This window comes from Streptomyces sp. NPDC046915 (assembly GCF_040644935.1).
In the GTDB taxonomy this organism is placed as follows: domain Bacteria; phylum Actinomycetota; class Actinomycetes; order Streptomycetales; family Streptomycetaceae; genus Streptomyces.
In genome coordinates, this window is sequence record NZ_JBEYXB010000007.1 from 233,318 (window position 1) to 346,538 (window position 113,221).

Consider the following 113,221-nt stretch of genomic DNA (forward strand, 5'->3'; position numbering starts at 1 on the left):
CTGAGCCGCCCGCGGGCGCATCCGCGTTCCCCGACCCCGTTAGACTCGGCCATTGGCACCTTTGTGTCCAAAACCAGAGACGGATCGTCCAGGTCCGGGTCGAAGACGGGGCACACCAGCCAGCCAATCGGAAGCACGGGAAGAGATGTCGGCACCGAATAAGTCGTACGACCCTGTAGAGGTCGAGGCGTTGAAACCGGAAGAGATCGAGCGCATGCGGGACGAGGCGCTCGCCGCCTTCGCCGCCGCGGACTCCCTCGACGCGCTCCACGAGGCCAAGGTCGCCCACACCGGCCCCGCCTCCCCGCTGGCCCTCGCCAACCGCGAGATCGGCGCCCTGCCCCCGCACGCCAAGGCCGACGCCGGCAAGCGCGTCGGCATGGCCCGCGGCGCCGTCAACAAGGCGCTCGCCGGCCGCCAGGCCGAGCTGGAGGCCGAGCGGGATGCCCGCGTGCTGGTCGAGGAGGCGGTCGACGTCACGCTGCCCCACGACCGCGTCCCGGCCGGCGCCCGCCACCCGCTCACCACCCTGTCGGAGCGGATCGAGGACATCTTCGTGGCCATGGGCTACGAGGTCGCCGAGGGCCCGCAGGTCGAGGCCGAGTGGTTCAACTTCGACGCCCTCAACATCGGCCCGGACCACCCGGCGCGCGGGGAGGCCGACACGTTCTTCGTGCAGGGCCCTGACGGCGGCACCGAGTCCGGCGTCGTGCTGCGCACCCACACCTCGCCGGTCCAGATCCGCTCCCTGCTGGGGCGCGAACTGCCGGTCTACGTGATCTGCCCCGGCCGCGTCTACCGCACCGACGAGCTGGACGCCACGCACACGCCCGTCTTCCACCAGGTCGAGCTGCTCGCCGTCGACGAGGGCCTGACCATGGCCGACCTCAAGGGCACCCTGGACCACATGGTCCAGTCGCTGTTCGGCGAGGGCATGAAGACCCGGCTGCGGCCGAACTTCTTCCCGTTCACCGAGCCGAGCGCCGAGATGGACATGCTCTGCTACGTCTGCAAGGGCGAGTCCGTCGGCAACCCCGACCGGCCCTGCCGCACCTGCTCCAGCGAAGGCTGGATCGAGCTGGGCGGCTGCGGCATGGTCAACCCGCGGGTGCTCACCGCCTGCGGCGTCGACCCGGAGAAGTACAGCGGCTTCGCCTTCGGATTCGGCATCGAGCGGATGCTGATGTTCCGCCACAACGTCGAGGACATGCGAGACATGGTCGAGGGTGACGTCCGGTTCACCCGGCCGTTCGGGATGGAGATCTGATGCGGGTCCCGCTTTCTTGGCTGCGGGAGTACGTCGACCTGCCGGCGACTCTGACCGGGCGCGACGTCCAGGCCAAGCTCATTTCGGCCGGTCTCGAGGTGGAGACCGTCGAGCAGCTCGGCGCCGACCTCAAGGGGCCGCTGGTCGTCGGCCAGGTGCTGACCATCGAGGAGCTTGAGGGCTTCAAGAAGCCGATCCGCTTCTGCACCGTCGACGTCGGCCGGGCCAACGGGACCGGCGAGCCCCAGGAGATCGTCTGCGGCGCCCGCAACTTCGCGGTCGGCGACAAGGTCGTCGTGGTCCTGCCGGGTGCCACCCTGCCCGGCGGCTTCTCCATCGCCGCCCGCAAGACGTACGGCAAGACCTCCCACGGCATGATCTGCTCCAGCGACGAGCTGGGCATGGGCGACGACGGCAACCACGGCATCATCGTGCTGCCCCCGGAGACCGAGGTCGGCAAGGACGCCATCGAGCTGCTTGAGCTGGTCGACGAGGTCCTCGACATCGCCGTCACCGCCAACCGCGGCGACTGCCTGTCCATCCGCGGCGTCGCCCGCGAGACCGCCATCGCCTACGGCCTGCCGCTGCGCGACCCGGCGCTCATCGACGTACCCGGCCCGAACGCCTTCGGCTACCCGGTCCAGGTCTCCGACCCGTACGGCTGCGACCGCTTCACCGCCCGCACCGTCACCGGCCTGAGCCCCGAGGCGCGCTCCCCGATCTGGCTCCAGCGCCGGCTCCAGAAGGTCGGCATGCGCCCGATCTCGCTCGCCGTCGACGTCACCAACTACGTGATGATGGAGCTGGGCCAGCCCCTGCACGCCTACGACCGGCAGCTGGTCCAGGGCACGATCGGGGTGCGCCGGGCCGAGGAGGGCGAGAAGCTCGTCACCCTCGACGGCGTCGAGCGCAAGCTGCACGCCGAGGACCTGGTCATCACCGACGAGCGCGGTCCGATCGGCCTGGCCGGAGTCATGGGCGGCGCCAACACGGAGATCGCCGACCACGGCGACCTCGACAACGCCTCGACCGACGTGGTCATCGAGGCGGCCCACTTCGACGCCGTCGCGATCGCGCGTACGGCCCGCCGCCACAAGCTGCTGTCGGAGGCGTCCCGTCGCTTCGAGCGCGGCGTCGACCCGCAGGCCGCCGCTGCCGCCGCCCAGCGCACGGTGGACCTGCTGGTGCTGCTCGCGGGCGGTACCGCCGAGGCGGGCGTCACCGAGGTCATCGCGCCGTCCGCGCCGCACACCATCACCGTCCCGGCCAACCACCCGGACAAGGTCGCGGGCGTCGACTACGGCCGCGAGACGGTCGTACGCCGTCTCCAGGACGTCGGCTGCGACGTCTACGGGCAGGACGAGCTGATCGTCACCGTCCCGTCCTGGCGGCCCGACCTCGCCGAGCCCAACGACCTGGCCGAAGAAGTCATCCGGCTGGAGGGCTACGAGAACCTGCCCTCCACGCTGCCCAAGCCCCCCTCGGGCCGCGGCCTGACGCACCGCCAGCGGCTGCACCGCCGGGTCGGCCGGGCGCTGGCCGGCGTCGGCTACGTCGAGGCGCCGAACTACCCCTTCGTCGCCGAGCAGACCTTCGACCAGCTCGGACTGGAGGCCGACGACCCGGCCCGCCGCGTCGTCAAGCTGGTCAACCCGCTCAGCGACGAGGAGCCCGCGCTCCGCACGACGCTGCTGCCGGGCCTGCTGGCCGCGCTGCGGCGCAACGCCGGCCGGGGTTCGCACGACCTGGCGCTGTTCGAGACGGGCCTGGTCTTCCACCCGCGTGAGGAGCAGCGCGTCGCCGGGCACCTGCCCGTCGACCGGCGCCCCACCGACGAGGAGCTCGCACGGCTCGACGCCGCGCTGCCCGACCAGCCGCGGCACGTGGCCGTCGTCCTCGCCGGGGCCCGCGAGCAGGCCGGCTGGTGGGGCAAGGGCCGTCCCGCCGACTGGGCCGACGCCGTCGAGGCAGCCCGCGCCGTCGCCCGCGAGGCCGGTGCCGAGCTGATCGTCCGCAACGGCCAGTACGGTCCGTGGCACCCGGGCCGCTGCGCCGAACTCGCGGTCGTGGTGGACGGCACCGAACGGGTCGTGGGCCACGCGGGTGAGCTGCACCCGCGCGTGCTGAAGGCTCTCGGCCTGCCCGAGCGCAGCTCCGCCATGGAGATCGACCTGGACGCCCTGGAGACGGTCGGCGACGGCACCCCGCAGGCGCCGCGCATTTCCACTTTCCCGGTCGCCACGCAGGACGTCGCCCTGGTGGTCGACCGGCCCGTGCCGCACGCGGACGTCGAGGCCGCGCTGCGCGAGGGCGCCGGTGAACTCCTCGAGTCCATCCGCCTGTTCGACGTCTACGAGAACGCCGAGCAGCTGGGCGAGGGCAAGAAGTCCCTGGCGTACGCGCTGCGGTTCCGCGCGGGGGACCGGACGCTGACCGTGGACGAGGCCTCCGCCGCCCGCGACGCGGCGGTCGCTCTCGCGGGCGAGCGCACGGGAGCGGCGCTGCGGAGCTAGCTGTGAGGCGCCCCCTCGCGGGGCGCCTCACCTGCATAAATGCAGGAGTCCGCTGAGTGCTCACTCATTCGGGTGAGAACTCCGGGTGATCCGGCCCTCCCGGGCCATGACGTCGACAGAATCGGACCGGCCTCTCGGGGCCGGTCCGATCTGCTCCGTCAGGGCCTGCATGGGGGACTATCGGCATGATCCGCATCAAGGCACGCGCACCCACCCGTCAGGGGTACGTACGCCGGTCCGACCGCCGGCCGCTGCGCCGCGCGCTGGCGCTGGCCCTGCCCACGGGGTGGGGGGCCCTGGCGATCGGCTACAAACTGACCTGCCCGACCGCCCAGCAGGACGGGCTCGGTGCCCGGATCGCCACCAGCGCCGTGTTCTTCGCGGTCGGCACCGGCCTGGTCGTCCACGTCCGCCGGACGCTCCTGCGCGAGCTCAGGCAGGCCCGCCGGGTCGCGGGCGCCGCGCAGAGCGTGCTGCTGCGGCCGCCTCCGCCGCGCGTGGACGGCCTGAGCGTCGCCGCCGCGCAGCTCTCCGCCGACCGCGGGGCGGCCATGGGCGGCGACCTCTACGAGGCGGTGGCCACCGAACACGGCGTACGCGTGGTCATGGGCGACGTGCGCGGCCACGGCCTGTCCGCCATCGGCACCGTCGCCGCCGTCCTCGGCAGCTTCCGCGAGGCCGTCCACGACGAGCCCGCCCTCGACCAGGTCCTGCGGCGCCTGGACCGCGCCCTGGCCCGCCACCTCCGCGAGCGGGCCCGGAGCGAACATCCCTCGAGCGGCCTGGAGCCGGACCCACCCGTCGCCGAGGAGTTCGTCACCGTACTGCTCCTGGAAATCAGTCACGACGGCGAGATCCACGCCCTGAACTGCGGCCATCCATGGCCGTACCTGCTCAGCGGTGTCCGGGTCGAGCCCCTCGTGCGAGCGGATCCCCTCCCGCCGCTCGGCCCCTTCCCGCTCCCGTCCGACCTGCCCGCCCTGCCCTGCGGCCGTCTGCTCCCGGGCGGGACCCTGGTCCTGTTCACCGACGGCGCGGAGGACGCCCGCGACGCGCGGGGCCGGTTCTTCTCCCTGCCGACGGTGCTGGCGGAAGCCGCGGGCGGTCACTCCGTGACGCCGCAGACGATCCTGCGCAAGGTCTTCACCGCCCTGCTCCGCCACACGAACGGCACCCCGGCGGACGACGTCGCCCTGCTCGTACTGCGCAACGACCGCCACCCCCGTCCCTGGACCGCGGGTGCCGACGCCAACGGCCAGGCCACCGCTTTTCGAGGGGGAGCCGGCGGCCCGGCCGGCCTCTTGCGAGGCAGTTAAGTCAACCGGCCGGACACGCTGAGCGACACCGCGCACACAGCCCGGATTCGCGCACTCCGTTCACACCCCGTGTGAAGGTGGACCCACTACCCTACGAAGGCGGCGCTCACCGAGCCACCCGGGGGGCCTTGATGCAGCCCAACACTCTGCTCGACGCGATCCTCGACGAGGCCGGGATCTCGCACGCCGGTCTCGCCGCCCACGTCAACCAGGCGGGCCGGGCGCGCGGTCTCGCGCTCCGGTACGAACACACCGCCGTCGCACGGTGGTTGAAGGGACAGCGGCCACGCGGCCAAGTACCCGACCTGATCTGCGAGGTGCTCGCCGCCCGGCTGCAACGGTCCGTCACCCTCGACGACATCGGCCTCGGCGTGCCCGGCGAACCGAGCGTCCCGCACGGCACCTCGCTCTCCGGCTTCGTCGAACGCGCCACCGCCCTGTGGCGCTCCGACGAACAGCAGCGCCCGCACATCCTCGGCGCCCCCGCGGTCACCGGCACGCCCGCCGTGATGCCGGTGTGGGAATGGGAGAACCCGCCGGAGGACGTGGACGTCTCCCGCGGCGGCCGGCACCGGGTCACCCCGGCCGACATCGAGATGCTGCGCGCCGCCCGCACCCATTACGAGCAGATGTACCGCAAGGCCGGTGGCATAGCGACCCGCTCCCGCATCGTCGGCTTCCTGAACGCCGAGACGGCCCCGCTGCTGCGCGGCAGCTACACCGATGCCACCGGCCGCCAACTGCACCGGACCACGGGAGGGTTGGTGGCGATCGCCGGTATCTGCGCGTACGACTCCGACGCGCACGGGCTCGCCCAGCGCTACTTCCACCAGGCGCTCAGGCTGGCGAAGGCCAGCGGCGACCGGGGGCTTGGCGCGTATGTGATCGCGCTGCTGGTCAACCAGGCGCTGTTCATGCGGGAGTACCGGCAGGCCGTCGCCTTCGCGGAGGCCGCGCTGCGTGCCGCCGGCCGGCACATCACCCCCGCCCTCGCCTCCGACCTGTACGCGATGCAGGCGAAGGCGTACGCCCACCTCGGCGACGGCACGAGCGCCCTGTCCTGCATCCGGCGGGCGGAGACGGCCGCCGAACGCATCCGGCGCGGGTACGAGCCCGACGAGACCGGCTATGTCCAGCCGGGCCTGGTCAACGTACAGGTGGCCGAGGCGCTGCTCAGCCTCGGGGAGCTCGCCGCCGCCCGGGAGCACGCGGCGGCGGCCGTGGACAACCCGGCCCACGACCGGGGCCGGGTGCACCGGCTCGCCATGCTGAGCACCATCGAAGTCCGGCAGGGCAACGCGGACAAGGCGGTGGCCACGGCCGTGCAGATGGCCGAGCAGGCCCGGGGCATGGAGTCCCAGCGACTGCGGGACAGACTGCGCGCGGTACGTGAACACCTCGTGCGCAGTGGCTGCGCGGGCACCGCCGAAGCCGCCGAACTCATCGACGGGGCACTGCGCGTACCGCTGTAGGTTCAGGAGACACGCTGCTGCGATATTGCCACTTACTCGGCGGAAGGTGGCAGAACCGTGCAGTGGACGAAACAGAACGAACAAACTGTGTACGCAAACCGCTGGTTCAGCGTCAATCTCGCAGATGTCGAGCTGCCGGACGGCCGGCACCTCGACCACTTCCTCATACGGCTGCGGCCGGTGGCCGTGGCCACGGTGGTCAACGAGGCCAACGAGGTACTCCTGCTGTGGCGCCACCGCTTCATCACGGACAGCTGGGGATGGGAACTGGCCGCGGGGGTGGTCGAGGACGGCGAGGACATCGCGCGCGCGGCCGCCAGGGAACTCGAGGAGGAGACCGGCTGGCGGCCGGGACCCCTGCACCACCTCATGAGCGTGGAGCCGTCCAACGGCCTCACGGACGCCCGGCACCACATCTACTGGGCCGACGAGGGCGAGTACGTCGGACATCCCGTGGACGACTTCGAGTCGGACCGCCGGGAATGGGTCCCCCTCAAGCTCGTCCCCGACATGGTCGCCCGGGGGGAGGTCCCGGCCGCCAACATGGCGGCCGCGTTACTACTGCTGCATCACCTCAGGCTCGCCGATGATTAGTGGGCCAGCGCCTGCCAGATCGTCACGACCAGGGCTCCCAGGGCCGTGAGTGCGGCAATCGAGGGCAGTGGCCAGCGGGCGTGTTCCAGCGAGATCATGCGGGTGTTCAGCTCGTCCAGTTCCTTCGCGGTCTCCTCGGTCCGGTGGCTGAGCAGGGCGAGCCCGCCCTCCACGCGGGCGTAGGCCACATCCAGGCGGCGACGTAACTCTGCGAGTTCTCCATGGACCACGGGATGCTCCTGATCGGCGGTCACGGATCCACTCCTTTCCGTAGTCGAACGTGGTGTTTCCGCATCCCTTGCATGCGCATGATGAGTGAACTCGCCTGGTGGGCGCGTGGGGAGCGTGTGCGACGGGCATATGCGTGCCCGGCGCGCACACGGGGAGTGAAACAGATGTGCCCGGCACCGAATCGAGTGCCGGGCACATCAGGGCGTCGCAGCTTGTAATCAGCCGTACGTGTAGAAGCCGGACGCCGTCTTGCGGCCCAGCCGGCCCGCCTCGACCATGCGCTGGAGCAGCGGGGGAGCGGCGTACAGCGGCTCCTTGTACTCGGCGTACATCGAATTGGCGATGGAGACGATGGTGTCCAGGCCGATCAGGTCGGCCAGCTTCAGCGGGCCCATCGGGTGGGCACAGCCCATCTCCATGCCGTTGTCGATGTCCTCGCGGCTCGCGATGCCCGACTCGAACATACGGATCGCGGACAGCAGATAGGGCACCAGCAGCGCGTTGACGACGAACCCGGAGCGGTCCTGGGCGCGGATGGAGTGCTTGCCGAGCACCTTCTCGGCGAAGAGCTGGGCCCGGCCGAGCGTCCCCTCGGAGGTGGTCAGCGCCGGGATCACCTCGACGAGCTGCTGCACCGGTGCCGGGTTGAAGAAGTGGATGCCGATGACGTGGTCGGGGCGCGAGGTGGCGACCGCCAGCTTCACCAGCGGGATGGAGGAGGTGTTGGAGGCGAGGATCGCGTCCGGCCGGGTCACCACCTGGTCGAGCACCTGGAAGATCTCGGTCTTCACCTGCTCGTTCTCGACGACGGCCTCGATCACCAGGTCCCGGTCGGCGAACTCGCCGAGGTCGGTGGTGAAGCTCAGCCGTGCCTGCGTGGAGTCCCGCTCCTCCTCGCTGATCTTGCCGCGCTCGGCGGCCTTGGTCAGGGAGTTGAACAGCCGGGTGCGGCCGATCTCCAGGGCCTCGCCGGTGGTCTCGGCGACCTTCACGTCCAGCCCGGCGCGGGCGCACACCTCGGCGATGCCCGCTCCCATCTGGCCGCAGCCCACCACCCCGACCCGCGCAATGTCTCCGGCGATGTCCGTCACGTCGTCCCCTTCGCTGCTCAACGGCTGAGGCAGGTGCTCCGGGTTCCGCTCCTGCTCCGATCGTGCACGTTACTCCCAAGTATCGATGATCGATCGTCCGGGTAGGGGCATCCTTGGGCGCGAGACGATCCGTGACGGAGCGGATCCGCAGCGTATGGGGGTATCTCCATGGGGTCCATGAGGCAGGTGTCACGGCGCGCGTTCGCGCTGGCGGCGCTGTCCACGCTGACGATGGCGCAGGGCGCGTCCGCGGCACCTCGCCGCCGTCACGCGGCCACCGAGATGCGGGGCGTGTGGCTGGCGACGGTCAGCAACCGCGACTGGCCCTCGCGCCCGGGCCTCACGGCGGCCGAACAGCGCACGGAGCTGATCGCCCACCTCGACCGGGCCGTCCGCGACCGCCTCAACACCGTGGTCTTCCAGGTGCGGGCCACCGCGGACGCCCTGTGGCCCTCGCCCTACGAGCCGTGGTCGCAGTACCTGACCGGCACGCAGGGGAAGGCGCCCGGCTGGGACCCGCTGGGCACCGCCGTCGCCGAGGCGCACGCGCGGGGGCTGGAACTGCACGCCTGGTTCAATCCGTACCGGATCGCGGGCCACACCGACCCGACGAAGCTCGCCACCTCGCACCCCGCCCGCCGGCACCCGGACTGGGTCGTGCCGTACGGCGGCAAGCTCTACTACAACCCGGGCCTGCCCGAGGTGCGTGCCTTCGTCGAGGACGCGATGCTCGACGCGGTCGCGAAGTACCCGGTCGACGCCGTCCACTTCGACGACTACTTCTATCCCTATCCGGTCGCCGGGCAGACCTTCGACGACGACGCCGCGTACGACGCGTACGGCGGTGACTTCGACAACCGTGCCGCCTGGCGCCGCGACAACATCGACCGGCTGGTGCGGGAGACCGCGGCCCGGATCAAGAAGGTGCGGCCCGGCACCCGGTTCGGGATCAGCCCGTTCGGGGTGTGGCGCAACGCCACGACCGACGAGCGGGGCTCGGACACCCGGGCGGGCGTGCAGACCTATGACGACCTGCACGCGGACACCCGCAAGTGGGTCCGCGAGCACTGGATCGACTACATCGTGCCGCAGCTGTACTGGAACATCGGCTTCGCCGCCGCCGACTACGCCAAGCTCGTCGCCTGGTGGGCGGACGTCGCCAAGGGCACGAAGACGCACCTCTACCTCGGCGAGGCGTTGTACAAGGCGGGTGCCGCGGGGCAGCCCTCGGCCTGGCAGGACCCGGTCGAGCTGTCCCGGCACCTGACTCTCGCCGCCGGGTACGCGAAGGTGCGCGGCCACGTCTTCTTCGCCGCGCAGGACATCGCGAAGGACCCGATCGGGGCGATGGCGCGGGTGGTCGCCGACCACTACCGGCAGCCGGCGACGCCACCGCGCTGAATCCCTACTGCTGTGTCTGGTGTTCCTGTTCCCGGTGCCGGACCTGGCAGTCCGGACCGGGGGACATCACGGCCTCGTGACCGTCCGGGAAGCGGACGCGGTACGGCGGGGTGCCCTCCGTACCCATCACCTCGACGACTACCGAAATCTGGTCGTGCTGGCCAACCACCCTGCCGTGCTGGACAAGCTGGTCGCCCACGGATGCGCGCATCTGCAGGTCCTCCTCACGATCGCGACCGTTGGGTGACGGCGATGCACACGAGCACGGCGGCGGCCGTCAGCGGGGCGGCCGCCGTCAGGTGCTCGCCCAGCAGCAGCACCGACCACACCAGTGTGAGCAGCGGCTGCGCCAACTGCAACTGGCTGGCCCGCGGTATCCCGATGGCCGCCATGCCCCGGTACCAGACGACCAGCCCGAGGAACTGCGAGCCCGCCGCCACCCACAGCAGCCCGGCCACGCCGTGCGCGGTCAGGTGCACCGGTTCGTACGTCAGCGCCAGCGCGGCGGCCGGGACGGTGAGCGGCAGGCAGAACACCAGCGCCCAGCCGATCACCTGCCAGCCCGGCATCACCCGGGCCAGCCGGCCGCCCTCGGTGTAGCCGGCCGCGCACACGAGCAGCGCGCCGGCCAGGTAGCCGTCGGCCGCCGTCAGCGCGCCGCCGCTCTGCTGCACGGTGAAGGCGAGGACCGCGCACGCGCCCGCGAGGGCCGCCGCCCAGAAGGTCCGGGAGGGCCGGGTGCCCATCCGCAGGGCGGAGAAGAGCGCGGTGGTCAGCGGGAGCAGGCCGACGACCACGGCGGCGTGCGCGGTGGTGGAGGTCTGGAGGGCGAGGGTGGTCAGCAGGGGGAAGCCGAGCACCACTCCGGCGGCGACGACGGCGAGCCCCGGCCAGTGCCGGCGCGCGGGCAAGGGGACGCGCAGGGTCAGGAGGCAGCAGCTCGCGATGGCCGCCGCGAGCACGCTCCGCACCGCCACCAGCGACCAGGGCCCGAACCCCTGAAGGCCCCAGGCGGTGGCCGGGAAGGTGAGGGAGAACGCGAGCACGCCGAGGGCGGCCTGGAGGGTGCCGCCGAGGCCGGGACGCCGCCGGCGAGTGGTGACCGCTATCGGGGGCGCGGCAGTAGCGCTACTCTGTACTCTCATGCAACAGCGTAGCAGCGTCACCGAGCTGGTCGATCAGCTGCGACGGGAACTCGACCGCTACTCTCCGGGTGGAAAGCTCCCGTCGAGCCGGGCCCTGGTCGAGCGGTACCGGGTGAGCCCGGTGACCGTCTCACGGGCGCTGGCGCAGCTGGTCGCCGAGGGCCTGGTCGTGACCCGCCCCGGCGCCGGCGCCTTCCGCACCCACTCGCGCGGTGCGCCCCCGGCCACGGGTGACACCTCCTGGCAGGAGGTCGCGCTCAGCGCCGACGGCGCCGCCGAACTCGTCCCGCGCACCGTCGACGCCTCGGGGGTCACGGTCTCGCTGGCCGCCCCGCCACCGGGCGTGCTGGAGTTCAGCGGTGGCTATCTGCACCCCTCGCTCCAGCCGGAGCGGGCGATGGCCGAGGCCCTGGCCCGCGCCGGGCGGCGCCCCGGCGCCTGGGGCCGGCCGCCGCTGGAGGGGCTGCCCGAACTGCGGGAGTGGTTCGCGCGCGGCATCGGCGGGGCCGTCACCGCCGCCGAGGTGCTGATCGCGGCGGGCGGTCAGTCCGCGCTGGCCACCGCGCTGCGCGCGCTCGCCCCGCCCGGCGCGCCGGTGCTCGTCGAGTCGCCCACCTACCCGGGCATGCTGGCCATCGCCCGCGCCGCCGGACTGCGCCCGGTGCCCGTACCGGTGGACCCCGACGGGGTGCGGCCGGAGCTGCTCGCCGACGCGTTCCGGGCGAGTGGCGCCCGGGTGTTCGTCTGCCAGCCCCTGTTCCAGAACCCCACCGGAGCCGTGCTCGCCCCCGGGCGGCGCGCCGAGGTGCTCGGCATCGCCCGGGAGGCGGGCGCCTTCGTGGTCGAGGACGACTTCGTACGTCGCCTGGTGCACGCGGACGCGGGCCCGCTGCCGCGCCCGCTGGCCGCCGACGACCCCGACGGCGTCGTCGTGCACGTGGGCTCGCTGACCAAGGTGACCTCGCCCAGCTTCCGGGTCTGCGCGCTGGCCGCCCGGGGGCCGGTGCTGGAACGCCTGCGCGCGATCCAGGTCGTCGACTCCTTCTTCGTGCCCCGCCCGTTGCAGGAGGCGGCCCTGGAACTCGTCGGCTCGCCCGCCTGGCCCCGCCATCTGCGGACCGTCGCGACCGAGCTGAAGGCCCGCCGGGACGCGATGACCACCGCCCTGCGCCGCGACCTGCCCGGACTCGCCCTGCCGCACATCCCCTCGGGCGGCTACCACCTCTGGCTCCGTCTCCCCGACGGCACCGAGGAGTCCGCCCTCATGTCCGCCGCCCTCCGCGCGGGCGTGGCGATCACCCCCGGCCGCCCGTACTTCAGCGCCGAGCCCCCGGCGGCCCACGTCCGGTTGAGCTTCGCGGCGGTCGCCGGGACCGGGGAGATCGCGGAGGGGGTACGGCGGCTGCGGACGGCGTGCGACGAGGTGCTGTAGAGCGGGACCGCGCTCCTGTGTCCCCGCTTCTGGGTCCCCTGGGGGGAATCCGTTCGACACCGGCGTTCCCGCCCTGCGAGTCTCGCGGCATGACCGACACACCCGCCCTCCCCGAAGGCTACGAGTTCTCCGCCGACTCCGAACGCGTCGACGTCGGCCGCGTCCACGGCTGGCTGTCCACCGACACGTACTGGGCGACGGACCGCCCCCGCGAGAAGCACGAGCGCGCGATGGCGGCCTCGCTGAACTTCGGGGTGTACGACACGGCATCGGGAGAGCAGGTGGCGTACGCGCGCGTGGTGACCGACGAGGCGCTGTTCGGCTGGCTCGCGGACGTGTACGTCGACCCGTCGGTGCGGGGCAAGGGCCTCGGGACGGCGATGGTCGGCGCCATCCGCGAGCACCTGCGGCCGTACGGGCTGCGCCGCCTCGTGCTCGCCACCGACGACGCCCACGGCGTCTACGAGAAGCTGGGGTTCCGGCCGCTGGACCGTCCGGACCAGTGGATGGTGCACGGCTTCGAGGCGGCACGCCCTCGGTAACTCCCGGGTAACGCCCTCTTGACCTGCTTACTCGAGCGGCTCACCATCACCGCATGCAACTTCGGGTCACGTTCGTCGCCGCAGCGCGCAGTGCCCCGCTGCTCGCCGAGCGCTTCGAGGACGACCGGCAGCTGGACCAGGCCGGCTGGGACGAGGTGCAGCGGGTCGCGAGGGAACTGCTGCCGCTCGCGGCGGCCGAGCTGCGCTACTGCTCGCCGACGCCGCGCAGCCGCGCCACCGGCGACGCCCTGGGGTACGCCCCGCTGGTGCAGCTCGCCCTGCGGGACTGCGACATGGGCCGCTGGCGCGGGCTCACCCTGGGCGAGGCGATGGCCCGGGAGCCGGCGGCGGTGGACGCATGGCTCGCCGACCCGCGCTCCACCCCGCACGGCGGCGAGTCACTGCTGGCCTTCATCTCCCGCGTCGGCGGCTGGCTGGACACCCGCCCCGTCGACGACGGCGGCCGCGTAGTCGCCGTCGCCGAGCCCGCGGTGATCCGCGCCGCCCTGGTCTACGCCCTGAAGGCGCCGCCCTCGACCTTCTGGAACATCGACGTCCGCCCCCTGTCCACCACCACCGTCACAGGCCACGCCGGCCGCTGGAACCTCCGCTTCGACCCCGCATCGGCCCAACGCACCCGCGCCTGAGCAGCGCCGAGCGCGAGGTCCCTCGGCGGGATCGCCCGCCTGCTCGGCGTAAGCGCGGCCCGTGGGCGAACCGCGGGTCCGTCGTGTCCGGCGCCGACCGCGGGAGTGTCCGCTCGACGACGTATCGGCGCAACACCCGCGCCTGAGCAGCGCCGCCCCCTGCCGGCCCCGGCCATGAGTCCGTACCGGCTCAGCGCACGCGCGTGTAGTCGGTGGTGAGGACGAGGTCCTTCGCGGGGCCGCCCACCCGCCACACGGTCCGCCAGTGGTCGGCGTCCCGGACGGTGAACTCGCCCCGGTAGAGGTCCGCCACGCAGGGATGGTCGGCCACGTAGCGTCCGGAGGTCAGGTCCAGCTCGTGGAAGGGCCGCCCGTCGGCGAACCGTACGTCCGCCGTGCCCGGCGCCGCGCCCGGGAGGAACCGCAGGGTGCGCTCGGCCGGCCGCGGGACGTCCTGCCAGGTGAAGGTGCCGGACTCCTGGTGCAGCAGGCCGCCGCCCTCCAGCGGGCCGAAGACGGTGGTCCCCCGGAACAGCCCCTCGTCCCCGCTCGCCAGATCCCGCACGGTGCGCTCCACCTGCCACCGCCCGGCCAGATGCTCCAGCACGTCCGCCACGGGCCAGAACTCGCCCATCGTCATCCCCGCTTCGGCCGGCGGTGCCACCCGTCCGGGGAATCGGCCGGCGCCTCGCGTTCGGCCTGGGCCCGGATCTCGTGGTGCGAGGCGTGACTCGTGGCGCGGAAGGCCTCCTCGTACGCGGCCAGGGCCGCACCCACGCCCGCCCCCGCGGACCCTCGCCGCCGGATCAGCCGGGCCAGGCAGGTGAAGAGACCCAGGACCACGGTGAGACCGGCGAGCAGGACCAGGTACGGCAACAGCGTCGCATCCATACCGTCGACGATACGTCCCGCCCCATTGACGCGCTCATGCCTCCTGCCTATCTTGCCGTTCGAAGTGCTGACCGCTGTCCGATATCCCGAACGATGCAATCTCTGCAACGTCTGCGACGTCACCGACGAGCGCATCGACCGCACCGACCCCAGAGCCGCGGAGTATCCATGTCACGCACCACCCGCAACCGCCTCAGACTCGGCCTAGGAGCAAGCGCTTTCCTCCTGGCCGTCGGCCTCGTCCCCGCCCCGGCGCACGCCGAGGACGTCACCGACTACGCGATCACTGTCGACCCGGCTGCCAAGGGCGCCAAGATCGACGACACGATGTACGGCGTCTTCTTCGAGGACATCAACCGCGCCGCCGACGGCGGCCTGTACGCCGAACTCGTCCAGAACCGGTCCTTCGAGTACTCCACCGACGACAACAAGTCGTACACCCCCCTGACCGCCTGGACGGTCACCGGCACCGCGCAGGTCGTGAACGACTCCGGCCGGCTCGACGAGCGCAACCGCGACTACCTCTCCCTGGGCGCCGGCTCCTCGGTCACCAACTCCGGCTACAACACCGGTATCGCCGTCGAGCAGGGCCAGAAGTACGACTTCTCGGTCTGGGCCCGCGCGGCGAGCGGCACCACCCTCACCGTCACCCTCCAGGACGCCGACGGCACGCCGGCGACCGCCCGCAGGGTGGCCGTGAAGGGCGGCTGGGCCCAGTACAAGGTCACGTTCAAGGCGACCCGCACCAGCACCACCGGCCGCCTGACCGTCGCCTCCTCCGGCGCCGCGGCCCTCGACATGGTGTCCCTGTTCCCGCAGGACACCTACAAGCACGAGCCGAACGGCCTGCGCAAGGACCTCGCCGAGAAGGTCGCCGCACTGCACCCGGGCTTCGTGCGCTTCCCCGGCGGCTGTCTGGTCAACACCGGCTCCATGCAGGACTACAGCGAGGCCTCCGGCTGGCAGCGCAAGCGCTCCTACCAGTGGAAGGACACCATCGGCCCGGTCGAGACGCGCGCCACCAACTCCAACTTCTGGGGTTACAACCAGAGTTACGGCCTCGGCTACTACGAGTACTTCCGCTTCGCCGAGGACATCGGCGCCATGCCCCTGCCCGTCGTCCCCGCCCTGGTGACCGGCTGCGGCCAGAACAAGGCCGTCGACGACGACGCGCTGCTCAAGCGGCACATCCAGGACACCCTCGACCTCGTCGAGTTCGCCAACGGCCCGGTGACCTCCACCTGGGGCAAGAAGCGCGCCGAGATGGGCCACCCCGAGCCCTTCCACCTCACCCACATCGAGGTCGGCAACGAGGAGAACCTCCCGGACGAGTTCTTCGCCCGCTTCAAGCAGTTCCGCGCGGCCATCCAGGCGAAGTACCCGTACATGAAGGTGATCTCCAACGCCGGCCCGGACGACTCCGGTTCCACCTTCGACACGGCCTGGAAGCTCAACAAGGACGCCAAGGTCGACATGGTCGACGAGCACTACTACAACAGCCCGCAGTGGTTCCTCCAGAACAACGACCGCTACGACTCCTACGACCGCACCGGGCCCAAGGTCTTCCTCGGCGAGTACGCCTCCGGCGGCAACGCCTTCAAGAACGGCCTCGCCGAAGCCGCGTACATGACCGGCCTGGAGCGCAACGCGGACGTCGTCGAACTGGCCTCCTACGCCCCGCTGTTCGCCAACGAGGACTACGTCCAGTGGAGGCCGGACATGGTGTGGTTCAACAACCACGCCTCCTGGGGCTCCGCCGACTACGAGGTCCAGAAGCTCTTCATGAACAACGTGGGCGACCGGGTGGTGCCCTCGAAGGCGACGGGCACACCGTCGCTGCTCGCCCCCATCACCGGCGCCGTGGGCCTGTCGACGTGGAGCACGAGTGCCGCCTACGACGACGTCAAGGTGACCGGCGCCGACGGGAAGACGCTGCTCACCGACGACTTCTCCGGCGACGCCGCGCAGTGGACGCACACCGGTACCGGCAGCTGGAGCGTCCAGGACGGGAGTTACGTCCAGACGGACACCGCCGCCGAGAACACCATGGTCTCCGCCGGCGACACCGCCTGGCACGACTACGACCTGCACGTGAAGGCCACCAAGAAGTCCGGCAAGGAGGGCTTCCTCGTCGCCTTCGGCGTCAAGGACACCGGTAACTACTACTGGTGGAACCTGGGCGGCTGGAACAACACCCAGAACGCCGTCGAACAGGCCGTGGACGGCGGCAAGTCCACGCTGCTCTCCAAGGCGGGGTCGGTGGAGACGGGCCGCAGCTACGACGTCGACGTGAAGGTGCGCGGCCGTCAGGTCACCCTCTACCTCGACGGCCAGGAGTGGGGCAGCTTCACCGACGACAAGCCGGCCGAACCCTTCCGGCAGGTCGTGACCCGGGACGCGAAGACCGGTGACCTGATCGTGAAGGTCGTCAACGCCCAGTCCTCGGCGGCCCGTACGGCCATCGACCTGGGCGGCGCCAAGGTGTCCCGCAAGGCCCGCGTGACCACGCTGGCCGCCGCGCCCGACGCGGTGAACACGGAGACGGCCACCCCGGTCGCCCCCGTCACCTCCACCTACCGGAGGGTCGCCGACAAGTTCACGTACACCTTCCCGGCGAACTCCGTCACCTTCCTGCGGATCAGGCAGAAGTAGCCGCGGTCCCGTCCGCGGGCTGCTGCCCCACCGGCAGCAGCCCGCGTTCGGCGAAGACCTTCTTCGCGGCGAAGGTCGCGTTCAGCGCCCGCGGCATGCCGCAGTACACGGCCGAGTGCAGCAGCGCCTCGACTATCTGCTCGGGCGTGAGACCCACATTGAGGGCCGCGTTGACGTGCACGTCCAGCTGGGCCTCGCAGCCGCCGAGCGCGGTGAGCACGCCCAGGGTCACCAACTGGCGGTCGCGCGGGGCGAGTCCGGGGCGGTCGTAGATCTCCCCGAAGGCCCAGGAGACGACCTGGTGGCCCAGTTCGGGGCTGATGTCGGCGAGTGAGTCGACGACCCGCTGACCGGCCTCGCCGTCGACCCTCTTCAGGACCTCCAGGCCGTGGGCGAAACGCTCGTCACGGGTGGTGCTCTCGCTCATGTCGCGTCTTCCGTTCCCGGCTGCCCGGGCTCCGGGCCCAGCAGCCGTTCGATGGGGGTCCCCCCGCGCCCTTCAGGCGTGGGGGAGTTCGATCTTGTCGTCCAGCGCCGCCGCATTGCGCCTGAGCACCCGGATCCGCTCCATCAGGCCGGCGCGGTGCTCGCGGAGCATCGCCAGCCGGTCGGCGACCGTAGCGCTGCATGTCCGCGATCGACATGCCCGTCTCGCGCAGCCGCAGCAGGAACTCCAGCCAGGCCAGGCCGGCCGTGGCGCAGCGTGTCGTGCGAGAGGCCGGTGCGCTCGGCGACCTGCGCGATGGTCAGAGAGGTCTCCCGGGCCCCCGGGAACGGCTGTCCGCTGGTCATGGCAAGAACGGTAGAACCTGGAGCGCGCTCCAGGTCAAGCGCCGCCTCCGTCGGGGCTTCGGCCGAGCCCATTTACCGGCCGGTCATTCGTCAGACAGCTCCTATTCACCCGAAAGTCGGAAATCCCTTACGTGACACCTCGCTTCGCATATTCGGAATTCCCTCACCCACTTTTCGGTGATGACACAACCGTTCTGAAATCCGGCCCGTCTAAGGGGGTGGATCGACGAAATTCACTGGGGGGCTTTCCGAGAATGCGACGCACCATACTGCCCGGGGGCGGCAATGTCCGGCGGGCCGCCTCCCTGCTCGCGGCGGTCCTCACCGTCACCGCGTTATGCGCCGGCGACGTCATGGCCCGCAGCTACCCTTTCGGCCCCCGGACCCGGAGCGTCAACGACCTGGGCAACCAGTACGTGCCCTTCCACGCACACCTGTGGGACCTGCTGCACGGACGCGCGGACGGCGGGCTCCTCGTCAACTGGCAGTCGGGTTTCGGCTCCAGTTTCCTGCCCGACTTCGGCACCTACCTCAGCAGCCCGTTCGCCCTGCTGGTGGGGGTGTTCCCACGGGACCGGATCGACCTCGCGGTGTACGTGATCACCGTGCTGAAGACGGGGTGCGCGGCCGCCGCCATGGCCTTTCTGCTGCTCACCCTGCGCCCGGGCCGCTGGTGGGCCGCGGGACTGCTGGGCGCCTCCTACGCCCTGTGCGGCTGGAGCGTGGCGGCCGCCTCGTACAACCCGATGTGGCTCGACGGACTCATCGCCCTGCCGCTGCTGTGCCTGGCCGGCGAATGGACGCTGACCGGACGGCGTCCGCTGCTCGCCGTGCTGGTCGTCACGGCCGCCTGGATCGCCAACTTCTACACCGCCTACATGGCCACCGTCGGCGCCGGGCTGGTGCTGCTGCTCCGGCTGCTGCTCGCCGGCCTGCCGCGCCGGCGGGCACTCGCGGCGGCGGGCCGCGCCGGTCTCACCTTCGCGCTCGGCATGGGCCTGGCCGCACCGCTGGTGACGGTGGTGTACTTCGGCTCCAAGCACGCCTCCCCGAGCAGGTTCCAGGAGTTCGTCCCGGCGACGGGGGAGGACCTGGCGGCCCGGCTGCTGCCGACGACGTACAGCTTCGGCACGCCGGCCGTGTACGTGGGCATCACGGCGCTGCTGCTCGCCCTGGCCCTGCCGTTCCACCGGGCGGCACCCGCCGCGGTGCGCACGGGGTGGACACTGCTGGTGGTCGCGGTGACGCTGTCGATGCAGTGGAACCCGACCCACCTCGCCTGGCACGCCTTCACCGCACCGCAGGGCAGTCCGTACCGCCAGGCCTTCGTCCTGTGCGCGCTGCTGGTGATCGCCGCCTGGCACTCGCTGTCGTACGGCCCGCCCGACCGGCGCGCGCTGCTCGCCGCGAGCGCCCTGCTCGTACTGATCGTGGCCGTCGCCAGCCGGAGTCATCTGATACGCCCGTACGCCTGGCCGGTGCTTCTGCTCGCCGCCGTGGGCGCGCTGGGCGGGCTGGCCCTGCTCGCCGGGACGCACGGCGGGCGGCTCACCGGCGGTACGCGCGGCACCGTGCTCACCGGGCTGACCGTCGCGCTGCTCGTCGGTGCGCAGTTCGGGGAGGCCACCGCCAACTCCGCCGCGACCACCCGGCAGCGGTTCGCGAACATGGACAACTACGCCCCCTGGGGCGAACGGCAGCGGCAGCAGTCGCAGGCGATCACCGAGGCCGACGGCTGGCCCCGCTACCGTACGGACCCGGGCCGGGAACAGACCGTCGGCAACGACCCGTTGCTGGTGGGCGGCCAGGGCGCCCAGTACTACAGCAGCCACACTTCCGACGTCCTCTTCCGCACGCTCACCGCCCTCGGGGCCGGCTGGACCTCGGGCGGCCGGAGCCCGCAGAGCCTGGACAACGCCGTCACGGACGTGATCTTCTCCGTCGGCGCGCGGGTGCACTCCCCGCCGGACCCCCATCACAAGTGGCCACCCCAGGACGGCAGTCATCTGACCGTCTCCCGAAGTGACGTTCCGCCCCTGGTCACGGTGCGGCCGTCCGGCACCGCCGCACACCGGCGCACGGGTGTCTCCGCCTTCGGGCCGTCGCCGTACCGCAATCAGGAACTGCTGCTCGGCACCCGCGTCTACACCGTGCCCCGCCTCACGGTCCGGACCGCCACCGGCAAGCCCCCGCACGGCGGCGACGCCGCGCATCCCGGACTGCTCGTCGGCGCCCCGGCCCCCGGGACCGTCGGGAGGCCGACGATCACGGCCCGGTGTCCGGCCGGCAGCGAGGCGTACCTGTGGGCACCGCGCTTCTCGGGCACCGCATGGCTGGCCGGTGACCCCGCCGGCCGGCCGGCCGCACGGTTCAGGTCCGAACCCTCCGGCGCCAGGATCGCCGCCATGCAGCCGCTCGGCAGGGTCCCGTCCTCCGGACGCCTCCGCGTCGAACTGGCCCCCGAGCGGGCCGGCCGCATACCGTACGGCGCGGTCGGCTGCCTGGACACCGCCCGGCTGCACACGGTCGTCCAGCGGCTCAAGACCACCGGCGCCACCCGGGTGCACGTCTCCGACGGCACCATCCGGGCCGAACTTCCCGCGGGCGGCACGGGCACCGCGGTCGTGGCGGTCCCGCGGACGGCCGGCTGGCGCTGTGCCGCGGGCGACGCCGCCGCCGTACCGGCCAAGGAGTACTACGGTCTCATCGGGGTCCCTCTCGACGGCTCCTCGACCAGCGTCACGTGCACGTTCCACCCACCCGGGCTACGCCTCGGCACGACCGTCGGGGCCGCCTCGCTCCTCACCCTGGTCCTGCTCGGCGTCCTCGGCGCCGTCCGCCGCCGACGGCGTGCCACGGAACCGCCGGCGCCGGCGCCCACGACCGCACGGCCACGGGAGCGTATGACCGGCGTCGGCTGACCGCGGCATCGGTGATTTCCCGCTGCATCTACTTGGGAGTCCTATTCCGCATGGTGGCCGCCGAATGTGGGCTTCACCCGTCATTGGAGGTCTTCCATTCCGGTGATGTGCCAGCGGTAATTCCTGAGGCAGACTGATCGCCATGGAGGACGAGATCACCCGCCTCGTGGCCGACCTGGACGCCGAGTCGACCGAGGTCGCCGAGGACGCCCAGCACGCGCTGACCGCCCTGGGGCCAGGCGTGCTGGAGCCGCTGATCGCGGCGGCTCCCGCGCTCAACCCGTTCGGGCAGCTGTGCGCCATCGAGGTGTTCACCGCGCTCGCCGACCCACGCCCGGCCGACGTCCTGATCGGCATGCTGGCGAGCGAGAGCGCGACCGTACGGGAGTGGACGGCCGAGGCGCTGGCCGAACTGGGTGTCCGGCGGGCCGTGCCACGGCTGCGGCAGGCCTACGACGCCTTCCGGCGGCGCGGCGCGGCGCCCGACGACTGCGAGGGCGAGGGGCTGCGCTGGGCGCTCACCGAGCTGGGTGCCCGCGAGGTCGTCCTCCCGGCGCGGTCGGCCGCGCTCAGGCGGCCGGGCGGGATGCTGAACGGCCTCTGGCCGGTGGGGCACCTGGCCGAGGTGATCCGCGATCTCGCCGACCACGGGCAGGCGGTGCTGTACTTCCAGCTCTGGGAGGTCCTGCCGGACGGTGGCCGCCGGGGCGCCGGTGGCCCCGGCATCGACTGGGACGTCGACCGCGGCCGTCCCTGGTCCGAGACCGTCGCCCACTGCCGCGACTGGGCCCTCCTGGCCGCCGAGGCCGCGGCGGTGGCGCCGGACCGGGTGGCGACGATCAGCTGGATCGACGCGGCGGATCTGTGAACACAGGGCGGAATGTCGTCGATCCCCTGTTTCGACCCGATTAGCATGCTGACTGCTCACGGATTCCGCGGACAGGACGGGGTTGGCGAGGTGCCTTTCGCGGAGTCGGCCGGTGGCGGCGAACCGGGACCCCCGGCGCCGGCCCCGACGGGCGCACGGCGCTCCGTGGCGCCCCTGCTCGCCGTGTGCGCCGGATACTTCATGGTCATCCTGGACGTCACGATCATCAACGTCGCCGTGCCCGTGGTGGGCCGGGACCTGTCGGCCTCGCTCACCGGCATCCAGTGGATCACGGACGGGTACACCCTGGTCTTCGCCGGGTTCCTGATGACCGGTGGCGCGCTGGGCGACCGGCTGGGCAACCGGCGCGTCTTCTGCTCCGGCGTGGTGGTGTTCACGGTGGCCTCGGCCGCGTGCGCCTTCGCGCCGAGCGCCCCCTTCCTCGTCGGGGCCCGCCTGGTGGAGGGGCTCGGCGCGGCGCTGATCGTCCCCGGCTCCCTCGCCCTGCTCCAGGAGGCCTATCCGGCGCCGACGGCCCGCTCACGCGCCTTCGGCCTGTGGGGGTCGATGGCGGGCATCGCGGCCTCCGCCGGGCCGCTGCTGGGCGGGCTGCTGGTGTCCACGGTGGGCTGGCGGTGGGTGTTCCTCATCAACCTGCCGGTCGGCGTGGCCTGCCTGGTGCTGACCTCGCGGTACGTCGCTCCCTCGCCGCGGCACCCCGACCGGGCCCTGGACTGGCCGGCGCAGTGCGCCGTGGTCGCGGGCGTGGCCCTGCTGACCGCCGCGCTGAACGAGGCCGGACGGCGCGGCTGGTCCGACACGGCCGTTCTCGCCGGGCTGGGCCTGGCCGCGGCGGCCGGCGCAGCGTTCGTGCTGCGCGAGCGGCTCGCCCGGTTTCCCGCCCTTCCGCCGCGTCTGCTGCGCTCACGCACGATGAGCGGCGGGGCCGCCATCGGCCTGCTCTTCAACTTCGGCTTCTACGGCATGGTGTTCACCGCCAGCCTGGACTTCCAGCACCAGCGCGGCTTCAGCGCCCTCGAAACCGGCCTGGCGCTGTTCCCGGCGGTGGCGATGACCACGTTCGCCTCCGTCCTGTCCGGACGGCTGACCCGCCGCACCGGTGACCGGCCGCTGGTGATCTCCGGCATGCTCCTGGGTGCCCTCGGGCTGGCCGGCTGGGCCGCGGCGGGTCTGGATCCCGCCTATCCGCTGCTGGTGGTCCCGATGATGGCCACCGGCTTCGGCACGTCCTTCGCGCTCACCGGTTCGACCGCCACCGTGATGGGCGCCGCGCCCCCGGCGTACGCGGGGGCCGCCTCCGCCCTGTTCAACACCACCCGCCAGATCGGCAGTGCCATGGGTGTGGCGCTCGGCGGCAGCCTGCTCGCCACCGGCGCCGGCTACGGGGCCGGACTGCGCACCAGCATGATCATCGGAGCCCTCGCCTATCTCACGGCCGCCGCCCTCGCGTGGCGGTGCGTGCCGGCCAGGGCCCGGCCCGCATAGATCCCGCATTGCATGGAACCCGATTGCATAAACGTGCAGCGAAACGTATAGTCATGCCATCCAGAGGAGGGTGACATGGCGGTACGTGCGGCGGTGGCCGGAGCGAGCGGATACGCGGGCGGAGAGGTCCTGCGGCTGCTCCTCGCGCACCCCGAGGTCGAGATCGGAGCCCTGACCGGCAACTCCAACGCCGGGCAGCGGCTCGGCGCGCTCCAGCCGCACCTGCTGCCGCTGGCCGACCGGGTGCTGGCCGAGACCACACCAGAGGCCCTCGCGGGGCACGACGTCGTCTTCCTCGCCCTCCCGCACGGACAGTCCGCCGCGGTCGCCGAGCAGCTCGGACCCGATGTGCTCGTGGTCGACATGGGCGCCGACTTCCGGCTGAAGGACCCGGCCGACTGGGAGAGGTTCTACGGCTCCCCGCACGCCGGAACCTGGCCCTACGGCCTCCCCGAACTGCCGGGTGCCCGCGCCGCGCTGGAGGGGTCCAAGCGCATCGCGGTACCCGGTTGCTACCCGACGGCCGTCTCCCTCGCGCTCTTCCCGGCCTACGCCGCCCATCTCGCCGAGACCGAGGCCGTGATCGTCGCCGCCTCCGGCACCTCGGGCGCGGGCAAGTCGCCCAAGCCGCACCTGCTGGGCAGCGAGGTGATGGGCTCCATGTCGCCGTACGGCGTCGGCGGCGGCCACCGGCACACCCCGGAGATGATCCAGAACCTGAGCGCGGCGGCGGGGGAGCGGGTCACCGTCTCCTTCACGCCCACGCTCGCGCCGATGCCCCGCGGGATCCTCGCCACATGCAGTGCGAAGGCGGTCCCCGGCGTGACCGCCGAGTCCGTGCGGGCCGCGTACCAGAAGGCCTTCGCCGACGAGCCGTATCTGCACCTCCTCCCCGAGGGGCAGTGGCCCGCGACCGCGTCCGTCCAGGGTTCCAACGCCGTTCAGGTGCAGGTCGCGTACGACGAGACGGCGGGGCGCATCATCGCGATCAGCGCCATCGACAACCTGACCAAGGGCACCGCGGGCGGTGCCGTGCAGAGCATGAACCTCGCCCTGGGGTTCGACGAGACCACCGGGCTTTCCACGATCGGAGTCGCACCGTGAGTGTCACGGCAGCCAAGGGATTCACGGCGGCGGGCATCGCCGCCGGGATCAAGGAGAACGGCAACCCGGACCTGGCCCTCGTGGTCAACACCGGGCCGCGCCGCGCCGCCGCGGGCGTCTTCACCTCCAACCGCGTCAAGGCGGCACCGGTGCTCTGGTCCGAGCAGGTGCTGGGGGCCGGGCAGGTGTCGGCGGTCGTCCTCAACTCCGGTGGCGCCAACGCCTGTACGGGACCGAAGGGCTTCCAGGACACCCACGCCACCGCCGAGAAGGCCGCCGAGGTCCTCGGCCGGGGCGCCATCGAGGTCGCCGTCTGCTCCACCGGCCTCATCGGTGTGCTCCTCCCGATGGACAAGCTGCTCCCCGGAGTGGAGAAGGCCGCCGCCCAGCTCTCCGAGCACGGCGGTGAGAAGGCCGCCATCGCCATCAAGACCACCGACACCGTCCACAAGACGTCGGTCGTGACCAAGGAGGGCTGGACCGTCGGCGGCATGGCCAAGGGCGCGGGCATGCTCGCCCCCGGCCTCGCCACCATGCTGGTCGTCCTCACCACCGACGCCGACCTGGACGACGCCACTGTGGACCGGGCCCTGCGGGACGCCACCAGGGTCACCTTCGACCGGGTCGACTCCGACGGCTGCATGTCCACCAACGACACCGTGCTGCTGCTCGCCTCCGGCGCCTCGGGTCTCACCCCGGAGTACGAGGAGTTCGCCGCGGCGGTACGCGACGTCTGCGCCGACCTGGGCCGGCAGCTCATCGGCGACGCCGAGGGCGCCAGCAAGGACATCAAGGTCGAGGTGGTGGGCGCCGCGACCGAGGAGGACGCCGTCGAGGTGGGCCGCTCCATCGCCCGCAACAACCTCCTCAAGTGCGCCCTGCACGGCGAGGACCCCAACTGGGGCCGCGTCCTGTCCGCCATCGGCACGACGTCCGCCGCCTTCGAACCCGACCAGCTGGGCGTCGCCATCAACGGCGTCTGGGTGTGCAAGAACGGTTCGGTGGGCGAGGACCGCGACCTCGTCGACATGCGCTACCGCGAGGTGCACATCGTCGCCGACCTCGCCGCCGGCTCCGAGACCGCCACCATCTGGACCAACGACCTCACCGCCGACTACGTCCACGAGAACAGCGCGTACTCCTCATGAGCAATGTGACCCGGAAACACACCGCTCTGCCCAAGGCCCAGATCCTCATCGAGGCGCTGCCCTGGCTGGTCCGGCACAACGGCAGGACCGTCGTCATCAAGTTCGGCGGCAACGCCATGATCGACGAGGAGCTGAAGGCCGCGTTCGCCCAGGACGTCGTCTTCCTGCACCACGCCGGCCTCAAGCCCGTCGTCGTGCACGGCGGCGGCCCGCAGATCAGCGCCGCCCTCGACAAGCACGGCATCGTCAGCGAGTTCAAGGCCGGCCTGCGCGTCACCACCGAGGACGCCATGGACGTCGTACGCATGGTGCTCGCCGGACAGGTGCAGCGCGAACTGGTCGGGCTGCTCAACCAGCACGGGCCGCTCGCCGTCGGCCTCACCGGCGAGGACGCGCACACCATCACCGCCACCAGGCACCAGCCCGAGATCGACGGGGAGTTGGTCGACATCGGGCGGGTGGGCGAGATCACCGAGATCGACACGGGCGCCATCGAGGCGCTGCTCGCCGACGGCCGCATCCCGGTCGTCTCGTCGATCGCCCGATCCCAGGACGACGGACATGTCTACAACGTCAATGCTGATACGGCGGCTGCGGCTCTCGCTGCGGCACTTGGCGCCGAAACCCTCATGGTCCTCACCGACGTCGAGGGCCTCTACGAGGACTGGCCGAACTCCGACGAGGTGATCAGCCGCCTCACCGCTTCCCAACTGGAGAAGCTGCTGCCGGAGTTGTCCGCCGGCATGGTGCCGAAGATGGAGGGCTGCCTGCACGCCGTGCGGGGCGGCGTGCAGACCGCGCGCGTCATCGACGGCCGGGTCCAGCACTCGATCCTGCTGGAGATCTTCACCGACGAAGGCATCGGCACGATGGTCGTGCCCGACGAGCAAGAGGGGGAGTCATGAGCAACGAGGAACTGACGGCACGCTGGCAGGGCGCGCTCATGAACAACTACGGCACGCCGCGACTGCCCCTCGTGCGCGGTGCGGGCGCGAAGCTGTGGGACGCCGACGGCAAGGAGTACGCCGACTTCGTCGGCGGCATCGCGGTCAACGCGCTCGGCCACGCCCACCCCGCCGTCGTCGAGGCCGTGAGCCGGCAGATCGCCTCCCTCGGCCATGTCTCCAACCTGTTCGTCGCCGAGCCGCCCGTCGCCCTCGCCGAGCGGCTGCTCCAGCTCTTCGGCCGGGACGGCAAGGTCTTCTTCTGCAACTCCGGCGCCGAGGCCAACGAGGGCGCCTTCAAGATCGGCCGGCTGACCGGGCGCACCCACATGGTCGCCACCCAGGGCGGCTTCCACGGCCGGACGATGGGTGCCCTCGCGCTCACCGGCCAGCCCGGCAAGCAGGAGCCCTTCCTGCCGCTGCCCGGCGACGTCACCCATGTGCCGTACGGCGACGCGCAGGCGCTGGCCGCCGCGGTCACCGAGGAGACGGCGCTCGTCGTCATCGAGCCGATCCAGGGCGAGAACGGGGTCGTGGTCCCGCCCGCCGGGTACCTGAAGGCGGCCCGCGCGATCACCGCGGCCACCGGGTCGCTGCTGGTCCTCGACGAGGTGCAGACCGGTGTCGGCCGTACCGGCAACTGGTTCGAGTACCAGGCCCACGAGGGCGTCCTGCCGGACGTCGTGACCCTCGCCAAGGGGCTCGGCGGCGGACTGCCGCTCGGCGCCACCGTCGCCTTCGGCCGCGCCGCCGAACTGCTCCAGCCGGGCCAGCACGGGACGACCTTCGGCGGCAACCCGGTCGCCTGCGCCGCCGGACTCGCCGTCCTCGACACCATCGCGAACGAGGGGCTGCTTCAGAACGTCAAGCGGCAGAGCGAGAAGTTGCGCGACGGAATCGAGGCACTGGGCCACTCATTGATCGACCATGTCCGGGGTGCGGGCCTGCTCCTGGGTATCGTGCTCACCGAGCCGCTCGCGCCCCAGGTGCAGCAGGCGGCTCAGGAGGCCGGTTTCCTGGTGAACGCGCCCGCTCCCGACGTCGTCCGGCTGATGCCGCCGCTGAACCTCGGCGACGACGAGGCGGACGCCCTTCTCCAGGCACTGCCCGGCATCCTCGACGCAGGTCACGGGGACGGACGAGCCGGAGAATGAGGCGACGATGAGTCAGGCGCAGGATCACGAGCAGTTCGGAGGGCCTGCCGTGCCGCAGACCCGCACCGCCCGCCACCGCCGGATCGTGGACATCCTCAACCGGCAGCCGGTGCGCTCGCAGAGCCAGCTGGCGAAGCTGCTCGCCGACGACGGGCTGAGCGTCACCCAGGCGACGCTCTCCCGGGACCTCGACGAGCTGAACGCGGTGAAGATCCGCAACACCGACGGCGACCTGATCTACGCGGTGCCGAGCGAGGGAGGCTTCCGTACGCCTCGCGCTCCGCTGGGGGAGTCGGCGAAGGAGGAGCGGATGCGGCGCCTGTCCCAGGAGCTGCTGATCTCCGCCGAGGCTTCGGCGAATCTCGTGGTCCTTCGCACCCCGCCCGGCGCGGCCCAGTTCCTCGCCTCGGCGATCGACCAGGCCGAGCTGCACGACATCCTCGGCACGATCGCGGGCGACGACACGCTGCTGCTGATCAGCCGGGAGCCGACGGGTGGGCAGGCCTTGGCGGACCATTTGCTGAGGCTGGCTCAGAACGGGCACTGAGTGGCGTGGTGACTGCTGTGTGCCGACTGCGGGTGTGTGGGGGCTGGTCGCGCAGTTCCCCGCGCCCCTGGGTTGGTGCGGCTGGTCCCCGTCCAGCAGCGCAGCCGACCTCGCTGCGGGCAGTCGTGCCTCCCCCAGTGCCTTGAGGGCCTGGGGGAACCCCCAGGCGGCACGGGTGGGCGGTGGGGGTCCCCCCGCTCGAGCGAAGCCGAGAGTGGGGGAGGCACCCCGCCAGCGCGGGCAAGTGAAACCCCTGCCCGAGCAGCAACCCCGGCCGGCCGGGAACCCCGCTCAGCCCAAACGCGCTGCCAGGCCCCCAGTGCACCGCACCTCGTCGCCCGCCGTAATGAGTAAAGCCTCGACCCCCGGCAGGGACTCCAGCCAAGCCAGCCCCTCCCGCGACCCCATCGCGAACGCGGCGGTGGCCCAGGAGTCGGCCCAGGTCAGCCGGGGGCCGACGACGGTCACCGCGACCAGGTCCGTGACCGCCGACTTCCCGGTCCGCGGGTCCACGATGTGCGCGCCCCGCTCCGCCGTACCGGACGTGGCCACGGCCAGCTCCTCCATCCCGGTGGAAGAGATCACCGCCGCCAGCCCACCGGGCCGCAGCGGGTCCGACACCCCGACCCGCCAGGGCCGGTGCGGCTCGGGCGTGCCGAGCATCTGGACGTCCCCGCCGCCGTTGACGCTGACACCGGTCACCCCGGCCGCCTCCGCGATCCGCCGCGCGCAGCGCTCCGCGGCCCAGCCCTTGACGATCCCGGTCGGGTCCAGCCGGCCCCCGTACGTCATGCTGAACCAGCCGCCGCTCACCCGCTCCGCCTCGGCGCCCAGTTCGAGCACCTCGGCGACCTCGGGATCGCAGTCGGCCACGGTCACCTCGCCCCGCGCCAGCCGTGACACCTGGCTGTCCTCGCGGTAGGTGCTGAACACCTCGTCGACCCGGTGCAGCCCGGCGACGGCCTCGTCGAGGGCCGCGCGCACGGCATGAGGTTCCCCGCCGCGGACGTCGAGGGAGAAGACCGTCCCCATGACCTCCTCCGCGTGACGCACCGCGGCGGGAGCTTCCGGTGATTCCGCCACCGTGTCAGCCACCGGCCTGGTCCAGCGCGGACTGGAGGGACTGTTTGTAGCCGGTGCTGGTGTACGTGGCCCCGGACACGGAGTCGATGTTCGCGTTCCCGGAGGCCACGGCCTCCTGGTTGAGCTTGGGTACGGACAGCGCGGTCTTCTGGTCGCTGGTGCCGCCCTTGGGCGCCTGCACCGCCTCCGCCTTGGTCACCTTGCCGTTCGCGACCGTGATCCGGACCTGGACCGGCCCGTACTGGGTCTGGGCGACCTTGCCGGTGAGCGTGCGGCTCGCCTGGGCCGCACCGCCGGAGGACGACGATCCGCCGCCGCTACCGCTCTGCGAGGACGACGCCTTCATCTTGTCCAGCGCGGACTGAAGCGACTTCTTGTAGCCGGTGCTGGTGTACGTCGCCCCGGACACGGAGTCGATGTTCGCGTTCCCGGAGGCCACGGCCTCCTGGTTGAGCTTGGGTACGGACAGCGCGGTCTTCTGGTCGCTGGTGCCGCCCTTGGGCGCCTGCACCGCCTCCGCCTTGGTCACCTTGCCGTTCGCGACCGTGAGGCGCACCTGGACCGGGCCGTACTGGGTCTGGACCACGTCACCGGTGACGGCGCCGGTCCCGGCGGCCGCCGCGCCGCCCTGCGGGGACTCCTGCCCCGCCGCGGTCTGCTGCGGGGCCGCGCCGGCCGCCTGCGCGGAGGCCGGATCCGAGGCAGGCTTCAACGCCAGCAGCAGCACGACGCCAGACACGGTGGCGGCGGTGGCGAGCACGACGCGCCGAATGGGGTGGCTCTTCCTCATCGTTCCTGAGCTCCTGATTTCCCGTGGGTTTCCCGACGATTCCCGTCGCTCACATCTCGAACGACTCGTGATGGATGCGGCGGGCGGGAACCCCCGCGCCGCGCAGTGCTTCGTACACTCCCTGCGCGAACCCGGGCGGGCCGCACATGAAGACATCGTGGTTCTCGACGTCCGGGATCTTCCGCTGGAGGTTCTCCGCGGAGATGTCCGGCCGCTCGCCCTCGGGGCTGTTGACCGCGTACATCAGCCGGGCGCCGCGTTCGTTGGCGATGGCGGCCAGCTCGTCCCACAGGGCGAGGTCCTGGGTGGTGTTCGCGCGGTAGAGGAGCGTGATGTCCCCGGCGCCGCCCGGCAGCGTCTCGAACAGCGTGCGCATCGGCGTGATGCCGACCCCGCCCGCGACCAGCAGCACCTTGCCGCGGCTGCGGCGCTGGGCGGTCATCGCGCCGTACGGGCCCTCGGCCCACACCCGGGTGCCGGGCGTCAGCTCGCGCAGCCGGGCGGTGTGGTCGCCGATCGCCTTCACGGTGATCCGCAGCATGTCCGGGCGGGGCGGCGCGGACAGCGAGTACGGGTGGGAGCTGAACCGCATGCCCGGCGCCAGGAACCGCCACCGGAAGAACTGCCCGGCCTGGGCACCCATCCGGTGCAGCTTCCGCCCGCTGATCAGCACCGACACGATGCCCGGCGTCTCCTCGATGACCGCCTGCACGCGCATGCGGTGACGGAGGTTCAGCCGGATCGGGACGAGGATCCGGTACCAGATCACCAGCGCGGTGACCGTGCCGTACAGGCCGTACCAGAAGGTCTTCGCGGTGGGCTCGAGGGCGAAGTCGTTGCCGGTGGTGATCTGGTGCCAGAACGTCAGGTACACCGCCGCGTACGTGAGCAGGTGCACGTGGTACCAGCCGTCGTACGGCAGCCTGCGGCGGACCACGCCGATCGAGGTGAGCCCGATGACCAGGAACAGGCCCGTGCCGATGGCGGCCTTGCCCATGTCCGGCAGCTGGTTGATGGAGTCGATGGTCTGCTGGACGATGTCGCCGAGCGACTTGCCCGCCTGGAGCGCGTAGCCCCACATGATCAGGAAGACGTGGGCGAAGACCAGGCAGAGCGTGTAGCGGCCGCTCATCGCGTGCCAGCGGGCCACCCGGTCGGATCCCACCCGGCGCTCCAGTGCGGGCACCCGGGCCATCTGAAGCACCACCAGGGCCATCAGGTACCCGGCGAGCATGCCGGTGATCCGGCCGGCGTTGAGGATCTTGCTGTTGTCGTCGGCGATGGACGGCGTGTTGTGCCACCACAGCCACAGCACGCCCGCCGCGCCCGCCCAGACGGCGAGCAACAGCGGGACGGCCGGGGAGCGGCGCGGACGGATGCGGCGCATCGTCTGGCGGCGGGCGGCACGTCCGCCTGCGATCGTGGTGGTCACGCTTCCTCCGTGGGGACTTGACCCTTGGCGCCCACAGATACGTGCCGTGACGCGGGAGTGTTCAGAAGCCCGCCGAGTCCAGTGCGGACTGGAGCGACTGGCGGTAACCGTCGCTGGTGTACGTGGCTCCCGAGACGGTGTCGATGTCCGCGCTCTGCGCGGCCAGCGCCTCGCGCCGCAGCTGGGGGACGGCGTAACTGTTGATCTCCTGGTCGCGCGGGTTCTCCGCCGGGTAGGTGACCGCGGTCACCTCGGTGAGCTTGCCGTCCTTCACCGTGATCCGCACCTGGACGGGACCCCAACGGGTCTGGACCGTGTCGCCCGTGGCGGTCCTGCTGCCGGCCGAGCTCGATCCGCCGGACCCGCCGGGGGCCGCGCTCGCGCTGCTCGACGGCGCCGGAGCCGACGCGCTCGCGGCGATGCCGGGGCTCTCGTGCGGCTTCAGCGCCAGCAGCAGCACCATCCCGGAGACGGTGGCGGCACTGGCCAGCACGATGCGGCGCAGGGGGCGGTTCTTCTTCAACGCGTGCACTTCCACTGCCTCTCTACTGCCTCACGGCTCTTCCGGCTCACAGCTCGAACGACTCGTGGTGGATGCGGCGGTCCGGCACCCCGGCGGCGCGCAGCTCCCGGTACAGCTCCTGGGCGAAGCCGTGCGGCCCGCAGATGTACACGTCGTGCTCGGCGAGACCGGGGACCGTGGCGGCCAGCGCCGCGGCCGTGAACCTCGGGCGCTCGCCCCGCGGCCCGTTGAGTGCGTACAGCACCTTCGCGCCGCGCCAGTCGGCGATCGCCTCCAGCTCGCCGCCCAGGGCGAGGTCCTCGGCGGTACGGGCCCGGTAGAGGAGGGTGACGTCACCGGGCAGCGTCTCGAACAGCGCCCGCAGCGGGGTGATGCCGACGCCGCCCGCGATCAGCAGCGACCGGTGGGTGGTGCCCCGGTCGGCGGTCAGCGAGCCGTAAGGGCCCTCCGCCCACACCCGGGTGCCCGGACGCAGCAGGGGGACGGCCGCGCTGTGGTCGCCCAGCGCCTTGACCGTGATCCGCATCAGATCCGGGCGGGGCGGCGCGGACAGCGAGTACGGCGTCGACGCCCAGCCCATGCCCTCGCCGAGGAACCGCCACCGGAAGAACTGCCCCGGCCGCGCGCCCAGTTCGTCCAGCCGTCGCCCGCGCACGACGACCGAGTACACGCCCGGCGCCTCCTTGTGCACCGACTCCACCCGCAGCCGGTGCCGCAGGTTGAGCCGCACCGGCGCGAGGATCCGGTACCAGAGCACCAGCGCGGCCACGCCCAGGTACAGGGCGTACCAGGCGGCCGTGGACACCGGCTTGCCGTTGAAGTCGTCACCCAGCGACAGCTGGTGGAAGAAGGCCAGGAAGACGGCGGCGTACGTCAGCAGGTGCACGTAGTACCAGAACTCGTAGCTGGTCCGGCGGCGCACGGCCCGCGCGGAGGTGATGCCGACCGCGAACAGGATCACCGTGCCGGCCGTCGCCATCAGCATGTCCGGATAGTCCAGGACCACGGTGAGCGTCTCGTGCACGATCGAGGCGCGGTCCTGGGCGGCGTACCCGGTCAGGATCAGCGCGACGTGCGCGACGAGCAGGCAGACCGTGTACCGGCCCGCCATCGCGTGCCAGCGGGCCACCCGGTCCGAGCCGATCCGCCGCTCCAGCAGCGGCACCCGGGCCATCAGCCCGACCAGCACCGCGCAGGAGTACCCGCACAGCAGCCCGGCGATCCGCCCGGCCCCGGTCAGCCAGCCCTCGGTGCCGACCACCGAGCCGGTGTCCGTCCACCACAGGACCAGTACCGCCGCCGCCCCCGCCCAGAGCAGGGCGAGCAGCGGGCCCGCGGGGGAGCTGCGGGGGGCGGGCAGCACGGGTGGTGCCGTCCGCCGCTCGTACACGGTGGTCATGAGGCGGGTCCTTTCTGCCGTTCGGTACGCAACTGTGCGCGGCGGACCTCTGAGACAGCTCTGAGCGGGCCCGCTCCCAGCCCACTCAGAGGAAACTCAGAGCTTCGGCGGACATCGGGCACCCCGGGCAGGGGTGATCCTGGAAGGGCGATGAACACGACCCGCTCCGGCCGCCCGGCCCTCACGCGACCCGACGGCACCCCGCTGCGCGTCCTCGTCGTCGACGACGACCCCGACCTCGCCGAGGTGCTCACCGGCGCCCTGCGCTACGAGGGCTGGGAGGTGCGCGCGGCCGGGGACGGCGCGTCGGCGCTCGCCGCCGCGCGTGAGCTGCTGCCCGACGCCGTCGTCCTCGACGTGATGCTCCCGGACACCGACGGCTTCGCCGTGCTGCGCAGCCTGCACCGGGTGAAGCCCGACGTCTGTGTGCTCTTCCTCACCGCCCGGGACGCGGTGGAGGACCGCATCGCGGGCATCACGGCGGGCGGCGACGACTACGTCACCAAGCCGTTCAGCCTGGAGGAGGTCGTCGCCCGGGTGCGCGGCCTGCTGCGCCGCGCCGGCATGGCCCGGCAGCTGGACGAGGGACCGCGGCTGATCGTGGGCAACCTGGTCATGGACGAGGAGTCCCACGAGGTGACCCGGGGCGGGGAGCTGATCGAGCTGTCCCCGACCGAGTTCGAGCTGCTGCGCTTCCTGATGCGCAACCCGCGCCGTGTGCTCAGCAAGGCGCAGATCCTCGACCGGGTGTGGTCGTACGACTTCGGCGGCCGGGCCCATGTCGTCGAGCTGTACATCTCCTACCTGCGCAAGAAGGTGGACGCGGGCCGCGAGCCCATGATCCACACGGTGCGCGGGGCGGGCTATGTGCTCAAGCCGGTGATCAAGTGAGGTTTCTCCGCCGGCCGCGCCGGCCGCTCCGTGTGCCGCGTCCCCGTACCCTGCGGGCCCGGCTCACCGTCGGCCTCGTGGTGCTGCTGGCGGTCAGCTGCGCCGCCGTCGGGGTGGCCGCGGTGGTCGAGCTGAACGGCTTCCTCACCCAGCGCCTCGACGAGCAGCTCGACCAGGTCGGCACCCGGTTCCCGGCGAGCCTCGAGCACGGCGGCAAGCTGCCGGACGACCACGACGGCGACGAGCACGGCGACGACCGCCGGCAGGCGACCGGCACGTTCGGCGCACGCCTGGTGAACGGCACCGTCACCAACGCGGCGGTCGTCCGCCCCGGTGGCATCGAGAACGTGCTCGGCAAACTGACCGAGAGGGACGGCAGGCGGCTCGCGGCGGTCGGCACCGACGGCGGCGGGCACACCGTCGAACTCTCCGTGCTGCACGACTACCGGGTCGTCGCCGCCCCGGGCCTCGACGGCGACATCCTGATCTCCGGGCTGCCCCTGGAACCCGTGCAGGCCACCGTCCACCGGCTGGAGCTGGTCGCCGGGATCGTCTTCGGGCTCGCCCTGGCCGCCACCGGCGTGGCCGGCGCGCTCTGGGTGCGCTGGTCGCTCAGGCCGCTGAGCCGGGTCGCGGCGACCGCCGCCCGGGTCAGCGAACTCCCGCTCGCCAGCGGGGAGGTCACCCTGCCGCCACGCGCCCCCGAGTCCGACCCGCGCAGCGAGGTGGGCCGGGTGGCGGCGGCCTTCGACCGCATGCTGGGCCACGTCGAGGACGCCCTGACCAAACGGCACGCCAGCGAGGAGCGGCTGCGCAGCTTCGCGGCCGACGCCAGCCACGAGCTGCGCACCCCGGTCGCCTCGGTGCGCGGCCACGCGGAACTCGCCCTGCTGCACCCCGGGCCGGTGCCGCCGGAGGTCGACCGGGCCCTGGTGCGCATCGCCGCCGAGTCCTCCCGCATGGGCGAGATGGTCGACGACCTGCTCCTGCTCGCCCGCCTGGACGCCGGCCGCCCCCTGGAACGCCGCCCCGTCGACCTCACCCACCTCGTCCTCGACGCCGTCACCGACGCCCGCGCGGCCGGCCCCGGACACCGCTGGACCATGGAGCTCCCCGAGGACCCGGTGACCGTGACCGGCGACGCCCACCGCCTCCACCAGGTGCTGGCCAACCTGCTGGCCAACGCCCGGCTGCACACCCCCGCCGGCACCAAGGTGTCGGTGTCCCTGGAGACCGACGGCGCGGCGGCCCGCCTGGAGGTCCACGACGAAGGCCCCGGCGTGCCCGAGGAGGTGCGGCCCGGCGTCTTCGAACGCTTCACCCGGGCCGAACACCGCCGCCGCACGGACGCCCCCGGCGGCGGAGCGGGGCTGGGCCTGGCGATCGTGGCGGCGGTGGTGGAGGCGCACGGGGGGAGCGTGGGGCTGGAGAGCCGGCCGGGGAGCACGACGTTCACGGTGCGGTTGCCGCTGGGTGACGTCAGTACCGGGTGAGGGCCAGCTCCCCGCTCTCCGTGCCCGTGGCGAGGTGCGGCCCGCGCGCGGGATCCACCCACTGGAGAATCCTCCGCATGGCGTCCTCCGGCACCGACACACAGCCGGCCGTCGCCCCGGCCCCGTCGACGTGCAGGAAGATGCCGGCGCCGCGGCCCCGCTCGGGGTGCTCGTAGTTGAAGCCGATGACGAGCGCGTGCGCGTACTGCGTCCCGTAGTCGACGAGGTGCTCGGACTCGGTGGCCCGGCAGTCGGCGGGCAGGGGTTCGGTCCAGCGGTTGTAGGCGCTGGAGTCGTTGTCCTGGCACCACCAGGAGTCCGCGTGGACCGGGCGGTACGACATCCTCGTCCCGTCCGGCGCGGCCTTGGTGCCGAAGGCGAACGGCAGGTCGTAGAGCCCGGTGGGCGTCGTGTTCGTGCCCTGTGTCCGGGTGGTTCCCTCAACGAGCCCGCGCGCGCCGAAGCGCGCCGGCGCGGAACCCGCCTGTTCCCACCGCCCGTCCCGCAGATCCCACCACAGGAGCGTGCCCGTCGTGGAGTCGGCGCCCGGCGCCTGAGCCGTGATCAGCTGGGTGCCGCCACCGGTGTCCGCCATCCGCGCGGGCAGCGGGTCCGGGTCACCGCGGGCCGCGGCACCGAGCAGGAGGAGGGACACGGACGCTAGGGCGAGGACACCGGGGCGCATGGCTCAGACGCTAGACGGAGGCAGTGGCAACGGCAGCCCGGGTAGGCCGTCCAGGCTGGTGGCGATGTGGTCCTTCTTGCGGAAGTACTCGCCCAGCGAGGCGTCGTCCTCGCGTGCGAAGCGCTTTCCGTGCAGGTCGCGGTCCGTCTCGTAGGCCATGAAGGGCACCGCGTACCCGCAGGTGTCCCGGACGAGCTCGGCGTGCACGACGATGATCGCGCGCAGGCCGTGCCGGGTCGGATCGATGTCCGGGAAGCGGGTGAGCAGTTCCCGGAAGCGGGGGTCGTCGCGGAAGACCGGCTCGCCCCGGCCGTGCACCCGCACGATGTTCGGCGGGCCCTGGAAGGCGCACCACATCAGGGTGATCCGCCCGTTCTCCCGCAGATGGGCGATGGTCTCCGCGTTGGACCCGGCGAAGTCGAGATACGCCACGGTGTGCTCGTCGAGCACCGCGAAGGAGCCCTTGAGGCCCTTGGGGGAGAGGTTGACCGTGCCGTCGCCGGAGAGGGGGGCGGTCGCGGTGAAGAAGAGGGGCTGTTCCTCGATGAACGTACGGAGCCGGCCGTCTATGCGCTCATAGGTCTTTCCCATGACTGATGATTATCGGCGAATTCCTTTCGACTGTCTAAGGAATACGCGGCTCGACCGCGGCCGCCCCGGCCGGCGCTCACTCGGGGCGGCCACGGCTGCCTGTCACGTCACTTGGTGAGCGTGCAGGCGGCCAGGGAGTCGAGGCCGGACGGCTTGGCCGCGGTGCGGCCGATGGCCGTGGCGATGCGGTCGACGGTGGACTTCCGCTTGTCGGCCAGCGGGCCGAGGATCGCGTTCTGTACGAAGTTGGGTCCGCCCTGGCCCACCGTGTCCTGGAGGCGCTTGTTGGCCTCGTCGATCTGCGTCTGGAGCAGGGTGAGGTTGCGGTCCACCTCGGCCTGCGCGGAGGCCGGGATGGCCGGGAGCTGCGACTTCACGTCGGGGCAGGTGATGGTGCCCGCCGCGCCGGCGGCGGTGCTGCCGGTCTCGCCGCCCGCCTGATCGTTGGCCGCCGCGGAGGCCGAGGCCGAGGCCTCGCCGGTGGCGGCGTTCGAGCCGGTGCCGTTCGCGTTGTTGCCGGCCGCGTTGCTGCCGTTCCCGTTGTTGCCGTTCGCGTTGTTGCCGTTCGCGTTGTTGCCCGTCGCGTTGGTGCCGCCCCCGTTCAGGGTGCACGTCGCGAGGGAGTCGAGGCCGGTCGGCTTGGCCGCGGTGCGGCCGATGGCCGTGGCGATGCGGTCGACGGTGGACTTCCGCTTGTCGGCCAGCGGGCCGAGGATCGCGTTCTGTACGAAGTTGGGTCCGCCCTGGCCCACCGTGTCCTGGAGGCGCTTGTTGGCCTCGTCGATCTGCGTCTGGAGCAGGGTGAGGTTGCGGTCCACCTCGGCCTGCGCGGAGGCCGGGATGGCCGGGAGCTGCGACTTCACGTCGGGGCAGGTGATGGTGCCGGCGCTGGCGAGGGTGCGCGCGTTCGTCGCGTCGTTGCTCTTGTCGGGCGTCCCGGCGAGCGCGGAGGTGGCGATCACCGCGCCGGACAGCACCACGGCGGCAGCGCCGCCGATGATCGCCACACGACGCTTGTTGTACTTCGGAAGAGCCCTGGACATGCGGATGCCTCACTTGGGTCAGAGGTGGGTGTAACCAACGCGGGGTTTACAAACGCGGCGCCAGCGTTCGGTGATCAGTACGAGAAAGCGGTTTCGTCTGTTCAACGCGCCCACAGAATCCTCTGAGATTGACGAATCATGCAGAGTGCTGCATACTCATGCATGTCAGCGAATGCACTGTGAGGAGAAACCCGTGACCGAGCGCGTCGTACTCGCCTACTCAGGCGGTCTGGACACCTCCGTCGCCATCGGCTGGATCGCCGAGGAGACGGGCGCCGAGGTCATCGCCGTTGCGGTCGACGTCGGCCAGGGCGGCGAGGACCTGGACGTCATCCGCAAGCGCGCGCTCGCCTGCGGTGCGGTCGAGGCCGAGGTCGCCGACGCCAAGGACGAGTTCGCCGACGAGTACTGCCTCCCGGCGATCAAGGCCAACGCCCTCTACATGGACCGCTATCCGCTGGTCTCCGCCCTCTCCCGGCCGACGATCGTCAAGCACCTCGTCGCCGCCGCCAAGAAGCACGGCGCCACCACGGTCGCCCACGGCTGCACCGGCAAGGGCAACGACCAGGTCCGCTTCGAGGCGGGCATCGTCGCCCTCGCCCCCGACCTCAAGTGCATCGCCCCGGTCCGCGACTACGCGATGACCCGGGACAAGGCCATCGCCTTCTGCGAGGACAAGCAGCTCCCGATCGCCACCACCAAGAAGTCCCCCTACTCCATCGACCAGAACGTCTTCGGGCGCGCGGTCGAGACGGGCTTCCTGGAGGACATCTGGAACGCCCCGATCGAGGACATCTACGAGTACACCTCCAACCCGGCCACCCCGCGTGAGGCCGACGAGGTGATCATCACCTTCAAGGAGGGCGTCCCGGTCGCCCTCGACGGCAAGCCCGTCACCGTCCTCCAGGCCATCCAGCAGCTCAACGAGCGCGCCGGCGCCCAGGGCATCGGCCGGATCGACATGGTCGAGGACCGCCTCGTCGGCATCAAGTCCCGTGAGGTGTACGAGGCTCCCGGCGCGATCGCCCTGATCACCGCCCACCAGGAGCTGGAGAACGTCACCGTCGAGCGCGAACTCGCCCGCTACAAGCGGCAGGTCGAGCAGCGCTGGGGCGAACTGGTCTACGACGGCCAGTGGTTCTCCCCGCTCAAGCGCGCCCTCGACGGCTTCATCGACGAGGCCAACCAGCACGTCTCCGGCGATGTCCGGCTGACCCTGCACGGCGGCCGCGCGGTCGTCACCGGCCGGCGCTCCGAGTCGTCCCTGTACGACTTCAACCTCGCCACCTACGACACCGGCGACACCTTCGACCAGGCCGCGGCCAAGGGCTTCATCGACATCTACAGCCTGTCGTCGAAGATCGCCGCGCGGCGTGATCTGGCAGGCGGAGCCTGACGCGGACCTCGCGTAGCAGCGTTCGGCCACCTCGCACGCACTAGCCTGACAACCGCCTCCCCATGCACGTCGTGGGGAGGCGGTGGCACATCCACACCTCCGAGGAGCAACCCAAGTGAGCAGCAACAGCGGTGACGTACGGCTCTGGGGCGGCCGTTTCGCCGACGGTCCCGCCGAGGCCCTGGCCAAGCTGTCCGCGTCCGTCCACTTCGACTGGCGGCTCGCGCCCTACGACATCGCCGGTTCCCGTGCCCACGCGCGCGTGCTGCACAAGGCGGGGCTGCTCACCGCGGACGAGCTGACCCGGATGCTCGCCGGGCTCGACCGGCTCGAGGCGGACGTGGCGTCGGGCGAGTTCACGGGCACCATCGCCGACGAGGACGTCCACACCGCCCTGGAGCGCGGCCTGCTGGAGCGCCTCGGCCCCGACCTCGGCGGCAAGCTGCGCGCGGGCCGCTCCCGGAACGACCAGGTGGCGACCCTCTTCCGGATGTACCTGCGCGACCACGCCCGTGTCATCGGCGGCCTGATCGCCGACCTCCAGGACGCCCTGATCGGCCTCGCCGAGGCCCACCCGGACGTGGCGATGCCCGGCCGTACCCATCTCCAGCACGCGCAGCCGGTGCTCTTCGCCCACCACGTCCTGGCCCATGTGCAGTCCCTGTCCCGGGACGCCGAACGGCTGCGCCAGTGGGACGAGCGGACGGCGGTGTCGCCGTACGGCTCCGGCGCCCTCGCGGGCAGCAGCCTCGGGCTGGACCCGGAGGCGGTGGCGAAGGACCTCGGCTTTGAACACGGCAGCGTCGGCAACTCCATCGACGGCACGGCCTCCCGGGACTTCGTCGCCGAGTTCGCCTTCATCACGGCGATGACCGGGGTCAACCTGTCCCGCATCTCCGAGGAGATCATCATCTGGAACACGAAGGAGTTCTCCTTCGTGACCCTCCACGACGCGTTCTCCACGGGCTCGTCGATCATGCCGCAGAAGAAGAACCCGGACATCGCGGAGCTGGCGCGCGGCAAGAGCGGCCGTCTGATCGGCAACCTCACCGGACTCCTGGCCACCCTCAAGGCCCTGCCCCTCGCCTACAACCGCGACCTCCAGGAGGACAAGGAGCCGGTCTTCGACTCCTGCGACCAGCTGGAGGTGCTGCTCCCGGCGTTCACCGGCATGATCGCCACCCTCACCGTCAACCGCGAGCGCATGGAGGAGCTGGCCCCGGCCGGCTTCTCGCTCGCCACCGACATCGCGGAGTGGCTGGTCAAGCAGGGCGTGCCGTTCCGCGTCGCGCACGAGGTGGCCGGCGAGTGCGTGAAGGCCGCCGAGGCCGAGGGCAAGGAGCTGGACGAGCTGACGGACGAGCAGTTCGCCAAGATCAGCGCGCACCTCACGCCCGAGGTCCGCTCGGTCCTCAACGTCCCCGGCGCCCTCGCCTCCCGCAACGGCCGTGGTGGTACGGCACCCAGCGCGGTCGCCGTCCAGCTGGCCGAGGTCAAGGCGGACGTGGCGGCGCAGCACGCGTGGGCGGACGCCAAGAAGTAGCAGGTCGTCACGCATACCCGGGGCATCGCGGGTTAGGTTGGTCCGGAGCCGGATGGTGCCGACCGAACGGAGCCCGCGATGCCCTTCGCCCGCCTGGCCTCAGCAACGACCCCCACCTGCCACATCGGCCTGGGCCTCGCCGCCGTCGGCCGGCCCGGCTACATCAACCTCGGCCGGGAGCAGGACCTCCCCGCGGACCGGACTGTCGAGGCCCTGCGCGAGCGCACCCACGAGCTCCTGGACGCCGCCTACGCCCAGGGCGTCCGGTACTTCGACGTGGCCCGCTCCTACGGCCGTTCCGAGGAGTTCCTGGCCGGCTGGCTGAGTGCCCGGCCGGACGTCGTCGACGTCGTCGTCGGCAGCAAATGGGGCTACACGTACACCGCGGGCTGGTCCACCGACGCCGAACGGCACGAGGTCAAGGAGCACAGCCTCGCCACCTACGAGCGGCAGCGCGCCGAGAGCACCGGACTGCTCGGCGACCGGCTCGACCTCTACCAGATCCACTCGGTGACCCCGGACAGCCCCGCCCTCACCGACAAGGAGCTGCACGCCAGGCTCGCCGAGGCCGCCGCGCAGGGCCTCACCGTCGGCTTCTCCACCAGTGGCCCGGCCCAGGCCGACGCCATCCGCGCCGCCCTCGCCGTGACCGTCGACGGCGAGCCCCTCTTCCGCACGGTCCAGTCGACGTACAACGCGCTGGAGACCTCCGCCGACCCCGCCCTCGCCGAGGCGCACGAGGCCGGGCTCACCGTGATCGTCAAGGAGGGCATGGCCAACGGCCGGCTGGCGGAGCCGCACGCGCCCGAGGAGCTGAAGGCCGTGGCCACGGAGACCGGCCTGGGCTGCGACGCGGTCGCCCTGGCGCTGATCCTCCGCCGGCCGTGGGCCGGGGTGGTGCTCTCCGGCGCGGCCACCCTGAACCAGCTCGCCTCCAACCTGCACGCCGCCGCCGTGGACCTCGACGAGGACCAGCTCACCCGTCTCGCCACGCTGGTCGAGGAGCCGCGGGCGTACTGGGAGCGGCGCGGACAGCTGCCCTGGCACTGATCGCATTCCCTGCCCGACCAGCGACGATGAGCAGCCACTATGAGGCATGCATGCCTCTTGTGAGACATCAGTGTCTCACATGGGCTATTCTCGTCTCATGGCTGTCGATCGTGCCCACGTGCTGCGCAGCGCAGCCGCGCTGCTGACCCGTAAATCCACCGCGACCATGGACGAGGTCGCCAAGGCCGCCGGGATCAGCCGTGCCACCCTGCACCGCCACTTCGCCGGGCGCGACGCGCTCGTGCGGGCGCTGGAGGCGCTCGGCATAGAGGAGTGCGACGCCGCGCTGGACAGGGCGCGGCTCGACGAGGGGCCGGTCCAGGACGCCCTGCGCCGGTTCGTGAAGGAGATCGAACCGGCCGCCGGACTGCTCGCCTTCCTCTACACCGAGAACCAGCTCTTCGAGGGCGAGGAGCAGAACGAGGGCTGGTCCCGGATGGACGACCGCGTCTCCGCCCTGTTCCGGCGCGGCCAGCTCAGCGGCGAGTTCCGCATCGACCTCACCCCCGCCTGGCTGACCGAGGCGCTCTACGGCCTGCTGGCCTCCGGCATCTGGGTCGTACAGAGCGGCAAGGGCGCCCCCAAGGACTTCCACCACATGATCGTCGAGCTGCTGCTCGGCGGTGCGCTACGGAGAGAGGAATCATGACCAGCACCCTGCGGCCGGCGTTCGTGACGCGGGAGGCGGAGCAGCGCCCGGGCCGTTGGCTCGCGCTCTCGGTCCTCGTGCTCGCCGTGCTGCTCGTGGCCGTGGACGCGACCGTCCTCGGCCTCGCCACCCCGTACATCAGTGAGGACCTCGAGCCGACCGGCACGCAGCTGCTGTGGATCGGTGACGTCTACTCCTTCGTCATCGCCGGTCTGCTGGTCTCCATGGGCAGCCTCGGCGACCGCATCGGCCGCAAGCGGATCCTGCTCGGCGGCGCGACCGTGTTCGGCGCGATATCCGTCCTCAACGCCTACGCCACGACGCCGGAGCTGATGATCCTGGCGCGGGCGCTGCTCGGCGTCGCCGGTGCCACCCTGATGCCCGCCACGCTGGCCCTGATCCGCAACCTCTTCCACGACCCGCGCGAGCGGAGCCTCGCCGTCGGCATCTGGGGCGCCACCGCCTCCGCCGGTACGGCGGTCGGCCCCATCGTCGGCGGTTTCCTGCTCGAGCACTTCTGGTGGGGCTCGGTCTTCCTGATCAACCTGCCCGTGATGGCGGTCCTGGTCCTGGTCGGCATCCGCACGCTCCCCGAGTCCCGCAACCCCGACCCCGGCCCCTGGGACCTGATCAGCGTCGTCCTGTCCCTGGTCGGCATGATCGCCCTGGTGTACGCGGTGAAGGAGGCTGCCACCCACGGCTTCACCAGTGTGACGCTCGGCGTGGGCCTGCTGGGCGCGGCGGCCCTGTACGGGTTCGTACGCCGCCAGCTCACGCTCCCGGCCCCGCTGCTGGACATGCGCCTCTTCCGCAACCGGGGTCTCAGCGGCGCGGTCCTGGCCGACCTGCTCACCATCCTCGGCCTGTCCGGGCTGGTGTTCTTCCTCTCCCAGTACCTGCAACTCGTGCAGGGCAGGCGCCCGTTCGAGGCCGGGCTCGCGGAACTGCCCGCCGCCGTCGGCGCGGTGGCGGCCGGCCTGGTCGCGGGCCGCGCGGCCCGGCGCTTCTCGGTCCGGTCCGTGGTCTCCGGCGGCCTCGCGGCCATGGGCCTCGCCCTCGCCGCGCTGACGACGCTGAGCCAGTCGACCGGCTACCCGGTCCTCGGCGCCGCGCTCCTGGTCGTCGGCGTCGGCGCGGGCTTCTCCTTCACCGTCACCGCCGACGTCATCCTCGCCGGCGTCCCCGAGGAACAGGCGGGCGCCGCCTCCGCGGTCTCCGAAACGGCCTACGAACTCGGCGCCGCCCTCGGCATCGCCCTGCTCGGCTCGATCATGACAGCCGCGTACCGCGACTTCACCGGCCCGGCCGGCACCCCCGAGGGGGCACACGAGTCACTGGGCGCGGCGGTGGAGGCGTCGACGAACATGCCCCCGCACACGGCGAAGGCCCTCCTCGACGCGGCCCGCGACTCCTTCGTCCACGGCCTGCACCTGGCCTCGGGCGCGGGTGCGGTGGTGCTGCTGGCGACATCGGTGGGCGCGTGGCTCTTGCTGAAGGGGCAGAAGCTGCAAAGCGCCGACTGAGGACAGCGCCCCGTCAGGGGCGCGACCAGCCCCACACCTGTACTTGACGTACGGCCGAACCGCCGGAGGCGTCAGGCAGCCTTGGCCTTGGTGGCGTACATGTCCACATACTCCTGCCCCGACAGCAGCATGACCTCGGTCATCACGGAGTCGGTCACGGCCCGAAGCACATACCGGTCCCGGTCCATCCCCTCGTACCGGGAGAACTCCATCGCCTCGCCGAAACGAACCGTCACACGGCCGGGCCGCGGCATACCCCGGCCCCCCGGCTGCAACTTGTCCGTGCCGATCATCGCGAAGGGAACCACCGGCGCCCCGGTCATCAACGTCAAGCGCGCGATACCGGTACGCCCCCGGTACAGACGGCCGTCGGGCGACCGCGTGCCCTCGGGGTAGATCCCGAAGATCTTCCCCTCCTCCAGCACCCGCCGCCCGGTCATCAGCGCGGCCACGCCACCGCGCCCGCCGTCACGGTCCACGGGGATCATGCCGACGCCGGTGAAGAACCACGCCATCAGCCGGCCCTTGAGGCTCTTGCCGGTGACGTACTCGTCCTTGCCGATGAAGAAGACCTGACGGTCGCACACCAGCGGGAGGATCATCGAGTCGATGAAGGTGAGGTGGTTGCCGGCCAGGATGACCGGGCCGTCGCCCGGGATGTGCTCCACGCCCTCCACCTGTGGGCGGAACATCAGGCGCATGATCGGTCCGAGCACTGCCTTGATGAGCGCGAAGCGGGACAACGGGTCCTCCGATGTCAAGGGGTCGATATGTGTATGTGCAGGTGAGGACGATACTCGCGGCTCGCTGCGAAACGCACATCGGGGGCGTCCGGTTCACCGATGTCTTACGCACTGTTGACGCGGGTTTACCTGCGGCACCGCACAGACGGCTGCCCGTAACGCCACCGCGATGATGTGACGGACCTCGCTCCAGAGCCTTGTTCCGGCGGGTACCCGGGGTCCGCCGGCCGAAGCCGACGGATCGTCACATCTTGCCCTCCATAGGCCATCTGGCGTCACCCACCTGTTCGGACCAGCGTCTCCCGCGGGTCATGTCCACGCCCCTACCATCGGCCCGCACCGACGGCGCACGGCAGGAGGACCCTCATGGAAACCCGGGACTCGAACGGTCAGGTCTCGAACGAGCGGGACGCGAACGCGCGGCAGCACGCGACCGGACGGCGGGCACTGCTCGGCGCCGCGGTGCTCGGCGCGGGCGGAGCGGTCCTCGGGCTGCCCGGTGCGGCCAGAGCCACGGAGGAGAAGGCGACCGGGGGCAGGGGTCTCAAGAGCCTGCCCGTGCCGACGATCATCGGGCACCGGGGTGCCAGCGGCTACCGGCCCGAGCACACCTTCGGCTCGTACCAGCTGGCCCTGGACCTCGGCGCGGACGTCGTCGAGGCGGGCGACCTGGTGCCCACCAAGGACGGTCACCTCGTCTGCCGTCACGAGCCGGAGATCGGCGGCACCACGGACGTGGCCTCCCATCCGGAGTTCGCCGACCGCAAGACCACCAAGGTCCTCGACGGGGTCTCCACCACCGGCTGGTTCACCGAGGACTTCACGCTCGCCGAACTGAAGACGCTGCGCGCCGTCGAGCGCATCCCGGCCAACCGCCCGCACAACACCCTCTACAACGGACGCTGGGAGATCCCCACGTTCGAAGAGGTCCTGAAGTGGCAGGACGAGCAGACCCGCAAGCGCGGCAAGCAGGTGTGGATCTACCCCGAGACCAAGCACCCCACCTACTTCCGGGGGCTCGGCCTCGGTCTCGAGGAGCGGGTGGCCAAGCTGCTGCGCAAGCACGGCAAGGACAAGCGGACCTCGCCGGTCATCCTCCAGTCCTTCGAGCCGAGCAGCATCCAGCGCCTGAACACACTGGTCGACAACCCCCTGGTCGTCCTGCTGTCCGCCGCGAACACGCAGCCCTACGACTTCGTCGCGACGGGCGACCCGCGCACCGTCGCCGACCTGATCACCCCGAAGGGCCTCAGGGAGATCGCCGGTTACGCGCAGGGCATCGGCCCGACGCTGGACCTGGTCATCCCCAAGGACGCGAGCGGCAGGCTCACCACGCCGACCAGCCTGGTCAAGGACGCCCACGCGGTGGGTCTGATCCTGCACCCGTACACCATGCGCAACGAGAACCCCTTCCTGCCGGCCGAGTACCGCAAGGGCACCGACGCGGACGCCTACGGTGACGCCTTCGGTGCGTTCAAGACGTACTTCGCGACCGGCATGGACGGGGTGTTCACCGACAACGCGGACACCGGTGTGCTCGCCCGCGCGGACTTCGTCAACGGCTGATCCGTCCGGCACCCCGTTCGAGGGGACTCGCGGCCGCTCCGGCAACCTGCCCCGGGGCGGCCGCGTCGCACTGCATATGACGCACGACCTGGTTGCCTCCCTGCGCCCGCTCCTGACCGCCGAGGCCTCCGCCGAGGCATATGCGGCCGGGGCCGAACCGGGAGACCTGGAGCAGGCGGTCTGGCTCCGCCTGCTGGAGCGGCTTCAGGCCGACGGGCCGCCGTTCGATCCGCAGGGCTGGCTGCGCAAGGCGGTCCGTGCCGAGGCGCGCCGCAGCCGTCGTACGACCCGTCACGAGCGGCCCTACGACGGTGATCCCGTCGACGACCGCGAGCGCGACCCGGAGCAGCTGGCCCTCGCCGCCGCCCGGCGCCGTGCCCTGCGCGACGCGGTGCGCAGGCTGCCGGGCCGCTGCCCACGGCTGATGGAGGCCCTGCTGTCGCCGCGGGACCTCACCTATCGGGAGATCGCGGGGGAGTTGGGTATCTCACAGGGCAGTCTTGGACCGGAACGTTCCAGATGCCTGGGATGTCTTCGGCGATTGCTGACACCGGAGGTTGCGGCCCGCGAAGTGCGGGGATAGGAGTGGGGAACGACCGGTGATCAGGTGAGCGGGAGGCGTGCGCACATGGGCATGAGCGTGACCATCTCGGTGGCGACCGAGCAGGATGCAGAGCAGATCTTCAAGCTCCAGTACCTGTCTTTCCAGAGCGAGGCCGCGCTGTACGGCAATTACCGCATCGACCCGCTCGTTCAAACCCTCGAATCGGTCCGCCAGGAGGTCACCTCCGACTGTGTCTTCGTCGCTCGGCTCGGCGAGGAGGTGGTCGGCTCGGTGCGCGGCCGGATCACCGAGGACGGCGCGGCCTGCATCGGCAAGCTCTGCGTCCACCCGCGCCTCCAGGGGCACGGCATCGGCGCCCGCCTGCTGCGCGCGGCCGAGGGGGCCCTGGCGCAGGAGCGCGGTGCCAAGAGGTTCCGCCTGCACACCGGACACCGCAGCGAGGGCAACCTCCGCCTGTACCGCCGGGTCGGCTACCAGACGGTGGGCACGTCCAGGGGCGCCGACGGTGTGGAGATGATCGTCCTGGAGAAGTCGGCCGGGACGTACGCCGCTACTGCCTGACCGTGCGCGACTTCCGCAGCCAGTAGATGGCGGACAGCGGCAGCAGCACCGGAATGAAGACGTAGCCCATGCCGTAGTCGGACCAGACGGTCGCGTCCGGGAAGGACGACGGCTCGACCAGGGTCCAGGTACCGACGACCAGTACACCTGCCAGCTCGGCGGCACAGCACACCAGTGCCGCCCTGCGGGCGGTCTCCCCGCCGCGCACCAGCGTGTACGTGATGAAGCCGTAGACCACGCCCGCCACCGCCGACAGCGAGTAGGCGAGCGGCGCCCGGCCGAAGTCCGTCGCGATCTGGTAGGCGGAACGGGACACGGCCCCGACGACCATCACGCCGTAGAACCAGACGAGCAGCATCCCCGGCCCGCTGATGAGCCGCGTCCGCGCCGGCTTGTCCTCCACGGTGGCCATTGTCACCTTCCCCAGATGTCATAGAGCCGCACCTCGAGCACGGCCAGCACCACACCACCGGCCGCGACCGTCACCGAGCCCCAGCGGGTCCGCTCGGCCAGCGACATGAACCCCGCCGCCGGCACGCACGCGAACGCGCCCAGCAGATACGCCACGAAGATCGTCGTGCCCTGCTCCGGCTTCTCGCCCCGAGCCAGCTGCACGATCCCGATCACCAGCTGCGCCACGGCCAGCAGGGACACCACGGCCATCCCGATGAAGTGCCAGTCCTTGGTCGGCTGGTCCCGGTAGGCGGCCCACCCGCACCAGGCGGCGAGCAGCAGCGCGGCGACGCCGGTCACCAGCGTCAGGGCATTGAGCATGCGGTGACCCTATTACGGCCCAAACGGCCCGATGCGCGCGGGCCCGCCCGTCGGCCGGGGCGCGCGGGGCCCGTAGGGTCCGGACCATGATGATCGACGCACAAGCCCTGTTGTTCGACAACGACGGCACCCTGGTCTCCTCCCTCGACTCCGTGGAGCGCTGCTGGACGCGGTGGGCCCGGGAGTACGGGATCACGGCCGAGGAGTTCGGGCGGGTCGAGCTGCACGGGCGGCCCGCGGCGGAGATCGTCGCCGACCTGCTGCCCGCCGGGCTCGTGCCGGAGGCCGTCGCGCGGGTCGAGCAACTGGAGGTCGAGGACGTCCCGAACGGCGGTGTCCGCCTGCTGCCCGGTACCGAGAACCTCCTCGGCTCGCTGCCCGCCGACGCGTGGGCCGTCGTCACCTCCGCCACCCGGCGGCTCGCGGAAGCCCGGCTGGACGCCGTCGGCATCCGGCCCAAGACACTGATCGCCGCCGACGACATCACGCGCGGCAAGCCCGACCCCGAGCCCTACCTGCTCGCCGCCCGCCGCCTGGGCGTGGACCCGGCCCGCTGCGTCGTCTTCGAGGACGCCCCCGCGGGCCTCCGGGCGGGCCGCGCCGCCGGCATGACCACCGTGGCATTGACCACAACACACCAGGCCCACGAACTGGTCGCCGACCTGGTGGTCGAGAACCTGTCGGCCCTGTCCGCACTGGTCACCGACGGGGGAATCCGGATATCCGCCCGCGGCTGACCTCGTACCGGCCCCTGTCCACGGCTGTCCGGCATGCGGACAACCGAGGCCTGTCAGGACCGTACGTCTGGTTTACTGATCGCATGACCACGACGAGCTGCCGCATCCCTGCGACCGAGGCGACCATGGCGCCCGGTGCTCGTTGTATGTGTCGCATGTGCCGAATGTGCGCCTTCTAGAGGGCCCCCGCACCACCCCCGAGCTCGCGCCCCGAAGCGAGCCGCCGTGGCACGTTCGTACGCCGTGAGCCGTACGTGACCTGAGCCGCGCCCCGCGCACATGTTCTCCCCCGGTTCCATCGCCACCGCGAGAACCGTGTCGCGTCCCTGAACGAATGCACCCGTGCCCGGGCACATCCACGCCCGCGCACTCGACAGTGACGGAAACCCACGTGATCACCACATCGGGCCTCACCAAGGTCTACCGATCCCGCGGCCGCGAGGTCACCGCCCTCGACGGCGTCGACCTGCACGTCCGCGAAGGCGAGGTGTACGGCGTCATCGGACAGTCCGGCGCCGGCAAGTCCTCGCTGATCCGCTGCGTCAACCTGCTGGAGCGTCCCACCGCCGGCACGGTCACCGTCGCCGGCCAGGACCTCACCGCCCTCGCCGGGCGCGGACCGCGCGCCGGCCGGGAGCTGCGCCAGGCCCGCAGCCGGATCGGCATGGTCTTCCAGCACTTCAACCTGCTGTCCTCCAGGACCGTCCAGGACAACGTCGAGCTGCCGCTCGAGATCCTCGGCAAGTCGGGGAAGGAACGTTCCCGCAAGGCGCTGGAGCTGCTCGACCTGGTCGGCCTCGCCGACAAGGCCAAGGCCTACCCGGCCCAGCTCTCCGGCGGCCAGAAGCAGCGCGTCGGCATCGCCCGCGCCCTGGCCGGCGACCCCAAGGTGCTGCTGTCCGACGAGGCCACCAGCGCCCTCGACCCGGAGACCACCCGCTCGATCCTGGCGCTGCTGCGCGACCTCAACCGGCAGCTCGGGCTGACCGTCCTGCTCATCACCCACGAGATGGACGTCGTCAAGTCGATCTGCGACTCCGCCGCGCTGATGGAGAAGGGGCGCGTCGTGGAGTCCGGCACGGTCAGCGAGCTCCTGGCCACCCCGGGCTCCGAACTCGCCGCCGCGCTGTTCCCGGTGGGCGGCGAGGCCGCCGGCGCCGACCGCACCGTCGTGGACGTCACCTTCCAGGGCGAGGCCGCCACCCAGCCGGTCATCTCCCAGCTCGCGCGCACCTACAACATCGACATATCGATCCTCGGCGCCGCCATCGACACCGTCGGCGGCCTCCAGATCGGCCGTATGCGCATCGAACTGCCCGGCCGCTACGAGGACAACGTCGTGCCGATCGGCTTCCTGCGCGAGCAGGGACTCCAGATCGACGTCGTCGGCAACCAGGGCCAGGAGCCCGCACTGGTGAAGGAAGGTGCCAAGTGACCTGGTCCGAGATGCAGCCCCTGCTGTCCCAGGCCTGTTGGGACACGCTCTACATGGTCGGCTGGTCCACGCTGATCGCCGTCGTCGGCGGGCTTCCGCTCGGCATCCTGCTCGTCCTCACGGACCGGGGCGGACTGCTCCAGAACGTCTTGGCGAACAAGGTCATCGGGCAGATCGTGAACGTCGCCCGCTCCATGCCGTTCATCATCCTGATGGTGGCGCTGATGAACTTCACGCGCTCGACCACCGGAACGACCATCGGCCGTGAGGCCGCGATCGTGCCGCTCGCCATCGGCGCCATCCCCTTCTTCGCGCGTCTGGTCGAGACGGCTGTCCGGGAAGTGGACGGCGGACTCGTCGAGGCCGTGCAGTCGATGGGCGGCAACACCTGGACGATCGTCCGCAAGGTGCTCCTACCGGAGTCCCTGCCCTCCCTGATCTCCAGTACCACCACCACGATCGTCGCGCTCATCGGCTACTCCGCCATGGCCGGCACCGTCGGCGCGGGTGGCCTCGGCGACATCGCCATCCGCTACGGCTACCAGCGCTTCGAGACCCAGATGATGTGGATCACCGTGGCGATCCTCGCCGTCGTCATCTCCCTCATCCAGTTCGCCGGCGACTACGCGGCCCGTTCCCTGCACCACCGGGGCGGCCGCTCCGGCCCCGCGCCGAAGCTCCGCCTGCTGAAGGCCAAGGAGCCCGCGGCGGCCGACGTCGGCAAGGTCGCCTGAACACCCCCTGAGACTCCCCGCACGCCCACCCGTCACCCGACCACCACCCCTCAACGACGGCGCTTCGCGCCGACACCCCTTGATCCAAGGGGTCGCACCACCATAGGAAAGGCACTTTTCGTGCGTAACACCGCCAAGATCACCACCGCTGTCCTCGCCGCCGGAGCCCTCACCTTCGGGCTCACCGCCTGCGGCTCGGACAAGGACTCCGCCGCCGCCGACTACAGCGGCCCGCTGGTCGTCGCCGCCAGCCCCACCCCCCACGCCGAGATCCTGAACTTCGTCAAGGAGAACCTGGCGAAGAAGGCGGGCCTCGACCTGGAGGTCAAGGAGTTCCAGGACTACATCGTGCCGAACACGGCGACCGAGGACGGCTCGGTCGACGCCAACTACTTCCAGAACCAGCCCTACCTGGACGACTTCAACAAGAAGCGCGGCACCCACATCGTGCCCGTCGTCACGGTGCACCTGGAGCCGCTCGGCCTGTACTCCCACAAGGTCAAGAAGGCCGACGCGCTCAAGAGCGGTGCGACCATCGCCGTCCCGAACGACGCCGTGAACGAGGCGCGCGCCCTCAAGCTGCTCGCCGCCAACGGGCTCATCACGCTCAAGGACGGCGCGGGCAACGAGGCGACCCCGCAGGACATCGCCAAGAACCCCAAGAACCTCAAGTTCAAGGAGGTCGAGGCGGCCCAGACCGCGCGCTCCCTGGACGATGTGGACGCCGCCGTCGTCAACGGCAACTACGCCATCTCCGCCGGGATCAAGCCCGCGAAGGAGGCCCTCGTCCTGGAGTCCGCGAAGAACAGCCCGTACGGCAACTTCCTCGCGGTGAAGAAGGGCAACGAGAAGGACCCGCGCGTGAAGAAGCTCGCCAAGCTCCTGACCTCGCCCGAGGTGAAGAAGTTCATCGAGGACAAGTACCAGGGTTCGGTCATCGCGTCGTTCTGATCCCAAATCGCCACGCACGGGGTCCACTCCCTCACGGGGAGTGGACCCCGTTGTGCGGTTCGGTGCTTTCATGCTGCATGCTGGGCAGTTCAGCAGGCCCTGCAGTTTTCCGAAGGTTACGGAGCGGCGCATGACTAGCACCTTCCCCAACATCTCCATCAGCACGGAGCGGTTGGTGCTGCGGCCCCTCGACGAGGACGACGTGGCCGCCCTGGCCGAGATGATGAACGACGAGCAGGTCGGGGCCTGGACCGACGTGCCCCAGCCCTACACCACGGACCAGGCCCGCCGCTGGATCACCGAGTACGCCCCCGCCGAACGTGCCGCGGGGCGCGGCCTCGACCTCGCGGTCACCGAGTTCCTCACCCAGCGCCTGGTGGGCATCGTCCAGTTGGCCAAGACCAGCTGGCACGTACGGTCCACCGAACTGTCGTACATCATCGCCCCCTGGGCCCGCGGCGAGGGCTACGCCTCCGAGGCCGCCCTCGCCACCGCCCAATGGCTGCTCGGCAACCAGAAGTTCGAGCGCATCGAACTGCGCACCGCCGCCGACAACACCGCCTCCCAGCAGGTCGCGCAGAAGATCGGCTGCATCAGCGAGGGCGTGCTGCGCAACGCCTGCATAGCCCACGTCCGCGCCGAGGACGGCACCTGGAGCGACGTCCGTACCGACTTCATCGTGTGGAGCCTGCTCCCGGAGGACCTGGAAGGCGCGGGCGAACAGCTCGCCGACACCGGTGGTTTCACGTCATTCCCCGACTGGAACTGACTGGAACCGACGGGAACAGACCGGACGGGACCCGCGGCGACACCGCCCACCGCGCGCCCGGCAGCTCCACCAGGTACTCTCACGGGACCCGACTGTGGGCACCCGTACGCTGACGACCTGCGAAAACCTGGAGACTGACGACGATGGCCGACCGGGTCACGGTGATCGGCTGGGACGGCTCGCCGCTGACCGACGCGGCACGTTCCGCGCTCGGGGCCGCCAGCCTCGTGGCGGGCGCGGCCCACCATCTGGCGCTCCCCGAGGTCCCCCGCACCGCCGAGCGCGTCCGCCTCGGCAGCGTCGCCCTGGCCGCCCGCCGTATCGCCGCCCACCGCGGCACCGCGGTCGTCCTCGCCGACGGCGACCCCGGCTTCTTCGGCGTCGTACGCACCCTGCGCGCACCGGAGTTCGGCCTCGAGGTCGAGGTCGTGCCCGCCGTCTCCTCCGTGGCCGCCGCCTTCGCCCGCGCGGGCATGCCCTGGGACGACGCCCAAGTGGTCGTCGCACACCGGCGCACCCTGCGACGCGCGGTGAATGTGTGCCGCGCCCACACCAAGGTCGCCGTCCTCACCTCACCCGGCGCCGGCCCCGCCGAACTCGGTCTGCTCCTCGAAGGCGTGCACCGCACCTTCGTCATCTGCGAGGAACTGGGCACCGAACGCGAGCAGGTCTCGGTCGTCACCTCCGACAACGCCGCAGACCACACCTGGCGCGACCCCAATGTCGTCATCGTCATCGGCGGCCCGGCTGGTCCCGCCGCGCCGGGGGACGGCTGGATCTCCGGCCGGGAACCGGGCGCAGGCCCGCGCGGCTGGGTGCTGCCCGACGAGGAGTACGGCGGCGGGCTCGGCGAAGGGGAGACGGATCTGCTCCGCGCCGCCCAACTCGCCCGCCTGGGACCGCGCGTCGGCGACCTGGTGTGGGACATCGGCTGCGGCAGCGGCGCGTTCGCCACGGAGGCCGGGCGGGCCGGCGCCGCCGTCATCGCCGTCGACCGGAACCTGGAGGCCTGCGCCCGCACCGAGGCCGCCGCACGGCGCTTCGGGGTGCAGCTCCAGATCGTGCGCGGCACCGCCCCGCACGTCCTGGAGAACCTGCCCGAACCGGACGTCGTCCGTGTCGGCGGCGGGGGAGCGGCCGTGGTCTCCGCGGTCGCCGACCGCCGGCCGCAGCGCATCGTCACGCACGCCGCGACCCGTGACGCGGCCGAACTCGTCGGCCGGGACCTGACCGAGCACGGCTACCGGGTCGAGTGCGCCCTCCTACAGTCCGTCGAACTCGACACGCGGGCCTGGAGGGAGACGGAACGGAGTGTCGCGTTCCTGCTCACAGGGGAATTGCTGCGGCGCGAAGCGCCTCGTTGAGGGGTGGTGGCCGGGCGACGGGCGGGACTGCCCGACCGCGCCCCGTGATCCGCTTGTCGTACCACGCGCGGTAGGCTGGCCGATCGTTGTACCGCATCAGGTGGCCCGGAAATTCGTTCGTCAATGTCCGGAAAACCCGCCCGGTTTGGGACGAGTGTGGTACGGCAGAACCGGAGGACGCGCAACGTGGCGCAGTCCACAGCGGCCTGTCGCGGATCAAGCTGTCACGACGGCGGCATGCCCGCGACAATGCCACTGAATGGCTTTGTCGCCTTTTCCGGGCGGGCCGTTCGTGCCGCTGGGCACGCACGCTCGTTCTTCACTACGGGGCGGTCGGTGCGCCGTTCCGGTTGAGCTGGTCGTAGGAGCACTAACCGATGGGCGAGGGGTACGCATGACGGACACCGGCCAGGTCCCGGCCGAGGGACTGCCGGAGAGCGCAGGCATGGTGGAGCAGCCGGGCGTCCCCGCGCACGCCGCGTACACCTACCTCTCCGAGACCACCGCCGAGGACGAAGACCTGCTGCTGCCCGGTGCCCAGGGCGCGTGGGGCAACGAGGTGCCGCCGCCGCCTCCGGAGCCGGTCCTGGAGACCGTCCACGAGCCGGGCCCGCATGAGACGGACGGGCGCGACAGCGGCTCCGTCGACCTCGGCGGCGTCCGCCCGCTCGACCCGGGGCCCGTGTCCGTCCCGCCGTCCCCGATCCTCTCCGTGCCGCACGACCCCGCGGCGGCCCCGGCGACCCCGCGACGTCCGCTGCACCTCGGGCCGCCGATCCCCGACGCCTCCGCCAGCCCGGTCCGCTCCCTCGCCGACCGCGGCCCCGCCGGCGCGCCGGTACGGCAGTCCGGGCCACAGGCCCCCGGCCCCGAGTACCTCGACGCGCAGCCGCTGCGCGACCTCGCCCCGCAGGGCGCGGCTCCGTGGGGCGCGGCGCAGGGGGCGCCCGGGGCACAGGTGAACGCACAGGCCCCGGCTGCCGAAACGGTTGTTCCGGCGCCCGAGCCGACGCCCGAGCCGGCCACCGGCCCCTCCGCCGCGCAGGCAGCCGTGGCCCGGCTCGCCACGCAGGCCGCCATGGCGGGTGCCACGACGGAGGTCGCCGCTGCCGCCGCTGCCGCCGCCCAGGTGGCGGCGCGGGAAGTGGCCGCCGGAGTCGTCGCTCAGGAGCCGGACACGGCGCAGGACGTTCCGGGGCATGACTCGGCGCACGCCGTGGCCGAGGAGCAGGACGGCGAGGCCGCCGTCGCGCCGGAGGCCGCGCAGGGCCCCGAGAGTGTCCCGGTCCCGGAAGACGCCCAGGCCCCCGACGGAGTGCCGGACTTCGCGGGCCCGGAGGCGCCGGAAGCCGTGCCCGGCCCGCAGGCTGTCCACGACCCGCAGGTCGCCCAGGCCCCGGAGGCCGTGCCGGGTCCCGAGGCCGCGGAGGCGTCCGGCGAGGCAACGGTGGAGGTCGTGGAGGTCCAGGAGACCGCGGACGAGGAGGCCGCGCACACTCCGGCGACCGCTCCGGCGCCGGAAGAGGCCCAGATCCCGGAGGCTCAGGTCCAGTCCCCGGAGATCGAGCAGGCCGCCGAGGTCGCCGAGCCCACCGAGCCCACCGAGGTCGCGCAGACCGCCGACGACCTCCGGGCCCCGGAGGGTGTTCAGCCGATCGAGGGCACGGAGGTGCCCGACGCGGGTCAGGCCCAGGCGACCCCGCCGGCCGCGGAGGCCCCGCAGGCCCCCACCGACACCCCGGCCGGCGCGCCCGCCACGGAACCGGCCGAAGCGACCGAGCCCGCCGAGCACGTCACGCAGACCGCGCCCGACGCCGAGCCCCCGCAGGCTCCTGCCGTCGCTGCCGTAGCTGCCGTCCCGGAGCCGCCGCGCGCCGAGTCCGCCCCGGCCGCCGCGGAGGCCGTACCTACGGCGCCCACCGGTGCCGACATCCCCGCACAGGTCCAGGGCCCGCAGCTCGGCCACCCCCAGGCCGGCGACCAGGCGCAGCCCGCCACGCTCGTACCGGAGCAGCCGCCGGCCGACCAGGCGGAGCAGCAGCCGGACCAGCGCCCGGACGTCCAGCCGCAGGAAGAGCTCCAGGCCCCGGAGGCGACCCCGGCGGAGCCGGGCACCCCCGACGCGACCCCCGAGGACACTGCCCACGCCGAGGACGGCACCGGCCCGGAGACGGCCCCCGCTCAGCCGGCGGCCGACCCCGCCGCCCCGCACGCCCAGGCGCCCGAGCCCGTCGCCGAGCCCCTGGCCCCCGCCGCCGAGGAGCCCCCGGCGCCCGGCGACCCCGCGGCCGCGCCTCCCGGCAGCGTGCCGGCGCAGGCGCGCCCGGACCAGCCGCTGGGCCGGTTCGTGCCCGTGCAGGGCTCGGTGCCCACCACTCCGCACCTCGCCCCGACCCCGCCGCACCCCCTCGTCCTCCCGCAGGACGAGCCGGCGGCCCCGGCGGAGCCCGTCGCCACGGTCCCCGGACCCCGGGAGGCCGACCTCGCGCCGGCCCACCCGGACGAGGCGCCCCACCCCGAAGTCGTACAGCACGCGGAGGACCTGGACACCAGGGCCGCCGACCAGGAAGAGAGCACGGCCGAAGTGGCAGAAGCAGGACAGTCCACCGGCCCGGCCGCGCCCGGCTACGAGGACGCCGAGCGCGAGGCCGTGCTCAGGGTGATGCGCGAGCGCCGCGACATCCGCAACGGCTTCCGCAACGACCCGATCCCGCACGAGGTGCTGCTCCGCGTCCTGGAGGCGGCCCACACCGCGCCCTCCGTGGGCCACTCGCAGCCCTGGGACTTCGTCGTCATCCGGTCCGCCGAGACCCGGCGCAGCATGCACGAACTGGCCATGCGCCAGCGCGACGCCTACGCCAAGTCCCTCCCCAAGGGCCGGGCGAAGCAGTTCAAGGAACTGAAGATCGAGGCCATCCTCGACACGCCGGTGAACATCGTCGTCACCGCCGACCCCACCCGCGGCGGCCGCCACACCCTCGGCCGGCACACCCAGCCGCAGATGGCGCCGTACTCCGCGGCGCTCGCCGTCGAGAACCTCTGGCTCGCCGCCCGCGCCGAGGGCCTCGGCGTCGGCTGGGTCAGCTTCTTCGACGAGCGCGAGATGGTCCGTGCCCTGGGCCTGCCCGAGCACCTGGAGGTCATCGCCTACCTGTGCGTCGGGTACGTCGACGAGTTCCCGGACGAGCCCGAGCTGATGCAGGCCGGCTGGTCCAAGCGGCGCCCGCTGTCCTGGGTCGTGCACGAGGAGACGTACGGCCGGCGCGCGCTGCCCGGCGAGGACCCGCACGACCTGCTCGCCGAGACCGTCTCGCAGATCCGCCCGCTGGACGCCAAGGCGCTCGGCGAGGCCTGGGAGCGGCAGAAGCGCATGACCAAGCCGGCCGGCGCGCTCGGCATGCTGGAGATCATCTCCGCGCAGCTGTCCGGCCTGTCCCGGCAGTGCCCGCCGCCGATCCCCGAGCCCGCCGCCGTCGCGATCTTCGCCGGTGACCACGGCGTGCACGCCCAGGGCGTCACCCCCTGGCCGCAGGAGGTCACCGCGCAGATGGTCGCGAACTTCCTCGGCGGGGGAGCGGTCTGCAACGCCTTCGCCGGCCAGGTGGGCGCCGAGGTCTGCGTCATCGACGTCGGCGTGGCCGCCGACCTGCCCGCCACGCCCGGCCTGCTGCCCCGCAAGGTCCGCGCGGGCACCTCGGACATGACCACCGGGCCCGCGATGACCCGCGAGGAGGTCAAGCAGGCCATCGAGGTGGGCATCGAGACGGCCCGCGACCTGGTGGCGGCCGGCAACAAGGCGCTGCTCACCGGTGAGATGGGCATCGCGAACACCACCGCGTCCGCCGCGCTGATCTCCGTCTACACGGGCGCCGACCCGTCCGAGGTGACGGGCCGGGGCACCGGCATCAACGACGAGACGCTGGCCCGCAAGACCGAGGTGGTCCGCCGCGCCCTCGACCTGCACAAGCCGGACCCGGCCGACCCCATCGGCGTCCTCGCCGCGATCGGCGGCTTCGAGCACGCGGCCATGGTCGGCCTGCTCCTCGGCGGCGCCTCCCTGCGTACGCCGGTGATCCTGGACGGCGTCAGCGCCGGTGCCGCCGCGCTGGTCGCCCGCGCGATCGCCCCCGAGGTCCTCGCCGCGTGCATCGCGGGCCACCGCAGCGCCGAGCCCGGCCATGTGGCCGCCCTCAACAAGCTGGGTCTGCGCCCCCTGGTCGACCTCGACCTGCGCCTGGGCGAGGGCACGGGCGCGCTGCTCGCCCTGCCGCTGGTGCAGAGCACGGCACGGGCGATGCACGAGGTGGCGACGTTCGATTCGGCGGGGGTAACGGAGAAGTAAGGGGCCACGGCAGAGGTGGTCCGGTGTTCAGCTGCCGGACCACCCGAGCCATCTGACCCGCCCACACCTTAAAATCCGCACGTCAGGGCCGCTCCGATGGCGCAGCGCCCACTGCACGCCCTTACGAGGAGCCGCACCTCATGGCCGAACACCCCGCCTACCCCGTAGGCCTCCGCCTCTCCGGCCGCCGCGTGGTCGTCCTCGGCGGCGGCCAGGTCGCCCAGCGCCGTCTGCCGGCCCTCATCGCGGCGGGCGCGGACATCCTCCTCGTCTCCCCGGCGGCCACCCCGTCGGTCGAGGCCATGGCGGACGCGGGCGAGATCACCTGGGAGCGGCGCCCCTACACCGAGGGCGACCTCGCCGAAGCCTGGTACGCCCTGATCGCCACCAGTGACGCCGAGGCCAACACCGCCGCCTCCGCCGAGGCGGAGCGCCACCGCGTCTGGTGCGTCCGCTCCGACGACGCCGACGCGGCGACCGCCTGGACCCCGGCCACCGGCCACAGCGAGGGCGTCACCGTCGCCGTGCTCACCACGGACGCGCGTGGCCGCGACCCCCGCCACACCGCGGCGATCCGCGACGCGGTCGTCGAGGGCCTGCGCGACGGCACCCTGGTCGCCCCGCACCACCGCACCCGCGCCCCCGGCGTCGCCCTGGTCGGCGGCGGCCCCGGCGACCCGGACCTGATCACCGTGCGCGGCCGCCGTCTCCTCGCCGAGGCCGACGTCGTCATCGCCGACCGCCTCGGCCCGCGCGATCTGCTCGCCGAACTCCCGCCGCACGTCGAGGTGATCGACGCGGCGAAGATCCCGTACGGCCGTTTCATGGCCCAGGAGGCCATCAACAACGCGCTGATCGAGCACGCCAAGCAGGGCAAGTCCGTCGTCCGGCTCAAGGGCGGCGACCCCTATGTCTTCGGCCGGGGCATGGAGGAGGTCCAGGCGCTGGCCGAGGCCGGGATCGCGTGCACGGTCGTGCCCGGCATCTCCAGCTCGATCTCGGTGCCGTCAGCGGCGGGCATCCCGGTCACCCACCGGGGTGTCGCCCACGAGTTCACGGTGGTCAGCGGCCATGTCGCCCCCGACGACGAGCGTTCCCTGGTCGACTGGCCGTCGCTGGCCCGGCTGACCGGCACGCTCGTGATCCTTATGGGCGTCGACAAGATCGGGAAGATCGCCGAGACGCTCGTCGCCCACGGCAAGTCCCCCGAGACGCCCGTCGCCCTGGTCCAGGAGGGCACGACCGCCGCCCAGCGCCGCGTGGACGCGACGCTCGCGACGGTCGCCGAGACCGTCCGTGCGCAGGACGTGAAGCCCCCGGCGGTCATCGTCATCGGCGAGGTCGTCGCCGTGGGCCCGAACCCCGTCGCGCGCCCTTCCGCGTAACCGCGGGTAACACAACCCGTTCCGAGCCGTTGGCACCGCACCCAGGACAAGGCAGTATCACCCTGTGGCCGATCTCATCACCGTTGAGGACCCCGCCGACCCGCGCCTGCGCGACTACACGGGCCTGACCGACGTCGAACTGCGGCGCAGACGAGAACCGGCCGAAGGCCTGTTCATCGCCGAGGGCGAGAAGGTCATCCGGCGGGCCAAGGAAGCGGGCTACGAGATGCGCTCGATGCTGCTCTCGGCCAAGTGGGTCGACCTCATGCGAGACGTCATCGACGAACTCCCCGCCCCCGTGTACGCGGTCAGCCCCGAACTCGCCGAACAGGTCACCGGCTACCACGTGCACCGCGGCGCCCTCGCCTCCATGCAGCGCCGACCGCTGCCGACGGCGGCCGAACTGCTCCACGACGCGCGCCGGGTCGTGGTCATGGAAGCGGTGAACGACCACACCAACATCGGCGCGATCTTCCGGTCGGCCGCCGCCCTCGGCATGGACGCGGTGCTCCTCTCCCCGGACTGCGCCGACCCGCTCTACCGCCGCAGTGTGAAGGTCTCGATGGGCGCCGTCTTCTCCGTGCCGTACGCCCGCCTGGACACCTGGCCCAAGGGCCTGGACTCGGTCCGCGAGGCCGGCTTCACCCTCCTCGCGCTCACCCCGGACGAGAAGGCGAAGAGCCTCGACGAGGCGGCCCCGCACCGCATGGACCGTGTCGCCCTGATGCTCGGCGCCGAGGGCGACGGCCTGTCCACCCAGGCCCTCGTCGCCGCCGACGAATGGGTGCGCATCCCCATGTCCCACGGCGTCGACTCCCTCAACGTGGGCGCGGCGGCCGCGGTCGCCTTCTACGCGGTGGCCACCGGCCGCCCGGACGCGTAGCGGGCCTGCCCACCCACAACCCGTGCGAGTGAGTTGGATGGCGCGGCCTGCTCCTATCAGCCCGTCCGGCGTTTGAGGACGAGGCCGTTCAGGCCGATCGGGGGTCCAGGGGGCGTGCCCCTGGCGGGGTCGAAGGGGCGGAGCCCCTGGGGACGGGAACGGGTAAGGGCGGCGGGGGCGAATAACGTCGCCCCCGGTCAGCCAGGCCGCGTCCGCCGCGGCGCGCTACTCCGTGAGATCCGCCGGCGGCAACGGCAGCGGCCCACGCGCATGCTGGGCGTGTACGACGCCCCCGGCCCCGCCGAGCCCATGGGCGGGCCCCTGACAGCCCTGCGCCGCCGCGATGCCGAGCGCGACCAGCAGGGTCACCACCACGAACACGAACAGCCGCTGCCGCAGCAGCCGCGGGTTGGCGGGCCGCAGCCCGGTCCCCGTGGGCCGCTGCCGCTGCCGCTGCCGCCCGGTCCCGCCCCGCGGAACGGGCCGGCCGCCGCCGGACCGGGACATGTTGCGCGAGGCCGGGGTCGACCGGGCGCCGCCGGTCCGCGCGCCGCCCGTGCGTGCCGCGTCCGGCCGCGACGGCGCGCTTCCGGCCCGCGGGGCACCGCCACCGCGCGACGGCGTGGCCCCCCGCACGGGAGCCCCGCCGCGCGGAGCCGGAGCCCCCGGCGAGGACTGCGTACGCCGCTGGGCGCGCTGCGGATCCGGATAGGTGTCGGCGAGCCGTCCGGTGGGCCGGTCCGCCTCGGCGGCGCGCGGCGCGGGCGGCCGGACGTCGGCCAGGCCCTGGGCCTCGCGTGCCGCGATCTCCTTCAGCCGCAGCGACAGCTGGAGCGTGCTCGGACGGTCCTCGGGGTCCTTCGCCAGGCAGGCCCGGACGAGCGGCGCGAGCGCGTCCGGGACACCGTGCAGATGCGGCTCCTCGTGCACCACCCGGTACAGCATGACCTCGGAACTGCCGTGTCCGAAGGGGGAGTCACCGGCCGAGGCGTACGCCAGCGTCGCCCCCAGCGAGAACACGTCCGTGGCCGGGGTGACCGCGGCGCCGCGCACCTGCTCGGGCGCGAGGAAGCCGGGGGAGCCGACCGCCGTGCCGACGTGGGTCAGCGTCGAGGCCCCCGTGGACCAGGCGATGCCGAAGTCGATGATCCGCGGCCCCTTCGGGGACAACAGGATGTTGGAGGGCTTCAGATCCCGGTGCACCACGCCGGCCTCGTGCACGGCGACCAGTCCCTCGGACAGGGCGGCCCCGATCGAGGCGGCCTCCGCCGCACCGAGCGGCCCCTCGTCGGCGACCTTGTCGTGCAGGGAGGGACCGGGCACGTACTGCGTGGCGAACCACGGCCGGTCCGCCTCCAGGTCCGCCGCCACCAGCCGGGCCGTACACCCGCCCCTGATCCGCCGGGCCGCCGAGACCTCACGCGCGAACCGGGACCGGAACTCCTGGTCCTCCGCCAGGTCCGGCCGGATGACCTTCAGGGCGACCCGCTGCCCCTTCTTGTCCGAGCCCAGGTAGACGACGCCCATCCCGCCCGCGCCGAGCCGTCTGTGAAGCCTGAACGAGCCGACGACGCGCGGGTCCTCGCGCCTCAGGCGCATCATCGCCATGTTCATCCCCGCTGCCCGGTCCGTGTGACGTGGCACAGCTTACGTTTCCACGGCCCGCTGCGCGCAGAGGCCGCGCCCTCTCGCCCCGATGGATTGTCAGTGCCGGATGGGAGACTTGAAGAGTGGTCAGGGGGCGGTCGTGTTGTGCTCCCTTGACCGCCCAGTGACTTCAACCATCCATCCCGGAAGGGGGATTGGGCGCGTGAAGGGTGACCGTGTGGAGATAGTCGTGGACGCGGGGGACACGACACGGACGTACGAGGTGGTGGCCGGCCGGGCGGGTCGCCGTGTGGAGACGGCGGTACGACGAGGCGTGGTCGAAGTGAGCGAAGTCACTCGCAACGGAACGGTGGTCCGTACGGCCCGCTTCATGGCCAACCGGGTGCTGGCCCTGGTCGAGCAGCCGGTGCCGCGCGAGGACAGCTCGGAAAAGCGGGGGCACTCCGGGCGTCCCCTCCGGGAAGACCCCGAGACCTAGGACCGCGTCTCCACCCTGGGGAGTACATCGCAGGTGATGGCTCATCCTCCGGGAGGCCCGTCATTCGGTACGAAGGCATGACGCCCGCCGCCGCCCATCCGCCTAGATTTGAGGTCAAGCGGCGGGTGCAGCACTCGTCCCCCGAGGTCAAGCCACCCGCCGCTGCCAACGACAACTGAAACGGTCAGGAGAGGGACCATGGCCCACACGGCACCGCGGACATTCATCCGCACCCAGGCACGCACCGCGCGCTCCCGCCGTACCGGCCGTCGCCACCCCTTGGTGGCGACCGCGATGGTCCTCCCCCTGGCGGCCCTGCTCGTGTACGCCTTCGGCGGCTGGGAAGCAGTGGTCACACAGGCGTCGTCCGTGGGCGTGATGCTGGGGCGCTGAGCGGCGACCCCAGGCCCGGAAGAGCGGTCCGGGCGGGGACATCCACCCATGAAACCCCGTGGGGACGGGGGTGCGGCGGACGGCACAAATGCCGGCGCAGCTGGGGAGCTGCGCCGGCATTGCTGTGCCCGGCCGCTCGACCGCAGCTGTCGTCGTAGCCGACGTAGCTGCGGGCAATCGTGCCCTCCAGTGCCTCAAGGGCCTGGGGGGACCCCCAGGCGGCACGGGTGGGCGCAGCGGCACCCCGTGACGCCGGGCTGCGAGCCTCCGCCTCAGCTGCAACCCCGGGCCGCGTGGCACCCCGGCCCACCGCACCCGCGTACCCTCGCCGAAACACCCACCCGCACCCGAAGGCTCCCGTGACCGCAGACATACGGCTGCTGCCGCAGCTGACCGCGAAGGCCGGAGCCGTCGCCCACCCCGACGGCGGCCCCTGCGGATGCGGCACCGCGTCCGTCACCCTCGCCGACCGCCCCGACGCCACCGTCGTCCGCCACGCCGGCACCGTCGCGAAGGCCCACGCCCCGGACACGGACCCCGCCGAGCTGACCGTGCGCCTCACGACGGCCACCCGCCTCGCGGACGTACTCCTCGCGCCGGTCGTCCGGACCCCGGTCACCGTCGACGGCCGGCTCGTCACCTTCTGGCCGTACGGCACCCCCGTGGACCCGGACGACCCGGACGCCGCCCCCTGGGAAGCCGCCGCCACCCTCCTCGCCCGTCTGCACCGCGCGCCCGCCCCCGCCTCCGCACCCCTGATGCGCGGCCCCGCCAAGGCCGCCCGCGCGGTGACCCGTCTGCACAGGGCCCTGGCCGGGGAGGACCACCCCACCGCGGCCCCCGTCCTGCGCGCCTGGGCCGCCCTCCCCGCCTGGGCCCGCGCCGAGGCCCCCATGCCCGGCCTCACGACCCTCTGCCACGGCGACCTCCATCTCGGCCAGCTCGTCCGCCACCCCGCTCCGGACGGCCCCTGGCGGCTCATCGACGTCGACGACCTCGGCGTGGGCGTCCCGGCCTGGGACCTGGCCCGCCCCGCGGCCTGGTACGCCTGCGGGCTCCTCCCGCCCGACGAGTGGACGCGTTTCCTCACCGCCTACCGCACGGCAGGCGGTCCGGCCGTGCCCCCGGACGGCGACCCGTGGCCCGCCCTGGACGTCCCGGCCCGCGCCCTCACCGTCCAGACCGCCGCCCTGGTGATCAGCAAGGCCCGCGCCGCGGACCGCTCCCTGGACGAGGTGGAGCAGTCCGTCGTCGACGCCTGCGCACGGATGGGTTCCGTACCGCCCGAGTTGTCGCACGGATTCCCGAAGTAGGGTGCAACCGACCAGGGCCGCACGGAGTCTGTCCTGGGGAAACGCGAAGCAGGACCGACCGGCGAGGAGTTGAGCCGACCCATGCAGTGTCCCAAGTGCCATGCGCCGATGCACACGTACAACCGCAACGGCGTCCAGATCGAGCAGTGCAGCGGCTGCCGCGGCATCTTCCTCGACTACGGCGAGCTGGAGGCTCTGACCCGCCTCGAGTCCCAGTGGTCCCAGCCCGCCCCGCCGCCCCCGGCCGCCCCGCAGGCCTACCCGGCCCCGCAGGCCCCCGCCTGGGGCGCCCCGCACGGCGGTGGTCACGGCGGCGGCCACTACAGCGGTCACGGCGGCCACCACCGCCACAAGAGCTTCGGCCACATGCTGTTCTCCAGCTGAGCCCTCTGGGCCCATCGGGCCCACGACGAAGCCCCCGGCCGTACGAGACGGCCGGGGGCTTCGGTGTGTGGACGATACTGGGATTGAACCAGTGACCTCTTCCGTGTCAGGGAAGCGCTCTCCCGCTGAGCTAATCGTCCGGGGGTGCTGCGTGCGCGATACTGGGATTGAACCAGTGACCTCTTCCGTGTCAGGGAAGCGCTCTCCCGCTGAGCTAATCGCGCTGGGCGGATCTTGCCGTAGGTGCTGGAAGATCCAGTGGACGATACTGGGATTGAACCAGTGACCTCTTCCGTGTCAGGGAAGCGCTCTCCCGCTGAGCTAATCGTCCTTGGAGGTGGAGACGGGATTTGAACCCGTGTAGACGGCTTTGCAGGCCGTTGCCTCGCCTCTCGGCCACTCCACCAGGAGTGTAAGGGGACCGGGAAGACCCCTCTCCTACGAGCGGACGACGAGGCTCGAACTCGCGACCTCAACCTTGGCAAGGTTGCGCTCTACCAACTGAGCTACGTCCGCCTGTCGTTTCGGACCGCTTGCGCGGCCCGGCGACGTGTTGAACTCTAGCGGATTCCCGGGCCAGTACAAAAACGCGTTTGCGCAGCGTGCTGCGCTGCGCCCGGCGGGCACCATGGTCAGGGCACCTGCGAGGACACGCCCGGGTCACCCGTACGACACCCGCCATAGACTCGGCTGCGTGCTCCACCTGCCTCCTCTCGCCCGTTTCGGCGACCGTCTCGCCACCGGCCTCCTCGACGTCACCATTGATCCGGCGGCCCTGGACTCCACCGGATTCTGGGCCGTCTGCGCCGACTTCGAGGGCCGTCTGACCTGCGCCCGCTTCGCGGACGTACGGGAGCAGCCCGTGCCCGCGCCGGTGCCGGGGAGGTGGCGGGGACCCGCCGTGGGCGCCTGGACCTCGTCGCTCGACCGTGCCGCGTACACGGAGGCGGTGCGCCGGATACGCGCGTACATCGCGGCGGGCGAGGTGTACCAGGCCAACCTCTGCCGCGTCCTCACCGCGCCCGTCGCGCCCGACGCCGACGTGGACGCCCTGACCGCCCTGCTGGCGCGCGGCAACCCGGCACCGTACGCAGGAACGATTCGTCTCCCCGGGTACGGCGTCGAGATCGCCACGGCCTCGCCCGAACTGTTCCTGCGCCGGGACGGTCGGACCGTGGAGTCCGGACCGATCAAGGGCACCGGGCGCACCGAGGCGGACCTCCTGGAGAAGGACTACGCCGAGAACGTGATGATCGTGGATCTGGTCCGCAACGACATCGGGCGTGTCTGCGCCACCGGCAGCGTCACCGTCCCCGACCTGTGCGCCGTGGAGAAGCACCCCGGCCTGGTCCACCTCGTCTCCACGGTCCGCGGCGAGCTGCGCGCCGGAGCCGGCTGGCCGGAGCTGCTCGACGCCGCCTTCCCGCCCGGCTCGGTCACCGGCGCGCCCAAGTCGAGCGCCCTGAGGATCATCGACGCCCTGGAGACGGCACCCCGCGGCCCGTACTGCGGCGGGATCGGCTGGGTCGACGCCGACCGGGGCACCGGGGAGCTGGCCGTGGGCATCCGCACCTTCTGGATCGACCGCGCGGAGGGTGTCCTGAGGTTCGGCACCGGCGCCGGCATCACCTGGGGTTCCGACCCGGAGGGGGAGTGGCGGGAGACCGAGCTGAAGGCGTCCCGGCTGCTCGCGGTAGCGTCGGGGGCGTACGAGGCGAGTGGAGGGGCTGTTTCATGAGGATCTGGCTGGACGGCGGGCTACAGGACGTCGAGACCGCCCGTGTCTCCGTCTTCGACCACGGGCTGACCGTGGGCGACGGCATCTTCGAGACGGTGAAGGCGGTCCACGGCAAACCCTTCGCGCTCACCCGGCACCTCGACCGGCTGACCCGCTCGGCCCGGGGCCTGGGCCTGCCCGACCCCGACCACGACGAGGTCCGCCGGGCCTGCGCGGCCGTCATGGAGGCCAACCCGATGCCGCTCGGCCGGCTGCGCATCACCTACACCGGCGGCCACGGCCCGCTCGGCTCCGACCGCGGCGAGCACGGCCCGACCCTGGTGGTCGCCCTCGGCGAGACCAGCCGCCGCGCCGACTCCACCGCCGTGATCACCGTCCCCTGGACCCGCAACGAGCGGGGCGCCCTCACCGGCCTGAAGACCACCTCGTACGCCGAGAACGTCGTCGCCCTGGCCCGCGCCCACGAACAGGGTGCCTCCGAGGCGCTGTTCGCCAACACGGTCGGCCGGCTGTGCGAGGGCACGGGCTCCAACGTCTTCGTCGTCCTGGACGGCGAGATCCACACCCCGCCGCTCGCCTCCGGCTGCCTCGCCGGCATCACCCGCGCCCTGACCGTGGAGTGGACCGGCGCGAAGGAGACCGACCTGCCGCTGGACGTCCTGGACCGGGCCGACGAGGTCTTCCTCACGTCCACGCTGCGGGACGTACAGGCCGTGCACCGGGTCGACGGCCGGGAACTGCCCGGCGCCCCCGGTCCGGTGACCGCCAAGGCGATGCGGGTCTTCGAGGAGCGGGCCGGGGACGACCTCGATCCCTGACGGAGCGAATATCCGGCTGATCCCTCGCAGCGGGCCGGGTAGAACAGGTGTGATGACCACGACACTGCGGCCGACCGAGCCGCTCCAGCGCGCAGCCGACGGGAGCCTGTCCCGCCACTTCCAGGTGTGCGTGAACAGCCGCCCTGTCGGCGAGGTACGCCTCCGCACGCACCCCTCCTTCGGGCCCGCCGTCGCGCAGATCCACGACCTGCGCATCGAGGAACCGGACCGTCGGCGCGGCCGGGGCACGGTGGCCGCGCTGGCCGCCGAGGAGGTGGCGCGCGGCTGGGGCTGCGGACGGATCGAGACGACGGTGCCCGCCGACGCCGAGGCCGCGCTGCGGCTCGCCACGGCGCTCGGCTACGTCCACCGCAACCGCGGCATGGTCAAGCCGCTCGGCGCCACCCCGCCGGAGCTGCCCGCGGGCAGCCGGAGCAGGCCGATGACAGAGGCCGAGTACGGGCCGTGGCGCGAGCACGGGGCTGTGGGCTACATCCATGACTGGACCAGCCGCGGTGTGCCCGAGGACGAGGCCGCGGCCAAGGCGCGCGCCGACTACGCCCAACTGATGCCGGACGGGCTCGCGACCGAGGGCATGACGGTGAGCGTCCTGGAGCACGAGGGCACCAGGGTCGGTGTCCTGTGGCTGTCGATCTCCGGGGAGACCGCCTTCGTCTGCGACGTCGAGACGGACGAGGCCGTCCGCGGCCGGGGCCACGGACGCACCCTGATGCTGCTGGCGGAGCGGCAGTCGGTGGCCGCCGGCCGACGCGCCCTCGGCCTCAACGTCTTCGCCGGCAACACCCCGGCCGAGCGGCTGTACGACTCACTCGGTTACCTGCCGGTGAGTCACACGATGTACAAGCCGCTGCTCTGAGTGCAAGCCCCCGCTCTGAGTACAAGCCCCTGCTCTGAGTACAAGCCGCTGCTCTGAGTGCAAGCCCCTGCTCCGAGGTCACGCCTCGCCGGTCAGCAGCCGGTCCGCGATCTCCTCGACGCGCTCCCGCAGCCCCTTCTGGCTCTTGCCGCCGTCGAGGCGCTCGCCGCCGATGACGTACGTCGGGGTGCCGGTGACACCGATGGCCTTGCCCTCGGCCTGGTCGGCGTCGACGATCAGGATGTGCCGGCCGTCGATCAGGGCGGTGTCGAACTCCTCGGCGTCCAGGCCCAGTTCCCGGGCCACCTCGACCAGGAAGGGTTCTCCCTCACGGTCCAGCTCCTCGACGCGGCCCAGGACCGCCTCGACGTACGCCCAGCCCTGCCCCTGCTCCAGCGCCTCCTCGGCGGCCTGCGCCGCGGCGAACGCGTGCTTGTGCTTCTCCAGCGGGAAGTGCCGCAGCCGCAGCTCCAGCCGGTCGCCGTAGCGGGCGCGCAGGGCGCGCAGGTCGTCGAGGGCGCTGCGGCAGTCCGGGCACTGGAGTTCGCACCAGACGTCCAGCACGGGTACGGCGGTGCCGGCGGGGGAGGAGTCGCTCATGGACACCAGTCTCCCAGGCCGGACCCCACCCACCCAATCGGGACCGTAGGGCACGAGCGGCCTGACCGGCCCCAAGGAGGAGGTGACCCGGAGATCTCCCTGATGTCGGGCCGGGGCATGGCACCGCGGGTGCGCGACGGTGCACGATGGAGGTGCACGATCGAGGTGCGAGGGGACATGGTGCCGCGGTGCCGCACGGACACGGTGACCGGCCCGTTCCCGGCACCCGCCCCGCCCGACCCAGCCGCCTGGAGGACCGGATGATCGCCGAGACAGTCTGTTCCGCCGTGTCCGCGGCCGGCCTGGGCATCGCGGTGGTCACGGCCTACCGCAGGCGTTTCCTGGCCGCGGCCCGGATCGCCGCGTACTCGCTCGTGCCGGTGGGGCTGGTGATGACCGGCGTCGTCGGCTGGCTGGCCGACACCGCGTTCAGCCCGACCGCATGGGCGGGCTTCGGGGTGCTGGGCATCGCCTGGGCCCTGTTCGCGACGACCAGGGTCGTGGAGCGCCGGCGCGGGGGCACCCGGGCCGAACGCAAGGCGGCCAGGGCCGCGGACCGCGAGGCGGTCGCGCCGACGGCCTCGGCCCCCTCCCTCGGTCCCGCCACGCGTCCGGCCGCCCGTCCCGCCAAGGCACCTCGCGCCGGCGATTCCGCCGACGACTTCAGCGACATCGAGGCCATCCTCAAGAAGCACGGCATATGACCTGGAGCGAAAGCCCCTGGGAGAACAGAGATCGTCCCCGGCACGCCCGGAAACGATCACTGCCCGGCCGGAAGCGAACCGGACAACAAGGATTTCGGTGAACTCCCGTTCATTCCGGGCGTGTTGATCGCGGACGGGGCGCCCCGTGGTCCATCATCGCCGCGAGATGCTGGACACGTCAGAGAGCGAGGCCGCGCCGCCGAAGGACGAGCCGCGCGGGTGCCTCTTCGCCCTTTCCCAGCCACCGCTGATGATCTTCCTTGCGGTGATCGGGTGTCTGCTCCTCATGGCTGCGCTGCACGATCTGCTGTTGCTGTGAGCCGTACACGCCCGTCCCCGGCGTCACCCGCCGGGGGCGGCGTCGACATCGGAACGCGCCCGCATCGGACCCCTCCCGCATCGGACCGCACCGGCATCCGACCACGCCGGCGCTCAGCCCGTCGCTTCCTTCCGCCGGGCCCGGTAGGCGGCCACGTGCAGCCGGTTCCCGCAGGTGCGGCTGTCGCAGTAGCGGCGCGAGCGGTTGCGGGAGAGATCGACGAAGGCCCGCCGGCAGTCGGGCGCCTCGCAGCGCCGCAGCCGCTCCTGCTCCCCGGCCACCACGAAGAACGCGAGGGCCATCCCGCAGTCCGCGGCGAGATGGTCGGCCATGGAGGCGCCGGGGGCGAAGTAGTGCACATGCCAGTCGTAGCCGTCGTGATCGGTCAGCCGGGGAGTGGTGCCCGCGGCGGCGACCAGATCGTTGATCATCCCGGCGGCGGCACGGGCGTCCGGTGCGGCGAAGATCCCCGCGAACCGCCCGCGGACCTTGCGCACCGCGGAGAGGTCGAACTCCGAGAGCACCCCCACATCGCTGATCTCGTGCTTTCGTACGAAATCAGCCAGAGCCGCGACGTCCGGCAGCCCGTCGGCCGCCGAGTCGTCCTCCGGCACGGTGTTCACCAGATCCACCACGGTGTCGAGGGCGCACCGGGTGTCGTGGGTGATCAGCACGTTTCGCTCCCTGCCTGGGGGGTCGGGCGGGCGCCCGCCGATGCTGGCCGATGGTAGCGATACTGCCGAGAGAACGGCTGCGCGCCCGCAGGGGTTCCCGTCACACCCGCGGGGCAGACCGCTCGACGGGCCGCTCGACGGGCCGTGGGGACCGCGGAGCGGATGAGCGCGCACACCGGCGCCGCCCCCGTGAACACGCACGGTGACGGCGTCGGTCATGCCGTATGCGGTTGTCCTGGCCCGAGAGCCGCCCGAACCGTCTCCCCGAGTGGACGGTGCCGGCCGGCTTCGACCCGCGACCTAGCTTTCCGCCAGGATGTGCGAGAGCTCCTGATCCAGATCGAAGTGCCGGTGTTCCGTGCCGGGCGGCACGGCCGCGTCCGTCCGCTTCAGGAAGGACTCCAGGGCCCGCGCCGGGGCCTCGAGCAGGGCCTCCCCCTCCGGGGAGCTCAGGGCGATGCAGACGACGCCCTGACCATGGCTCCGGGACGGCCAGACGCGGACGTCGCCGGTGCCCGTGGGACGGTGAAGCCCCTCGGCGAGGAGGTCGCGGGCGAACACCCACTCGACGGTCTCCTCGGCTCCGGTGTGGAAGGTGGCGTGCACGGCGTAGGGGTCGGCCGTGTCGTACCGCAGGCCTGCGGGGACAGGCAGGGAGGACTCGCTCGACACAACGAGGCGCAGGTGCAGCTCGCAGCTGACCGTGGTGTTCATAAGCGCCAGGGCCTTTCGCTCAGTGTGCGCTCGGGGATTCGCACGTCGGCGAAATCGACATGCCACCTACGGTGCCGTTGTAAACCCCTCTGAGTGTTTTGCGTGTGTTTACGTAACTCGTCCGGCCGAGAACCGGTCCGCGAGGTACGTCCATTCCGGTGACAGGTTTCACTCCGGTAGTGTTTGGTCGTATGAATACGGGGAGTAACGATCCGGGCGAAGTCGCCGTGGCGGCGGACAAGGCGGAGGCGATGACGGACGGGGCGCGGGACGAGCGGGGACTCGGCTCGAAGGCGCCGGACTTCATCAAGGCTCGGCGTGCACTGCACCTGAGCTGGCAGGTCGGGGTCTTCGTCATCGGGCTCGCGGTCGTGGCGGCGGGGATCGTCATGCTGCCGTTGCCCGGGCCGGGCTGGGTCGTGATCTTCGCCGGCATGGCGATCTGGGCGACCGAGTTCGTCTGGGCCCAGCTGGTCCTGCGCTGGACCAAGCGCAAGGTCACCGAGGCGGCCCAGCGGGCGCTCGACCCCGAGGTGCGCCGCCGGAACATCGTCCTGACCTCGGCCGGGCTGGTGATCGTGGGCGTTCTCGCCGGGATATACCTGTGGAAGTTCGGCCTGGTGATGCCCTGGAAGATCAAGGACCAGTGAGCCGCCCCGGGCACCGGCCCGACCGCTCGACCCGGCCGCCCGTGGTCGGTCGCACCCCTGACATGGGGTAATGTTCTTCCTGCGTCCGGGCGATTAGCTCAGTGGGAGAGCGCTTCGTTCACACCGAAGAGGTCACTGGTTCGAACCCAGTATCGCCCACACCCGGAACCACGGCCCACCTGCGAATGCGCAGGTGGGCCGTAGTCGTATGCCCTGTGGCCGGGACGCCCCGCCGGGTACCGCCCGAAGAAAATCCTGTCCGAATCATTGACGCACCCTCAGCCCCTCCGTACCTTGTGCCAGCAAGCGCTTACTTGAAACGATTCATGCGCACGGTGATGAGGCTGCGGGGAGGCCCAACAGTGGTGATCGGCAGGAACTTCGAGAGGCGTACGATCCTGAGGGCGGCCGGGGCGGGGGCGGCCGCGCTCGGGCTGGGACTGACGACCGGGTGTGGCGGTGAGAGCAGCGGTTCCGGAGACGGGACGGTGACGCTCCGTTACGCCTGGTGGGGTGGCGAGCCGCGCACCATCGCCATCAAAAAGACGATCACGCTCTTCGAGAAGAAGTATCCGAAGATCAAGATCAAGCCTGAATTCACCGACTACGAGGCGTTCTGGGAGAGGTTCCAGACCCAGGCCTCCGGCGGGAATCCGCCGGACGTTTTCCAGAATGCGGTCGGATTCCTGCGCAAGTACGACAAGCGCGGAGTTCTGATGGATCTCAAGACGCAGGCGGAGGCGGGAAATCTGAGCCTGAAGAACTTCCGCAACGGCGTCCTGACGGCCGGTCAGGCCGATGGCAAGCAGCTCGGCGTTCCCGTCGGGGCCAACACCATGGCACTCGTCATCGACCTCAAGGCCTTCAAGAAGGCAGGCGTCGAGGCGAAGTTCGGCTGGACCTGGGACGACTACTTCGACGCGTTGCAGACGATCCAGGACAAGCTGAAGATCGCGGGCGACACCGGCTACTTCAGCATCATGTACCTCTACGACCTGTACCTGCGGCAGAACGGCAAGGCCTTCTTCACCGACAGCGCTCTCGGCTTCACCGAGGACGATCTGACGCAGTGGTGGGAGGACGGCTACAAGCGCGTGAAGTCCGGTCTCGTCGCCGACCCGAAGAAGATCGAGCAGGTCAAGCCCAAGTCCGGTCTCTCCGCGGGGCTCGCCGCGTCCGAGTTCACCTGGGACAACTTCTCCATCCGCTACCAGGGCGAGGGCAATTCCGACTACGGGCTCGCGCCGATCCCCACTGTGGACGGCAAGGACACCGGCCAGTACCTCGGCTCCCTGATGCTGAGCGCCTTCGCCGGGACCAAGCACCCCAAGGAAGCCGCCCAGTTCATCGACTTCATGGTCCACGATCCCGAGGTCGGCAAGATCATGGGCTACGACCGGGGCATCCTCGCCACGACCGAGCAGTACGACGCGTTCAAGCCCACCGATGCCAACAACAAGGGCGTCGCGGCGTACGAGGAGGAGGTCGCCAAGGCCGGTGTCCTCGGGAAGATCACTCCGCACCCGTCCGGTGCCGACATCGTCGAGGCGGCGTTCCTGCGGATCGGCGGCGAGGTCGCCCAGGGCAAGACCAAGCCGGCCGACGCCGCCAAGACGCTGTTCAGCGAGGCCAAGGCCGCGTTCGCGGGCTGAGGGGACGTACCACCATGACGCTCGTCAAGGAAGCGCCCGCGCGCCCGGCCGGGAAGCGGTCCGCCGCGCCCGCCGCCGGGCGGCGCGGGCGGCGCCGCGAGAACATCGCCGGCTATCTCTTCATGTCGCCGTGGATCGCGGGCTTCCTGCTGCTCACGGCGGGCCCGATGATCGCGTCGCTGTACTACGCGTTCACCAGCTACAACCTGTTCACACCGCCGAAGTGGGTGGGCCTCGACAACTTCACGACGATGTTCCAGGACCCGCGCTGGCAGAAGTCGGTGCAGGTCACGCTGAAGTACGTCGTCGTGGCCACCCCGCTGAAGCTGCTGCTCGCGCTCGGCGTCGCGCTGCTGCTCGCGCAGAATCGGCGCGGACAGGCCCTGTACCGGGCCGCGTTCTATCTGCCCTCGCTCATCGGCGCCAGCGTCTCCGTGGGTTTCGTGTGGCGGGCGCTGTTCTCGGACGACGCGATCGTGGACCGTACGCAGAAGATCTTCGGTCTCCACGTGGGCGGCTGGATCGGCAACCCGGACTACGTGATCTACGCCCTGGTCGCCCTGAGCATCTGGCAGTTCGGTGCGCCGATGGTCATCTTCCTGGCCGGTCTCAAGCAGGTCCCGCGGGAGCTGTACGAGGCGGCCGAGGTGGACGGGGCGGGTCCCTTCCGGCGGTTCTGGGACATCACGCTGCCGATGATCTCCCCCGTGCTGTTCTTCAACGTGCTGCTGGAGTCCATCCACGCGTTCCAGGTGTTCGGTTCCGCATACATCGTCTCCGACACCCGCTGCGGGCCCGCCGACGCCACACTCGTCTACACCTGTTACCTCTACCAGAAGGGCTTCAAGGAGGCCCAGATGGGCTTCGCCGCCGCGATGGCCTGGACGTTGGTGGTCGCGGTCGCGCTCGTCACGGCGGTTCTGTTCTGGTCGCAGAAGAAGTGGGTGCACTACGAGGAGGCCGCCAAGTGACCAGTGCCACCAGCCCTGTTGCGCGCGCGACGAGCGAGCGGCGGCGCCTCGGATCGTTCACCTGGCACGTGGGCGCGCTCCTCGTCCTCGCGGTCGTCCTGTACCCGGTGGTCTGGGTGGTCGGTGCCTCGTTCAAGCCGAGCAAGGACATCATCGCCAGCCTCGACCTGCTGCCCGGCAAGCCGGTGTGGGCGAACTTCTCCGGGCTCGCCGATGGTATCTCCGGCATCTCCATCAGCAGCTTCTTCGTGAACTCGCTGATGTACGCGGTCCTCGCCGTGGTCGGTGTGGTGCTGTCCAGCTCGCTGACGGCGTACGCCTTCGCCAAGATCCGGTTCGCCGGACGGAACCTGCTGTTCACGCTGATGATCGGCACGCTGCTGCTGCCGTACCACGTCCTGCTCATCCCGCAGTACGTGATGTTCCGCAAGCTGGAACTCGTCGACACGCTGGTGCCGCTCGTGGCGGGCAAGTTCCTGGCCACGGAGGCGTTCTTCGTCTTCCTGATGGTGCAGTTCATGCGCGGGCTGCCGCGCGAGCTGGACGAGGCCGCCAAGCTCGACGGCTGCGGGCACCTGAGGACCTACTGGTCCATCGTGCTGCCGCTGAGCCGCCCCGCCATCATCACCAGCGCCATTTTCACCTTCATCAATGCGTGGAACGACTTCATGGGCCCGTTGATCTACCTCAACACTCCCTCGAAGTACACCGTTTCGCTCGGCCTGATGATGTTCCGCGACCAGGAGGGCATCTCCGACTACGGCAGCATGATCGCGATGTCGCTGGTGGCGCTGGTGCCGGTCATCGCCTTCTTCATGGCCTTCCAGCGGTACCTGATCGACGGCATGGCGACCTCCGGACTGAAGGGCTGAGGGGGACGCCATGGCCGAGGCACGCGTCAAGGCACGCAAGGAGTCCGTGTTCTCCGAGCGGTTCGCGGTCTTCGCCGAGTGTCTGCTGACCGGGGTGTGGATCGCGGTCGCCTCGCTCGGAGTCGTCACCTACCCGGCCGCCTTCGCCGCCGGGGCCCGGCACCTGCGGCGCCGTACGGCCCATCACGGCGGAGGCTGGCGGGAGTTCACCGTGGACTTCCGGACGGCGTTGCGCGGCGGCTGGGCCGTCGGGCTCGCCGGGTGGGCCGCGGCGGCCCTGGTGTGGGTGGATGTGCGGGCGGTGCGGGCCGGGCTGCCCGGTGGCCCGCTCGTCGGGGCGGTGGGGCTGTTCGCGCTGATCGGCACCGTCGTCGCCGGGCTGCGCGCGGCGGCCGTCTGGGCCCCGGGCGACACCTGGCGGGACCTCCTCGCCGCAGCCGGCCGGCGTACGGTCCTCGACCCCACCGGTTCCTTCCTGCTCGTCGGCGGCATCGTCCTCGTCGCCGGTTCCGCCCTGATCGTCGCACCGCTGGCGGTCCCCGTGCTCGGGGCCGTCGCGGCGGCGGCCGTCGCCGTGGAGGAGCGGTACCGGCACCGCTGACCGGCGGTGCCCTCGATCAAGGCCGGTGCCCTGGGCGCCGTGCCGCTGCCTGTCATGCCCCTGACCATCCGCACGCATCCAGACTTCCCGCACGGAAAGGACAGGTCGAACTCTCATGTCTCCCATCCCCCGCAGATCCCTCCTCAAGGCCGCCGCGGTCGCCGGAGCCGCCGCCCAGTTCAGCTGGGCGCTGGGGACGAGCGACGCGCAGGCCGCGCCCGGAGCGGCAGCCGACGCCGCGGACCCGGTGACCCTCGACTGGCTGGAGGACGGCGGCCTCGGGGCCGCACCGGGCTCCACGGTCGGCGTGCCCTGGCCGATGGGCGCGTACCAGGAGGACCAGACCTTCGCGATCACGGACGCCGACGGCAAGGACGTGCCCGTACAGTCCTGGCCGCTCGCCCACTGGCCCGACGGCTCCCTCAAGTGGACCGCCCACGCGGTGAGTTCCGGCTCCGGCAAGCTCACCCTCAAGGCCGGTGCACCGGAGATCCCCGTCAAGAAGGTCACCGTGGACAGGAGCGGCGGCACCATCGACGTGTCGACCGGCGTCATCACCGCGAGGATCGGCAAGAACGGCTCCACGATCATCAAGTCCGTCACCCGGGGTGCGACGGAGATCGCGAAGAACGGGCGGCTGGTGCTCATCCGTCAGCCCGAGGTCGAGGACGAGGACCAGGGCACCGTCAGGACCGAACGCTTCGACGGCGCCATCTCGTCGGTCACGGTCGAGCAGGACGGCCCGGTCCGCGCCGTGGTCCGCGTCGACGGCAAGCACCGCAAGGGCGACCGTGGCTGGCTGCCCTTCTCCCTCCGCCTCTACTTCTACGCGGGCGCCGACTCCTTCCGGATGGTGCACACCATCACCTACGACGGCACGCTGGAGCCCGGCAAGGCGAGCGGGGACTTCATCCGCGGCCTCGGCGTCCGCTTCTGCGTGCCGATGCGGGACGCCGCCTACGACCGGCACATCCGCATCGGCGGCGAGAGCACCGGCCTGCTGCGCGAGGCCGTCCAGGGCATCACCGGCCTGCGCCGCGACCCGGGCGCCGCCGTGCAGGCCGCCCAGTACGCGGGCCAGAAGCTGCCCGACCCCTCCACCTGGGACCAGCGGGTCACCACCCGCCTCCAGTACATCCCGCACTGGGGCGACTACACCCTCTCCCAGCTCTCCGCTGACGGCTTCACCCTGCGCAAGCGCACCAAGAAGGGCTACGGCTGGATCGGCGCCGGCGGCGGCAAGCGGGCCTCCGGCTTCGGGTACGTCGGCGGGGCGAGCGGCGGACTCTCCTTCGGGCTGCGCGACTTCTGGGAGAAGTTCCCCGCCCAGCTCGACATCCGCGACGCCCACACCGACGAGGCCACCGTCACCCTCTGGCTCTGGTCACCCGAGGCACAGCCCATGGACCTGCGCTTCTACCACGACGGCATGGGCCAGGACACCTACGCCGAACAGCTCGAGGGCCTCAACATCACCTACGAGGACTACGAGCCGAAGTTCGGCACCCCGTACGGCATCGCCCGCACCTCCGAGCTCCTCTTCTGGGCCAACGACTCCACCCCGAGCGCCGACACCCTCGCCGACCAGGTGAACGCCGTACGCGTACCGCCGCAGCTCGCCGCCCCGCCCAAGCAGCTCATCAAGGCCAAGGTCTTCGGCCCCGGTCTGTACTCCGAGCCCGACCGCTCCACCGCCGCCAAGGCGAAGATCGAGGACCACCTCGACTTCCTCTTCACCTACTACAAGGACCAGGTGGAGATGCGCCGTTGGTACGGCTTCTGGGACTACGGCGACATCATGCACACCTACGACTCCGCGCGGCACGTCTGGCGCTACGACATCGGCGGCTACGCCTGGGACAACTCCGAACTCTCGCCCGACCTCTGGCTCTGGTACGCGTACCTCAGAAGCGGCCGCTCCGACATCTTCCGCTTCGCCGAGGCGATGACCCGGCACACCGGCGAGGTGGACGTCTACCACCTCGGCGAATGGGCGGGCCTGGGCACCCGGCACGGTGTGCAGCACTTCGCCGACAGCGCCAAGCAGCAGCGCATCGCCAACACCACCTACCGCCGCTTCTACTACTTCCTCACCGCGGACGAACGCGTCGGCGACCTCATGCACGCCAACGTCGACTCCGACGAGACGTTCCTCGTCCTCGACCCGCAGCGCAAGGTGCGCACCGACCCCTACACGCCCGACCGGCACGCCCTGTCGATCGGCTTCGGCACCGACTGGAGCGGCCTGGTGTCGGCCTGGCTGACGGAGTGGGAGCGCAAGGGCCCCAAGTGGGAGAAGGCCAAGGCGCGCGTGCTGTCGACGATGGAGGGCATCGCCGCCCAGCCCAACGGCTTCGTCCAGGGCAGCGGCCTGTACGACCTCGACACCGGCAGGTTCGCGGTGGCCGGCACACCGGTGGTCTCCGTCTCCCACCTGTCGGCCGTCTTCGGCCTGAACGAGCTGTGCGCCGAGCTCATCCACCTGGTCGACCTGCCGAAGTTCAAGGAGGCCTACCTCGACTACTGCCGCTACTTCAACGCCACCAAGGCCGACCAGAAGGCCCGGTACGGCTCCGACTTCGGCTCCCTGCTGCTGTTCCAGGGCCACTCGCGCCTCGACGCGTACGCCGCCGTCCAGACCGGCGACGCGACACTCGCCCAGCGCGCCTGGACGAAGTTCTACGGCTCCGACGGCTACACCGAGTCCTCGCCGTGGAAGACGGAGCGGCTGAGCGGCCCCGCCACCCTGGTGTCCGGCAGCGAGGCGAGCTGGGTGTCCACCAACGACACCGCGCTCTACGGCCTCGCGGCCATCGAGAACCTGGCCCTGCTCGGCGACAGGATGCCGTCCTAGGGTGCGAGGGGGGAGCGCCGTCGCACGGGCGGCGGCGCTCGTTCCCCGAGTGTGGTCCGCGTCACGCTGAGCCGCATGAGTACGCGTACTCAGTCAGACGCCTCCACCAGGGCAGACTCTGCCCATGGACTGGTCCCACTACCGCTTCCGCAGCCTGTGGTCCCTGCCCGCGCCGACCACCGCCGTGTACGAGGCCCTGGAGCGAGCCGAGGAGTACCCCCGCTGGTGGCCCCAGGTGCGGGCGGTGACCCGGCTCGACGACACCACCGGCGTCATCACCATCCGCTCCGTCCTGCCGTACGACATGACCTTCACCGCGCGCGAGACGCGCCGCGACCCGGCGTCCGGAATCCTCGAGGCCACCCTGTCCGGCGACATCGAGGGCCGGGTGTGCTGGACCGTCACCCCGCACGGCTCCGGATCCATGGCCCGCTACGACCAGGTCGTCGACGTGCGCAAGCCGCTGCTCAGACGGCTGGCCGTACCGGGACGGCCGCTCTTCCGCGCCAATCACCGGCTGATGATGCGGGCCGGGCGGCGCGGACTGCTGAGGTACCTGCAAGCGGTTTGAAGGAAGCCCGCCCGGACCTGTATTGTTCAGTGCGTTCCCGGGCGATTAGCTCAGTGGGAGAGCGCTTCGTTCACACCGAAGAGGTCACTGGTTCGAACCCAGTATCGCCCACCGGGATAAGGCCGGTCCGTATCCGCGGACCGGCCTTCGTCATGCCGCCGCCGGCAGCTCCGGACGCAGCGGCCACGCCGGGTCCACCTCCTCCGGGGAGCCGCTGCGCGCGAACCACGCCTGTAGCCCGCGCGCCTGTGCCGCGTGCCAGCCGACCTGGAGGGCGTGCACCTCGGTCGGCGTCAGCCGCTCCAGCCGCGTCGCGAAGCGGCGCCCCAGGGCGCGTACGACCTCCAGCGCCGCCAGGGCGTCCGCTCCCGCGTCGTGCGCGCCGTCCAGCGTCACCTGGTAGTGCGCGCACAGATCGGTCAGCGTGCGGCGGCCCTTGCGGTACCGGTCCAGGTGCTTGTCCAGCACCCGGGGATCGAGCACCCGCAGCGGCGACGCCTCGAACCAGCGATCCAGCGAGGACGCGCGATGGCGGCGCAACTCCCGGTCCAGCAGCGTGAGATCGAACGGCGCGTTCATCACCACCAGCGGACGGCCCAGCGCCGCATGCTCCGCCAGTTCCTCGGCTATCTCGTACATCACCGGCGCCGGCCAGCGGCCGTTGCGCTGAAGATGCTCATCCGTCAGTCCGTGCACCGCCGTCGCGCCCTCGGGCACCGGGACACCCGGGTTCACCGTCCAGCGGCGCACCCGGGGCCGGGTCCCCGGGGCGTCCTGAACGACGACGGCGGCCGACACGATCCGGTCGGTCTCGACGTCCACGCCCGTCGTCTCCGTGTCGAAGGCGGCCAGCGGCCCCTCGTACCAGCACGTCATACGACCACAACTCCTCGTTCACCCACGGCAGCTGACGTACCGTCTTCTGCCTGTTTGGTGATACCCGGGCTGTTTGCGCCGTACGCCGGAAGGACACAACAGGAGTACGGGTCTTTGCAGTTCAGCGGCCCGCAACGGGGAAATCCTTGGCGTGGAAGGCTGTTCGTCATGGCGATAGCGCAGCCCGAGCGGGGCGGGCTGCTGCCCGAACGCACGGGCCCCCTTCGCGGCACACTCGCCACCACCGCCTGCATGGAGACACTGCAGGTCGGTTATCTGCACGCGGTCGCCGCGGCGGCGGGCTGCTCGCTGTCCCAGCCGTTCCCGGACAACGGCATCGACTGGCACGTCAGCCACAGCGCACCCGGGCACACCGTCGACGACGAGGTGACCATCAAGGTCCAGCTGAAGTGCACCTACCAGATCGCCCCCAATCCTCCGGGCCGCTTCTTCTCCTTCACGCTCGACAACGACCACCTGCGCAAACTCGCCCGCACACCCGTCACGGTGCACAAGATCCTCGTAGTGATGCTCGTGCCGAGATCCCAGGACGACTGGCTGCGCGCCAGCCACGACCGCCTCGACCTCAGGCACTGCTGCTACTGGATCAACCTCGCCGGCCGGCCCGTCACCGGACGGCACCGGACCACCGTGCGGATACCGACTTCACGCATCTTCGACGACCGGGCGCTGTGCGAGATCATGGCGCGGGTCGGGACGGGAGGCAGACCGTGACGCACCGCCCCCTCGAAGAGCCGTTGCGGCAGGTCAGGCCGCATCCCGACGGCCCCGCCGCCCCCTGGGACCGTCCCCCCGACCCCGCCGACGTCGATCCGGCCGTCCTGAGCGCCCTGCTGCACCGGCACGGCTGGCAGCGGCGCGGCGGAGCCTCCGGACGGTACGGCCGCTGGACCCCGCCCGGACCGGGCGGCACCGGCACCAGCCTGCTCGTGCCCGAGAGCCGGGACTTCCCCGACAGCGACGACCTGCTCGGCGAGGCGCTCCTCGCCCTCACCCGCAGCGGCACGCCCTCCGCCCGCGAGGTGCTCGTCTCCCTCGCCGTCCCCAGCGACGAGATCCACTGGTGGCGGGACGCGCCGACCGGTCCCGTGGGCGCCGCCCCCTGGACCGTCGAGGAGCAGCTGCGCACCGCCGCCCGCCAGACCCTCCTCGCGGCCGCGCTCGCCACGCGCGCGCGTGCCGGCTACCACGGCGCCCGGCACCGCCGGCCGGCCGCCGCGCTGCTGGAGCACGTCCTCGTCGGCCCGGCGGCCTCGGGCCGCCCCCTCACCGCCTTCGCCCCCGTGGGCACCGCACGCCCCCTCGCCGTACGCCTCCACCAGGCCCTGCACGCCGCCCGTGAGGCGATCGACTACCAGCGGGCCACCGGTGGCATGGACGCCTTCGACGGCGCCGTCGAGGCGGGCGTCAGCCGTGAGCTGACCGACGCCCTCATCGCCCTCGTGCGCGGGACGGAGGGCGCCCGGATCGCGGTCGAGTGGGCGCCGGCCGCCGGTGTGCCCGAGGGCTGTGCGGCCTCGGCGGAACCCGTCGAGTTCTCGCCCGGCGACCTGCCCGCCCTGCGCGAGGCCGGGGCCCGCTATCTGCGCGAGGAACCCGCGGTGCCGGTGCGGATCACCGGGACGGTGGTGCGGATGCGCAGGCCGGGGCCGCGCGGTGAGGGCACCGTACGGCTGCGGTTGATCGCCGGCGCCGAGGTGCCGCACGTCCGCGTCACCCTGGGCGAGGAGGACTACCGGATCGCCGGGCACGCCCACCTCGTCGGACTGCCGGTGCGGGTGCGGGGGCGGCTGGAGAGCCGGGGCGGCTTCCGCAGGCTCACCGGTGCCTGCGGGGTCGTACCGGTACAGGTGGACGACGCCGAGCGGGACCAGCTGCTCAAGTCACTGCACGAGAACCTCGACTTCTTCGGGGAGGCGGGCGGGGCGGAGGACTGAGGACGGTGACCGTTTCGCGGTCGGCGGCCCGGGGTCGGTACGATCGCAGTCATGCGCGCGCCCCTGGTATGGCGCCGTATCCCATCTTCAGTCAGGAGAGACCGGTGTCAGACGTCCGTGTGATCATCCAACGCGATTCCGAGCGGGAAGAACGCGTGGTGACGACGGGCACTACGGCCGCCGAGCTCTTCGCCGGCGAGCGCTCGATCATCGCCGCGCGCGTCGGGGACGAGCTGAGGGACCTCGCCTACGAGGTCCGGGACGGCGAGACCGTCGAGGGCGTCGAGATCTCCTCCGAGGACGGCCTGAACATCCTGCGCCACTCCACCGCGCACGTCATGGCGCAGGCCGTGCAGGAGCTGTTCCCCGAGGCCAAGCTGGGCATCGGCCCGCCCGTCAAGGACGGCTTCTACTACGACTTCGACGTCGAGAAGCCGTTCACGCCCGAGGATCTCAAGGCCATCGAGAAGAAGATGCAGGAGATCCAGAAGCGGGGGCAGCGGTTCTCCCGCCGTGTCGTCACCGACGACGCCGCCCGCGAGGAGCTGGCGGACGAGCCGTACAAGCTGGAGCTGATCGGCCTCAAGGGCTCCGCCTCCGCCGACGACGGCGCGGACGTCGAGGTCGGCGCCGGCGAGCTGACGATCTACGACAACCTGGACGCGAAGTCCGGCGACCTGTGCTGGAAGGACCTCTGCCGCGGTCCCCACCTGCCCACCACCCGGAACATCCCGGCGTTCAAGCTGATGCGCAACGCGGCCGCCTACTGGCGCGGCAGCGAGAAGAACCCCATGCTCCAGCGCATCTACGGCACCGCCTGGCCGTCCAAGGACGAGCTCAAGGCCCACCTCGACTTCCTCGCCGAGGCCGAGAAGCGCGACCACCGCAAGCTCGGCAGCGAGCTCGACCTCTTCTCGATCCCCGAGCAGATCGGCTCCGGCCTCGCCGTCTTCCACCCCAAGGGCGGCGTCGTCCGCCGCGTGATGGAGGACTACTCGCGCCGCCGTCACGAGGAGGAGGGCTACGAGTTCGTCTACACCCCGCACGCGACGAAGGGGAAGCTCTTCGAGACGTCCGGGCACCTGGACTGGTACGCCGACGGCATGTACCCGCCCATGCAGCTCGACGAGGGCGTGGACTACTACCTCAAGCCCATGAACTGCCCGATGCACAACCTGATCTTCGACGCGCGCGGCCGCTCCTACCGTGAACTGCCGCTGCGCCTCTTCGAGTTCGGGACCGTGTACCGGTACGAGAAGTCGGGCGTCGTGCACGGTCTGACCCGTGCCCGGGGCTTCACGCAGGACGACGCGCACATCTACTGCACCCGCGAGCAGATGTCCGAGGAGCTCGACAAGACGCTCACCTTCGTCCTCGGCCTCCTGCGCGACTACGGCCTGACCGACTTCTACCTCGAGCTGTCCACCAAGGACCCGGAGAAGTTCGTCGGCTCGGACGAGGTCTGGGAGGAGGCCACGGAGACCCTTCGCCAGGTCGCCGAGAAGCAGGGCCTGCCCCTGGTTCCGGACCCGGGCGGCGCCGCCTTCTACGGCCCGAAGATCTCCGTCCAGACCAAGGACGCGATCGGCCGTACCTGGCAGATGTCGACCATCCAGCTCGACTTCAACCTGCCGGAGCGCTTCGACCTGGAGTACACCGGTCCGGACGGCTCCAAGCAGCGCCCGGTGATGATCCACCGCGCCCTGTTCGGCTCCATCGAGCGGTTCTTCGCCGTGCTGCTCGAGCACTACGCGGGCGCCTTCCCGGCGTGGCTCGCCCCGGTCCAGGCGGTCGGCATCCCGATCGGGGACGCGCACGTCGAGTACCTGGAGAAGTTCGCCGCCGCGGCGAAGCGGAAGGGGCTGCGGGTCGAGGTGGACTCCTCCTCGGACCGTATGCAGAAGAAGATCCGCAACGCCCAGAAGCAGAAGGTGCCCTTCATGGTCATCGCGGGCGACGAGGACATGTCGGGCGGCTCCGTTTCCTTCCGCTACCGCGACGGCTCCCAGGAGAACGGCATCCCCTTCGACGAGGCCATCGCGAAGATCGCGCGGGTCGTCGAGGAGCGGACGCAGGTCTGACGCGCGGGCTCAAGCGGGCCTCCGGGGAGCTTCGGTTCCCCGGAGGCCTGTCGTGTTCCGGCAGGCCATATGCTGCGTTGCATGACGAGTGAGCCGGAGCAGCAGATCGGAGTGGGGACGCAGGACGCGTTCCAGCGCCTGTGGACGCCCCACCGGATGGCCTACATCCAGGGCGAGAACAAGCCGAGCGGCCCGGGTGCCGGCGACGGCTGCCCCTTCTGCTCGATCCCGGCCAAGTCCGACGAGGACGGGCTGGTCGTCCGGCGCGGTGAGCACGTGTACGCGGTGCTCAACCTCTACCCGTACAACGGCGGTCACCTGATGACCGTGCCCTACCGGCACGTCGCGGACTACACCGAACTCACCGGTCCGGAGACCACCGAACTGGCCGAGCTGACCAAGCAGGCGATGACGGCCCTGCGCACCGCCTCCGGCGCGCAGGGTTTCAACATCGGCATGAACCAGGGCACCGTGGCGGGCGCGGGCATCGCCGCCCACCTCCACCAGCACATCGTGCCCCGCTGGGGCGGCGACACGAACTTCATGCCGGTGGTCGGCCACACGAGAGTGCTGCCGCAGCTGCTGGCGGACACCCGCAAGATGCTGGCGGAGGCCTGGCCGACGGTCTGAGAACGCGGTGTTGGTTCTCGGGGGGCGCGGCCCCCCGGGAACTACGCCTCGTACAGATCCGCCTTCTTGGGAGTCGGATCCTGCACCTGCCCGCTGAGGAACGCCGACCGCGCGCCGAACTTCTCGACGTCCACGCCGTTCTCCCGCAGCACCTTGATCGCCGACGAGTGCACCACCCGCAGCACCGGCGTGGCGGCGCGCAGTGCGTCGTCGGCCATGAACCGGTGGCGCCACGGCTTGTCCGCCCAGACGTGCCGGAGTCCGAACGGCTCGGGCAGCCCGAGCGTGCCGCCGAGCCAGTTCAGCAGCGGCGGGTACCAGGTCAGCGGTGCCCGCGCGGCCAGTCGTACCACCTCGTCGGCGTCGACCAGCGGCAGCTTGATCGTGCGGGACTCCCACGGCTTGAGGGACTTGGCGACCGATTTCGTCGGCGCCTCCGGCTTCGAGGTGAACAGCGAGTGCACCGGTCCCAGCGCGTGCCCGGTCACCTCGATGCGCAGCGTCTCGTGCAGCACGGTGACGGTGATCAGCATGGTGATGATCAACTGGCCGTCCCACAGCGTCCACTGCACCCCGAGGTAGTGCCGGTCGCCGCTGCCGAACTGCTGCTTGTTGCAGATGTCCTGTATGGCGTGCGACTTGACCTGGTACGACTCGACGTCGGTGCCCTCCGGCCGGGAGACCGCCTTGGCGTTCTCGCCGGTCGGCGTGACGATCCAGTGCTTGATCGAGGGCTTGGGGAAGCCGCCGGTGTTCAGCGGGCCGCGCTCCAGCATGCGCAGCTGGTCGTGGATCGCGCGGATGACGTCCCAGCTGCGGAAGGGGTGGATCTCCCGGGCGGGATCGGCCTGGACCAGGTCCTCGGCGAGCTGCCAGGCGCCCCAGCGGGTGCCCATGCCGAGTATGCCCTTGGGCCCGGCGTAGAAGACGGAGTTGGACTGCTGCTCGGCGCTGAGCTTGGCCAGGGACTGGCGCAGCTGCTCGGCGGCGGTCTGGGCGGGGCTGCTGGGCACCGACTCGGGGATCTTGGCGCCGACGCTGCTGCCGGCGAGCAGGCCGTCCCAGCGTCCGCGCAGGTCGTGAGCGGTGCGCTCGCAGATGCGCTTGGCCCAGAACCAGCCCAGCACCGGAGCGACCACGGCCGCGCGCGCGTACCAGGCCCAGAACCCGTGGAACGGCATGCGCACCAGGAACAGCGCGGCGAGCGCTCCGACGGCGACCAGCAGCGTGGTGCCGAGGGCGCCGGCCCGCTTGTCGGTGAGTTTGGCGATGGTGGAGCGGATCTGGAAGACGAGCAGCCACACCAGGAGTCCGGGCAGGAAGATCAGGCCGCACACCACCATGACGGCGCTCAGCCGGTTGTCCCGGTCCCGGCGGATGGCGTTGGCCGCGAGGCAGTGCTCCACGACGACCTGGGGCTCGGTCCCGAAGGACTGGATGAGCGCGTTGCGGCCGGGGGCGAGCATGCGGTCGACCACGGCCCGCGAGAAGGCCTCGCCGAGATTCGGCCTGAACAGGGAGATCCGGCCGTCGTTGACGGTCGACGCATGCCATTCGTTGTTGGCCTTGAGTATCTCCGTGACGCCGCTGTCCCGGTAGGCCGCCGAGGCCAGGGCGAAGGTCGCCGCCTGGCTCTCGTCCCCCGAGATGGGCACCTGTGGCCCGTCCCATTCCGTTCCCACCGACATTCCCGCCCCCGATCGCCGCGGCCCCGCTCCTGCGGCCTTCCCGACTTCCTTGCTCCGCACACCTGTTGATCAGGACACCTGGTGATCAGGCGCATGCGTGTTGATCACGTCATCAGCGTATCCGCAGGCACCGACATTCGTCGGCGGACGGCCGAAGCCGCCCGCCGACGAGGGAACGGCACCCGCCTACGAGCCCTCCTTGGCCTCCTCACGGACGCGTTCGGCGATCTGCGGCGGCATCGGTTCGTGCCGGGCGTACGCCCGGCTGAAGCGGGCGGTGCCGTGCGACAGGGACCGCAGGTCGACCGCGTACCGGCCGATCTCGATCTCCGGCACCTCGGCCCGTACCAGGGTGCGTCCGGTGCCCACCTGCTCGGTGCCGACCACCCGGCCGCGCCGCCCGGACAGATCGCTCATCACGGCGCCCACGTAGTCGTCGCCGACCAGCACGGTGACCTCGGCGACCGGCTCCAGCAGATGGATCTTCGCGTCGGCGGCGGCCTCCCGCAGGGCGAGCGCGCCCGCCGTCTGGAAGGCGGCGTCGGAGGAGTCCACCGAGTGCGCCTTGCCGTCCAGCAGCGTGATCCGCACGTCGATCAGCGGATATCCGGCGGCCACCCCCTTGGCGGCCTGCGCCCGTACGCCCTTCTCGACCGACGGGATGAACTGCCGGGGCACTGCACCGCCGACCACCTTGTCCACGAACTCGATGCCCGAGCCACCGGGCAGCGGCTCCACCTCGATCTCGCAGATGGCGAACTGCCCGTGCCCGCCGGACTGCTTCACATGCCGTCCGCGTCCGGCGGCCCTGGTGCCGAAGGTCTCGCGCAGCGACACCTTGTGCGGTACGACGTCGACCTGGACGCCGTACCGGCTGCGCAGCCGCTCCAGGGCCACGTCCGCGTGGGCCTCGCCCAGGCACCACAGCACCACCTGGTGGGTGTTCTGGTTCTGTTCGAGCCGCATGGTCGGGTCCTCGGCGACCAGCCGGGACAGGCCCTGGCTGAGCTTGTCCTCGTCCGGTTTGCTGTGCGCCTGGATGGCCAGCGGAAGCAGCGGGTCCGGCATCTCCCACGGCTCCATCAGCAGCGGTTCGTCCTTGGCGGACAGGGTGTCCCCGGTCTCGGCGCGGTTCAGCTTGGCCACGCACGCGAGATCGCCCGCGACGGCGTGACTGACCGGGCGCTGCTGTTTGCCGAACGGCGTGGACAGGGCGCCGACGCGCTCGTCGACGTCGTGGTCCTCGTGGCCGCGGTCGGCCAGCCCGTGCCCGGAGACGTGCACCGTCTCGTCGGGACGCAGGGTGCCGGAGAAGACGCGGACCAGGGAGATGCGGCCGACGTAGGGGTCGGAGGACGTCTTGACGACCTCGGCGACCAGCGGTCCGCCGGGATCGCACGGCTTGAGCTCGCGCGGTTTGCCGTCGGGCGTGGTGATCCGGGGCTGGTCGCGCTCCAGCGGGGTCGGGAAGCCGCCCGTGATCAGCTCGAGCAGCTCGACCGTGCCGAGGCCCTGCCTGGCGCCGTCGGCCGCGGGGGCGGCGGCCAGGACGGGGAAGAACACGCCGCGCGCGACGGCCCGCTCCAGGTCCTCGATCAGCGTCTTGACGTCGACCTGCTCACCGCCGAGGTAGCGGTCCATGAGGGTCTCGTCCTCGCTCTCGGAGATGATCCCCTCGATGAGGCGGTTGCGGGCCTCCTCGATCCGCGGCAGCTGGTCCTCGCCCGGCTCGGACTCCTTGCGCTCCCCGGTGGAGTAGTCGAACAGCTTCTGCGACAGCAGTCCGGTCAGGCCGGTCACGGGCGCGTGCCCGTCGGGGCCCTCCGGGCCGTGCAGCGGCAGGTACAGCGGGAGCACGGCGTCCGGGTCGTCGGCGCCGAACTCCTCCGCGCAGACCCGGGTCATGCCCGAGAAATCCGCGCGCGCTGCCTCCAGATGGGTGATGACGATGGCGCGCGGCATACCGACGGCCGCGCACTCCTCCCACACCATCCGGGTCGAGCCGTCCACCCCGTCCGAGGCCGAGACGACGAAGAGGGCCGCGTCCGCCGCGCGCAGACCGGCCCTGAGCTCCCCGACGAAGTCGGCGTATCCGGGGGTGTCGAGAAGGTTGATCTTGAACCCGTCCCATTCGACGGGCACCAGGGAGAGCTGTACCGAGCGTTGCTGCCGGTGCTCGATGTCGTCGTAGTCGGAGACGGAGCCGCCGTCCTCCACGCGGCCCGCCCGGTTCACCGCTCCCGCGGTCAGTGCGAGAGCCTCCACCAGAGTCGTCTTGCCCGAACCGGAGTGGCCGACCAATACCACATTCCGTACGGACGCGGGGTGGTCGGCCGCCGTAGCCCTGCCGGCGGCCCCGGGGTGTGTGTGCGCCTTGTCGCCCATGGTCCTGCCTCCCGTGCACGGTGAGGTCACTGTGGGCGCGGACACGCGGCACCGCGTGCACTGGCGGCTCCGGCGACGCCCGCGGTCCTTCGAGCTTTCCACTCCCGTCATGCCGCGTCCATACGAGGAACTCATGAGGTATACCGATCGCGTCACCCAAGGGCGGTTGTGAGCCATGCGCCCGATCCGGTCAGCGGGTGCGGGTGCCCGGCAGTCGCCCACGCGCGCGCGTGGCTACGATGGGCCAGCCGGTGGCCAGCAGGGCCGCGGCGACACCGACCGTCGGGAAGGCCATGCTGAACAAGTACGCGCGTGCATTCTTCACGCGTGTCCTCACACCGTTCGCCGCGTTTCTCATCCGGCGGGGGGTCAGCCCCGACACGGTCACCCTGATCGGCACCGCCGGAGTGGTCGCGGGCGCGCTGGTCTTCTACCCCCGGGGCGAGTTCTTCTGGGGCACGGTCGTGATCACACTGTTCGTCTTCTCCGACCTGGTCGACGGCAACATGGCCCGCCAGCTGGGCCGCTCCAGCCGCTGGGGCGCCTTCCTGGACTCCACCCTCGACCGGGTCGCCGACGGCGCGATCTTCGGCGGCTTCGCCCTGTGGTACGCGGGCCAGGGCGACGACAACGTGCTGTGCGCGGTCTCGATCTTCTGCCTGGCCAGCGGTCAGGTGGTGTCGTACACCAAGGCCCGCGGCGAGTCGATCGGGCTGCCGGTCGCCGTCAACGGGCTCGTGGAACGCGCCGAGCGGCTGGTGGTCTCGCTGGTGGCGGCCGGTTTCGCCGGCCTGCACAAGTTCGGCGTCCCGGGCATCCAGTACCTGCTGCCCGTGGCCCTGTGGATCGTCGCCGTAGGCAGCCTCGTCACGCTGATCCAGCGGGTCGTCACGGTCCGCCGGGAGTCCGCCGAGGCGGAAGCGGCGGCCGGGCCGGACAGCGCGAACGCCTCCCGGGGGAGCGAGGCGACGCAGTGACCGCCGGGGAACGGCTGACCGACGCGCTGTACGGGCTCGGCTGGGGCACCGTCAAGAAGCTCCCCGAGCCGGCCGCGGTGCGCCTCGGCCGCGGCATCGCCGACCTCGCCTGGAAGCAGCGCGGCAAGGGCGTGCAGCGGCTGGAGAGCAACTACGCGCGCGTGCTGCCCGACGCGACCCCGGAGCGCCTGGCCGAGCTGTCACGGGCGGGCATGCGCTCGTACCTGCGCTACTGGATGGAGTCCTTCCGGCTTCCCGCCTGGAGCGCCGAGCGGGTCAAGGCGGGCTTCGACCCCAAGGACCTGCACCACCTGACCGACGGCCTCGCCTCCGGGAGGGGTGTCGTCCTCGCGCTGCCCCACCTGGCGAACTGGGACCTGGCCGGGGCCTGGGTCACCACCAAGCTCCAGACCCCGTTCACCACGGTCGCCGAGCGCCTCAAGCCGGAGAGTCTGTACGACCGGTTCGTCGCCTACCGCGAGGGCCTCGGCATGGAGGTGCTGCCGCACAGCGGCGGCTCCGCGTTCGGCACGCTGGCCCGGCGGCTGCGGGACGGCGGCCTGGTGTGCCTGGTCGCCGACCGCGACCTGTCCGCGTCCGGCGTGGAGGTGACCTTCTTCGGCGAGACCGCGCGGATGCCCGCCGGTCCGTCCCTCCTCGCCCAGCAGACCGGGGCGCTGCTGATGCCCGTCACGCTCTGGTACGACGATTCGCCCGTCATGCGGGGCCGCGTCCACGCCCCGATCGAGGTGCCCGAGTCAGGCACGCGGGCCGAGAAGGCGTCTGTCATGACACAGGCGCTGGCCGATGCCTTCGCCACGGGGATCGCCGACCATCCGGAGGACTGGCACATGCTTCAGCGGCTGTGGATCAAGGACCTTGATCCCACGCGTTCTCCCGCCGGGGGGACCGCGTGAGAATCGGCATCGTCTGCCCGTACTCCTGGGACGTGCCGGGCGGCGTCCAGTTCCACATCCGGGATCTGGCCGAGTACTTCATCCGGCTGGGCCACGAGGTCTCCGTGCTCGCCCCCGCCGACGACGACACCCCGCTCCCGCCGTACGTCGTCTCGGCCGGCCGTGCGGTGCCGGTGCCCTACAACGGTTCGGTGGCCCGGCTGAACTTCGGCTTCCTCTCCGCGGCCCGCGTACGGCGCTGGCTGCACGACGGCGCGTTCGACGTGATCCACATCCACGAGCCGACGTCACCGTCGCTGGGCCTGCTGACCTGCTGGGCGGCGTCCGGGCCGATCGTGGCCACCTTCCACACCTCCAACCCCCGCTCGCGCGCGATGATCGCCGCGTACGCGATCCTCCAGGCCGCGCTGGAGAAGATCAGCGCACGGATCGCGGTCAGCGAGTACGCCCGCCGCACGCTGGTCGAGCACCTCGGCGGGGACGCGGTGGTGATCCCGAACGGCGTCGACGTCGACTTCTTCGCCCGGGCCGAGCCCAGACCCGACTGGCAGGGTGACACCATCGGCTTCATCGGCCGGATCGACGAGCCCCGCAAGGGCCTGCCGGTGCTGATGCGGGCCCTGCCGAAGATCCTCGCCGCGCGGCCGCAGGCCCGGCTGCTGGTGGCCGGCCGCGGGGACGAGGAGGAGGCCGTGGAGTCGCTGCCGGCCGAGCTGCGCGAGCGCGTGGAGTTCCTCGGCATGGTCAGCGACGAGGACAAGGCCCGCTTCCTGCGCAGCATCGACCTGTACGTCGCGCCCAACACCGGCGGTGAGAGCTTCGGCATCATCCTCGTCGAGGCCATGTCGGCGGGCGCGCCCGTCCTCGCCTCCGACCTGGACGCCTTCGCCCAGGTCCTCGACCAGGGCGCGGCCGGCGAACTGTTCGCCAACGAGGACGCCGACGCCCTCGCCGAGGCGGCCGTACGGCTCCTGAAGGACCCCGAGCGCCGAGCCGAGCTGAGCGAGCGGGGGAGCGCCCATGTGCGGCGCTTCGACTGGTCCACGGTCGGCGCGGACATCCTCTCGGTCTACGAGACGGTGACGACCGGCACGGCGGCGGTGGCCGCGGACGAACGCACTTCGGGCCTGCGGGCACGACTGGGACTGGCACGGGACTGATCGGGCCGAAGAGGGTTAGCCTTGCCGCCCGTGACCGCAACATTGATCTGGATCCTCGTCGCGCTCGTCGCGATCGGCCTGTACCTGAGCTGGACCGCGGGGCGGCTGGACCGGCTGCACGCGCGCATCGACGCGGCGCGCGCCGCGCTCGACGCCCAGTTGGTCCGGCGGGCCTCCGTGACCCAGGAACTGGCCACCTCCGGGGTACTGGACCCCGCCGCCTCGATAGTGCTCTACGAGGCCGCGCACGCCGCCCGGCAGGCCGAGGAGGAGCAGCGGGAGGTCGCCGAGAGCGAGCTGAGCCAGGCGCTGCGGGCGGTGTTCGCGGACGCGCGGCAACTGGAGGTCGTCCACGAGGCGCCCGGCGGAGAGGCCGCGACCCGCGAACTGACCGAGGCCGTCCGCCGTGTTCCCATGGCCCGCCGCTTCCACAACGACGCCGTGGGCGCCGCCCGCAGACTCCGCGAGCACCGCAAGGTGCGCTGGTTCCGGCTGGCCGGCCACGCACCGTTTCCGATGGCCTTCGAGATGGACGACGAGCCACCGGCGGTGCTGACGGACCGTTCGAGGACGTGAGCGCCGGATTCAGGCCACCCGCAGGACGGCGGTGCGAACGCGTTTCCCGTAGCGCTCGATGATCCTTTCCGCAGACCACCGGCGATCTTGCCGGTGTCTGTGACCGAACTGAGGGTCCCCTGTGGCTTGAGTGAAAACCGGATGGATCATGCCCTCCGATCGTGTGTACGGTGCAAAAACCAGCCACGGCCGCCCCGAGGCGTGCGAGAACTCCTGCGGCTCCTCCCACGGGACGGCCGCGCGAGCCTCGCCCGAGGCCGCCGTGTCCGGCAGGACCACGAACCCGGTGCCACTCATTCGCTCAGCTCTCCGAGAACCGGCGACCGGCGATCAGAAGCCGCCGGAGTAGTGGCCGAAGATGTCATTGCCTCCCGGCTCACCGAACCCGCCGCCCGGGTGCGGAGGGTGTCCGAGGCGGACGCGCCGTCGGCGGGCCTGCCCGGTTCCTGCCATGTGGTGGCATCGGTCGACGGAGAGGTCCGCTTCCAGGGGAGCGGACCGGACCGCGCCGGGTGTTCCACACCAGGCTGCACCAGGTGGACGTGGCCGCCGACCGGGCCGATGCGCTCGCGGCGATGACCGGCGCCGGGATCGACGAGACGACGCTGGCCCTCCGGGTGGCCACGGGAGGATTCTTGCCGCCCTCATTGGCGGACCGGCCGCTGTGGTCCGGGATCTCCGCGTCGGCGCCGGACCACTGCCTGGTGTGGGAGCGGGACCGGGTGCGCGAGGTGAGACGGTGGCAGCCGCCGGCTCCGGAGCTCTCCCTGGCGGAGGACGCCGAAGCCGTCCGGGAGGCCCTCGTCGCCGCCCTGGACGAACGTGCCCCCGGCCGCGGCCGACTGAGCTCGGACCTGTCCGGCGGCATGGACTCGACGTCGCTGGTGACCTTCCGGTGGGTGAGGCCGAGGCCGAGGCCGGCGACGACGACGCCGCCTTCGCCGCCCACGCCATCGGCGTCCTGGACCGCGCCGAGCACCTCGTCGTACCTCCCGGTGAACTCCCGCGGCTGTTCGGGATGTCTGCAACGCACGATCGCCACCGCCCTCCTCTGCCGGGTGCGCGGGGCCTGGCCCACCTGGTGCACCGGCGTGCGCACCCACCCCTTCGCCGCCCACGCCTGGGTCGAGGCCGAGGGTCGGCTCGTCGGCGAGGGCCACCTCAGGGGCCACTTCAAGACCCTGATGTCCATCGCGCCGGTGTCCCACGACCGGGAGCGCTGACCCCGCGCGGGAGAGGGGAACCGCAGGCGGGCCGATCGAAAAGGATCCACCGGCTTGCCATTGGCCCTTGCTGTGGCCTGGTCCACTCCCGTTTCCTCTAGCAAGCAGTAATCCTCTTCCCTTCAGTGAGGTCACCCGTGTCCAGCATCGAGAACCAGGCTCCCGAGACCGGCACCGCCCGTGTGAAGCGCGGCATGGCCGAGCAGCTCAAGGGCGGTGTGATCATGGACGTCGTCACGCCGGAGCAGGCGAAGATCGCCGAGGACGCGGGCGCCGTCGCCGTCATGGCACTGGAGCGGGTCCCGGCCGACATCCGCAAGGACGGCGGCGTGGCCCGCATGTCCGACCCCGACATGATCGAGGGAATCATCGAGGCGGTCTCGATCCCGGTCATGGCCAAGTCCCGCATCGGCCACTTCGTCGAGGCCCAGGTACTTCAGTCGCTCGGCGTGGACTACATCGACGAGTCCGAGGTCCTCACCCCGGCCGACGAGGTCAACCACTCCGACAAGTGGGCCTTCACCACCCCCTTCGTCTGTGGTGCCACCAACCTGGGCGAGGCCCTGCGCCGCATCGCCGAGGGTGCCGCGATGATCCGCTCCAAGGGCGAGGCCGGCACCGGCAACGTCGTCGAGGCGGTCCGCCACCTCCGCCAGATCAAGAACGAGATCGCCAGGCTGCGCGGCTTCGACAACCACGAGCTGTACGCCGCCGCCAAGGAGCTGCGCGCCCCGTACGAGCTGGTCAAGGAGGTCGCCGAGCTCGGCAAGCTCCCCGTGGTGCTGTTCTCCGCCGGTGGCGTGGCCACCCCGGCCGACGCCGCCCTGATGCGCCAGCTCGGCGCCGAGGGTGTCTTCGTCGGCTCCGGCATCTTCAAGTCCGGCGACCCGGCCAAGCGCGCCGCCGCCATCGTCAAGGCCACCACCTTCTACGACGACCCGAAGATCATCGCGGACGCTTCCCGCAACCTCGGCGAGGCCATGGTCGGCATCAACTGCGACACCCTCCCCGAGACCGAGCGCTACGCGAACCGGGGCTGGTGATGACCCCTCCCGTGGTCGGAGTGCTCGCGCTCCAGGGTGACGTACGGGAGCATCTCGTCGCCCTGGCCGCGGCCGACGCCGTGGCCAGGCCGGTGCGGCGCCCCGAGGAACTCGCCGAGGTGGACGGCCTCGTCCTCCCCGGCGGCGAGTCCACGACCATCTCCAAGCTGGCCATCCTCTTCGGCGTGATGGACCCGCTCCGCGCGCGCGTGCAGGACGGCATGCCCGTCTACGGCACCTGCGCGGGCATGATCATGCTCGCCGACAAGATCCTCGACCCGCGCTCGGGCCAGGAGACCGTCGGCGGTATCGACATGATCGTGCGCCGCAACGCCTTCGGGCGCCAGAACGAGTCGTTCGAGGCGGCGGTCGACGTCCAGGGCGTCGCGGGCGATCCTGTAGAGGGCGTTTTCATCCGCGCCCCCTGGGTCGAGTCCGTCGGTGCCGAGACAGAGGTGCTCGCCGAGCACGAGGGCCACATCGTCGCGGTCCGCCAGGGCAACGCGCTGGCCACGTCGTTCCACCCGGAACTGACCGGCGACCACCGTGTGCACGCCCTGTTCGTCGACATGGTGCACGCGAACCGGGCTACGGAGTCCTAGTAGGATCTCTGGCGTTCGTTGTTCGGATGGGTTACGCGAAGGAGACAGGCAGATGTCCGGCCACTCTAAATGGGCTACGACGAAGCACAAGAAGGCCGTGATCGATGCCAAGCGTGGCAAGCTCTTCGCGAAGCTGATCAAGAACATCGAGGTCGCGGCCCGTATGGGCGGCGTCGACATCGAGGGCAACCCGACCCTCTACGACGCCATCCAGAAGGCGAAGAAGCAGTCGGTGCCGAACAAGAACATCGACTCCGCGGTCAAGCGCGGCGGTGGCCTTGAGGCCGGCGGTGCCGACTACGAGACGATCATGTACGAGGGCTACGGCCCCAACGGTGTCGCGGTGCTCATCGAGTGCCTCACCGACAACCGCAACCGCGCCGCCTCCGACGTGCGTGTCGCCATGACCCGCAACGGCGGCTCGATGGCCGACCCCGGTTCGGTGTCGTACCTCTTCAACCGCAAGGGCGTCGTGATCGTCCCCAAGGGCGAGCTGACCGAGGACGACGTCCTGGGTGCCGTCCTGGACGCGGGCGCCGAGGAAGTCAACGACCTGGGCGAGTCCTTCGAGGTGCTCAGCGAAGCCACCGACATGGTCGCCGTCCGCACCGCCCTCCAGGACGCGGGGATCGACTACGACTCCGCCGAGGCCAACTTCGTCCCGACCATGCAGATCGAGCTGGACGAGGAGGGCGCCAAGAAGATCTTCAAGCTGATCGACGCCCTCGAGGACAGCGACGACGTGCAGAACGTCTTCGCCAACTTCGACGTCAGCGACGAGGTCATGGAGAAGGTCGACGCGTAACGCTGCCGCGGGCTGAACGGACCGAACGGGCCGACGGGACACACCCGTCGGCCCGTCGTCGTGTCGGCCGTTGTCGGTGGCACCGGATAGCCTGCACAAACAGGTGACCGAAGGGAGGGGCGCGTGCGCGTACTCGGGGTGGACCCCGGGCTGACCCGGTGCGGTGTCGGCGTCGTCGAGGGGGTCGCGGGGCGCCCGCTCACCATGGTGGGCGTGGGTGTCGTACGGACGCCCGCGGACGCCGAGTTGGGGCACCGCCTCGTCGCCGTCGAGCAGGGCATCGAGCAGTGGCTCGACGAGCACCGGCCCGAATGCGTGGCCGTGGAGCGGGTGTTCAGCCAGCACAACGTACGGACCGTGATGGGCACCGCCCAGGCCAGCGCCGTCGCCATGCTGTGCGCCGCCCGCCGGGGCATCCCCGTCGCCCTGCACACCCCCAGCGAGGTCAAGGCCGCCGTCACCGGCAGCGGACGCGCCGACAAGGCCCAGGTCGGTGCCATGGTCACCCGCCTGCTCCGGCTCGACGCGCCGCCCAAGCCGGCCGACGCCGCCGACGCCCTCGCGCTCGCCATCTGCCACATCTGGCGCGCCCCCGCGCAGAACCGGCTCCAGCAGGCCGTCGCCCTGCACGCAGCCAAAGCACCGACACTGAAAGGCCGTACGGGATGATCGCCTTCGTCAGCGGACCGGTCGCCGCCCTCGCCCCCGACTCCGCGGTGGTCGAGGTGGGCGGCATCGGCATCGCCGTCCAGTGCACCCCGAACACCCTCTCGGGACTGCGGATGGGCCAGCAGGCCAAACTGGCCACCTCCCTGGTCGTCCGCGAGGACTCCCTGACGCTGTACGGCTTCGCCGACGACGACGAGCGCCAGGTCTTCGAGCTGCTCCAGACCGCCAGCGGTGTCGGCCCGAGACTCGCCCAGGCGATGCTGGCGGTGCACACGCCGGACGCGCTGCGCCGGGCCGTCGCCACCGGTGACGAGAAGGCCCTCGTCGCCGTCCCCGGCATCGGCAAGAAGGGCGCCCAGAAGCTGCTGCTGGAGCTGAAGGACCGCCTCGGCGAGCCGATCGGCGCCCCGGCGATGGGCACACCCGTCACCCAGGGCTGGCGCGACCAGCTGCACGCGGCCCTCATCGGCCTCGGATACGCCACCCGCGAGGCCGACGAGGCGGTGGCCGCGGTGGCCCCGCAGGCCGAGGCGGGCGGCGGCACGCCCCAGGTGGGCCAGCTGCTGAAGGCCGCCCTGCAGACCCTCAACCGCGCCCGCTGACCGACCACACCACCCTGAGGCACACCACATGAACTGGGACGACACGACCGACCCCGCCGCCCCCGAGCGGCTGGTGGGCTCTGTCGCCGACCGTGAGGACCAGGCCGTCGAGGCGGCCCTGCGCCCCAAGGACCTGGGCGAGTTCATCGGCCAGGAGAAGGTCCGCGAGCAGCTCGACCTCGTGCTGCGCGCCGCACGCGCGCGCGGGGCGACCGCCGACCACGTGCTGCTCTCCGGCGCCCCCGGCCTCGGCAAGACCACCCTCTCGATGATCATCGCCGCCGAGATGGGCGCTCCGATCCGCATCACGTCCGGCCCCGCCATCCAGCACGCCGGCGACCTCGCGGCGATCCTCTCCTCCCTCCAGGAGGGCGAGGTCCTCTTCCTCGACGAGATCCACCGCATGTCCCGGCCCGCCGAGGAGATGCTCTACATGGCCATGGAGGACTTCCGGGTCGACGTCATCGTCGGCAAGGGCCCCGGTGCCACCGCCATCCCGCTCGAACTGCCCCCCTTCACGCTGGTCGGCGCCACCACGCGCGCGGGCCTGCTGCCGCCGCCGCTGCGCGACCGCTTCGGCTTCACCGCGCACATGGAGTTCTACGAACCGGCCGAGCTGGAGCGCGTCGTGCACCGCTCCGCGAGCCTCCTCGACGTCGAGATCGACGCCGCGGGAGCGGCCGAGATCGCCGGCCGCTCCCGCGGCACGCCCCGCATCGCCAACCGCCTGCTGCGCCGGGTGCGGGACTACGCGCAGGTCAAGGCCGACGGGCTGATCACCCGCGAGATCGCCGGGGCGGCCCTCGCCGTGTACGAGGTCGACGAGCGCGGTCTGGACCGGCTCGACCGGGCGGTCCTTCAGGCCCTGCTGAAGCTGTTCGGCGGCGGCCCGGTCGGCCTGTCCACGCTCGCCGTCGCGGTGGGGGAGGAGCGGGAGACCGTGGAAGAGGTCGCCGAGCCCTTCCTCGTACGCGAGGGCCTGCTCGCCCGCACCCCGCGCGGGCGGGTCGCCACGCCCGCCGCATGGGCGCATCTCGGCCTCACCCCACCCGGCTCGGCAGCCGGTGGCACATCCGGTGGAACCGGACAACAGGACCTCTTCGGGGCGTGACGGCGGGGTCATCGGCGAGGTCATCGGCGGGGGCATTGGCCGGGGGAGGAACCCAGGTGCCATGCTGAACGTTGTTCCATGTGCGTGGACTCGCTTAGACTCCGCCGATGCCGCCTTCGCGGGCGGCGCCAACCACACCCCCAAAGACCAGGCCGCTCTCCGTCGCGGTCGCGCGAAGGAAATCCCGTCCCGTGAATACCTTGACCCTTCTCCCGTTCATCGTGCTCATCGCGGCCATGTTCCTGATGACGCGCTCGGCCAAGAAGAAGCAGCAGCAGGCCGCCAGCATGCGGAACGAGATGCAGCCCGGCTCCGGCGTCCGCACGATCGGGGGCATGTACGCGACGGTCAAGGAGGTCAACGAGGACACGGTCCTCCTTGACGCCGGCCCGGGTGTCGACCTCCTCTTCGCCAAGAACGCGATCGGCGCCGTCCTGACCGACGACGAGTACAACCGCATCGTCCACGGCATCGAGCACGACCTGAAGTCCGACGCCGACGTCGTCCCGGACGACGCCTCCTCCCTCACCGAGACCGACGCCGCCGACGACGCTGCCGCCGCCTCCGACGACAAGGCCGTCGACCTCGGTAAGAAGGACGTGTCCGAGGAGAAGGCCGACGAGGCCGAGACCGCCGAGGCGAAGGCGGACGAAGAGCCGAAGAAGACCGACGGCGACTCCGACGCGAAGTAGTCACGTCCCGGGGAGCGCGGCGCGATAGGTTCGCGGCCGGCGCACCCCGGGCGCGTCTGTTTTCCGCACGGAATCCCGACACCATGTCATGGCCGACCGCGTCCCGACCGGGCGCGGGGCGGCCCGAGAGGGAGTACGAGAAGGTGGCAGCACCTAAGAGGGGCCGGAGCGCGAGTGCCCAGAGCAAGCCAGGGCGCTCGCTGGCCCTCATCCTGATCGCCATCGTGGCGCTCACCGGGGGCATGTTCGCCTCCGGAAACACCACTCCGCGTCTCGGCATCGACCTCGCCGGCGGCACGAGCATCACGCTCAAGGCGAAGGCCGACCAGGGATCCGCGATCAACCAGGCCAACATGAACACCGCGGTCGAGATCATGGACCGCCGTGTCAACGGCCTGGGCGTCTCCGAGGCGGAGGTGCAGACCCAGGGGAACGACCACATCATCGTCAACATCCCCAAGGGCACCAACTCCAAGGAGGCCCAGCAGCAGGTCGGCACCACCGCCAAGCTGTACTTCCGCACGGTCCTCACCAGCGAGCCCAGCGGCGTCGCCGCCTCGCAGAGTCCGTCGCCGAGCGCGTCCCCCAGCGGCAGCGGTTCGCCGAGCCCCTCGAGCAGCGCCTCCTCCAAGGAGAAGGCGTCCTCGTCCTCCTCCGCGTCCCCGACCGCCACCGCCACCTCGCAGGGCCGCGCGGTCAGCGACGCCCTGAAGGCCGACGCCACGCCGTCGTCCTCGGCCTCCGCGAAGTCCTCGGCCTCCCCGAGCCCCTCCGCCTCGTCGAGCTCCTCGGGCAGCGCCACCGACAAGACGGCCGCCAAGCTCCAGGCCCAGTACACCGCCCTGGACTGCTCCAAGGCCGCCGACCGGGCCAAGGCCGGCACGAACGCCAAGCCCGGCGAGTCGACCGTGGCCTGCGGCAAGGTCAAGAACACCTGGTACAAGTACCTGCTCGGCCCGGCCGCCGTGGACGGCACCGAGGTGAAGAAGGCCCAGGCGGTCTACGACACCCAGGGCGCCGCCGGCTGGCAGGTCCAGATGACGTTCACCGGCAGCGGGGCGAAGAAGTTCGCCGACATCACCGGCCAGCTGGCCAAGAACCAGGAGCCGCAGAACGAGTTCGCCATCGTCCTCGACGGCGACGTCGTCTCCAGCCCGTACGTGCAGCAGGCCATCACCGGCGGCCAGGCGGAGATCTCCGGCAGCTTCACCCAGCAGGAGGCGCAGAGCCTCGGCAACATGCTGTCGTACGGCGCCCTGCCGCTCTCCTTCAAGGAGGAGACCGTCACCACGGTGACCGCCGCGCTCGGCGGTCAGCAGCTGCACGCCGGTCTGCTCGCCGGCGCCATCGGCCTCGCCCTGGTCGTGATCTACCTGATCGCCTACTACCGCGGTCTGTCGCTCGTGGCCATGGCCTCACTGCTGGTCTCCGCGATCCTCACCTACGTGATCATGGCGCTCCTCGGCCCGGCCATCGGCTTCGCGCTGAACCTTCCGGCCGTCTGCGGTGCCATCGTCGCCATCGGTATCACCGCGGACTCGTTCATCGTGTACTTCGAACGCATCCGGGACGAGATCCGCGAGGGCCGCACGCTGCGTCCCGCCGTCGAGCGGGCCTGGCCGCGTGCCCGGCGCACGGTCCTGGTCTCCGACTTCGTGTCGTTCCTCGCCGCGGCGGTGCTGTTCACCGTGACCGTCGGCAAGGTGCGTGGCTTCGCGTTCACGCTCGGCCTGACCACCGTGCTCGACGTGGTCGTCGTCTTCCTCTTCACCAAGCCGCTCATGACACTGCTCGCCCGCCGCAAGTTCTTCGCGAACGGCCACAAGTGGTCCGGCCTCGACCCGAAGAGCCTGGGTGCCAAGCCGCCGCTGCGCCGCACCCGCCGTCCCGCCGGTCCCGCCGCCGGCCCTGTCGACCCGAAGGAGGCGTGAGCGATGTCGAAACTCGGCGACCTCGGCGCGCGACTGCACCGCGGCGAGATCAGCTACGACTTCGTCGGCAAGCGCAAGATCTGGTACGGCGTCTCGATCCTGATCACCATCACGGCCATCCTCGGCCTGGCGGTGCGCGGCCTGAACATGGGCATCGAGTTCAAGGGCGGAGCGGTCTTCACGACGCCGACCCACATGAGCACCTCGGTGGCCAAGGCGGAGGAGTACGCGCAGGACGCCGCCGGCCACGAGGCGGTCGTACAGAAGCTCGGCAACGGCAGCCTGCGCATCCAGATCGCCGGCATCGACACCGACAAGTCCGACCAGATCAAGCAGACCCTGGCCAAGGACCTCAACCTCGACCCGGAGAAGCTCGCCGCCGACCTGGTCGGCCCGAGCTGGGGTGAGCAGATCGCCAACAAGGCCTGGGAGGGTCTGGCGATCTTCATGGTGCTCGTGGTGATCTACCTGGCGATCGCCTTCGAGTGGCGCATGGCGGTGGCGGCGTTCGTCGCCCTGATCCACGACATCACCATCACCACCGGTATCTACGCCCTCGTCGGCTTCGAGGTCACCCCCGGCACCGTCATCGGTCTGCTGACCATCCTCGGTTACTCGCTCTACGACACGGTCGTCGTCTTCGACAGCCTCAAGGAGCAGACGAAGGACATCACCAAGCAGACCCGCTTCACCTACAGCGACATCGCCAACCAGTCGATCAACGGCACCCTGGTGCGTTCGATCAACACCACGGTGGTCGCGCTGCTGCCGGTCGCGGGCCTGCTGTTCATCGGTGGCGGCTTCCTCGGCGCGGGCACGCTCAACGACATCTCGCTGTCGCTGTTCGTCGGTCTCGCCGCCGGTGCCTACTCGTCGATCTTCATCGCCACGCCGCTCGTCGCCGACCTCAAGGAGGCGGAGCCGCAGATGAAGGCCCTCAAGAAGCGCGTCCTCGCCAAGCGGGCCCAGGCCGCCACCGAGGAGGAGCTCGCCGGGACCCGGCCCACCGCCGTCGACGAGCCCGACGACGACGCCGCGGCCGCGGCCGTCGTGGGCCCGCGCAACCAGCCCGCGTCCCGCGGCCGGGGCCGGGGCCGACCCTCGGGGAAGCGCCGATGACCGACATCGAGGAACTGCTGCTCAGCCGCATCCGGGACGTCGAGGACTACCCGGAGCAGGGCGTGATGTTCAAGGACATCACCCCGCTCCTGGCGGACCCGGCGGCGTTCACCGCGCTGACCGACGCGCTGGCGGAGATCGCCGAGCGCACCGGCGCCACCAAGATCGTCGGGCTGGAGGCCCGCGGCTTCATCCTGGGCGCCCCGGTGGCCGTCCGGGCGGGGCTCGGCTTCATCCCCGTACGCAAGGCGGGCAAGCTGCCCGGGGCCACCCTCCGGCAGTCGTACGACCTGGAGTACGGGTCGGCCGAGATCGAGGTGCACGCGGAGGATCTGGTCTCCGGTGACCGCATCCTCATCGTGGACGACGTCCTCGCCACGGGGGGTACCGCCGAGGCGGCCATCCAGCTCATCCACCGCGCGGGCGCCGAGATCGCGGGCGTGGCGGTGCTGATGGAGCTGTGCTTCCTCGCGGGCCGTCCGCGACTGGAGGCGGCGCTGCGTGGCGCTCCGCTGGAAGCGCTGCTGCGGGTCTGAGTCACATTGGTCGCCGAGGCCGTCCTGGTGCGTCCGGGGCGGCCTCGGCTGCGTCTTCGGCCGGTGCAGGCTCGCGGTCGGGGGAGTTGCGGGTGGGCGTGACAGGGCCTGCGGTAACCCGTGGGACACCCCTGTGACACCCGGTGGCCGTGCCGGCGGAATCCCTCGGAGGCGGCTCGTGTTTCACGAGTAGACCGTCCTCACATCGGTAGTAGACCGTCCTCACATCGGTCTGAAGGCGAAGCCGGAGCACAGGATCGCTACCATGGAGGCTCCGGAGCCTGACCGGGGGACCCGGATCGCGCACGAGGAGCCCTCTTGCCAGACGAGGCCCAGCCACTGACCGCCGCCAAGCCCGAGTCCGCCTCGGCGTCCGCGGCCAAGCCCGCGCCGAACGCGCCCCACGCGAAGAACGACACCCGCGGGCCGGTCGAGCACGCCCAGTCCGCGCCCGTGGAGAAGTCGGCCGAGAGCGTGCGCCCCAAGCCGGTCCCGCCCGAGCGTGCCGCGCACTCCCCGGCGGCCCGTCAGTCCACCGGACAGCCCGCGCGCTCCGGCTCCTCCAACCGCGTCCGCGCCCGCCTCGCCCGGCTGGGCGTCCAGCGCGCCAACCCCTACAACCCGGTCCTGGAGCCCTTGCTGCGCATAGTCCGCAGCAACGACCCCAAGATCGAGAACGCCACCCTGCGCCAGATCGAGCGCGCCTACCAGGTCGCCGAGCGCTGGCACCGCGGCCAGAAGCGCAAGAGCGGCGACCCGTACATCACGCACCCGCTGGCGGTCACCACCATCCTGGCCGAGCTGGGCATGGACCCGGCCACCCTGATGGCCGGCCTGCTGCACGACACCGTCGAGGACACCGAGTACGGCCTCGACCAGCTGCGCCGCGACTTCGGTGACACCGTCGCGCTCCTCGTCGACGGCGTCACCAAGCTGGACAAGGTCAAGTTCGGCGAGGCCGCGCAGGCCGAGACGGTGCGCAAGATGGTCGTCGCCATGGCCAAGGACCCGCGCGTCCTGGTCATCAAGCTCGCCGACCGCCTGCACAACATGCGCACCATGCGTTACCTCAAGCGCGAGAAGCAGGAGAAGAAGGCGCGCGAGACGCTGGAGATCTACGCGCCGCTCGCCCACCGGCTGGGCATGAACACCATCAAGTGGGAGCTGGAGGACCTCGCGTTCGCGATCCTCTATCCCAAGATGTACGACGAGATCGTGCGGCTCGTCGCCGAGCGGGCGCCCAAGCGCGACGAGTACCTGGCGATAGTGACCGACGAGGTCCAGGCCGACCTGCGCGCCGCCCGTATCAAGGCGACCGTCACCGGCCGCCCGAAGCACTACTACAGCGTCTACCAGAAGATGATCGTGCGAGGCCGCGACTTCGCCGAGATCTACGACCTGGTGGGCATCCGCGTCCTCGTCGACACCGTGCGCGACTGCTACGCGGCCCTGGGCACGGTGCACGCGCGATGGAACCCGGTCCCCGGCCGGTTCAAGGACTACATCGCGATGCCCAAGTTCAACATGTACCAGTCGCTGCACACGACGGTCATCGGGCCCAACGGCAAGCCGGTCGAACTCCAGATCCGTACGTTCGACATGCACCGCCGCGCCGAGTACGGCATCGCCGCGCACTGGAAGTACAAGCAGGAGGCCGTCGCCGGTGCCTCCAAGATCCGTACCGACGCGCCCAAGTCGTCCGGCAAGGGCAAGGACGATCACCTCAACGACATGGCGTGGCTGCGCCAGCTTCTCGACTGGCAGAAGGAGACCGAGGACCCGGGCGAGTTCCTCGAGTCGCTGCGCTTCGACCTGTCCCGCAACGAGGTCTTCGTCTTCACCCCCAAGGGCGACGTCATCGCGCTCCCGGCCGGCGCCACCCCGGTCGACTTCGCGTACGCGGTGCACACCGAGGTCGGCCACCGCACCATAGGGGCGCGGGTCAACGGCCGCCTCGTACCGCTCGAGTCCACCCTGGACAACGGCGACCTGGTCGAGGTCTTCACCTCCAAGGCACCCGGCGCGGGCCCCTCCCGCGACTGGCTCGGCTTCGTGAAGTCGCCGCGCGCCCGCAACAAGATCCGGGCCTGGTTCTCCAAGGAGCGGCGCGACGAGGCGATCGAGCAGGGCAAGGACGCCATCGTCCGCGCCATGCGCAAGCAGAACCTGCCGATCCAGCGCATCCTCACCGGTGACTCGCTGGTCACCCTCGCGCACGAGATGCGCTACCCGGACATCTCCGCGCTGTACGCGGCGATCGGCGAGGGCCATGTCTCCGCGCAGAACGTGGTGCAGAAGCTCGTCTCCGCACTCGGCGGCGAGGAGGCGGCCACCGAGGAGATCGACGAGGCGGTACCGCCGTCCCGCGGGCGCGGCCGCAAGCGCCGCTCCAGCGCCGACCCGGGCGTCGTCGTCAAGGGCGTCGAGGACGTGTGGGTCAAGCTGGCCCGCTGCTGTACGCCGGTCCCCGGCGACCCGATCATCGGCTTCGTCACGCGCGGTAGCGGCGTATCGGTTCACCGCAGCGACTGCGTCAACGTGGAGTCACTGTCCCGTGAACCGGAGCGCATCCTCGACGTCGAGTGGGCGCCCACCCAGTCCTCGGTCTTCCTGGTCGCCATCCAGGTCGAGGCCCTGGACCGCTCCCGCCTGCTGTCGGACGTCACCCGCGTCCTGTCCGACCAACACGTCAACATCCTCTCCGCGGCCGTCCAGACCTCCCGCGACCGCGTGGCCACCTCCCGCTTCACCTTCGAGATGGGCGACCCCAAGCACCTCGGGCACGTCCTGAAGGCGGTGCGCGGTGTGGAGGGCGTGTACGACGTGTACCGCGTGACCTCCGCGCGCAACCGGTCCTAGCCGGCCCGGTTGCCGCCGGGCAGGACGAGAGGGCCCCGTACATCGTCGTACGGGGCCCTCACGCGCGTGTGGGAGGTCGTCAGCCGCCGAACTCCTGCAGACCCTTCAGCGCCTGGTCCAGGAGCGCCTGGCGGCCCTCCAGCTCCTTCTCGAGCTTGTCGGCCTTGGCGGCGTTGCCCTGGGCGCGGGCCTGCTCGATCTGGCCCGTCAGCTTGTCCACGGCGCCCTGGAGCTGGCCGGTGAGGCCCTCGGCACGCGCGCGTGCCTCCGGGTTCGTCCGGCGCCACTCGGTCTCCTCGGCCTCCTGGATCGCCCGGTCGACGGTGTGCATCCGGCCCTCGACCTTGGGCCGCGCGTCGCGCGGCACATGGCCGATGGCCTCCCAGCGCTCGTTGATCGAGCGGAAGGCGGCCCGCGCGGCCTTGAGGTCCGTGATCGGCAGGAGCTTCTCGGCCTCCTCGGCCAGCTCCTCCTTCAGCTTCAGGTTCTCCGACTGCTCCGCGTCCCGCTCGGCGAACACCGAGCTGCGGGCGGCGAAGAACACGTCCTGGGCACCGCGGAAGCGGTTCCACAGGTCGTCCTCGTGCTCGCGCTGGGCGCGGCCCGCGGCCTTCCAGTCCGCCATCAGCTCGCGGTAGCGGGCCGCCGTCGGCCCCCAGTCCGCCGAACCGGACAGCGCCTCGGCCTCGGCGACCAGCTTCTCCTTGGTCTTGCGGGCCTCCTCGCGCTGCGCGTCCAGCTGCGCGAAGTGCGCCTTGCGGCGCTTGGAGAACGCCGAGCGGGCGTGCGAGAAGCGGTGCCACAGCTCGTCGTCCGACTTGCGGTCCAGACGCGGCAGACCCTTCCAGGTGTCCACCAGGGAACGCAGCCGCTCACCGGCGGCCCGCCACTGGTCGGACTGCGCCAGCTGCTCCGCCTCGGCGACCAGGTCCTCCTTGGCCTTGCGGGCCTCGTCGGACTGCTTGGCCCGCTGCGCCTTGCGCTCCTCACGCCGCGCCTCGACCGTCTCCACGAGCTTGTCGAGGCGGCCCCGCAGAGCACTCAGGTCGCCGACCGCGTGGTGCGCCTCGACCTGCTCCCGGAGGTGGTCGATGGCGGTCTGCGCGTCCTTCGCCGACAGGTCGGTGGTCTGCACTCGCTTCTCGAGGAGGCCGATCTCGACAACCAGGCCCTCGTACTTGCGCTCGAAGTAGGCAAGCGCCTCCTCAGGGGAGCCGGCCGCCCAGGAACCGACGACCTGCTCGCCATCGGCCGTACGCACGTACACGGTCCCCGTCTCGTCGACGCGGCCCCACGGGTCGCTGCTCACAGCGCCTCCTCCACATGATGCCTGCGGGGGGCCTGAAGCTCCCCCGGGCATCGTCCACAGTTTCGTCACGGCCAACATAGGCGACCAGCGGGTGACCTGTCCGCATCCAGCGCGACCGAAATTCCGCTGGCCGCCGCCTCGGCCGTCAGGACTTCGTGACCGTCGCCTTGTTGATCACGACCGTCGCGTTCGGAGCGCCGTCACCCTGGCCCGTGCTCTCGCCCGCGGCGGCGATCTTCTTCAGCACCTTCATGCCCGCCGCGTCGACGGTACCGAACGGTGTGTAGCTGGGCGGCAGCTGACTGTCCTGGTAGACCAGGAAGAACTGGCTGCCACCGGTGTGCTTCTGCCCGGTGTTCGCCATCGCGATCGTGCCCGCCGGGTAGACGTTGCCCTTGAGGCTTTTGTCCTTGAGGTTCTCGTCGGGAATCGTGTATCCCGGACCGCCGCTGCCCGTGCCCGTCGGGTCGCCGCACTGCAGCACGTAGATGCCGTTGGTGGTGAGCCGGTGGCACTTGGTGTGGTCGAAGTAGCCCTTGCCCGCGAGGAAGTCGAACGAGTTCGCGGTGTGCGGGGCCGCCGACGTCTTGAGCGCGATGCCGATGTCACCGCACGTCGTCGCCAGCTTCATCGTGTACTTCGCCGACGTGTCGATGGTCATCGCCGGCTCCTTCTTCCAGCTCAGCTTCTGCACGGAGCCCTTGGCGGCCTTCTCGCACGGGTCCGGAGCCTTGCTGGGGGTGGGGGCCGAGGCGCTGGGCGTGACGTCCGAACTGGCGTTGCTCGCCTTGTCGTCGTCGTTCTTCAGCACCCCGGTCGTGTACAGCGCGACACTGCCGATCACGACCACGCCGAGCACCGACGCGATCACGGAGTTGCGCATGCGTTCCTTGCGCCGCGCGCTGGTGCGCCGCTGCTGCTGCCGCAAGAACTTCTCCCGGGCGAGCTGACGCCGCCGCTGCTCCTGGCTGACCACCGGGTTCTCTCCTCATGCGTGTCGTGCCGTCGACCGGTACGCGTGCGTCCTGTGAGCCGACGGGTGCGTGTAGCCCCGTACCGTATATGGGTTCGCTGAGGAAACGGCAGCGCCGGTAGGCTTCGACAGCAGCTGAAGCGGCCTGTAATCGACACAACGAAGGACGATCGTGCTCATTGCCGGGTTCCCCGCCGGGGCCTGGGGGACGAACTGTTATCTCGTCGCCCCCGCCGCCGGTGAGGAGTGCGTGATCATCGACCCGGGCCACCAGGCCACCGACGGAGTCGAGGAAGCGCTGAAGAAGCATCGGCTCAAGCCCGTCGCCGTCGTCCTCACCCACGGCCACATCGACCACGTGGCCTCGGTCGTCCCGGTGTGCGGCGCGCACGACGTACCGGCGTGGATCCACCCCGAGGACCGGTACATGATGACCGACCCCGAGAAGGCGATCGGCCGTTCCATCGGCATGCCGCTCATGGGCGAGCTGACGGTGGGGGAGCCGGACGACGTCAAGGAGCTGGCCGACGGCGTCAAGCTGGAGCTGGCGGGTCTGGAGCTCTCCGTGGCGCACGCCCCGGGCCATACCAAGGGGTCGGTGACCTTCGGCCTGCCCGAGGCGGCGGACATCCCGCCCATCCTCTTCTCGGGCGACCTGCTGTTCGCCGGCTCCATCGGACGCACCGACTTCCCCGGTGGCTCCATGGACGACATGCTCGAGTCCCTGGCCCGCGTGGTCCTGCCGCTCGACGACTCCACCGTGGTGCTGCCCGGTCACAACGACTACACGACCATCGGCCAGGAGCGCGCCACCAACCCGTATCTGCGGCAGGTGGCCGCCGGCCCGGGAGCGGACGGAGGACCCTCCGCTCCCCGACGAGGAATGTGACGAGAGACTTCCCGTGAGCACCTTCAAGGCCCCCAAGGGCACGTACGACCTCATTCCGCCGGACTCCGCGAAGTACCTGGCGGTCCGCGAGGCCATCGCCGCGCCGCTGCGCAACTCCGGCTACGGCTACGTCGAGACGCCCGGCTTCGAGAACGTCGAGCTCTTCGCGCGCGGAGTCGGTGAGTCGACCGACATCGTGACCAAGGAGATGTACGCCTTCGAGACCAAGGGCGGCGACCGGCTGGCCCTGCGCCCCGAGGGCACGGCCTCCGTGCTGCGGGCCGCGCTGGAGGCCAACCTGCACAAGGCGGGCAACCTGCCGGTCAAGCTCTGGTACTCCGGCTCCTACTACCGCTACGAGCGCCCGCAGAAGGGCCGCTACAGGCACTTCTCGCAGGTCGGTGCGGAGGCCATCGGGGCCGAGGACCCGGCGCTGGACGCCGAGCTGATCATCCTGGCCGACCAGGCGTACCGCTCGCTCGGGCTCAGGAACTTCCGCATCCTGCTGAACTCGCTGGGCGACAAGGAGTGCCGGCCGGTGTACCGGGCCGCGCTTCAGGACTTCCTGCGCGGCCTGGACCTCGACGAGGACACCCTGCGCCGCTCCGAGATCAACCCGCTGCGCGTCCTGGACGACAAGCGGGAGTCGGTCCAGAAGCAGCTCGGGGACGCGCCGCTGCTGCGCGACTATCTGTGCGACGCGTGCAAGGCGTACCACGAGGAGGTGCGCGAGCTGATCAGCGCGGCGGGCGTGGCCTTCGAGGACGACCCGAAGCTGGTGCGCGGGCTGGACTACTACACCCGGACGACCTTCGAGTTCGTGCACGACGGTCTGGGCTCGCAGTCCGCCGTGGGCGGCGGCGGCCGCTACGACGGGCTGTCCGAGATGATCGGCGGGCCCGCGCTGCCGTCGGTGGGCTGGGCCCTCGGCGTCGACCGTACGGTGCTGGCCCTGGAGGCGGAGGGCGTCGAGCTCGACCTTCCCTCGGCGACCAGCGTCTTCGCGGTGCCGCTCGGGGAGGAGGCCCGGCGGGTGCTGTTCGCCAAGGTCACCGAGCTGCGGAAGGTCGGCATCGCGGCGGACTTCTCCTACGGTGCCAAGGGGCTGAAGGGCGCCATGAAGAACGCCAACCGCAGCGGGGCCCGGTACACGGTCGTCGCCGGTGAGCGTGACCTCGCCGACGGTGTCGTCCAGCTCAAGGACATGGAGAGCGGCGAGCAGACGGCCGTCGGCCTCAACGAGATCGTGGCCGAACTGGAGTCACGGCTGAGCTGAACCGGACGGGGCGGCGCGGGACCTTTCCCCGCCGCCCCTACGGGGGAGCGGGTGGGGTCAGTCGAGGAGGTTGTGGCGTAGGGCCGAGGTGACCGCCGCGGTTCGGTCGTCCACTCCCAGCTTGCCGAAGACGCGCAGCAGGTGGGTCTTGACCGTCGACTCGCCGATGAACAGCCGTCGGCCTATCTCGGCGTTGGTGCAGCCCTCGGCCACCAGGCGCAGTACCGCGGTCTCCCGGGCGGACAGGCGGGGGCGCTCCGGCTTGGCGCGGAGCTGGTCCACCAGGCGGGCCGCCACCGAGGGGGCCAGCACCGTTTCGCCGCGCGCGGCGGCGCGTACCGCGTCGGCCAGCCGGCCCCGGGGCAGGTCCTTGAGGAGATAGCCCGCGGCCCCGGCCTCGACCGCGCGCAGGATGTCGCGGTCCGTGTCGTACGTCGTCAGGACGATCACCCGGCAGGGCAGCCCGGCCTCGCTCATCCGCTCGATCGAGTCGACCCCGTCGCCGCCCGGCATCCGCAGGTCCATCAGCACGATGTCGGGCCGCAGCTCGGCCGCCAGCGCCTCCGCCTGCGGCCCGCTCGTGGCGTCGGCGACGACCTCCAGGTCGGGCTCGGCGCTGAGCATCGCGCGCAGGCCCTCCCGGACGACGGGGTGGTCGTCGGCCAGGACGATCCGGATCACGGGGCGTCACTCCTCATGGTGGCGGGGACGGGCAGGCGTACGGTCACCGTCGTCCCGTCGCCCGGCGCGCTGCGGACCGAGGCGGTCCCGCCCACCTCGGCGGCCCGGGCCCGCAGCCCGGCCAGACCGTACCCGGCGCGGACGGCGGCCGGGTCGAAGCCGTGTCCGTTGTCGTGGACGCAGAGGGTGAGCGCCGCGTCCGCGTATGTCAGTTCGATGGCGACCGCCGCCGACGCTCCCGCATGCCGGCGGGCGTTCGTCAGCGCCTCCTGGCAGGAGCGCAGGGCGACCACCTCGGGACCGGCCGGCAACGGTCGCACCGGACCGGTCACCTCCACGGTCACCCCGTGCCGGGCCGCGAGCCGGCGCAGCGCGTCGGGCAGCGAGGCGCCGTCGAGGTCGGCCGGCGCGCCCCCGGCCACGAGGGCCCGGGCCTCGGCGAGGTTCTGGCGGGCCGTGGCGTCCATCAGCGCGAGATGGCGGCGGGCCTGCGGGAGGTCGTCGTCCAGCTCGGCCTCGACCGCCTGGACGAGCATCAGCAGGCTGGTGAAGCCCTGCGCGAGGGTGTCGTGGATCTCGCGCGCCATCCGCTCCCGCTCGGCCAGCGCGCCGTGCGCCGCCGACAGCCGGGCGACCTCGTGGCGGCTGGCGTCCAGTTCCGCGATCAGCTCGGCCCGTTCCCAGCTCTGCTCGATGATGCGGATGATCCAGCTGCCGACCACCACCGAGAAGACGAGGGTGACCCCGGCGGACAGCGCGTTGGCGAACATGTCCCGGCCGTCCGGCCGCCACAGCAGCGCCCAGCCCGCCACCGGCACCAGGTTGATGACGGTCACCGCCACCAGCGCCCGCCGCATCCTGAGCGTCATGAAGCACTGGGGGACGAGCGCGAACGCCATCAGCCGCGTCTCGCCGACCAGGACCGCCGACGGCAGGAACAGCGCGATGGCCACACCGAGGTAGCGCAACGTCCTCCGTTCCTCCGGCGGGTCCTCCTGGACCAGCGTGCGGCCCACCACGGCGTACCAGGGCACCAGCGGGACGAGCAGCCCGGCGGCGACGGCGCGGACGGGCCACCCGGGATGCCTGGCGGCGAGCACGAAGGCGAGGGTGGCCAGCCAGGCGATCGCGAAGTACAGGTCCCAGAGCCGGATCGTGCGGTCCCAGGCGTGTACGTCGCGGGCCGCGTCCGGGTCGGTCATCCGGTGCGCCGGTCCCGCCAGCGGAAGGTCAGCAGACACAGCGCCAATCCTGCGGCGCACCAGGCGGTGAGCACCAGGGCGATCCGTCCGAACTCCCAGCTGCCCGCCTGCTCCAGGACCCGCGCGGAATCCGGCAGGAACACCCCCCGCAGCCCCTGGCACAGCCACTTCAGCGGGAACAGGGCGCCCACGTCCAGCATCCAGCCGGGGATCGTGGCGACGGAGATGTACACCCCGGAGATGAACTGGAGCACCAGGAACGGCAGCACCACGACGGAGCTCGCGCTCTGCGCGGACCGGGGTACCGAGCTGATCGCGATGCCGAGCAGCGCGCACGCGGTCAGCCCGAGCACGAAGATCCATCCGAAGTCCAGCCAGCGGCCCGCGTCCGACGGGAGGTCGACGCCGTACAGCGTGGTGCCGACGAGCAGCAGGATCACCGTCTCCACCACGCCGGTGAACAGAACGAGCCAGATCTTCCCGAGGAAGTACGCCGTCGGCGGCATCGGCGTGCCGCGCAGCCGGCGCAGCGCCTTCTGGTCCCGCTCCACGGCGATCGAGATGCCCAGCGACTGGAAGCTC

At 71.4% G+C, this 113,221-nt stretch carries 106 protein-coding genes and 7 tRNA genes (2 of these 113 cut by a window edge); 78 read left to right on the forward strand and 35 right to left on the reverse strand.

Annotation, left to right across the window (positions count from 1 at the left end; genetic code table 11):
* The 6 genes from ABZ915_RS20070 to ABZ915_RS20095 all read left to right on the forward strand — a co-directional run.
* On the forward strand, window positions 1-4 hold the 3' end of the coding sequence (locus tag ABZ915_RS20070) for an ATP-binding protein (RefSeq protein ID WP_361804466.1). It extends 1,145 nt beyond the left edge of the window; the window shows 4 of its 1,149 coding nt (coding positions 1,146-1,149); the start codon falls outside the window, past its left edge; its stop codon occupies window positions 2-4.
* Between the two features lie 141 nt (window positions 5-145).
* Window positions 146-1,267 (forward strand): phenylalanine--tRNA ligase subunit alpha, encoded by a 1,122-nt coding sequence (gene pheS, locus ABZ915_RS20075; RefSeq protein WP_361804469.1) that lies wholly within the window; start codon window positions 146-148, stop codon window positions 1,265-1,267.
* Window positions 1,267-3,780 carry a phenylalanine--tRNA ligase subunit beta gene (pheT, locus tag ABZ915_RS20080; protein WP_361804472.1) on the forward strand — a complete coding sequence of 838 codons (2,514 nt, stop codon included), beginning with the start codon at window positions 1,267-1,269 and terminating at the stop codon, window positions 3,778-3,780. Before pheS ends, pheT begins: the two co-directional genes overlap by 1 nt.
* Before the next feature lie 185 nt (window positions 3,781-3,965).
* Entirely contained in the window at window positions 3,966-5,096 is a 1,131-nt protein-coding gene (locus tag ABZ915_RS20085) for a PP2C family protein-serine/threonine phosphatase (RefSeq protein WP_361804475.1), read from the forward strand.
* A gap of 131 nt (window positions 5,097-5,227) precedes the next feature.
* Window positions 5,228-6,568, forward strand: coding sequence for a transcriptional regulator (locus tag ABZ915_RS20090; RefSeq protein ID WP_361804477.1), 1,341 nt, complete (start codon window positions 5,228-5,230; stop codon window positions 6,566-6,568).
* Window positions 6,569-6,625: 57 nt separating this feature from the next.
* Complete coding sequence (locus tag ABZ915_RS20095; RefSeq protein WP_361804480.1) at window positions 6,626-7,162, forward strand: NUDIX hydrolase; 537 nt, start codon at window positions 6,626-6,628, stop codon at window positions 7,160-7,162.
* Here ABZ915_RS20095 and ABZ915_RS20100 read toward each other — a convergent pair.
* Together ABZ915_RS20100 and ABZ915_RS20105 are read right to left on the reverse strand one after the other, a co-directional pair.
* The gene (locus ABZ915_RS20100; protein WP_361804483.1) at window positions 7,159-7,416 is read right to left on the reverse strand and encodes a hypothetical protein; all 258 of its coding nucleotides are present in this window, start codon (window positions 7,414-7,416) and stop codon (window positions 7,159-7,161) included. The two genes, ABZ915_RS20095 and ABZ915_RS20100, sit on opposite strands and share 4 nt — an antisense overlap.
* 195 nt (window positions 7,417-7,611) lie before the next feature.
* Entirely contained in the window at window positions 7,612-8,484 is an 873-nt protein-coding gene (locus ABZ915_RS20105) for a 3-hydroxybutyryl-CoA dehydrogenase (protein WP_361804486.1), read from the reverse strand.
* Between the two features lie 177 nt (window positions 8,485-8,661).
* Between ABZ915_RS20105 and ABZ915_RS20110 the strand changes: the two genes are divergently transcribed.
* Window positions 8,662-9,885, forward strand: coding sequence for a family 10 glycosylhydrolase (locus ABZ915_RS20110; protein WP_361804489.1), 1,224 nt, complete (start codon window positions 8,662-8,664; stop codon window positions 9,883-9,885).
* 4 nt (window positions 9,886-9,889) lie between these two features.
* Here the strand turns inward: ABZ915_RS20110 and ABZ915_RS20115 are convergent, their stop codons facing one another.
* Together ABZ915_RS20115 and ABZ915_RS20120 are read right to left on the reverse strand one after the other, a co-directional pair.
* Window positions 9,890-10,096, reverse strand: a complete 207-nt coding sequence (locus tag ABZ915_RS20115; protein ID WP_361804492.1) for a DUF1918 domain-containing protein — start codon at window positions 10,094-10,096, stop codon at window positions 9,890-9,892.
* Window positions 10,097-10,109: 13 nt separating this feature from the next.
* Window positions 10,110-11,030, reverse strand: a complete 921-nt coding sequence (locus ABZ915_RS20120; protein WP_361804495.1) for a DMT family transporter — start codon at window positions 11,028-11,030, stop codon at window positions 10,110-10,112.
* Between ABZ915_RS20120 and ABZ915_RS20125 the strand changes: the two genes are divergently transcribed.
* The 3 genes from ABZ915_RS20125 (at window position 11,029) to ABZ915_RS20135 (ending at window position 13,651) form a co-directional block, all read left to right on the forward strand.
* Window positions 11,029-12,462: a PLP-dependent aminotransferase family protein gene (locus ABZ915_RS20125; protein ID WP_361804498.1), complete on the forward strand. Its 1,434-nt coding sequence runs from the start codon at window positions 11,029-11,031 to the stop codon at window positions 12,460-12,462. The two genes, ABZ915_RS20120 and ABZ915_RS20125, sit on opposite strands and share 2 nt — an antisense overlap.
* Before the next feature lie 89 nt (window positions 12,463-12,551).
* Entirely contained in the window at window positions 12,552-13,004 is a 453-nt protein-coding gene (locus ABZ915_RS20130) for a GNAT family N-acetyltransferase (RefSeq protein WP_361804501.1), read from the forward strand.
* Window positions 13,005-13,057: 53 nt separating this feature from the next.
* Complete coding sequence (locus ABZ915_RS20135) at window positions 13,058-13,651, forward strand: histidine phosphatase family protein (RefSeq protein WP_361804504.1); 594 nt, start codon at window positions 13,058-13,060, stop codon at window positions 13,649-13,651.
* A 190-nt stretch (window positions 13,652-13,841) separates the two neighbouring features.
* On the opposite strand, the gene ABZ915_RS20140 is transcribed toward ABZ915_RS20135, so the two are convergent.
* Complete coding sequence (locus ABZ915_RS20140) at window positions 13,842-14,285, reverse strand: DUF6314 family protein (protein WP_361805114.1); 444 nt, start codon at window positions 14,283-14,285, stop codon at window positions 13,842-13,844.
* Between the two features lie 2 nt (window positions 14,286-14,287).
* Complete coding sequence (locus ABZ915_RS20145) at window positions 14,288-14,542, reverse strand: hypothetical protein (protein ID WP_361804507.1); 255 nt, start codon at window positions 14,540-14,542, stop codon at window positions 14,288-14,290.
* A 168-nt stretch (window positions 14,543-14,710) separates the two neighbouring features.
* On the opposite strand from ABZ915_RS20145, the gene ABZ915_RS20150 reads away from it, so the two are divergent.
* Window positions 14,711-17,194, forward strand: coding sequence for an alpha-L-arabinofuranosidase C-terminal domain-containing protein (locus tag ABZ915_RS20150; RefSeq protein WP_361804510.1), 2,484 nt, complete (start codon window positions 14,711-14,713; stop codon window positions 17,192-17,194).
* Here the strand turns inward: ABZ915_RS20150 and ABZ915_RS20155 are convergent.
* Window positions 17,181-17,621 carry a carboxymuconolactone decarboxylase family protein gene (locus ABZ915_RS20155; protein WP_361804513.1) on the reverse strand — a complete coding sequence of 147 codons (441 nt, stop codon included), beginning with the start codon at window positions 17,619-17,621 and terminating at the stop codon, window positions 17,181-17,183. The two genes, ABZ915_RS20150 and ABZ915_RS20155, sit on opposite strands and share 14 nt — an antisense overlap.
* A gap of 619 nt (window positions 17,622-18,240) precedes the next feature.
* Here ABZ915_RS20155 and ABZ915_RS20160 point away from each other — a divergent pair.
* The 8 genes from ABZ915_RS20160 (at window position 18,241) to ABZ915_RS20195 (ending at window position 28,178) form a co-directional block, all read left to right on the forward strand.
* Window positions 18,241-20,907: a YfhO family protein gene (locus ABZ915_RS20160; protein WP_361804516.1), complete on the forward strand. Its 2,667-nt coding sequence runs from the start codon at window positions 18,241-18,243 to the stop codon at window positions 20,905-20,907.
* A 142-nt stretch (window positions 20,908-21,049) separates the two neighbouring features.
* Entirely contained in the window at window positions 21,050-21,775 is a 726-nt protein-coding gene (locus ABZ915_RS20165) for a HEAT repeat domain-containing protein (protein ID WP_361804519.1), read from the forward strand.
* Between the two features lie 90 nt (window positions 21,776-21,865).
* A complete protein-coding gene (locus ABZ915_RS20170; RefSeq protein ID WP_361804522.1) occupies window positions 21,866-23,281 on the forward strand; it encodes an MFS transporter in 1,416 nt (471 codons plus the stop codon).
* Window positions 23,282-23,356: 75 nt separating this feature from the next.
* Entirely contained in the window at window positions 23,357-24,385 is a 1,029-nt protein-coding gene (gene argC, locus ABZ915_RS20175; RefSeq protein WP_361804525.1) for an N-acetyl-gamma-glutamyl-phosphate reductase, read from the forward strand.
* The gene (gene argJ / locus ABZ915_RS20180) at window positions 24,382-25,533 is read left to right on the forward strand and encodes a bifunctional glutamate N-acetyltransferase/amino-acid acetyltransferase ArgJ (protein WP_361804528.1); all 1,152 of its coding nucleotides are present in this window, start codon (window positions 24,382-24,384) and stop codon (window positions 25,531-25,533) included. The genes argC and argJ overlap by 4 nt, the downstream gene beginning before the upstream one ends.
* Window positions 25,530-26,438 carry an acetylglutamate kinase gene (gene argB / locus ABZ915_RS20185; RefSeq protein ID WP_361804531.1) on the forward strand — a complete coding sequence of 303 codons (909 nt, stop codon included), beginning with the start codon at window positions 25,530-25,532 and terminating at the stop codon, window positions 26,436-26,438. Before argJ ends, argB begins: the two co-directional genes overlap by 4 nt.
* Window positions 26,435-27,631: an acetylornithine transaminase gene (locus tag ABZ915_RS20190; protein ID WP_361804534.1), complete on the forward strand. Its 1,197-nt coding sequence runs from the start codon at window positions 26,435-26,437 to the stop codon at window positions 27,629-27,631. The genes argB and ABZ915_RS20190 overlap by 4 nt, the downstream gene beginning before the upstream one ends.
* 7 nt (window positions 27,632-27,638) lie before the next feature.
* Window positions 27,639-28,178 carry an arginine repressor gene (locus tag ABZ915_RS20195; RefSeq protein ID WP_361804537.1) on the forward strand — a complete coding sequence of 180 codons (540 nt, stop codon included), beginning with the start codon at window positions 27,639-27,641 and terminating at the stop codon, window positions 28,176-28,178.
* Between the two features lie 291 nt (window positions 28,179-28,469).
* Here ABZ915_RS20195 and ABZ915_RS20200 read toward each other — a convergent pair whose 3' ends face one another.
* The 5 genes from ABZ915_RS20200 to ABZ915_RS20220 all read right to left on the reverse strand — a co-directional run bounded on the left by ABZ915_RS20200 (window position 28,470) and on the right by ABZ915_RS20220 (window position 33,405).
* Entirely contained in the window at window positions 28,470-29,273 is an 804-nt protein-coding gene (locus ABZ915_RS20200) for an FAD:protein FMN transferase (protein ID WP_361804540.1), read from the reverse strand.
* Complete coding sequence (locus tag ABZ915_RS20205; RefSeq protein ID WP_361804543.1) at window positions 29,266-30,051, reverse strand: FMN-binding protein; 786 nt, start codon at window positions 30,049-30,051, stop codon at window positions 29,266-29,268. The genes ABZ915_RS20200 and ABZ915_RS20205 overlap by 8 nt, the downstream gene beginning before the upstream one ends.
* A 49-nt stretch (window positions 30,052-30,100) precedes the next feature.
* Window positions 30,101-31,483: a ferredoxin reductase family protein gene (locus ABZ915_RS20210; protein ID WP_361804546.1), complete on the reverse strand. Its 1,383-nt coding sequence runs from the start codon at window positions 31,481-31,483 to the stop codon at window positions 30,101-30,103.
* Window positions 31,484-31,544: 61 nt separating this feature from the next.
* Complete coding sequence (locus tag ABZ915_RS20215) at window positions 31,545-32,015, reverse strand: FMN-binding protein (protein WP_361804549.1); 471 nt, start codon at window positions 32,013-32,015, stop codon at window positions 31,545-31,547.
* A 37-nt stretch (window positions 32,016-32,052) separates the two neighbouring features.
* The gene (locus ABZ915_RS20220; RefSeq protein ID WP_361804552.1) at window positions 32,053-33,405 is read right to left on the reverse strand and encodes a ferredoxin reductase family protein; all 1,353 of its coding nucleotides are present in this window, start codon (window positions 33,403-33,405) and stop codon (window positions 32,053-32,055) included.
* Between the two features lie 150 nt (window positions 33,406-33,555).
* Between ABZ915_RS20220 and ABZ915_RS20225 the strand changes: the two genes are divergently transcribed.
* Together ABZ915_RS20225 and ABZ915_RS20230 are read left to right on the forward strand one after the other, a co-directional pair.
* Entirely contained in the window at window positions 33,556-34,296 is a 741-nt protein-coding gene (locus ABZ915_RS20225) for a response regulator transcription factor (protein WP_361804555.1), read from the forward strand.
* A 32-nt stretch (window positions 34,297-34,328) separates the two neighbouring features.
* On the forward strand, window positions 34,329-35,789 hold the full coding sequence (locus tag ABZ915_RS20230; protein ID WP_361804558.1) for a HAMP domain-containing sensor histidine kinase: 1,461 nt from the start codon (window positions 34,329-34,331) through the stop codon (window positions 35,787-35,789).
* On the opposite strand, the gene ABZ915_RS20235 is transcribed toward ABZ915_RS20230, so the two are convergent.
* The 3 genes from ABZ915_RS20235 to ABZ915_RS20245 form a co-directional block, all read right to left on the reverse strand.
* Entirely contained in the window at window positions 35,776-36,474 is a 699-nt protein-coding gene (locus ABZ915_RS20235) for a L,D-transpeptidase family protein (protein WP_361804561.1), read from the reverse strand. The two genes, ABZ915_RS20230 and ABZ915_RS20235, sit on opposite strands and share 14 nt — an antisense overlap.
* 3 nt (window positions 36,475-36,477) lie before the next feature.
* On the reverse strand, window positions 36,478-37,065 hold the full coding sequence (locus ABZ915_RS20240; RefSeq protein WP_361804564.1) for a pyridoxamine 5'-phosphate oxidase family protein: 588 nt from the start codon (window positions 37,063-37,065) through the stop codon (window positions 36,478-36,480).
* Window positions 37,066-37,172: 107 nt separating this feature from the next.
* Window positions 37,173-38,108 (reverse strand): hypothetical protein, encoded by a 936-nt coding sequence (locus tag ABZ915_RS20245; RefSeq protein WP_361804567.1) that lies wholly within the window; start codon window positions 38,106-38,108, stop codon window positions 37,173-37,175.
* A gap of 193 nt (window positions 38,109-38,301) precedes the next feature.
* On the opposite strand from ABZ915_RS20245, the gene ABZ915_RS20250 reads away from it, so the two are divergent.
* The 5 genes from ABZ915_RS20250 (at window position 38,302) to ABZ915_RS20270 (ending at window position 44,269) form a co-directional block, all read left to right on the forward strand.
* On the forward strand, window positions 38,302-39,504 hold the full coding sequence (locus ABZ915_RS20250) for an argininosuccinate synthase (protein ID WP_361804570.1): 1,203 nt from the start codon (window positions 38,302-38,304) through the stop codon (window positions 39,502-39,504).
* Window positions 39,505-39,619: 115 nt separating this feature from the next.
* Window positions 39,620-41,047 carry an argininosuccinate lyase gene (argH, locus tag ABZ915_RS20255; RefSeq protein WP_361804573.1) on the forward strand — a complete coding sequence of 476 codons (1,428 nt, stop codon included), beginning with the start codon at window positions 39,620-39,622 and terminating at the stop codon, window positions 41,045-41,047.
* A gap of 78 nt (window positions 41,048-41,125) precedes the next feature.
* Window positions 41,126-42,097, forward strand: coding sequence for an aldo/keto reductase (locus ABZ915_RS20260; RefSeq protein ID WP_361804576.1), 972 nt, complete (start codon window positions 41,126-41,128; stop codon window positions 42,095-42,097).
* A gap of 97 nt (window positions 42,098-42,194) precedes the next feature.
* Window positions 42,195-42,746 carry a helix-turn-helix domain-containing protein gene (locus ABZ915_RS20265; protein WP_361804579.1) on the forward strand — a complete coding sequence of 184 codons (552 nt, stop codon included), beginning with the start codon at window positions 42,195-42,197 and terminating at the stop codon, window positions 42,744-42,746.
* Window positions 42,743-44,269: an MFS transporter gene (locus ABZ915_RS20270; protein ID WP_361804582.1), complete on the forward strand. Its 1,527-nt coding sequence runs from the start codon at window positions 42,743-42,745 to the stop codon at window positions 44,267-44,269. Before ABZ915_RS20265 ends, ABZ915_RS20270 begins: the two co-directional genes overlap by 4 nt.
* A 71-nt stretch (window positions 44,270-44,340) precedes the next feature.
* On the opposite strand, the gene ABZ915_RS20275 is transcribed toward ABZ915_RS20270, so the two are convergent.
* Window positions 44,341-45,012 (reverse strand): lysophospholipid acyltransferase family protein, encoded by a 672-nt coding sequence (locus tag ABZ915_RS20275; RefSeq protein WP_361805117.1) that lies wholly within the window; start codon window positions 45,010-45,012, stop codon window positions 44,341-44,343.
* Window positions 45,013-45,378: 366 nt separating this feature from the next.
* Here ABZ915_RS20275 and ABZ915_RS20280 point away from each other — a divergent pair, with 366 nt between their 5' ends.
* The 3 genes from ABZ915_RS20280 (at window position 45,379) to ABZ915_RS20290 (ending at window position 47,704) form a co-directional block, all read left to right on the forward strand.
* Window positions 45,379-46,578 carry a glycerophosphodiester phosphodiesterase gene (locus ABZ915_RS20280; protein WP_361804585.1) on the forward strand — a complete coding sequence of 400 codons (1,200 nt, stop codon included), beginning with the start codon at window positions 45,379-45,381 and terminating at the stop codon, window positions 46,576-46,578.
* A gap of 76 nt (window positions 46,579-46,654) precedes the next feature.
* Window positions 46,655-47,161, forward strand: coding sequence for a sigma-70 family RNA polymerase sigma factor (locus tag ABZ915_RS20285; RefSeq protein WP_361804588.1), 507 nt, complete (start codon window positions 46,655-46,657; stop codon window positions 47,159-47,161).
* 45 nt (window positions 47,162-47,206) lie between these two features.
* Window positions 47,207-47,704 (forward strand): GNAT family N-acetyltransferase, encoded by a 498-nt coding sequence (locus ABZ915_RS20290; protein WP_361804591.1) that lies wholly within the window; start codon window positions 47,207-47,209, stop codon window positions 47,702-47,704.
* Here the strand turns inward: ABZ915_RS20290 and ABZ915_RS20295 are convergent.
* Entirely contained in the window at window positions 47,694-48,116 is a 423-nt protein-coding gene (locus tag ABZ915_RS20295) for a hypothetical protein (RefSeq protein ID WP_361804594.1), read from the reverse strand. The genes ABZ915_RS20290 and ABZ915_RS20295 overlap by 11 nt on opposite strands.
* Before the next feature lie 2 nt (window positions 48,117-48,118).
* Window positions 48,119-48,478 carry a hypothetical protein gene (locus tag ABZ915_RS20300; RefSeq protein ID WP_361440975.1) on the reverse strand — a complete coding sequence of 120 codons (360 nt, stop codon included), beginning with the start codon at window positions 48,476-48,478 and terminating at the stop codon, window positions 48,119-48,121.
* A gap of 86 nt (window positions 48,479-48,564) precedes the next feature.
* Here ABZ915_RS20300 and ABZ915_RS20305 point away from each other — a divergent pair, with 86 nt between their 5' ends.
* The 9 genes from ABZ915_RS20305 (at window position 48,565) to ABZ915_RS20345 (ending at window position 61,078) form a co-directional block, all read left to right on the forward strand.
* Window positions 48,565-49,215 carry an HAD family hydrolase gene (locus ABZ915_RS20305; RefSeq protein WP_361804597.1) on the forward strand — a complete coding sequence of 217 codons (651 nt, stop codon included), beginning with the start codon at window positions 48,565-48,567 and terminating at the stop codon, window positions 49,213-49,215.
* A gap of 391 nt (window positions 49,216-49,606) precedes the next feature.
* Window positions 49,607-50,650: an ATP-binding cassette domain-containing protein gene (locus ABZ915_RS20310; protein WP_361804600.1), complete on the forward strand. Its 1,044-nt coding sequence runs from the start codon at window positions 49,607-49,609 to the stop codon at window positions 50,648-50,650.
* Window positions 50,647-51,384 (forward strand): methionine ABC transporter permease, encoded by a 738-nt coding sequence (locus ABZ915_RS20315; RefSeq protein ID WP_361804603.1) that lies wholly within the window; start codon window positions 50,647-50,649, stop codon window positions 51,382-51,384. The genes ABZ915_RS20310 and ABZ915_RS20315 overlap by 4 nt, the downstream gene beginning before the upstream one ends.
* A 120-nt stretch (window positions 51,385-51,504) precedes the next feature.
* Window positions 51,505-52,335, forward strand: coding sequence for a MetQ/NlpA family ABC transporter substrate-binding protein (locus ABZ915_RS20320; RefSeq protein WP_361804606.1), 831 nt, complete (start codon window positions 51,505-51,507; stop codon window positions 52,333-52,335).
* A 130-nt stretch (window positions 52,336-52,465) separates the two neighbouring features.
* Window positions 52,466-53,104, forward strand: coding sequence for a GNAT family N-acetyltransferase (locus ABZ915_RS20325; protein ID WP_361804609.1), 639 nt, complete (start codon window positions 52,466-52,468; stop codon window positions 53,102-53,104).
* Between the two features lie 143 nt (window positions 53,105-53,247).
* Window positions 53,248-54,468 carry a precorrin-6y C5,15-methyltransferase (decarboxylating) subunit CbiE gene (gene cbiE, locus ABZ915_RS20330; protein ID WP_361804612.1) on the forward strand — a complete coding sequence of 407 codons (1,221 nt, stop codon included), beginning with the start codon at window positions 53,248-53,250 and terminating at the stop codon, window positions 54,466-54,468.
* A gap of 394 nt (window positions 54,469-54,862) precedes the next feature.
* On the forward strand, window positions 54,863-58,810 hold the full coding sequence (gene cobT, locus ABZ915_RS20335) for a nicotinate-nucleotide--dimethylbenzimidazole phosphoribosyltransferase (RefSeq protein ID WP_361804615.1): 3,948 nt from the start codon (window positions 54,863-54,865) through the stop codon (window positions 58,808-58,810).
* A gap of 140 nt (window positions 58,811-58,950) precedes the next feature.
* Entirely contained in the window at window positions 58,951-60,195 is a 1,245-nt protein-coding gene (gene cobA / locus ABZ915_RS20340) for a uroporphyrinogen-III C-methyltransferase (RefSeq protein ID WP_361804618.1), read from the forward strand.
* 64 nt (window positions 60,196-60,259) lie between these two features.
* Entirely contained in the window at window positions 60,260-61,078 is an 819-nt protein-coding gene (locus ABZ915_RS20345) for an RNA methyltransferase (protein WP_361804621.1), read from the forward strand.
* A gap of 225 nt (window positions 61,079-61,303) precedes the next feature.
* Here ABZ915_RS20345 and ABZ915_RS20350 read toward each other — a convergent pair whose 3' ends face one another.
* A complete protein-coding gene (locus ABZ915_RS20350) occupies window positions 61,304-62,692 on the reverse strand; it encodes a protein kinase (protein ID WP_361805120.1) in 1,389 nt (462 codons plus the stop codon).
* Window positions 62,693-62,888: 196 nt separating this feature from the next.
* On the opposite strand from ABZ915_RS20350, the gene ABZ915_RS20355 reads away from it, so the two are divergent.
* The 4 genes from ABZ915_RS20355 to ABZ915_RS20370 all read left to right on the forward strand — a co-directional run bounded on the left by ABZ915_RS20355 (window position 62,889) and on the right by ABZ915_RS20370 (window position 65,254).
* Window positions 62,889-63,164 carry a hypothetical protein gene (locus tag ABZ915_RS20355; protein WP_132853645.1) on the forward strand — a complete coding sequence of 92 codons (276 nt, stop codon included), beginning with the start codon at window positions 62,889-62,891 and terminating at the stop codon, window positions 63,162-63,164.
* Window positions 63,165-63,362: 198 nt separating this feature from the next.
* A complete protein-coding gene (locus ABZ915_RS20360) occupies window positions 63,363-63,557 on the forward strand; it encodes a hypothetical protein (protein ID WP_361441009.1) in 195 nt (64 codons plus the stop codon).
* Window positions 63,558-63,916: 359 nt separating this feature from the next.
* Window positions 63,917-64,870: an aminoglycoside phosphotransferase family protein gene (locus tag ABZ915_RS20365; protein ID WP_361804624.1), complete on the forward strand. Its 954-nt coding sequence runs from the start codon at window positions 63,917-63,919 to the stop codon at window positions 64,868-64,870.
* Between the two features lie 81 nt (window positions 64,871-64,951).
* Complete coding sequence (locus ABZ915_RS20370) at window positions 64,952-65,254, forward strand: zf-TFIIB domain-containing protein (protein WP_361804627.1); 303 nt, start codon at window positions 64,952-64,954, stop codon at window positions 65,252-65,254.
* A gap of 68 nt (window positions 65,255-65,322) precedes the next feature.
* Here ABZ915_RS20370 and ABZ915_RS20375 read toward each other — a convergent pair.
* From ABZ915_RS20375 to ABZ915_RS20395, 5 genes are all read right to left on the reverse strand, one after another.
* Window positions 65,323-65,394, reverse strand: a tRNA-Val gene (locus ABZ915_RS20375).
* A gap of 12 nt (window positions 65,395-65,406) precedes the next feature.
* Window positions 65,407-65,478: transfer RNA gene (locus ABZ915_RS20380), tRNA-Val, on the reverse strand.
* A 35-nt stretch (window positions 65,479-65,513) separates the two neighbouring features.
* Window positions 65,514-65,585, reverse strand: a tRNA-Val gene (locus ABZ915_RS20385).
* A gap of 1 nt (window position 65,586) precedes the next feature.
* Window positions 65,587-65,660: transfer RNA gene (locus ABZ915_RS20390), tRNA-Cys, on the reverse strand.
* 37 nt (window positions 65,661-65,697) lie between these two features.
* Window positions 65,698-65,770, reverse strand: a tRNA-Gly gene (locus ABZ915_RS20395).
* 178 nt (window positions 65,771-65,948) lie between these two features.
* On the opposite strand from ABZ915_RS20395, the gene ABZ915_RS20400 reads away from it, so the two are divergent.
* The 3 genes from ABZ915_RS20400 to ABZ915_RS20410 are packed head-to-tail and all read left to right on the forward strand — an operon-like array spanning window position 65,949 to window position 68,687.
* Window positions 65,949-66,992: a chorismate-binding protein gene (locus tag ABZ915_RS20400; protein WP_361804630.1), complete on the forward strand. Its 1,044-nt coding sequence runs from the start codon at window positions 65,949-65,951 to the stop codon at window positions 66,990-66,992.
* Window positions 66,989-67,810 (forward strand): aminodeoxychorismate lyase, encoded by an 822-nt coding sequence (locus ABZ915_RS20405; RefSeq protein ID WP_361804633.1) that lies wholly within the window; start codon window positions 66,989-66,991, stop codon window positions 67,808-67,810. Before ABZ915_RS20400 ends, ABZ915_RS20405 begins: the two co-directional genes overlap by 4 nt.
* Window positions 67,811-67,862: 52 nt before the next feature.
* Window positions 67,863-68,687, forward strand: coding sequence for a GNAT family N-acetyltransferase (locus ABZ915_RS20410; protein ID WP_361804636.1), 825 nt, complete (start codon window positions 67,863-67,865; stop codon window positions 68,685-68,687).
* 78 nt (window positions 68,688-68,765) lie between these two features.
* Here the strand turns inward: ABZ915_RS20410 and ABZ915_RS20415 are convergent, their stop codons facing one another.
* Entirely contained in the window at window positions 68,766-69,287 is a 522-nt protein-coding gene (locus ABZ915_RS20415) for a DsbA family protein (RefSeq protein WP_361804639.1), read from the reverse strand.
* Between the two features lie 260 nt (window positions 69,288-69,547).
* Here ABZ915_RS20415 and ABZ915_RS20420 point away from each other — a divergent pair, with 260 nt between their 5' ends.
* Window positions 69,548-69,991 carry a hypothetical protein gene (locus ABZ915_RS20420; protein ID WP_361804642.1) on the forward strand — a complete coding sequence of 148 codons (444 nt, stop codon included), beginning with the start codon at window positions 69,548-69,550 and terminating at the stop codon, window positions 69,989-69,991.
* A 166-nt stretch (window positions 69,992-70,157) separates the two neighbouring features.
* Window positions 70,158-70,310 carry a hypothetical protein gene (locus ABZ915_RS20425; RefSeq protein ID WP_167747935.1) on the forward strand — a complete coding sequence of 51 codons (153 nt, stop codon included), beginning with the start codon at window positions 70,158-70,160 and terminating at the stop codon, window positions 70,308-70,310.
* A 113-nt stretch (window positions 70,311-70,423) separates the two neighbouring features.
* On the opposite strand, the gene ABZ915_RS20430 is transcribed toward ABZ915_RS20425, so the two are convergent.
* Entirely contained in the window at window positions 70,424-70,984 is a 561-nt protein-coding gene (locus ABZ915_RS20430; RefSeq protein WP_361804645.1) for a CGNR zinc finger domain-containing protein, read from the reverse strand.
* A 300-nt stretch (window positions 70,985-71,284) separates the two neighbouring features.
* Window positions 71,285-71,698 (reverse strand): SsgA family sporulation/cell division regulator, encoded by a 414-nt coding sequence (locus ABZ915_RS20435; protein ID WP_004002642.1) that lies wholly within the window; start codon window positions 71,696-71,698, stop codon window positions 71,285-71,287.
* Between the two features lie 191 nt (window positions 71,699-71,889).
* Here ABZ915_RS20435 and ABZ915_RS20440 point away from each other — a divergent pair, with 191 nt between their 5' ends.
* The 9 genes from ABZ915_RS20440 (at window position 71,890) to ABZ915_RS20480 (ending at window position 79,980) form a co-directional block, all read left to right on the forward strand.
* On the forward strand, window positions 71,890-72,348 hold the full coding sequence (locus ABZ915_RS20440) for a TIGR02611 family protein (protein WP_361804648.1): 459 nt from the start codon (window positions 71,890-71,892) through the stop codon (window positions 72,346-72,348).
* Between the two features lie 87 nt (window positions 72,349-72,435).
* Window positions 72,436-72,507, forward strand: a tRNA-Val gene (locus ABZ915_RS20445).
* A 206-nt stretch (window positions 72,508-72,713) separates the two neighbouring features.
* Window positions 72,714-74,000 carry an extracellular solute-binding protein gene (locus ABZ915_RS20450; RefSeq protein WP_361804651.1) on the forward strand — a complete coding sequence of 429 codons (1,287 nt, stop codon included), beginning with the start codon at window positions 72,714-72,716 and terminating at the stop codon, window positions 73,998-74,000.
* A 14-nt stretch (window positions 74,001-74,014) separates the two neighbouring features.
* On the forward strand, window positions 74,015-74,971 hold the full coding sequence (locus ABZ915_RS20455; protein ID WP_361804654.1) for a sugar ABC transporter permease: 957 nt from the start codon (window positions 74,015-74,017) through the stop codon (window positions 74,969-74,971).
* The gene (locus ABZ915_RS20460) at window positions 74,968-75,843 is read left to right on the forward strand and encodes a carbohydrate ABC transporter permease (protein WP_361804657.1); all 876 of its coding nucleotides are present in this window, start codon (window positions 74,968-74,970) and stop codon (window positions 75,841-75,843) included. Before ABZ915_RS20455 ends, ABZ915_RS20460 begins: the two co-directional genes overlap by 4 nt.
* A 10-nt stretch (window positions 75,844-75,853) precedes the next feature.
* Window positions 75,854-76,444 (forward strand): hypothetical protein, encoded by a 591-nt coding sequence (locus tag ABZ915_RS20465; protein WP_361804660.1) that lies wholly within the window; start codon window positions 75,854-75,856, stop codon window positions 76,442-76,444.
* A 115-nt stretch (window positions 76,445-76,559) separates the two neighbouring features.
* The gene (locus tag ABZ915_RS20470; RefSeq protein WP_361804663.1) at window positions 76,560-79,298 is read left to right on the forward strand and encodes a Tat pathway signal sequence domain protein; all 2,739 of its coding nucleotides are present in this window, start codon (window positions 76,560-76,562) and stop codon (window positions 79,296-79,298) included.
* A 124-nt stretch (window positions 79,299-79,422) separates the two neighbouring features.
* A complete protein-coding gene (locus ABZ915_RS20475; RefSeq protein ID WP_361804666.1) occupies window positions 79,423-79,869 on the forward strand; it encodes an SRPBCC family protein in 447 nt (148 codons plus the stop codon).
* Window positions 79,870-79,908: 39 nt separating this feature from the next.
* Window positions 79,909-79,980, forward strand: a tRNA-Val gene (locus tag ABZ915_RS20480).
* Between the two features lie 39 nt (window positions 79,981-80,019).
* Here ABZ915_RS20480 and ABZ915_RS20485 read toward each other — a convergent pair.
* The gene (locus ABZ915_RS20485; RefSeq protein WP_361804669.1) at window positions 80,020-80,745 is read right to left on the reverse strand and encodes a 3'-5' exonuclease; all 726 of its coding nucleotides are present in this window, start codon (window positions 80,743-80,745) and stop codon (window positions 80,020-80,022) included.
* A 168-nt stretch (window positions 80,746-80,913) separates the two neighbouring features.
* On the opposite strand from ABZ915_RS20485, the gene ABZ915_RS20490 reads away from it, so the two are divergent.
* From ABZ915_RS20490 to ABZ915_RS20505, 4 genes are all read left to right on the forward strand, one after another.
* Complete coding sequence (locus ABZ915_RS20490) at window positions 80,914-81,480, forward strand: DUF4365 domain-containing protein (protein WP_361804672.1); 567 nt, start codon at window positions 80,914-80,916, stop codon at window positions 81,478-81,480.
* The gene (locus ABZ915_RS20495; protein ID WP_361804675.1) at window positions 81,477-82,703 is read left to right on the forward strand and encodes a hypothetical protein; all 1,227 of its coding nucleotides are present in this window, start codon (window positions 81,477-81,479) and stop codon (window positions 82,701-82,703) included. Before ABZ915_RS20490 ends, ABZ915_RS20495 begins: the two co-directional genes overlap by 4 nt.
* A 104-nt stretch (window positions 82,704-82,807) precedes the next feature.
* Window positions 82,808-84,784, forward strand: a complete 1,977-nt coding sequence (gene thrS, locus ABZ915_RS20500; RefSeq protein WP_361804678.1) for a threonine--tRNA ligase — start codon at window positions 82,808-82,810, stop codon at window positions 84,782-84,784.
* Between the two features lie 69 nt (window positions 84,785-84,853).
* A complete protein-coding gene (locus tag ABZ915_RS20505; RefSeq protein WP_361441064.1) occupies window positions 84,854-85,414 on the forward strand; it encodes an HIT domain-containing protein in 561 nt (186 codons plus the stop codon).
* 41 nt (window positions 85,415-85,455) lie between these two features.
* Here the strand turns inward: ABZ915_RS20505 and ABZ915_RS20510 are convergent, their stop codons facing one another.
* Together ABZ915_RS20510 and ABZ915_RS20515 are read right to left on the reverse strand one after the other, a co-directional pair.
* A complete protein-coding gene (locus ABZ915_RS20510) occupies window positions 85,456-87,102 on the reverse strand; it encodes a hypothetical protein (RefSeq protein ID WP_361804681.1) in 1,647 nt (548 codons plus the stop codon).
* Window positions 87,103-87,288: 186 nt separating this feature from the next.
* Complete coding sequence (locus tag ABZ915_RS20515; protein ID WP_361804684.1) at window positions 87,289-89,487, reverse strand: elongation factor G-like protein EF-G2; 2,199 nt, start codon at window positions 89,485-89,487, stop codon at window positions 87,289-87,291.
* A gap of 239 nt (window positions 89,488-89,726) precedes the next feature.
* On the opposite strand from ABZ915_RS20515, the gene pgsA reads away from it, so the two are divergent.
* The 16 genes from pgsA to relA all read left to right on the forward strand — a co-directional run bounded on the left by pgsA (window position 89,727) and on the right by relA (window position 106,309).
* Complete coding sequence (gene pgsA, locus ABZ915_RS20520; protein ID WP_361804686.1) at window positions 89,727-90,464, forward strand: phosphatidylinositol phosphate synthase; 738 nt, start codon at window positions 89,727-89,729, stop codon at window positions 90,462-90,464.
* Window positions 90,461-91,381 carry a phosphatidylinositol mannoside acyltransferase gene (locus tag ABZ915_RS20525; protein ID WP_361804689.1) on the forward strand — a complete coding sequence of 307 codons (921 nt, stop codon included), beginning with the start codon at window positions 90,461-90,463 and terminating at the stop codon, window positions 91,379-91,381. The genes pgsA and ABZ915_RS20525 overlap by 4 nt, the downstream gene beginning before the upstream one ends.
* Complete coding sequence (locus ABZ915_RS20530) at window positions 91,378-92,541, forward strand: glycosyltransferase family 4 protein (protein ID WP_361804692.1); 1,164 nt, start codon at window positions 91,378-91,380, stop codon at window positions 92,539-92,541. Before ABZ915_RS20525 ends, ABZ915_RS20530 begins: the two co-directional genes overlap by 4 nt.
* A gap of 30 nt (window positions 92,542-92,571) precedes the next feature.
* Window positions 92,572-93,117, forward strand: coding sequence for a hypothetical protein (locus ABZ915_RS20535; RefSeq protein ID WP_361804695.1), 546 nt, complete (start codon window positions 92,572-92,574; stop codon window positions 93,115-93,117).
* Window positions 93,118-93,629: 512 nt separating this feature from the next.
* Window positions 93,630-94,340, forward strand: coding sequence for a lasso peptide biosynthesis B2 protein (locus ABZ915_RS20540; RefSeq protein WP_361804698.1), 711 nt, complete (start codon window positions 93,630-93,632; stop codon window positions 94,338-94,340).
* Window positions 94,341-94,477: 137 nt separating this feature from the next.
* Window positions 94,478-95,383: a pyridoxal 5'-phosphate synthase lyase subunit PdxS gene (gene pdxS, locus ABZ915_RS20545; RefSeq protein WP_361804701.1), complete on the forward strand. Its 906-nt coding sequence runs from the start codon at window positions 94,478-94,480 to the stop codon at window positions 95,381-95,383.
* Window positions 95,380-95,985: a pyridoxal 5'-phosphate synthase glutaminase subunit PdxT gene (gene pdxT / locus ABZ915_RS20550; RefSeq protein WP_361804704.1), complete on the forward strand. Its 606-nt coding sequence runs from the start codon at window positions 95,380-95,382 to the stop codon at window positions 95,983-95,985. Before pdxS ends, pdxT begins: the two co-directional genes overlap by 4 nt.
* A gap of 52 nt (window positions 95,986-96,037) precedes the next feature.
* Window positions 96,038-96,790, forward strand: coding sequence for a YebC/PmpR family DNA-binding transcriptional regulator (locus ABZ915_RS20555; RefSeq protein ID WP_361804707.1), 753 nt, complete (start codon window positions 96,038-96,040; stop codon window positions 96,788-96,790).
* Between the two features lie 123 nt (window positions 96,791-96,913).
* Window positions 96,914-97,459: a crossover junction endodeoxyribonuclease RuvC gene (gene ruvC, locus ABZ915_RS20560; RefSeq protein WP_361804710.1), complete on the forward strand. Its 546-nt coding sequence runs from the start codon at window positions 96,914-96,916 to the stop codon at window positions 97,457-97,459.
* A complete protein-coding gene (gene ruvA / locus ABZ915_RS20565) occupies window positions 97,456-98,061 on the forward strand; it encodes a Holliday junction branch migration protein RuvA (RefSeq protein ID WP_361804713.1) in 606 nt (201 codons plus the stop codon). Before ruvC ends, ruvA begins: the two co-directional genes overlap by 4 nt.
* A gap of 28 nt (window positions 98,062-98,089) precedes the next feature.
* Entirely contained in the window at window positions 98,090-99,172 is a 1,083-nt protein-coding gene (gene ruvB / locus ABZ915_RS20570) for a Holliday junction branch migration DNA helicase RuvB (protein ID WP_361804716.1), read from the forward strand.
* Window positions 99,173-99,363: 191 nt separating this feature from the next.
* Window positions 99,364-99,864 (forward strand): preprotein translocase subunit YajC, encoded by a 501-nt coding sequence (gene yajC, locus ABZ915_RS20575; RefSeq protein WP_361804719.1) that lies wholly within the window; start codon window positions 99,364-99,366, stop codon window positions 99,862-99,864.
* A 143-nt stretch (window positions 99,865-100,007) separates the two neighbouring features.
* Entirely contained in the window at window positions 100,008-101,795 is a 1,788-nt protein-coding gene (gene secD / locus ABZ915_RS20580; RefSeq protein ID WP_361804722.1) for a protein translocase subunit SecD, read from the forward strand.
* A 3-nt stretch (window positions 101,796-101,798) separates the two neighbouring features.
* Window positions 101,799-102,914, forward strand: coding sequence for a protein translocase subunit SecF (secF, locus tag ABZ915_RS20585; RefSeq protein ID WP_361804725.1), 1,116 nt, complete (start codon window positions 101,799-101,801; stop codon window positions 102,912-102,914).
* On the forward strand, window positions 102,911-103,450 hold the full coding sequence (locus tag ABZ915_RS20590; protein WP_361804728.1) for an adenine phosphoribosyltransferase: 540 nt from the start codon (window positions 102,911-102,913) through the stop codon (window positions 103,448-103,450). Before secF ends, ABZ915_RS20590 begins: the two co-directional genes overlap by 4 nt.
* Window positions 103,451-103,768: 318 nt before the next feature.
* Window positions 103,769-106,309, forward strand: a complete 2,541-nt coding sequence (gene relA / locus ABZ915_RS20595) for a GTP pyrophosphokinase (protein ID WP_361804731.1) — start codon at window positions 103,769-103,771, stop codon at window positions 106,307-106,309.
* Window positions 106,310-106,388: 79 nt separating this feature from the next.
* On the opposite strand, the gene ABZ915_RS20600 is transcribed toward relA, so the two are convergent.
* Window positions 106,389-107,618: a DUF349 domain-containing protein gene (locus tag ABZ915_RS20600; RefSeq protein ID WP_361804734.1), complete on the reverse strand. Its 1,230-nt coding sequence runs from the start codon at window positions 107,616-107,618 to the stop codon at window positions 106,389-106,391.
* A 145-nt stretch (window positions 107,619-107,763) separates the two neighbouring features.
* On the reverse strand, window positions 107,764-108,594 hold the full coding sequence (locus ABZ915_RS20605) for a peptidylprolyl isomerase (protein ID WP_361804737.1): 831 nt from the start codon (window positions 108,592-108,594) through the stop codon (window positions 107,764-107,766).
* Between the two features lie 169 nt (window positions 108,595-108,763).
* Between ABZ915_RS20605 and ABZ915_RS20610 the strand changes: the two genes are divergently transcribed.
* Entirely contained in the window at window positions 108,764-109,480 is a 717-nt protein-coding gene (locus ABZ915_RS20610; RefSeq protein ID WP_361804740.1) for an MBL fold metallo-hydrolase, read from the forward strand.
* Window positions 109,481-109,493: 13 nt separating this feature from the next.
* Window positions 109,494-110,756 (forward strand): histidine--tRNA ligase, encoded by a 1,263-nt coding sequence (hisS, locus tag ABZ915_RS20615; protein ID WP_361804743.1) that lies wholly within the window; start codon window positions 109,494-109,496, stop codon window positions 110,754-110,756.
* A gap of 57 nt (window positions 110,757-110,813) precedes the next feature.
* Here the strand turns inward: hisS and ABZ915_RS20620 are convergent, their stop codons facing one another.
* The 3 genes in view from ABZ915_RS20620 to ABZ915_RS20630 are tightly spaced (each overlapping or abutting the next) and all read right to left on the reverse strand, a layout consistent with a single transcriptional unit that may run on beyond the window.
* Entirely contained in the window at window positions 110,814-111,437 is a 624-nt protein-coding gene (locus ABZ915_RS20620; RefSeq protein ID WP_361804746.1) for a response regulator transcription factor, read from the reverse strand.
* Window positions 111,434-112,639: a sensor histidine kinase gene (locus ABZ915_RS20625; RefSeq protein ID WP_361805123.1), complete on the reverse strand. Its 1,206-nt coding sequence runs from the start codon at window positions 112,637-112,639 to the stop codon at window positions 111,434-111,436. The genes ABZ915_RS20620 and ABZ915_RS20625 overlap by 4 nt, the downstream gene beginning before the upstream one ends.
* A protein-coding gene (locus tag ABZ915_RS20630; protein ID WP_361804749.1) for an ABC transporter permease crosses the window boundary here: on the reverse strand, window positions 112,636-113,221 show its 3' portion. Its footprint extends 209 nt past the window's final position; the window shows 586 of its 795 coding nt (coding positions 210-795); its start codon lies off the right edge, out of view; its stop codon occupies window positions 112,636-112,638. The genes ABZ915_RS20625 and ABZ915_RS20630 overlap by 4 nt, the downstream gene beginning before the upstream one ends.

Excerpts from the sequence above, each read along its gene's own strand:
- ABZ915_RS20305 (WP_361804597.1), top strand. The coding sequence starts at position 48,565 with ATGATGATCGACGCACAAGCCCTGTTGTTCGACAACGACGGCACCCTG.
- ABZ915_RS20555 (WP_361804707.1), top strand. The coding sequence starts at position 96,038 with ATGTCCGGCCACTCTAAATGGGCTACGACGAAGCACAAGAAGGCCGTG.
- ABZ915_RS20485 (WP_361804669.1), bottom strand. The coding sequence starts at position 80,745 with ATGACGTGCTGGTACGAGGGGCCGCTGGCCGCCTTCGACACGGAGACG.
- ABZ915_RS20425 (WP_167747935.1), top strand. The coding sequence starts at position 70,158 with ATGCTGGACACGTCAGAGAGCGAGGCCGCGCCGCCGAAGGACGAGCCG.
- ABZ915_RS20300 (WP_361440975.1), bottom strand. The coding sequence starts at position 48,478 with ATGCTCAATGCCCTGACGCTGGTGACCGGCGTCGCCGCGCTGCTGCTC.
- ABZ915_RS20265 (WP_361804579.1), top strand. The coding sequence starts at position 42,195 with ATGGCTGTCGATCGTGCCCACGTGCTGCGCAGCGCAGCCGCGCTGCTG.
- ABZ915_RS20160 (WP_361804516.1), top strand. The coding sequence starts at position 18,241 with ATGCGACGCACCATACTGCCCGGGGGCGGCAATGTCCGGCGGGCCGCC.
- ABZ915_RS20235 (WP_361804561.1), bottom strand. The coding sequence starts at position 36,474 with ATGCGCCCCGGTGTCCTCGCCCTAGCGTCCGTGTCCCTCCTCCTGCTC.
- ABZ915_RS20440 (WP_361804648.1), top strand. The coding sequence starts at position 71,890 with ATGAATACGGGGAGTAACGATCCGGGCGAAGTCGCCGTGGCGGCGGAC.
- ABZ915_RS20240 (WP_361804564.1), bottom strand. The coding sequence starts at position 37,065 with ATGGGAAAGACCTATGAGCGCATAGACGGCCGGCTCCGTACGTTCATC.
- ABZ915_RS20280 (WP_361804585.1), top strand. The coding sequence starts at position 45,379 with ATGGAAACCCGGGACTCGAACGGTCAGGTCTCGAACGAGCGGGACGCG.
- cobA (WP_361804618.1), top strand. The coding sequence starts at position 58,951 with ATGGCCGAACACCCCGCCTACCCCGTAGGCCTCCGCCTCTCCGGCCGC.
- argB (WP_361804531.1), top strand. The coding sequence starts at position 25,530 with ATGAGCAATGTGACCCGGAAACACACCGCTCTGCCCAAGGCCCAGATC.
- ABZ915_RS20110 (WP_361804489.1), top strand. The coding sequence starts at position 8,662 with ATGAGGCAGGTGTCACGGCGCGCGTTCGCGCTGGCGGCGCTGTCCACG.
- ABZ915_RS20165 (WP_361804519.1), top strand. The coding sequence starts at position 21,050 with ATGGAGGACGAGATCACCCGCCTCGTGGCCGACCTGGACGCCGAGTCG.
- ABZ915_RS20455 (WP_361804654.1), top strand. The coding sequence starts at position 74,015 with ATGACGCTCGTCAAGGAAGCGCCCGCGCGCCCGGCCGGGAAGCGGTCC.
- ABZ915_RS20410 (WP_361804636.1), top strand. The coding sequence starts at position 67,863 with ATGACCACGACACTGCGGCCGACCGAGCCGCTCCAGCGCGCAGCCGAC.
- ABZ915_RS20085 (WP_361804475.1), top strand. The coding sequence starts at position 3,966 with ATGATCCGCATCAAGGCACGCGCACCCACCCGTCAGGGGTACGTACGC.
- ABZ915_RS20145 (WP_361804507.1), bottom strand. The coding sequence starts at position 14,542 with ATGGATGCGACGCTGTTGCCGTACCTGGTCCTGCTCGCCGGTCTCACC.
- secF (WP_361804725.1), top strand. The coding sequence starts at position 101,799 with ATGTCGAAACTCGGCGACCTCGGCGCGCGACTGCACCGCGGCGAGATC.
- ABZ915_RS20115 (WP_361804492.1), bottom strand. The coding sequence starts at position 10,096 with ATGCGCGCATCCGTGGGCGACCAGCTTGTCCAGCACGGCAGGGTGGTT.
- ABZ915_RS20625 (WP_361805123.1), bottom strand. The coding sequence starts at position 112,639 with ATGACCGACCCGGACGCGGCCCGCGACGTACACGCCTGGGACCGCACG.
- ABZ915_RS20195 (WP_361804537.1), top strand. The coding sequence starts at position 27,639 with ATGAGTCAGGCGCAGGATCACGAGCAGTTCGGAGGGCCTGCCGTGCCG.
- pheT (WP_361804472.1), top strand. The coding sequence starts at position 1,267 with ATGCGGGTCCCGCTTTCTTGGCTGCGGGAGTACGTCGACCTGCCGGCG.
- ABZ915_RS20285 (WP_361804588.1), top strand. The coding sequence starts at position 46,655 with ATGACGCACGACCTGGTTGCCTCCCTGCGCCCGCTCCTGACCGCCGAG.
- ABZ915_RS20290 (WP_361804591.1), top strand. The coding sequence starts at position 47,207 with ATGGGCATGAGCGTGACCATCTCGGTGGCGACCGAGCAGGATGCAGAG.
- argC (WP_361804525.1), top strand. The coding sequence starts at position 23,357 with ATGGCGGTACGTGCGGCGGTGGCCGGAGCGAGCGGATACGCGGGCGGA.
- ABZ915_RS20405 (WP_361804633.1), top strand. The coding sequence starts at position 66,989 with ATGAGGATCTGGCTGGACGGCGGGCTACAGGACGTCGAGACCGCCCGT.
- ABZ915_RS20205 (WP_361804543.1), bottom strand. The coding sequence starts at position 30,051 with ATGAGGAAGAGCCACCCCATTCGGCGCGTCGTGCTCGCCACCGCCGCC.
- pheS (WP_361804469.1), top strand. The coding sequence starts at position 146 with ATGTCGGCACCGAATAAGTCGTACGACCCTGTAGAGGTCGAGGCGTTG.
- ABZ915_RS20415 (WP_361804639.1), bottom strand. The coding sequence starts at position 69,287 with ATGAGCGACTCCTCCCCCGCCGGCACCGCCGTACCCGTGCTGGACGTC.
- ABZ915_RS20260 (WP_361804576.1), top strand. The coding sequence starts at position 41,126 with ATGCCCTTCGCCCGCCTGGCCTCAGCAACGACCCCCACCTGCCACATC.
- pgsA (WP_361804686.1), top strand. The coding sequence starts at position 89,727 with ATGGGCCAGCCGGTGGCCAGCAGGGCCGCGGCGACACCGACCGTCGGG.
- ABZ915_RS20515 (WP_361804684.1), bottom strand. The coding sequence starts at position 89,487 with ATGGGCGACAAGGCGCACACACACCCCGGGGCCGCCGGCAGGGCTACG.
- ABZ915_RS20360 (WP_361441009.1), top strand. The coding sequence starts at position 63,363 with ATGGCCCACACGGCACCGCGGACATTCATCCGCACCCAGGCACGCACC.
- ABZ915_RS20150 (WP_361804510.1), top strand. The coding sequence starts at position 14,711 with ATGTCACGCACCACCCGCAACCGCCTCAGACTCGGCCTAGGAGCAAGC.
- ABZ915_RS20140 (WP_361805114.1), bottom strand. The coding sequence starts at position 14,285 with ATGGGCGAGTTCTGGCCCGTGGCGGACGTGCTGGAGCATCTGGCCGGG.
- ABZ915_RS20325 (WP_361804609.1), top strand. The coding sequence starts at position 52,466 with ATGACTAGCACCTTCCCCAACATCTCCATCAGCACGGAGCGGTTGGTG.
- ABZ915_RS20245 (WP_361804567.1), bottom strand. The coding sequence starts at position 38,108 with ATGTCCAGGGCTCTTCCGAAGTACAACAAGCGTCGTGTGGCGATCATC.
- ABZ915_RS20465 (WP_361804660.1), top strand. The coding sequence starts at position 75,854 with ATGGCCGAGGCACGCGTCAAGGCACGCAAGGAGTCCGTGTTCTCCGAG.
- ABZ915_RS20370 (WP_361804627.1), top strand. The coding sequence starts at position 64,952 with ATGCAGTGTCCCAAGTGCCATGCGCCGATGCACACGTACAACCGCAAC.
- ruvB (WP_361804716.1), top strand. The coding sequence starts at position 98,090 with ATGAACTGGGACGACACGACCGACCCCGCCGCCCCCGAGCGGCTGGTG.
- ABZ915_RS20350 (WP_361805120.1), bottom strand. The coding sequence starts at position 62,692 with ATGAACATGGCGATGATGCGCCTGAGGCGCGAGGACCCGCGCGTCGTC.
- ABZ915_RS20510 (WP_361804681.1), bottom strand. The coding sequence starts at position 87,102 with ATGTCGGTGGGAACGGAATGGGACGGGCCACAGGTGCCCATCTCGGGG.
- ruvA (WP_361804713.1), top strand. The coding sequence starts at position 97,456 with ATGATCGCCTTCGTCAGCGGACCGGTCGCCGCCCTCGCCCCCGACTCC.
- ABZ915_RS20435 (WP_004002642.1), bottom strand. The coding sequence starts at position 71,698 with ATGAACACCACGGTCAGCTGCGAGCTGCACCTGCGCCTCGTTGTGTCG.
- ABZ915_RS20190 (WP_361804534.1), top strand. The coding sequence starts at position 26,435 with ATGAGCAACGAGGAACTGACGGCACGCTGGCAGGGCGCGCTCATGAAC.
- ABZ915_RS20120 (WP_361804495.1), bottom strand. The coding sequence starts at position 11,030 with ATGAGAGTACAGAGTAGCGCTACTGCCGCGCCCCCGATAGCGGTCACC.
- cobT (WP_361804615.1), top strand. The coding sequence starts at position 54,863 with ATGACGGACACCGGCCAGGTCCCGGCCGAGGGACTGCCGGAGAGCGCA.
- ABZ915_RS20090 (WP_361804477.1), top strand. The coding sequence starts at position 5,228 with ATGCAGCCCAACACTCTGCTCGACGCGATCCTCGACGAGGCCGGGATC.
- ABZ915_RS20295 (WP_361804594.1), bottom strand. The coding sequence starts at position 48,116 with ATGGCCACCGTGGAGGACAAGCCGGCGCGGACGCGGCTCATCAGCGGG.
- ABZ915_RS20130 (WP_361804501.1), top strand. The coding sequence starts at position 12,552 with ATGACCGACACACCCGCCCTCCCCGAAGGCTACGAGTTCTCCGCCGAC.
- ABZ915_RS20225 (WP_361804555.1), top strand. The coding sequence starts at position 33,556 with ATGAACACGACCCGCTCCGGCCGCCCGGCCCTCACGCGACCCGACGGC.
- ABZ915_RS20590 (WP_361804728.1), top strand. The coding sequence starts at position 102,911 with ATGACCGACATCGAGGAACTGCTGCTCAGCCGCATCCGGGACGTCGAG.
- ABZ915_RS20470 (WP_361804663.1), top strand. The coding sequence starts at position 76,560 with ATGTCTCCCATCCCCCGCAGATCCCTCCTCAAGGCCGCCGCGGTCGCC.
- ABZ915_RS20420 (WP_361804642.1), top strand. The coding sequence starts at position 69,548 with ATGATCGCCGAGACAGTCTGTTCCGCCGTGTCCGCGGCCGGCCTGGGC.
- ABZ915_RS20490 (WP_361804672.1), top strand. The coding sequence starts at position 80,914 with ATGGCGATAGCGCAGCCCGAGCGGGGCGGGCTGCTGCCCGAACGCACG.
- cbiE (WP_361804612.1), top strand. The coding sequence starts at position 53,248 with ATGGCCGACCGGGTCACGGTGATCGGCTGGGACGGCTCGCCGCTGACC.
- ABZ915_RS20475 (WP_361804666.1), top strand. The coding sequence starts at position 79,423 with ATGGACTGGTCCCACTACCGCTTCCGCAGCCTGTGGTCCCTGCCCGCG.
- ABZ915_RS20125 (WP_361804498.1), top strand. The coding sequence starts at position 11,029 with ATGCAACAGCGTAGCAGCGTCACCGAGCTGGTCGATCAGCTGCGACGG.
- ABZ915_RS20220 (WP_361804552.1), bottom strand. The coding sequence starts at position 33,405 with ATGACCACCGTGTACGAGCGGCGGACGGCACCACCCGTGCTGCCCGCC.
- ABZ915_RS20505 (WP_361441064.1), top strand. The coding sequence starts at position 84,854 with ATGCTGCGTTGCATGACGAGTGAGCCGGAGCAGCAGATCGGAGTGGGG.
- ABZ915_RS20270 (WP_361804582.1), top strand. The coding sequence starts at position 42,743 with ATGACCAGCACCCTGCGGCCGGCGTTCGTGACGCGGGAGGCGGAGCAG.
- ABZ915_RS20155 (WP_361804513.1), bottom strand. The coding sequence starts at position 17,621 with ATGAGCGAGAGCACCACCCGTGACGAGCGTTTCGCCCACGGCCTGGAG.
- ABZ915_RS20135 (WP_361804504.1), top strand. The coding sequence starts at position 13,058 with ATGCAACTTCGGGTCACGTTCGTCGCCGCAGCGCGCAGTGCCCCGCTG.